The organism is Pseudomonas sp. SR18, from assembly GCF_023701505.1.
GTDB lineage: Bacteria > Pseudomonadota > Gammaproteobacteria > Pseudomonadales > Pseudomonadaceae > Aquipseudomonas > Aquipseudomonas cyclaminis.
On record NZ_JAMQAU010000016.1, the window covers coordinates 55,270 to 158,938 of the forward strand.

A 103,669-nucleotide genomic window follows, 5' to 3' on the forward strand; every position below is an offset into this window, starting at 1 on the left:
GCAACATGGCCGGCCCGAGCAACCCTCACGCCCGTGTTGCCACCCGCGACCTGGCGGCCCAAGGCATCAGTGGGCAATGGGATGACGTGCCAGGGCAAATGCCCGATGGCGCGGTGATCATCGCCGCCATCACCAGCTGCACTAACACCAGCAACCCGCGCAACGTGATCGCCGCCGGCCTGTTGGCGCGCAATGCCAACAAACTGGGGCTCAAGCGCAAGCCGTGGGTCAAGTCCTCGTTGGCGCCCGGTTCGAAAACCGTGGCGATGTACCTGGAAGAGGCCGGCCTCGGGCATGAACTGGATCAGCTCGGTTTCGGCGTGGTGGCGTTTGCCTGCACCACCTGCAACGGCATGTCCGGCGCGCTCGACCCGGTGATCCAGCAAGAGATCATCGACCGCGACCTCTACGCCACCGCCGTGCTCTCGGGCAACCGTAACTTCGACGGGCGTATTCATCCCTACGCCAAGCAAGCGTTCCTTGCCTCGCCGCCGTTGGTGGTGGCCTACGCGATTGCCGGCACCATCCGTTTCGACATCGAGAAGGACGTGCTCGGCCTCGACGCCGACGGCAAGGAAATCCGCCTGCAGGACATCTGGCCGAGCGACGAAGAGATCGACGCCGTGGTCAAGGCTTCGGTCAAACCGGAGCAGTTCCGCGCGGTGTATATCCCCATGTTCGCCATCCACGAAGACACCGGCCCCAAAGTCGCGCCGCTGTACGACTGGCGCCCGCAAAGCACTTACATCCGTCGCCCGCCGTACTGGGAAGGCGCGCTGGCCGGGGCGCGTCCGCTCAAGGGCATGCGCCCGCTCGCGGTGCTGCCGGACAACATCACCACCGACCACCTGTCGCCGTCCAACGCGATCATGCTCGACAGCGCCGCCGGCGAATACCTCGCGAAGATGGGCCTGCCGGAAGTCGACTTCAACTCCTACGCGACTCACAGGGGCGACCACTTGACCGCGCAACGCGCAACATTCGCCAACCCGAAACTGTTCAACGAAATGGTCGTGGAAAACGGCAAGGTCAAGCAGGGCTCCCTGGCGCGCATCGAGCCCGAAGGCAAGGTTACGCGCATGTGGGAAGCCATCGAAACCTACATGGAACGCAAGCAACCGCTGATCATCATCGCCGGCGCCGACTACGGCCAGGGCTCGTCCCGCGACTGGGCGGCCAAGGGCGTGCGCCTGGCCGGTGTGGAAGCGATTGCCGCCGAAGGCTTCGAGCGCATCCACCGTACCAACCTGGTGGGCATGGGCGTGTTGCCCCTGGAGTTTTTGCCGGGCACCGACCGTCACACCTTGCACATCGACGGCAGCGAAACCTATGACGTGGTCGGCGAGCGCACCCCGCGTGCGCAACTGACCCTGGTGATCAACCGCAAAAATGGCGAACGTGTCGAAGTGCCGGTGACCTGCCGCCTGGACACCGCCGAAGAAGTGTCGATCTACGAGGCGGGCGGCGTGTTGCAACGTTTTGCCCAGGACTTCCTGGAATCGGCGGCGACGGCTTAAGAGGACGACCATGGCACACGCACCGCAAATCAAGATCCCCGCCACCTACATGCGTGGCGGCACCAGCAAGGGCGTATTTTTCAGCCTCCAGGACCTGCCCGCCTCGGCGCAGGTACCGGGCGCGGCACGCGATGCCTTGCTGCTGCGGGTGATCGGCAGCCCCGACCCCTACGACAAACAGATCGACGGCATGGGCGGCGCCACGTCGAGCACCAGTAAAAGCGTGATCCTGGCCAAAAGCACCCGCGCCGACCACGACGTGGACTACCTGTTTGGCCAGGTCTCCATCGACAAGCCCTTTGTCGACTGGAGCGGTAACTGCGGCAACCTGTCGGCGGCGGTGGGCTCGTTCGCCGTCAGCGCGGGGCTGGTCGATCCGTCCCGCGTCCCGCACAACGGCGTGGCCGTGGTGCGGGTGTGGCAGGCCAATATCGGCAAGACCATCATTGCCCACGTACCGATTACCGACGGTGCAGTGCAGGAAACCGGCGACTTCGAACTGGACGGCGTGACCTTCCCGGCCGCGGAAGTGCAGTTGGAATTCCTGGACCCGGCGGCAGAAGAAGAGGGCGGCGGTGGCTCGATGTTCCCCACCGGCAACCTGATAGACGACCTTGAAGTGCCCGGTGTCGGCACCTTCAAGGCCACGCTGATCAATGCCGGTATCCCGACGATCTTCATCAACGCCGAAGACCTCGGTTACACCGGCACCGAGCTGCAAGGCGCGATCAACGGCGACCCCAAGGCCCTGGCCATGTTCGAGACCGTGCGGGCTTATGGCGCACTGCGCATGGGCCTGATCAAACACCTGGACGAAGCCGCCCAGCGCCAGCACACGCCCAAGGTCGCGTTTGTGGCCAAACCTGCGGATTACGTGGCGTCCAGCGGCAAAGCGATCAAGGCTGGCGATGTGGACCTGCTGGTGCGCGCACTGTCCATGGGCAAGCTGCATCACGCGATGATGGGCACGGCGGCGGTGGCGATTGGCACCGCGGCGGCGATTTCCGGAACCCTGGTCAACCTCGCCGCAGGCGGCATTGAGCGTAATGCGGTGCGCTTCGGGCATCCGTCGGGCACGTTGCGCGTGGGTGCCGAAGCTACCCAAGTGAACGGCGAATGGGTGGTGAAGAAAGCCATCATGAGTCGTAGTGCACGGGTGTTGATGGAAGGCTTCGTGCGCGTACCCGGCGACGCCTTCTAAAACCCTGCACACATCCAATGGAGGAGGGGGCAAGCCCCTCCACATTTGACCTTCATTTTGCTAGCGATTGAGTCAGGCTCAAACCTGCTCAAACCGCAGGATCACCCTGCGGTTGTGCTTGCTCTTCTTCTCGATCTTCTCGCAGAACACCCGGCCGATTTCCTCGGTGTTGATCACGTGGGTGCCGCCACACGGCTGGATGTCGATCCCGGCAATTTCAATCACCCGTACCGAGCCTTGGATCACCGGCGGCGCGACCGCCTGGGTGCGGGTTATCTGCAGCAGCGTGGAATATTCCGTGGCGGCCATCGACAGGGTTTTCACCGGGTGAGCCTGTTCGATCAGCGCGTTGAGGTCGCGGGTGATGCTGTCTTTGTCGAGGGTCATTTCCGGCAGGTCGAAATCCAGGCGGCCCTTGTCGGCACTGATGCTGCAACCCGTCACCGGCGCATCGATGATCGAGCACAGCAAGTGCAGGCAGGTGTGCATTTTCATGTGCTGATAGCGCCGTTCCCAATCGAGGCCGGCATCGACCTGGACCCCCGCAGTCAACTGCTCGGGGCAGTGTTCCACCTGGTGCCAGATGATCGAACGCAGCACCGGGTCGCGTACGGTGCCGGTCACGGCCACCTGCGTCCCGTCGGGCAGGGTCAAGTGGCCGGTGTCGCCCGGCTGTCCGCCGCCGGTTGGGTAGAACAACGTGTGTTCCAGGGCAATGCCGTGTTCGCTGACGGCAATCACCCGGGCGCTGAAGGCGTTCTGGTAGGGCGCGCTGTCAAACAGCGCCAGGGTTTCCATGGTGTGCACAGACATGTTCAACCTCCGACGATCAGTGGGCTGGCTTGCAACAGGTGGCGCACCATTGCACTCAAGCCAGGGGGGGAAAGCAGGGTGATTTCAAACTCCGGACCGCAGATTTTCAGGTTCAGCGGCAGGCGTGGCAGCTGATTGCCGGCTTCAACGCGGTGCAGGCGAAACTGCAGGTGGTGACGCTCCTTCACCGTCGGTTCCAGCATCAGCCCCTGCAGAGGGTGGAAGTCGGCGTCCAGTACCGTGACCTTGTGGCTGGCATTGACCTCGCCGACCACATGCAAGCGCTCATCCAGGGCGAAGGCGCCGAGGTAGTTGCTGTGGTCCGATTCATCATTTTTTTGCAGTTGGATCTGGTTCACCACCTTGACCTTGGTCCCGGCGGGTACGTCCTGGGTGATCACGCAGGACGGGCTGATAAACACGTTGTCGCCAATCAACACATACCCCAGCACACGGGCGCCGGAGCCGACTTCGACGTTGTTGCCCAGGCGTGGATGGCGCTTGCCGTCGGGGTTGTTGGCGATGCCCCGGGCGCCGAGGGTCACGCCGCAGAGGATGTAGCAGTCGTGGCCGATCTCGCAGGTTTCACCGATCACGGTGCCGTAGCCGTGGTCCAGCACAAAGCGGCGGCCGATGCGCGCCGCCGGGTGAATCTCCGCACCGGACAGCACCTTGCCCTGATTACTGAGCTTGAGGGCGATGCGTGAAAACACGCCGTTGGTCTGGTCGGGGAAATTCCACACAAGGTGTGCAAGGCGGTAATACAGCACCGCCTTGAACGAGGCATAGGATTCCAGGATCAGCTCGCCGCGCCCGCGTGATGCCGGATCGCGGTAGGCGTAGGCGATCAGGTCTTCGGCCACCGCCTGGGCGGCGTTCTGGATCAGCGGCGCCAGGTGCGGTTCCAACTGCTTCATCTGCGCAGGCGTGAGGGTCTTGATGAGCTGGGTGAGCAACTCATCATGCAGCTGTTGCATGTCGATAAAGCCACCCATGGAGGCACCCCCGCATTCTGGCTGGTTGGAAAACCGGTTATTCAAAACTGGGAAGGTAGCTGTCGGCATTGTCGTAGACCATGGTCAACACCACCGTTTCGGGCGGCAGTTCGGGGGCGAGCCGGGCGATGGCGACCATGTTGGCAGCGGACGACAGGCCGAGGCTGATGGCGTCGGTGCGCATGATGCGTTTCATCATGTCGATGCAGTCCTGGCGCGAAACCTTGAGCATGCCGTCGATCACATTGAGGTTGAGGATGCTCGGGATCAGGCCAATCGACAGGCCCTGGATATGGTGCGGCGCGTGCTGGTCTTTCAGCAGGTCGCATTCTTCCGGTTCCACGCCCATGACGAGGATCGCCGGCCAGGCGGCTTTGAGGGTTTCGCCGATACCGGTGATATGGCCACCGGTGCCGATGCCGCTGACAAAGTAGTCCACACGACGCTCGCCAAAGGCGCGGAGGATTTCCGGCGCGGTGGTGTCGCGGTGGGTCTGCGGGTTGGCGCCGTTGCGTTGCTGGTTGAGCATCACGTAGCTGGGGTTTTCCAACTGCAGCTCCATGCACTTTTCGCCATGGGAATTGTTGCCCCGGCGGCTGTCCGACAGCACCACCTTGGCGCCGTACAGGCGCAGCAGCTTCTGTTTTTCGGGGCTGTAGTTGTCGGGGATCACCAGCACCACTTTGTAGCCCAGCACATTGCCGGCCATCACCAGGCCGATGCCGGTATTGCCGCCGCTTGGCTCAATGATGGTTTGCCCGGAATCGCGTATCAGCACGCCCCGGCGCTCGGCGTCGAGGATCATGCCCAGGGCGATGCGCGCCTTGTGGCTGCCACCGGGGTTGAGGGATTCGAGCTTGGCGTAGACCTCGATGCCAAGGTCTTCGGAAAACTGCGCCAGCCGCACAATGGGCGTGTGGCCGATGGCGTCGAGGATCGAGTTATGCAACATCAGTCGGTCCTCGGCTCAGTACAAGGGCATGTCAGGTTCGACGTCGCGAACCCAATGTTTCATGCCGCCTTGCAGGACTTTGGTGTTGGCAAAGCCCGCCGCCAGCAGCGTACTGGCCGCTTGCTCGGCGCGGGTGCCGGCGTAGCAGATCAGGTAATGGGTGTTGTCGCGGTTGAGGCGGTCGAGTTGATCGTCCAGCTCGGCGAGGGGGATATGCAGCACCCCCGGCAACTTGCACACCTCCAGTTCGCTGGCGTCGCGCACGTCCAGCAGCACGTCGGCGCTGCGTGGGTGTTCGAGCAGTTGCTTGAGGACGCGGGGCTTGATGTAGCGTTCTTCGGCCAGTGACGGGGCGCTGGGCAGGGCGTCGGCGCACACGGCCGGCGCGATCGTTTCACTGTGGCGCAGTTCGGAACAGCACGGGCAGTCGGCGCGGCGCTTGAAGCGGATTTCGCTGAACTTCATCGCCAGCGCATCGAAACGCATCAAACGCCCGGACAGCGGCTCGCCAATGCCGATCAGCAGCTTGATGGCCTCGGTCGCCTGGATCATCCCGACCACGCCGGGCAACACGCCGATCACGCCACCGGCGCTGCAATTGGGTGCCAACTCTGCGGGCGGTGCGCTGGGGAACAGGCAGCGGTAGCACGGCCCGCCCTTGTAGTTGAGCACGCTGATCTGCCCGTCGAAACGGTAGATGGCGCCATACACCAAGGGTTTTCCAAGCTGGACGCATGCGTCATTGACCAGGTAGCGGGTGTCGAAGTTGTCGGTGCCGTCGATCACCAGGTCATAGGCGCCCACCAGTTCCAGGGCGTTATCGGCATTCAGCGCGGTGTTGTGGGCATTGATCTGGATGTGAGCATTCAGGTCTTGCAGGCGCTGTTTGGCGGATTCGACCTTTGGCAGGCCCAGCGTGCTGTTGCCGTGGACGATCTGGCGTTGCAGGTTGCTGCTTTCCACCACGTCGAAATCCACCAGGCCCAAAGTGCCGACGCCGGCCGCCGCCAGGTACAGGCTGATGGGCGAGCCCAGGCCGCCGGTGCCGATGATCAGTACCTTGGCTTTCTTCAGGTTCAACTGACCCTCGCGGCCCACGCCCGGCAGGGTGATATGGCGCACGTAGCGCTGGACTTCTTCGTTGCTCAGGGATTCGACGTCGATGCCGCCGGACGTGGCGAGCAGCACTTCGATCCTGGCTTTTTCCGGCAACGGTTCGTCGGCCTCGATCAGCGCTTCCTCGGCGGTAAACAGGAAGTGTTCCTTGAGCTGATTGTTCTTCTCGTGAAACAGATGCGTGCGCAACTGCGGGTGGCTGTTGCAGAGGTTTTCAATGACTTCGCGCAATGTCGATCCGGTGCTCTCAAGGGTCGATTCCGGCAGCTTGGCCACGCGAACCAGGATATCGGGGAAAGAGACAGCGTTCATGGACAACTCCGTGTGCAGGTCGTTGAAGGGTTGAAGGGCGAACTGTGTGCCATCCCAGGCAAACAGCTTGGAACCGAGAGCCTGGCCCTGGCGAACATCGACTACCAGGTAGCTCACGGGGTAGATCGGTTCACCCAGGAACAGCGCCTTGTCCTGGTCCTCATCGCTGAAATAGGCGCCGACGTCAGGGTGAGAGTGGTAGATCACCACCACGGGGTTGTCGCTGCGAAACGCCTTCTTCAACAGTAGGGTGTCGGCCACCGAGAAGGTGTAGCCGTTGGCTGCGCTGCGTGGGTACATCTCGGGGTTCTTGCGGTGCAGTTCATTCTGGATATTGCTGCCCAGGTACACGCTGCCGTCGGCGAAGACGTAGCCGCAGCATTCCTCGGGATAGCTGCGGCTGGCGTGGGCGTAGATCTGTTCCAGGGCGGTGGGGCGGAGGACGTCCATGTTTCTCTCGCGTTGGTGGGTGGTCAATTTTTCTTGGCCATGAGTTTTTCGATGGGCAACTTGGTGATCGCAAAACCGGCCAGCAGGATGGCCGAGTACAGCATCAGGTCGCGGGAAATCGCCACGCCTTCGTACCAGGCGCCGATGATCACCGCGAACACCGGGAAGATAATGAATACGAACGACAGGATGATCGGGCTCAAGCGCTTGAGCAGCATGAAGTACACGATGAACCCGCCCACCGAGGCCACCAGTCCGAGGTAGAACAGGGCGCTCCAGGAGCGCAGGGTGATGTCTTCAAAGGTGGGTGTTTCAAACCACAGTCCCGCGACGAACAGCATCAACCCGGCAATGCCGATGGGCAGGGTGTTGTAGGTGATCACGCTGATGGCGCTGCCTTTCTGCTTGGTAATCACATAGCACAAGGCATGCATGATCGCGGCCGTCAGAATCGCCAACACCCCGAAAAACTCGGCGTGGTCCAGGTGCAGGCCCTGGCTGCGGATGATCATGTACAGGCTGCCGAAGCCGATGCCGATGCCGACCACCTGGGAAAAGTAGATGCGCTCGCGCAGGAACAGCGCGGAGAAAATCAGGATGAATACCGGCATGCAACTGAAGAGCAGGGCGGTGAGGCCGGACGAGACATGCATCTCGCCGTAGTTGAGCAGGTAGTAGGGCACGCTGAAGTAGGACAGGGTCACGAACACGAAAAACCAGCGGCTTTCGCGAGGGAACAGGATCGGCTCGCGGCGCACCATGGCGAAACACAGGAACAGCGGGAAGGCGATGAGGAAGCGCAGGCCGGCGGAGGTCAGTGGTGGCACGCTTTCCACGGCAATCTTGATGCCCAGCCAGGTCGTGCCCCAACTCAGGCACACGATCAGGAACATCACACTGGTGATCAGCCCGGCCAGCCACTGCTTTTGAGTTTTGGTTTTGGCGGTGTTTTCGATAACGGCGGACATTGGCATCGTTTATTGCTTCCCTGAGCCGGAATTGAACTCTATATTGAACTTGTAATGAGTGATTAAATTCGGCGATTGAACCCGTAAAAGCACACTATTAGGGCGAAAGATGGCTGTCAAAACAAATATTGACATGGTGTCAATTATGCGTGAGGGCTTGTCCAACGGTCAGGGCGTGAAGTACAAGCGCCTGTCCGATGTCATGGAACGGGGCATCCTCGAAGGCTTGATTGAACCGGGACGAAAACTGCCGCCCCATCGGGTGCTTTCCGACAATCTCGGGGTGACCATCGGCACCATCAGCCGGGCCTACGGTGAGTTGGAACGCCTGGGTCTGGTGGTCGCCCGCGTTGGTGACGGAACATTCGTGCGCAAGCGTGGGATGGAGCGCCAGCGCGATGAAGGCTTTCGCAACGTCAGCGAGGAGCCGCGCCAGTACTTCGATATGAGCCGCAACATGCACATCCCCGGGCAGGAGACGGCCTTCCTGGCCCAGAGCTTCCAAACCCTGTCGACCAACGCCAAGTTCCTCCAGGACATCAGCGCCTACACCCCGGACGCTGGCCTGCCGCGCTACCGCGAAGCCGGTGCGCAATGGTTGGTGCAGCGTGACTTTCATCCCATCCCTGAACAGGTCATTTGCGTGAATGGCGGCCAGCACGGCCTGCTCTGCGCGATGATGGCGCTGCTGCGGGCAGGCGATACGGTGGTGACCGAACAACTGACGTACCCAGGCCTGATCACCGCAGCGCGCATGCTCGGCATACGCTTGATCGGCCTGGAGATGGATGACGAAGGCGTGCTGCCGAATGCGCTGGATGAAGTCTGTCGAAACCACCGGATTTCGGCGCTGTACTGCACGCCGACGATCCAGAACCCCACCACCGCCGTGTTATCGGTGGCGCGCCGCGCTGCGCTGGTCAAGGTATGCCGCGAGCACAATCTGCTGATCCTGGAAGATGAAGCCCACGGTGTATTGGTAGAAGATCGGCCGCCGCCTCTCAGCCATTTCGCCCCCGAGCGTACGATTTTGATCAGTAGCCTGAGCAAGGCGGTATCCGCCGGACTGCGCGTGGGGTATGTACATGCACCGCCGGCGCTGGTCAGCCGGATCTCGGCAGCCCTGCGCTCAACCTGCTGGATGGCCACGCCAGTAACCCTGGAACTGGCCACCCAGTGGATCGAAAACGGCACGGCGGAGTACTTGCTGCGCCAGCAGATCAACGAGATCAGTCGGCGTAAAGCCCTGGTGCGTGACCTGCTCGAAGGCCTGCAATATCGCACTCACCTCAACAGCCCGCACTTCTGGATTGAGGTGCCCGAGCCGTGGCGTGCGTCGGAAATCGAGGCTGAACTCAAGCAGAACAACTACCTGATCGCCACCGCCGAGGCATTTGCCGTGGGGCAGACGGCAGTGCCGCAGTTTATTCGGGCGAGTATCTGCAATACGTCAGGCGACGATCAGTTGTTGCGCGAGGGGTTTGACGCGTTGGCGACGGCGTTGGGGCAGGGGGGTGGCCGGTTTCACCTGTAGGCCTTGGTCTTTGTGGTGAGCGGGCTTGCTCCGCGCGAGGCAAGCTCGCTCACCACAAAAGTGCCAGGCAGAAAATTACTTGAAGCGCCGCTCCACACCCTTCTCCACCAGAATCTTCGCTGAAATCTCTTCAACCGAAAAATGCGTGGAATTGATGTGCGCAATATTCTCGCGACGGAACAGATTTTCCACTTCACGCACTTCGAACTCGCACTGGGCATAGCTTGAGTAGCGGCTGTTGGGCTTGCGTTCGTTGCGGATGGCCGTCAGGCGGTCCGGGTCGATGGTCAGGCCGAACAGCTTGTGGGAGTGGGCGCGCAGGGCGGCCGGCAGCGTCAGGTGTTCCATGTCGTCTTCGGTCAGCGGGTAGTTGGCTGCGCGGATGCCGAATTGCATGGCCATGTACAGACAGGTAGGCGTTTTGCCGCAGCGCGACACGCCCACCAGGATCAGGTCGGCCTTGTCGTAGTAGTGCGTGCGGGCGCCATCGTCGTTGTCGAGGGCGAAGTTCACCGCTTCGATACGCTCCATGTAGTTGGAGTTATGCCCAATGGAATGGGACTTTCCGACGGAGTAGGAGGAGTGCTCGCTCAACTCCTGCTCCAGTGGCGCCAGGAAGGTCGAGAAAATGTCGATCATGAAACCATTCGACGTTGCGAGAATCTCACGGATGTCTTGATTGACGATGGTGTCGAAAATGATCGGCCGAAAACCGTCTTTTTCAGCCGCCAGATTGATTTGTTGTACCATGGCCCGCGCTTTATCCACGCTGTCGATATAGGGCCGCGTGAATTTGGCGAAGGTAATGTTTTCGAACTGCGCGAGCAGGCTTTGACCCAATGTTTCGGCTGTGATGCCGGTGCCGTCGGAGATAAAGAAAGCAGATCGTTTCATTTGAGCCCTGGGCCTTAAGCTGATGGCGAATCTTGGATATGATAGGCGCGATTTTGCCGTCCCGCAGTGGGCCGCATTCTCACTTATTTTCCAGGTCCAGGCCACAAGCGCTGGCGAACGCTCCTACTGAGCAGCCGGCGTCCTGAGCTTTTCCAACACAGAAAGTGGAGAGATCACCTTGGTAGAGTACGTAGTTTCCCTCGATAAGCTCGGCGTCCATGATGTAGAGCACGTAGGGGGCAAGAACGCATCCCTCGGCGAGATGATCAGTAATCTTGCAGGCGCTGGTGTCTCGGTGCCCGGTGGTTTCGCCACCACGGCCCAGGCTTACCGCGATTTTCTCGAACTGAGCGGCCTCAACGCCCAGATCCACGCCGCGCTGGACGCCCTGGACGTCGATGACGTCAACGCCCTGGCCAAGACCGGCAGCCAGATCCGCCAATGGATCATGGACGCCGAGTTCCCCGAGAAACTCAACGAAGAAATCCGCACCGCCTTCGCCGCTCTGTCGGCCGGCAACCCGGATATGGCCGTTGCCGTGCGCTCCTCCGCCACTGCCGAAGACTTGCCGGACGCCTCTTTCGCGGGTCAGCAAGAGACCTTCCTTAACATCCGTGGCGTAGAAAACGTGATCCGCGCCGCCAAGGAAGTGTTTGCCTCTCTGTTTAACGACCGCGCCATTTCCTACCGCGTACACCAAGGTTTCGACCACAAGCTGGTGGCTTTGTCTGCCGGTGTGCAGCGCATGGTGCGTTCGGAAACCGGCACCGCCGGCGTGATGTTCACCCTGGACACCGAGTCAGGCTTCCGTGACGTGGTGTTTATCACCGGCGCCTACGGCCTGGGCGAAACCGTCGTACAAGGCGCGGTCAACCCGGACGAATTCTACGTACACAAGCACACCCTTGAAGCCGGCCGCCCGGCCATCCTGCGCCGCAACCTGGGCAGCAAGGCAATCAAGATGATCTACGGCGACGAGGCCAAGGCCGGTCGTTCGGTCAAGACCGTTGATGTGGACAAGGCCGAGCGCGCACGTTTCTGTCTGTCCGACGCTGAGGTCAGCGAATTGGCCAAGCAAGCGATGATCATCGAAAAGCACTACAAGTGCCCGATGGACATCGAATGGGCCAAAGACGGTGACGACGGCAAGCTGTACATCGTGCAGGCCCGCCCGGAAACCGTGAAGAGCCGCACTTCGGCCAATGTCATGGAACGCTACCTGCTGAAAGAAACCGGCACCGTACTGGTGGAAGGCCGTGCCATCGGCCAGCGCATCGGCGCCGGCAAGGTGCGGATCATCAAGGACGTGTCCGAGATGGACAAGGTCCAGCCAGGTGACGTACTGGTCTCCGACATGACCGACCCGGACTGGGAACCGGTGATGAAGCGTGCGAGCGCCATTGTCACCAACCGCGGCGGGCGTACCTGCCACGCGGCGATCATCGCCCGTGAGCTGGGGATTCCGGCCGTCGTGGGTTGTGGCAACGCCACCCAGCTGCTGAAAGATGGCCAGGGCGTGACCGTGTCCTGCGCCGAAGGCGACACCGGTTTCATCTTTGAAGGTGAGTTGGGCTTCGATATCAAGCAAAACTCCATCGACGCCATGCCCGACCTGCCGTTCAAGATCATGATGAACGTCGGCAACCCGGACCGCGCCTTCGACTTCGCGCAGTTGCCGAACGCCGGTGTGGGCCTGGCCCGCCTGGAATTCATCATCAACCGCATGATCGGCGTGCACCCCAAGGCCCTGCTGAACTACGACGGCCTGCCGCTGGACATCAAGGAAAGCGTCGACAAGCGCATCGCCGGTTACAACGACCCGGTGGGCTTCTACGTCGAGAAGCTGGTTGAAGGCATCAGCACCCTGGCGGCGGCGTTCTACCCGAAAAAGGTCATCGTGCGCCTGTCGGACTTCAAGTCCAATGAATACGCCAACCTGATCGGCGGCAAGCTCTACGAGCCGGAAGAAGAAAACCCGATGCTGGGTTTCCGCGGCGCCTCGCGTTACATCAGCGAAGCGTTCCGTGATTGCTTCGAGCTGGAATGCCGCGCGCTCAAACGTGTACGCAACGAGATGGGCCTGACCAACGTCGAGATCATGGTGCCGTTCGTCCGCACCCTGGGCGAAGCGAGCCAGGTGGTCGACCTGCTGGCTGAAAACGGCCTGTCCCGTGGCGAAAACGGCCTGCGCGTGATCATGATGTGCGAACTGCCGTCCAACGCCATCCTGGCCGAAGAGTTCCTGGAGTTCTTCGACGGCTTCTCTATTGGCTCCAACGACCTGACCCAGTTGACCCTGGGCCTGGACCGCGATTCGGGGATCATCGCCCACTTGTTCGACGAGCGTAACCCGGCCGTCAAGAAGCTGCTGGCCAACGCTATCCAGGCCTGTAACAAGGCCGGCAAGTACATCGGCATCTGCGGCCAAGGCCCTTCCGACCATCCGGACCTGGCCAAATGGCTGATGGAACAGGGTATCGAAAGCGTCTCGCTGAACCCCGATTCCGTGCTGGAAACCTGGTTCTTCCTGGCGGAAGGCCAAGCGCCCGCTTAAGGTCGTTACGTCAAAAGTGCCGGTCACTCGTTGTGGGTGACCGGCATTCTTATCTGTACAGGGCGGAATCCTTGCGGACGTCGCCCTTTTTTGTGCAAGAGCATTATGCAAAGCAGCAGCAACCTGTTTCCCGTCGCCCTGATCAGCGCTGAACGTCGTGGCGACCTGAGTGAAGACGTGTACCGCCTCAAACCCGGTAACAGCCCCGACGGCACTGTCGAGCTGGCGGTTACCCGTTTAGGCTTGGCCGATGTCCCGGAAAACCGGGGCATTCCTGTTATTTTGTTGCACGGCAGTTTTTCCAACCGGCGCTTCTGGTATTCGCCCAAAGGCATCGGCCTGGGCGCTTATCTGGCGCGCCAGGGGTTTGATGTGTGGATCCCGGAAATGCGCGGCCACGGCCTGTCCAAGCGCAACCATGACTATGCGAAAAATCGGGTTGCCGACTACGCGCGCTATGATTTGCCGGCCATCGGCGCGTTTGTGCGCGAGCAAAGTGCCCAGATCCCCCATTGGATCGGCCACTCCCTGGGCGGTACAGCCTTGGCGGCGGCGCTGGGTGGTCAGCACCTGGGCGCGCCGGCAGTGGCGTCGGTGGCCTTGTTTGGTTGCCAGGTCAGTCGCACCCACTGGCCCCTGAAACTGCCGCCGGTGGAATGGACCGGTCGATTGCTTCTGAAGCGCTTTGGAGAGCTGTCCGGCTCACGCCTCAAGCGCGGCCCGGAGGACGAACCGGCGGGCGTGCTGATCGAAGCCATGCGTTGGAATGGCCTGTTTGGACGCTTTGGCGAGGGTAAGCAGGATTGGTGGAAAGGCCTGGCAGACGTCGATGTGCCAGTGTTGGCCGTCAGTGCGGCCGGTGATCATCAGGACCCTGACTGGGCCTGTCGCAAGCTGTTCGAGCAAATCGGTTCTGAGCATCGCCAATACCTTTGCCTGGGTCGCCAGCAAGGGTTTACCGGTGATTTCGGGCATGTGGAAATGCTTGTGAGCAAGGCCGCCCAAACCGAAGTATGGCCACTGGTGGCGCAATGGTTGAAAGACCCGCTCACACCGTTGTTTGGCGCCCCGGCCGAGGTGCTGGCGACGGTTTGACGCAGCGCTCTGCCAAGGGCGTTTCGCTCGTGCAAGGTTGCGGCTAAGATATGACGCGCTGAACGCTTCTGGTCATATTCAGTCGCGCAGTGGCTCTTGCGTTGCGGCGAAGCGAATGGGATGTTCCCCGTCCGCTTCGACCGATACTTCTTTGAAAGACACTTCTTTGGCAGAAAGGAATTTTTCGATGAACCATTACGTGACCCCCGACCTGTGCGACGCCTACCCGGAACTGGTGCAGGTGGTCGAGCCGATGTTCAGTAATTTCGGCGGCAGAGACTCCTTCGGTGGCGAGATCGTCACCATCAAGTGCTTCGAAGACAACTCGTTGGTCAAGGAGCAAGCCGACCAGCCGGGCGCCGGCAAGGTGCTGGTGGTCGACGGGGGCGGTTCCCTGCGGCGTGCGTTGTTGGGCGACATGATTGCCGAAAAAGCCGCGAAAAACGGCTGGGAAGGGTTGGTGATCTACGGTTGCATTCGTGATGTCGATGTCATAGCGCAGACCGATCTTGGCGTGCAGGCCCTGGCCAGCCATCCACTGAAGACCGACAAGCGCGGTATCGGTGACCTGAACGTGGTGGTCACGTTTGCCGGCGTGACCTTCCGTCCGGGTGAGTACATCTATGCGGACAATAATGGCGTGATCGTGTCGCCAAGTCCGTTGAAAATGCCTGAATAAACCGCAATAAACGACGGGGTGAGGATGTTCGAGGAAGAAAACGCGCAGTGGGGCCTGGTGCATGCCCTGGTGCTGGACGGTAAAGGCGGTGCGCGTTCGATTGCCCGGACTGAGCTCGATGACTTGCAACTGCAGCCCCAGGAAAGCCTGTGGCTGCATTGGGATCGCAGCCACCCGCAAACGCAGACCTGGCTGCGTAAATCCAGTGGCCTGAGCGAGTTCGCCTGTGACCTGCTGCTGGAGGAGAACACCCGCCCGCGCCTGTTGCCGTTGCCGGAGGCCGAGCTGCTGCTGTTCCTGCGTGGGGTTAACCTCAACCCCGGCGCGGAGCCGGAAGACATGGTTTCGGTGCGTATCTTCGCCGCCGCCAGCCGTGTGATTTCACTGCGTCTTCGCCCGTTGCGGGCGACCGATGAACTGCTGGTGCAACTGGCAGAGGGCAAAGGGCCGAAAACCGCGTCCGAACTCATCCTTTATATGGCGCAGTACCTGACCAACAAGGTGCAGGATCTGGTCACGGACCTGTCTGAAATCGTGGATACCGAGGAAGAAAAACTCGATACCGACGAACGGTATACTCCGGAGCACGGCAGCGTGTTGCAGATCCGCCGGCGAGCGGCCGGGCTCAAGCGATTCCTGGCACCGCAGCGGGACATCTTTGCCCAGCTGACGCGGATCAAATTGCCGTGGTTCTGCGACGACGATGCCGACTACTGGAACGAATTGAATAACAGCCTGACCCGCTATCTGGAAGAGCTCGAATTGACCCGCGAGCGCGTGGGGCTGGTGCTGGAGGCCGAAGACAGGCGCTTGAGCGTGCGCATGAACCGCACCATGTACCGCTTCGGGATCATCACCGGGATCTTTTTGCCCATGAGCTTTTTGACGGGGTTGCTGGGTATAAATGTGGGCGGTATACCGTTTTCTGAGAGCCCTTACGGATTCATGGTGGCGTGCCTGTTGATGGTGTCTGTAGCACTCGGACAATGGTGGCTATTTCGACGATTACGCTGGGTTTGAGCTGAATATTAGCTGAACGTAGGAAGGGTCCTATGTGACCCCAGGAATTTTACCCTCGTCTTTTAAATCACTTGCGAGAGGTCTCTATGCACGATCCGTTCGAACAGTCTTTACGTGACATGCTCAATGCCTCGCCGTCCAACCGTGACGACGATGCCTGCCTGGGCCGCGTGTTGAAAACCGCTAACCGCCAGGTGGGCGCGGGTGACCTGTTCGGTCTGCTCGGCCGCTGGGTGCCGGCCTTGATGATGGCCCTGAACAACGGTTCGGCCCACGTATCGCCGGTTTCTCGTCGTAAACCTCTTGCTCGCACTGCTGATAAGGCTGATTGAATATGGAACTTGATCTCTGGACCCAGAGCCTGGTCACCGCGATGACCGCATTGTGGACCAAGGTGGCGAATTTCATTCCCAACCTGTTTGGTGCGCTGGTCCTGGTATTGCTGGGTTTTGTCGTCGCCAAATTGCTCGACACCCTGTTGTCCAAATTGCTTGCAAAACTCGGCCTCGACCGCCTGATGGCAGGTACAGGCCTGACCAAGCTGCTGGGACGCGCCGGGCTGCAGGTGCCGATCTCCACGTTGATCGGCAAGATCGTTTATTGGTTCGTTTTGCTGATTTTTCTGGTTTCTGCGGCTCAATCCCTTGGACTTGAGCGAGTTTCAGCTACGCTCGACATGCTGGCGCTGTATTTGCCGAAGGTTTTCGGCGGTGCGCTGGTGCTGCTGGTAGGTGTTCTGCTGGCGCAACTGGCCAATGGGCTGGTGCGCGGCGCTGCCGAAGGCGTGGGGCTGGACTATGCTGCTGGCCTGGGGCGGATCGCTCAGGGGCTGGTGATCATCATCAGTATTTCGGTCGCGATCAGCCAGTTGGAGGTCAAGACTGACCTGCTCAACCATGTGATCGTGATCGTTTTGATTACCGTTGGTCTGGCCGTTGCGCTGGCCATGGGCTTGGGAAGCCGGGAAATTGCCGGCCAGATTCTTGCGGGAATCTATGTGCGTGAGCTGTATCAGGTAGGGCAACAGGTGCGTGTAGGCGAGGTCGAAGGGCAAATCGAAGAGATCGGCACAGTCAAGACGACAGTGCTGACCGATGACGGTGACCTGGTGTCGTTGTCCAATCGGATTCTCCTTGAGCAGCAGGTCAGTAGCCGCTAACCCGGTAAACCCTGCTAATGTACGCCGCCGCAAACCCGGCTGACCGGGCTGTAGCGGACATTGACCTGACTGTCGGCACGACTTGTTTTGAATAAAGCCCAAACGCTGTCCACGCGCTACGACCCCCGTGAGCTCTCTGATGAGGAGTTGGTCGCGCGCTCGCACACGGAGCTGTTTCACGTAACTCGCGCGTACGAAGAATTGATGCGCAGGTATCAACGCACTCTGTTCAACGTTTGTTCAAGGTATTTAGGGAACGATAGAGATGCGGACGATGTCTGTCAGGAAGTGATGCTGAAGGTGCTGTACGGCCTGAAGAACTTCGAGGGCAAATCGAAGTTCAAGACATGGCTGTACAGCATCACCTACAACGAGTGCATCACGCAGTATCGGAAGGAACGGCGAAAGCGTCGCTTGATGGACGCTTTGAGTCTGGACCCCCTTGAGGAGGCGACCGAAGAGAAGGCGCCGGCACCCGAGGAGAAGGGCGGACTCGATCGCTGGCTGGTGTATGTGAACCCGATTGACCGGGAAATTCTGGTGCTACGTTTCGTCGCAGAGCTCGAATTTCAGGAAATCGCTGACATCATGCACATGGGTTTGAGTGCTACAAAAATGCGTTACAAACGTGCTCTAGATAAATTACGTGAGAAATTTGCGGGCGAGACTGAAACTTAGTGCGTGGCAAATATCTCTTACGTGTAGGCAAGTTCTGTTAGACTTGTCGCCGAGTTGTCCCCCGGTTTGTGGGACTGCTTTACAATCACCAGATGGGGATTTAACGGATGAAACTGAAAAACACCTTGGGCTTGGCCATTGGTTCTCTTATTGCCGCAACTTCTTTCGGCGTTCTGGCACAAGGCCAAGGCGCAGTTGAAGGCGAGCTGTTCTACAAGAAGCAGTACAACGATAGCGTCAAGCACATCGAAGACGGCTTCAATCCTGGCGCTCGCATCGGTTACTTCCTGACCGACGACCTGTCCTTGAACCTGTCCTACGACAAAACCAACCACACCCGTTCGAACGACGGTACTGGTAACCAGAAGATCAAAGGCGATACCGGCAGCCTGGTTGCCCAGTATCACTTCGGTCAAGCTGGCGTTGACAGCCTGCGTCCATACGTAGAAGGCGGTTTCGGCCACCAGAGCCGTACCAACGTTCAAGCTGACGGCCACAGCGGTCGCGACCAGACTACCTTCGCTACCGTTGGTACTGGCGTGAAGTACTACTTCACCAACAACCTGTACGCTCGTGCCGGTGTTGAAGCTGACTACGGTCTGGACAACGGCAAGTGGGACTACTCCGCACTGGTCGGCCTGGGCGTAAACTTCGGCGGTAACGCTGGCGCAGCTGCTCCAGCTCCTACCCCAGCACCAGCTCCAGAGCCAACTCCAGAGCCAGAAGCTCCAGTTGCTCAGGTTGTTCGTGTTGAGCTGGACGTTAAGTTCGACTTCGACAAGGCCGTTGTTAAGCCTAACAGCTACGGCGACGTGAAAAACCTGGCCGACTTCATGGCTCAGTACCCAGCTACCAACGTAGAAGTTGCTGGTCACACTGACTCCGTAGGTCCAGACGCTTACAACCAGAAGCTGTCCCAGCGTCGTGCTGACGCTGTTAAGCAAGTCCTGGTTAAAGACGGCGTTGCTCCTAGCCGTGTAACTGCTGTTGGTTACGGCGAATCCCGCCCAGTTGCTGACAACGCAACTGAAGCAGGTCGTGCTGTTAACCGTCGCGTAGAAGCGTCGGTTGAAGCTCAAGCTCAGTAATTACTGAGTAGAAAAAAGCCCGGCTCAGGCCGGGCTTTTTTTCGCCTGGAATTTGCCTCAGGCACTGGCCTGTGCTGCAAAGTGAGCAGCCTGCTCCGTGGTGGCAACGCTGCCGATCACCAGGATTGCCGGGCTCTTCAACGCGAAGGCGTGGGCATCCTCGTGCATCCGCGACAGCTCGCTGCGGCATTCGCGCTGCTGGGGCAGTGATGCATTTTCGATCATCGCCACCGGCATATCCGCTGCCATCCCACCTTCGAGCAATTGCTGGCGAATCTCCTCCAGCTTGGCCACCCCCATATACACCACCAATGTCGTGCCACCTTCAGCCAGCGCGCGCCAATTGAGCCGGCTGTCGTCCTGAGTGTGCGCCGTGACCAGGGTCACACCTCGGCTGACACCGCGTAACGTCAGAGGAATCGCGCAGTTCGTCGCTCCCGCCAACCCTGCGGTGATCCCATTGACCAATTCCACCTCGACGCCGCGCTCGCGCAACCATAGGGCCTCTTCGCCGCCCCGTCCGAAAATGCACGGGTCGCCGCCTTTGAGCCGAACTACGCATTTTCCTTGGCGGGCATAACGCAGCATCAGGCGGTGGATAAAGTCCTGTGGTGTAGAACGGCAGCCGCCGCGTTTGCCCACGGTAATCACGCGAGCCCCGGCACAGTGCTCCAGCACGGCCGGGTTGACCAGATCATCGATCAACACCACATCGGCTTCGTTCATGGCTCGTACGGCCTTGAGGGTCAGCAACTCCGGGTCGCCGGGGCCTGCGCCCACCAGCCAGACTTTTGCGTTCATGTGTTTTCCCTCGCGTTGAGACTGCGTCAGCTGTGAAAGAGTGAGTAGAGGAGCACCAGATTGAGCAACATCGACAGCAGCGCCAGGGTTCGCCAGACCTTCAACGGCTCTCGCTCCAGCAACGGCCGGGGGCGAATGTTCAATTCCTGGCGATCCGCCTCCTCCAATACCCGCAACCACTCTTCGGCGGTTTCGTAGCGTTGCGCGGGTTGAGCGGCCACGGCCCGTTCCAGGCTCAGCGGTAGCCAGTCCGGCAGGTCGGGGCGATAACGGCTGGCGCTGACCGCCTGGGTAAACCGGGGCCGTTGGAAGGCTTCGATTTCACCGTAGGGGTAATGCCCGGTCAGCAGGTAATACAAGGTGACGCCTACGCTGTATAAATCCTGCTGGGGCGTAGGACTGTCGCCATTAAACGCTTCGGGCGCGATAAAACTAGGGGTGCCAGGCAGCACATGGGCGCGGTCCTCTGAAAGGCCGGGGCAGTAGGCCAGACCGAAATCCAGCACGCGCAATTCACCGTCATCCCCCAGCAGCAGGTTTTCCGGTTTGATATCGCGGTGCAGAATCTGCCGTCGATGCAGCATGCCCACTGCGCGCAGCAAGCGCTCGGCCACCGCCTGCCATTGCGCCAGAGGCAGCGGGCCTTGCCGCTCAAACAGCTCGGCGAGGGTCTGCCCTGGATATTCACGCATCACGTAGTACAAATGCTGACGCCCGCTGGCCGCATGGACTTCAGGAAACGCCCGACCGGCGACCCTCCGCAAAAACCACTCTTCCGACAGCAATGCCTGGCCGGCGTCGCTGTCATCGTCGCGGCTCAAGGGCAGGGTTTTCAGCAGCCAGGGTTGCTGCTGGGCGTCGCGTACCCGGTACAACAATGACTGCCTGCTTTGCGCCAGCACGGCGTCCACTTGCCAGCCTTCAAAGTGTTGCCCGGCCTTCAGCGGCGGTGGCAAGGGCCATTGCTGCAACTGCACCAAAGCATCGCCGAGGGTGGCTTCGCCGAGGGTGTCGACACGCACCAACAGCGCGCTGGCATTGTCCTGGCTACCTGCTAGATGCGCGGCGTTGACTAGAGTGTTTACCGCCAGATCCAGGTCACTTTGTTCACGCAGGATTGCGCTGATGCTGTGATCGCCCAGGGTCGCCCACACGCCATCGCTGAGCAGCAGGAAACACTCACCCTCGCGCAATTGACCATCGAGAAAATCCAGCACCAAGTGCTGATCCAGGCCGAGCGCGCGCTTGAGCACATGCTGCATGCCCGGCTGCTCCCACACATGGTCTTCGCTGATGCGCTGCAACTCGCCGTCCAGCCAGCGATACACCCGGCAATCGCCGACATGGGCCAGGGTGAAGCGCTGCCCGCGAAAGACCAGGGCACTGAGGGTGGTCAGCAACGGCTGACCACCGCCATTGGCCTGCAGCCAGCGGTTCTGTGCGAGCAGCAAGCGCTCCAGTGCCTGGGCCACGCCCCAGGTTTGCGGCGTGGCGTAGTAATCCAGGGCCAGGGCCTGCAGGGTCGAGCGGGCGGCCAGGCCACCGTCGGCACACTGGCTCACGCCGTCGGCCATGGCGCACAGGTAGCCTTTGCTCGCCGCCAGTTCGGCGGCGGGGGTCACCACCCGCAGCGCGTCCTGGTTTTCCGCCCGTGGGCCGATGGCGCTGGCGTGGGCGACGCTCAGTTGCAGGCTCATCAGACGCGCGCGGCGGTCACGGCCGCCGAACCCCAGGTGGTCCTCCAGCGGCGCTTGACGCCATGCAGGCCGAACCAGGCCAGCACGCCCAGGCTCGCGAACAACCACAGGGCCAATTGATAGCTTCCGGTGCTCTGCTTGATAGCACCCATGCCCGCCGCCAGGGCGAAACCGCCGATGCCGCCGGCCATGCCGATCAGGCCGGTCATCACGCCGATCTCACGACGAAAACGCTGTGGCACCAACTGGAACACGGCGCCATTTCCCGCGCCCAGACCGAGCATGGTGCAGACGAAAAGAGCCAGTGCCGCGTAGGAGCTGGGCAGGTTGAAGCCGACTGCCGCAATGCAGATGGCAGCGACGCTGTACATGCCGAGCAGCGTGCGAATCCCGCCGAAACGGTCGGCCAGTGCGCCGCCCAGAGGGCGCATCAGGCTGCCACCGAACACGCAGGCGGCGGTGTAGTAGCCGGCGGTCATGGGGCTCAGGCCGTATTGGTCGTTGAAATAGCCGGGCAGGGCGCTGGCCAGGCCGATAAAGCCGCCGAAAGTCACGCTGTAGAAAAACATGAACCACCAGCTGTCGCGGTCGCCCAGGGCCTTGAAGTAATCAGCCATGGACTTGGCTTTTGGCCGCTCAGGGGCATTTTTTGCGAGCCAGGCGAAGACGATCAGGGTCAGGATCAGCGGGATCAGCGCAAAGCCGAACACGTTGCTCCAGCCGAATGCCGCCGCCAGTACCGGGGCCAGCAACGCCGCGAACACCGTGCCCGAATTACCGGCACCGGCAATGCCCATGGCCTTGCCCTGGTGCTCGGCCGGATACCACTGGGACGCCAGCGGCAATGCCACAGCAAAGGATGCGCCGGCCATGCCGAGGAACAGTCCCAGCAACAAGGCTTGTTCGTAGCTGTGAACGCCTAGCTTCCAAGCGCCGAACAACGCCACGATCACGATCACCTGGCCAATCAGCCCGGCTGTCTTGGGCGACAGTTTGTCGGCCAGCATGCCCATCAAGAAGCGCAACACAGCGCCCGCCAGGATCGGCGTCGCTACCATCAGGCCGCGTTGTTGCGTGGTCAGGTGCAGGTCGGCGGCAATCTGCACTGCCAGCGGGCCCAACAAATACCAGACCATGAAGCTCAGGTCGAAATACAGGAACGCGGCAAACAGGGTCGGGGTGTGCCCGGATTTCCAGAAGCTTGATTTCATCACGCACCTCAACGGTTGGGAGTCTTGTAAGAAGGCCTGGTGATGGAACAGCCAGCTAAGGCCGCCCCACCGGCCCCGTGCTGCGGGGGCCAAAACGAAAAAACGCCGCCACCGGGTTCGCGAGGGCAAACCGGATGTGCGACGTCTTTGTCGTGGAGGGGCAACCGCCGTTGGTTACCTGTGATGATTACTTAGCAAGTCCTGCGCCAACCTTTTATGTGTGTTCAGCCGAGCAACTCACTCATGGCGATAATCTGCTCGGCTACCTGGATCAGTTTCTGCTGGCGGCTCATGGCTTGGCGGCGCATCAGGGTGTAGGCCTCTTCCTCATTGCAGGCTTTCATTTTCATCAACAGACCTTTGGCCAACTCGATGCGCTTGCGCTCGGCCAGTTGCTGATCACGCTCCTGAAGCTGGGCGCGCAAGGCCTGGTCGCTTTCAAAGCGGGCCATGGCCACGTCGAGGATCGGTTGCAGGCGCTGGGCCTGTATGCCCTCGACGATGTAGGCACTGACCCCGGACTTGATGGCCTGGCGCATCACATTCGGGTCGTGCTCATCGGTAAACATCACGATCGGCCGGGGCTGGTCGCGGCTGACCAGCACCACTTGCTCCATCACATCGCGGCCCGGTGACTCGGTATCGATCAGAATCACATCTGGGCGCACTGTTTCGACGCGTGCCGGCAGGTCGATGGTCAGTCCGGACTCATCGATCACCTCGAAGCCGGCTTCGATCAGAGCTGTGCGCAGGCGCCCGACCTTGCGCGGGGTGTCATTGATCAACAGGATTCGCAGCATAGATGTGCTCCTGTTAGCGCAAGGCTTGGCGGTTGGCGTGGTCGGCGAGGGCATGCAGCCGGAAGCTGTGGGCGTAGCCGACGGGATCCGAGCCGTCCCAGACCTTGCCGTCGATCAACTGGCTGCTGCGCATGTCCTGGCTTTGCGGGGTGATGCCCAAGGCGTCGGCCGCCTGGCGATAGAGCGCCAATTGCTGGACCTGGCGGGCGACGCCTAGATAGTCAGGGTCATCGCGCAGCAGGCCCCAGCGTCGAAACTGGGTCATGAACCACATGCCATCGCAGAGGTACGGCAGGTTCACTTCGCCACCGGCAAAAAAACGCAGGGCATGGGGGTCCTGCCAGTGGTTGCCCAGGCCGTCATCGTAAGTACCCAGCAGACGGGGTTCGATGCAGTCGAGCGGTGCGTCAAGGTACTCGCGGCCGCTGAGCAATTGCGCGGTGGAACGCCGGTTCTCGGTACTTTCTTCAATAAAACGGCTGGCTTCGAGAATGGCCATGACCAACACACGTGCAGTGTTGGGGTATTGGTCGACGAAGGCCTGGGTACAGCCGAGCACTTTTTCCGGATGGTTCGGCCAGATCGTTTGGGTGGTTGCCAGGGTAAACCCCTGATTTTGCGCGACTGCGCTGGCACTCCAGGGCTCTCCGACGCAAAAGCCATCAATCCGCCCGGCTTGCAGGTGCGCGACCATTTGCGGGGGCGGTACCACCACGCTGTCCACATCCTGTAACGGATGAATGCCCTGACTCGCCAGCCAGTAGTACAGCCACATGGCGTGGGTACCTGTGGGAAAGGTCTGGGCGAAGGTCAGTTTTGTTCGGCTTTGGTGCACGTGACGGTCCAGCGCCTCAGGAGTGACCACTCCTTGCTGTTGCAGGCCGTGGGACAGGTTGATGCTTTGACCGTTCTGGTTCAATCCCATCAACACGGCCATGTCGGTGGGCGCAACGCCGCCAATGCCCAGATGAACGGCATAGATCAGCCCGTACAGACTGTGGGCGGCGTCCAATTCACCACTGACCAGTTTGTCCCGCAGGTTGGCCCACGAAGTTTGGCGCTTGAGGTTGAGTGTCAGGCCATAGGGTTGTGCGAAACCCTGGGTGGCGGCCACCACCAGTGAGGCGCAATCGCTCAAAGCCATGAAGCCCAGGTCGAGGCTGCTCTTTTCCGGAGCATCACTGCCGTTGACCCAGGCCCGCGGGTCGTTCGTCGGGCTGCTGCCTACCGAATCGTTCATCAACACCTACCTTTTCTTTCAAAAAAAAGCGTCGTTCCCTCAGATGGCGATGCGAGGCCATTGCGGGTAACGACGCCTTTGTCCGTAAGCCCGTTCCGCCGTTGGAGTGGGCTCTGATACAGAGTGCAAAGCAAGGCACATGCCACGGGCCGACAAGGACGGTCGGCCGTCAACTTTCCATCAAGATTGAAAGTGGGCGCCCTCTCAGTATGGCCGCTTCTCACTGCCGGACCGGCCAGGAAACCCAAGGTGTACGCTGACTTCACCGTAATGATGCCCCGCTTCTGGCTCCTGCTTGCCGCATTGATGCTGGGCGGCAACGGCGCCTGGGGGGATACCTATCAGGCGCAGGACGAAAGCCTGCATACCGTCTTTACCGTCTTGTCCGTGCCTTTAGGCCTGCCGATCGTTGTGAGCCGTGACGTAGCGCGGACACGCATCAGTGAGCTCATTGATCTCGATACGCCTCAACACGCGCTGGAGACGCTTGCATTGCAATACAGCTTGATCTGGTACAGCGATGGCCAGGTGCTTTATCTCTATGACGCAAGTGAGGAAAAAAGCTCGGCAGTGGCGTTGCGGCATATCTCCGTTGACAGGTTTCGCAGCCTCATGCGTCGCGCGGGGATTGATGAAACACGCTATCCGTTGCGGGTGAGTGGGGCGCGGACGTTTTACGTGTCAGGCCCGCCCAATTATGTCGACCACGTATTGCACCTGGCCCAATTGATGGACCGCGAGCGTGCCGATTTACGCGCAGGTACCCAGGCGTTCGCAGTGGTGCAGGTGCTCAATACGCATGTGGCAGACCGCGAGTACGGCATGGGCAACGAAACGGTCACCGTGCCGGGAATCGCGTCGACGATCAAAACCGTACTGGCTGCCGAACAGAAGGGGCCGCTGGCAGACAAGAGTCTGGCCGTAATCGCCTACCCGGATACCAACAGCCTGCTGATCAAGGGCAAACCTGCGCAGCTGAGTGTTATCGAGCGACTGGTGGCAGAACTGGATACACCCAAGCGGTCTGTCGAGGTTTCGTTATGGATGGTGGATGTCGATCGTGACGAACTGAAAAAGCTCGACCCTGCCTGGGATAAGGACGCCAAGACTCAGGCCACGCGAATTCTGGCGCCGCTGGACGATAAGCGTCTGATGGCGCAAATCGCCGCTCTGGAACGCCGGCGGCGAGCGAGGGTGACGACGTTACCGGTGATCCTCACCCAGGAGAACGTGCCGGCGGTGTTTCAGGACAACCACACCTTTTACCTGCCCCATCCCGGAGATGACTCAGCCGACTGGAGGCCTGTGCGTTATGGCGCACAGGTCAGCGTGCTGCCGCGTTTCGCCGAAGCGAACCAGATCGAGATGCTGCTCCACATTGAGGATGGTCGCCAACTGAGCGAAGCAGGGCGGGGCGCAAAACCGGCTGCGGTCGCAAGGGTGGGTATCAGCAGCGTGGTGCGGGTGCCACAGGGCAAGCGCCTGTGGCTGGGCGCGTTTAGCCGCGAGGCGCGCGAGTCGAGCCATAGCACGGTAGCGTCGGGAGCCGCCAAGGTTCGCCTGTTCGTGATTCAGGCCAGGGCCGTGGACAGCGAGTTGAAGTCGCCGGGATCAGGCCTTGGTGCGCCCCCGTTGACGGCGGCTCAATACGAGCGTGTGCAGCGTGCGTTTGTGCGTCCGGGTCGCGATATCTCTCCGTGAACAAGGTGTTAGCCCATGCATTTGGAAATTCTTCTACAGGAACAACGGGTCAGTCGCAGGCGCCTGGCAGCCTTTGCGCCTGGGAAGGTGCTGCCGTTGGCGCCTGAGGTTATTCACTGTGTGGAATTACGGGTTGATGGCCTGTTGTTCGCCTTGGGTGAACTGGTGCAGTTGGAGGACCGACTAGGGGTAGAACTGCACGAAGTTTACGAGGGGGTGGGAGCCGCTGGCGGGTAGAGAAAAGTCTTACGGGTAGGCCCTGAAAAGTCCTGAATATATGGGCTTTTTCTTACGGTGGAATGTAAGGCAGGTTTTTATAGTTGTGAGATGGGCGCTAGAGCCGGTAGTGGAAATAGGGGCTTCAATGTCAGTAGTCGGATGCCGAGGTAGATATGGCCGTCGTGAGTGATGGGGTGACGGTGACTTCCCAAGTCTTTTCCCAGTGGACCCTGCATGTCGATGGCCGTCTCACCGGCGAGGGCACTGATGTGCAACTGCCGCCCAAGGAGTGGCATGTGTTGCGTTTGCTGCTGGTCTCAGGTGGCGTGCTGATGACCAAGGATCAATTGCTGGAGCTGGCCTGGCCCCAAGGGGAGGTCGCCGAAGAATCGCTGACGCGGTGCATTTATTCGTTGCGCAAGCACTTGGGTGCAGACAAGGGGTTTATCAAGACGATATACGGTCGAGGGTATCGCTTTACCTGCCCGGTGAGGGCTGTGTCGCCAGTTCAAGGTCGCACCGGGCACCAGGAGCATGTGTGTTCGGCCTGTGGTCAAGTCAACCATGGGTAAGGTGTGGCGCGCAGTGCTGTTGCTTGGAGTCTTGATGAGTGGCAATCAGGCCTTGGCCTTTTGCTGGGAGGAAACGGCCCGTCGCTACGATATCGAGCCGGAGTTGCTGCAAGCGATTGCTGCCGTGGAGTCGGGCTACCGACCAGACGCGATGAATAATGCCAACAGTAATGGCACCCGGGATATTGGTCTGATGCAGATCAACAGCATCCACTTGCCTCGTTTGCTCAAGCTGGGCATCACCGAAGAGCGGCTGTTGACTGAACCCTGCCTCTCGGTGGAAGTGGCGGCGTCGATACTGGTCGAGTTCATCCAGCGCTTTGGTTATAACTGGACGGCGGTGGGGGCCTACAACGCCGGACCAGGTCCCGGGCCATTGCGTGAGGCGCTGCGCATGCGCTATGCAGAAAAAGTCTGGGGGCGTTATGAGGCTTTGGTACAGCAGCGCTATTGACGTTTGGGCGGCACGCCTCGCGTGCAGCCCGTCACCCCGGCTATAATCGCCGCCACCTTTCGCCGCCATCCGAGTCTAGCCCGCCCATGTATACCCTGGCCCGCCAGCTGTTGTTCAAACTCTCCCCGGAAACCTCCCACGATCTGTCCCTGGACCTGATCGGCGCCGGTGGCCGTCTGGGGCTTAATGGCCTGGTATGCAAGGCCCCGGCAAAGATGCCGGTGTCGGTAATGGGGCTCGACTTCCCTAACCCGGTCGGACTGGCCGCCGGCCTGGACAAGAACGGCGCGGCCATTGATGGTTTTGCACAACTGGGCTTTGGTTTTGTCGAGATCGGCACCGTGACGCCGCGACCGCAACCGGGTAACCCCAAGCCGCGTATTTTCCGTTTGCCGGAAGCGGAGGCGATCATCAATCGCATGGGGTTCAACAACCTCGGCGTCGATCACCTGCTGTCGCGGGTTGAGGCAGCGAAGTACAAGGGCATCCTGGGCATCAATATCGGCAAGAATTTCGATACACCGGTCGAGCGTGCAGTCGATGACTACCTGATCTGCCTGGACAAGGTCTACGCCCACGCCAGCTACGTCACCGTCAACGTCAGCTCGCCCAACACGCCGGGCCTGCGCAGCTTGCAGTTTGGTGATTCCCTCAAGCAATTGCTCGAAGCGTTGCGTCAGCGCCAGGAAGACTTGGCTCTGCGCCATGGCAAGCGCGTACCGCTTGCAATCAAGATCGCCCCGGACATGAGCGACGAAGAAACTGTGCTAGTGGCTCAGGCCCTGGTGGATTCCGGTATGGACGCGGTGATCGCCACCAATACCACCCTCAGCCGTGTTGGCGTCGAAGGGTTGGCCCATGGCGATGAAGCAGGTGGCCTGTCGGGTGCGCCGGTGCGGGACAAGAGCACTCACATCGTCAAGGTACTGGCTGCTGAGCTGGCCGGGCGTCTGCCCATTATTGCGGTGGGTGGTATTACCGAAGGCAAGCACGCGGCCGAGAAGATCGCCGCCGGCGCAAGCCTGGTGCAGCTGTACTCCGGCTTTATCTACAAGGGCCCGGCGCTGATTCGTCAATCGGTGGATGCCATCGCCGCATTGCGTTGAAGGATCGCCCATTAAAAAGGGCTCCGTAAAGGAGCCCCCTGGGCCGAAGCCCGCCGCCCGGATAGGACGTGCGTGGTTAAGTCGTTACATATTCGTGGTGATGTCGGAATTAAGTGCCCTTGATTAGCCGACGGCGTGAAGTTCGTTGAGTCTGTGGATTCCCGCAGTGCCAGTCATACCGTCCCAGTTGTCGCCGCGTCCTTCTCGCCAGCCGTTGATCCAGGCTTGGCGTACCGACGGTAGAGTAAATGGGCAAAGCTCACGGGATTTGCCATGAACGCCATATTGATATCCGCGTAAAAATGCTCTTTCCAACGGATCACGCTTAAGTCTTCTCATAGGGTGTTTCCCTCACTTGTTGACTGTCTTGATATCCTTCGGCCTCGTCTGAGGCCGGGCAGAGTTTTTCTGCCGTTGGTGGGCTCGCTGCCGGCGTGGCGAGCCTAAGTGTCGACGTCGTTACGGCGCCAACCTGTGTTGAGTTCTAACCAATAGGTCACATGGATTCAATGATCGTTTTGTCATAAGCACGTAACGATAACGATGCTATAGCCATAAGCTGGGATGGCTTTTCGCCCCATTTGTGCAGCAAAGCCAGCTATGATGCACCCTGCACAGAGGAAGGATTTAATCCTTTAGTGAGAATGTCCCCCTGTTGCGGTCGGTTACTATTCGACGAAGGGTCGGAATATTTCTTTTTGTTGCTTCAAAAATTCACTCTGCCCCGTCAATAAAGGCTCAAGGGCCCGTCAGACGGGGTGGGACGGCACATTCGTGCCACGCGGGCACTCTTCAAGAAAAGTGCTTGATTGAAAACCGAGCCGGCGATGCGTCGCCCGTTCATTTATTGCTGAAAAGCCTGGATTGCCCCATGTCGGACCGTTTTGAACTCTTCCTCACCTGCCCCAAGGGCCTCGAAGGCCTGCTGATCGAGGAAGCCGTCGGGCTTGGCCTTGAGGAAGCCCGCGAGCACACCTCGGCCGTGCGCGGCATGGCCGACATGGAAACCGCCTACCGCCTTTGCCTCTGGTCGCGCCTGGCCAACCGTGTGCTGCTGGTGCTCAAGCGCTTCCCGATGAAGGACGCCGAAGACCTTTACCACGGCGTGCTGGATATCGAGTGGGCCGACCATATGGTCAGCGACGGCACCCTGGCCGTGGAATTCAGCGGTCACGGCTCGGGCATCGACAACACCCACTTCGGCGCGCTGAAGGTCAAGGATGCAATCGTCGACAAGCTGCGCACCCCGACCGGTGAGCGCCCGTCCATCGACAAGATCAACCCGGACCTGCGCATCCATCTGCGCCTGGACCGTGGCGAAGCGATCCTCTCCCTCGACCTTTCCGGCCACAGCCTGCACCAGCGCGGCTATCGCCTGCAGCAGGGCGCAGCACCGCTGAAGGAAAACCTGGCGGCCGCGATCCTGATCCGTGCCGGCTGGCCGCGCATCGCTGCCGAAGGCGGCGCGCTGACCGACCCGATGTGTGGTGTGGGTACGTTCCTGGTCGAAGGCGCGATGATTGCCGCCGACATGGCGCCCAACCTCAATCGCGAACTGTGGGGCTTCACCACCTGGCTCGGCCACGTGCCGGCGCTGTGGAAGAAACTGCACACCGAGGCCACTGAACGTGCCGCCATCGGCATGAACAAGACCCCGCTGTGGGTGCGTGGCTACGAAGCTGATCCACGGCTGATCCAGCCTGCGCGCAACAACATCGAGCGTGCTGGCCTGAGCCATTGGATCAAGGTGTACCAAGGCGAAGTCGGCACTTTCGAGCCGCGCCCGGACCAGAACCAGAAAGGCCTGGTGATCTGCAACCCACCCTACGGCGAGCGCCTGGGTGACGAAGCCAGCCTGTTGTATCTCTACCAGAACCTCGGCGAGCGTCTGCGCCAGGCGTGCATGGGTTGGGAGGCGGCGGTGTTCACCGGCGCGCCGGACCTGGGCAAGCGTATGGGCATCCGCAGCCACAAGCAGTATTCGTTCTGGAACGGCGCCTTGCCGTGCAAGCTGCTGCTGATCAAGGTCAACCCAGACCAGTTTGTCACCGGCGAGCGCCGCACCCCGGAGCAGCGCCAGGCCGAACGTGAGCAAGCCGCTTACGATCAGGCCCCGGTGGAGCCACAAGAGCGCCAATACAACAAGAACGGCAATCCGATCAAGCCAGCCCCGGCCCCCGTGGTCGAGCAGGCGCGCCTGAGCGAAGGTGGGCAGATGTTCGCCAACCGCCTGCAGAAGAACCTCAAGCTGCTGGGCAAGTGGGCCAAGCGTGAAGGCGTGGATTGCTACCGTGTGTACGACGCCGACATGCCGGAATACTCCATGGCTATCGACCTCTACCACGATTGGGTGCACGTACAGGAATACGCCGCGCCGAAGTCCATCGACCCGGAAAAAGCCTCCGCACGCATGTTCGATGCCTTGGCGGCTATCCCCCAGGCGCTGAACATCGACAAGAGCCGTGTGGTGGTCAAGCGTCGCGAGCGCCAGAGCGGCACCAAGCAGTACGAGCGCCAGAGCGCCCAAGGCAAGTTCACCGAGGTCAGTGAAGGCGGCGTGAAACTGCTGGTCAACCTCACCGATTACCTGGATACCGGTCTGTTCCTCGACCACCGCCCGATGCGCATGCGCATTCAGAAGGAAGCGGCCGGCAAGCGCTTCCTCAACCTGTATTGCTACACCGCTACCGCCAGCGTGCACGCTGCCAAGGGCGGCGCGCGCAGCACCACCAGCGTTGACCTGTCCAAGACCTATCTGGACTGGGCGCGTCGCAACTTCTCCCTCAACGGTTTTTCCGACAAAAACCGCCTGGAGCAGGGCGACGTGATGGCGTGGCTGGAAGCCAGTCGTGATGAGTTCGACCTGATCTTCATCGACCCGCCGACCTTCTCCAACTCCAAGCGCATGGAAGGTATCTTCGACGTGCAGCGTGACCACGTGCAGTTGCTGGACCTGGCCATGGCGCGCCTGGCACCGGGTGGCGTGCTGTACTTCTCGAACAACTTCCGCAAGTTCGTGTTGGAGGACAACCTCAGCGAACGCTACGCCGTCGAGGAAATCAGCGACAAGACCCTCGACCCGGATTTTGCGCGCAACGCCAAGATCCACCGCGCCTGGAAAATCACGGCGCGCGGATAACCAACAACCTAAAGCCGCAAGCCTGGTTTATTCCGGTCTTGCGGCTTTTTTGCGCTGGTCAAACCCTGGGCCGATGGCTATAACTTAAGGCCTAGCCAAAGTGACACCCCCGCACGCTGGCGTTGTGAGTGTTGCTTATGCCGATGCAAGCCGTACGCCCGAAAATCCTAGGTTTTATCAGTGAGCAGGCGTCGGCTTGGCTGGTGGCATTGGTGGTGTTTCTGGCCGGCGGTGCGCTGACGCTCATAGTCGCCTGGGCGGCCTCCGACCTCTATCAACAACAGGTGCGCCAGCGTTTTCAGTTGCTGGTCAACGAGCGCTATACCCGTCTGCAGGAACGCTTCGACGATCAGGAGCAGCGCCTCAACAGCATTCGGCGGTTTTTCGTCAATTCCGACGAAGTGTCTCCCGAAGAATTCGATGGTTTCGCCCAGCCTTTACTGTTGCGCACCCGTGCCTATTCCTGGGCGCCGCGGGTGTTTCGCGATCAGCGCAGCCAGTTTGAACACGCGGTGTCCCAGCAGCGCGGCGTGTCTTTTGTCATCCGTGAATTAAATACTGTCGGTGAGCTGGTTCCGGCGCGCGAACGCGATGAATACGTGCCGGTGCTCTACAGTCAGACCCAAAGCCTGCTGGGCTCACCCCTGGGTTTTGATCTGCTGGCTCAACCGCTGCGGCGTTCAGCCCTTGAACGTGCACAAAAGAGCGGCAAGCTGGCGGTGTCCCAGCCCATGCAACTGGTCGGCGTCGAGCCTGCCTACGCTACCGGTGTGTTGCTGGTGGCGCCGGTCAGCCACCTGCCCACCTCCGATCAGTCCCAGAACGAGCCCTTTGGCTACGTGATGGCGGTGATCAGCATGCGTCAGTTAGTGGCCGATGGTTTGCCCAAGCCGGAACGGGACAACCTGGTGATGCAGATCGTCGATACATCCGACCTGGACAAACGCGTGCTCTATGAGACCAGCAATACCGTGGGAAGCAGCGATCTGCTCGGTGCGCGACGTCTTACCCTGGGTGACCATGTATATGCCCTGACCCTGCGTCCGAGCCAGGTGTTCGACCAGTCCAACCATTCCTCCCTGACCACCATCCTGACCATGGGCGGCTTGCTCAGCCTGTTGCTCGGCGCTTTGCTCTATGTGCTGGTCAGTCAGCGTCAGCGCGCCGTGAAACTGGTGGAGCAGCGCACCGTGCAGTTGCGTCTGCGTGAGCAGGAGTTGCGCGGTGCCCACGGTCAATTGCGCAGCGTGTTGAATGCTGCGACCCAGGTGGCAATCATTGCCACCGACTTGCGCGGTGTTATCAATACCTTCAACGCCGGTGCCGAGCAGATGCTCGGGTTATGCGCCGAGCAGGTGGTGGGCAAATTGACCCTGGAAAGCCTGCACCTGGCGCCGGAACTGGAAGCCCGTGCTGCCAGCCTGAGCGTGGCCCTGGGCAAGCGAATCCCGGCCAGCCAGGCGATGCTGGTGGAGAGCCCCGACAACCTGCACGAAGCCCGCGAATGGACCTTGGTGCGCGAGGACCGCAGCCAGTTGACCGTGACCATGCTGGCCACGGTGCTGCTGGATGACCACGGTTTGTGGATCGGGCACCTGGCGATCTACCTGGACATTACCGAGCAGAAACGGGCGTACGAAGCGTTGGCGGCCCGCGACCGCCTGCTCAAGAAACTCAGCGCCCATGTGCCAGGCGGGATCTTCCAGTTCACCCTTGAGCCCCACGAAAACTGGCGGTTTATCTATGCCAGCGATGGCATGCGCGACATTTATGAAATCGAAACCGGGGTGTTGCAGCAGGACGCGAAGAAGGTCTTCGAGCGTATCCACCCCCTGGACCTGGAGCGGGTACGCGCCTCGATTCGCCTGTCGGCATTGCAGTTGAGCCATTGGCGTGAAGAATACCGGGTGCTGTTGCCGCAGCGCGGTTTGCGCTGGATTCGCGGCGAGGCCACCCCTGAAGAATTACCGGGTGGCGGTACGCTGTGGCATGGCTATGTGTCGGACATTTCCGATTTGAAGCGGGTTGAAGAGGAGTTGCGTGCGCTGTCCATCACTGACTCACTGACCGGGATCCACAACCGCCGCTATTTCCAGGACCGGCTCAGGGCCGAAATGGCGCGACTCAACCGGACCAATGGGGCGTTGTCGGTGATCATGCTCGATATTGACCACTTCAAGCGCATCAACGACAAGCACGGGCACGCGGTCGGCGACGCAGTGTTACAGGAGTTGTGCAAGCGCATCAGCGAACGCTTGCGCCGCACCGATGTGTTCTGCCGGCTGGGTGGTGAGGAGTTCATGGTGCTGTGCCCCCATACGGATGGGGAGCAGGCCTATAGCTTGGCGATGGAGCTGTGGCAGTCACTGCGCAACGAGCCGATGGAAACGGTGGGCATCGTCACCGCCAGCTTTGGCGTGGCCAGTTGGCGGATCGATGAGGGTATTGACGGGTTGTTGCTGCGCGCCGACTCGGCGGTGTATGTGGCCAAGCAGGCGGGCAGGGATCGGGTGGAGGCGGAGCGGCTTCGGGCTTGATTAACAGGGTCTTTCAGGCAAGCCAGCTCCCACCTTGGATCGATGTCGTTATTTAGAGCACAGGCGCAGCCGCTGCCAGTTTAGGCTGGCGATACAGGTCCAGCAGCACCTGATCCAGCACCGACGAGGCGCCCCATGGCTTCGGATCGTTGAGAATCGCCACCACCGCCCAGGTATTGCCGTTGTTGTCGCGGCTGAACCCGGCAATGGCGCGCACGGTGTTCAGGGTGCCGGTCTTGACGTGGGCTTCGCCGCGCATGGCCGTGGTCTTCAGGCGTTTGCGCATGGTGCCGTCGGTGCCGGCAATCGGCATCGAACTGATGTACTCCGCAGCGTAGGGGCTTTTCCAGGCGGCTTGCAGCATCGCCGCCATCTCGCGGGCGCTGACGCGTTCGGCACGGGACAGGCCGGAGCCGTTCTCCATCACCAGATGTGGCGCAGTAATGCCTTTTTTCGCCAGCCATTGGCGCACTACACGCTGCGCGGCCTTGGCATCATCGCCGTCGGCATCGTTGCGAAACTGGGCGCCCAGGCTCAAGAACAGCTGCTGGGCCATGGTGTTGTTACTGTACTTGTTGATGTCGCGGATGATTTCCGCCAGGTCCGGCGAGAATGCGCGGGCCAGCACCTTGGCATCCTTGGGCACGGGCGCCTGGATATCACGGCCCTGGATGCTGCCGCCCAGTTCCTGCCAGATTGCCCGCACGGCGCCGGCGGTGTAGGTGGCATGGTCGAGCAGCGACAGGTACGTCTGCGAGCTGCAGCCTTCGGCCAACTGTCCGCTGACGGTCACTGTCATGCTGCCATCGGCGGCAGTGACCGGGTTGTAGCGCACGTCGCCGGTGCACTGCTTGGCGTTGGAGACTTTGACCTGGTTGTCGATGCGGATGCTGGCAATGGGAGGCTCGACCGACACAATCACGCGGCCCGAGTCGTTGCGGGTCACAAAGCGCAGCGCCTTGAGGTTGACCAGCAGCGCATCCGGCTTGACCAGGAACGGTTTGTTCTCGTCGTTACCGTCGTCATTGAATTCAGGCAATTGCGGTTGGTTGAAGAAGCTGCGGTCGAGCACTAGGTCGCCGGTGACTTGCTGCACGCCATTGGCGCGCAGGTCACGCATCAGCAGCCAGAGTTTTTCCATGTTCAGCTTGGGGTCGCCGCCGCCCTTGAGGTAAAGGTTGCCGTGCAACACGCCACCACTGAGGGTGCCGTCGGTGTAGAACTCGGTTTTCCACTGGTGGTTGGGGCCGAGCATCTCCAGGGCCGCGTAAGTGGTGACCAGCTTCATGGTCGAGGCGGGGTTCACCGAGACGTCAGCATTGAAAACCGTGGGGGTGCCGGGGCCATTCAGAGGAATCATGACCAGGGACAGGGCGGTGTTTTGCAGCTTGGCTTTGGCAAGTGCCTGCTGGACATTTGGTGGCAGGGTGGTGTTGACGGGGGCAGCGGAGACGGAAAACGCCAGTGGCAGAATAAAACCGGCAAAAAATACGGAACGCAAAGATTTGATCATAAGAAGTAAAACCCTACTGCTGAGGAGGGTGAAAAAGGCGAGGGGTAAATAAGAAAAATCCCTCATTGGTCATGAAAGTGTCGGCATTATGCCCCAAGGTGGGCGCACTTGTAGCTGAACCATAGCTGGAAATCGGCGTTTTTTTGCAGGCATTGCACCGCCTGTCCCAGAGAGTCGGGCAATTGCCGCCTTAAACTGCTAAAGTGCCGCCCGTTATTACTTATGAGGATTGTTCCAATGGCGACTAACCGTTCCCAGCGTCTGCGCAAAAAACTGTGCGTTGATGAATTTCAAGTTTTGCTAATTAGCAAAAAATAGTTGGTTGGTTGTCAAAAATCCTTCTTCCTCTTCGCCCCCCCCCCCCGAAACCCCGCTGCCCCTCAAGCGCCTGCCACGCAGCGCTCCCAATCCGCTCCCTATGCACCGCACACGATCGATCCAGGATCGAAGCGTCAGCGCACGCCCGGACGCCCCAGCCACCCTATAGCTCCGGCCAGGCGAATGAGTCGAGCAGCTGACATCAGGTGCATCGGTATGATGAGTACAGCCCGTTTAGGGTCTGTTTTCGCAAATGCTCAGGTAAGGGCAGCGGCGGCAAAGCCAGCCCTTTTTTGCGCCTCTGTATCCTGAGGAAAACAGCGGAGCCATCTTGTGCACAGCAGTGCTCTGGGGAGCTTTGGAGGGTATGTCTCTTTTGGTCTTCTCACTGATCAGCGAGTGCACGGTGCCAGATTTTGCCTTCAACGTGGTCATTGCCAGCATCAGAGGGCGGAAGTGGCGCGAAGTTGTTTCTACGCCGGCATGCGTGCGTAACCAATGAAGCTCAATGCCCTGTGGTGTGTTCGCCTGGAGCATCCACGGCAGCTGTATACGAACGCCATGTATGTCCGCATGCAGTCCTTCTACGATCGTACTACCGGTGTCGTGAATGATCTGCAGGCCCTTGTTGCAAGCTTTGACCGCATCCGAGTAAAGCGCCTGATCAAGTGCGAACTCCGGAAGGTCATGGTTTTCCCATGCATTGTTAAACGCCACCTGCGCTGACAAGCCTTTGAGAGTGGATTGAAGTGCTTCCATGACGGCCCAGCGAGCCCGGATGGATATGTCGATGTCCTGCTCGGCGGTGAGGTCGAGCTCATACCGGTAGTGGTAATGCAGCGGACAACTCAAGTAGGACTCAAACGCACTGTAATCGATGGCCAGAGGAGTTGCTGCGGTTCCACTGCTCACAAAGGCAGGGATGATAGGCATGACGGTCGCAGGAGGGGATAAGCCTGTGCGGCGGTCAAGGAAAGCAGTTGCAGTGGCGAGAGCGTGAGGTCGATCCCGAGAGTTTGTCTCATAGAGAAAAAGCTGGTCGCGAGCGCGGGACAGGGCAACGTATAGCAGATTGTTGCGCTCTACAGCCTCTTCGAATTCATGCTCTGCCAAGGTGCTGTTAAGCACTTCGGGCGGGATCAATTGCGTCGAGCGGGGATCGTGATCCCAAGGTTTCTCTTTCCCGTAGGCTGATTTGTTAACGTCCGTGACATGGACGGCGTCAAACTCAAGCCCTTTACTCCCATGAACCGTCATCAGCGTGATGGCATTAAGTGCGCGAGCTTCAGGAGGCGCACTGCGGTCAGCCAACTTCTCGTTGATTCGGCGGCGTAAGTCTTCGCGCACTAGGAACGCGGATAACCTGGCTTCCTTGGCACTGCCTTCACTATTACGTACGGCATACACGAACAGCCATATCGCAAGGCGCTCGGTATGAGCGCGGATGCTTGTATCGGCGGGATTGGGTAGCCCGTAGCGACGATCAAGCAGGACTGTGCATACAAACTCCCAAGGATTGGTGTGTCGATTGAATCCGGCCAAGAGCGTGGCCAATGTCGCACTAGCCGCTTCCCCCGCTGCAGATAGACCTAGACCGGGAACGCCAAGCCATTTTCCTCGTTGCAACGTGACCCCGGTACCCGGTGAGGTACAGGTCATGAGTTGCTGCATATCCGGCATGGACATTGCCAATGCTGGCTCTTGAAGCAGGCCAATCAGTGATCGAGGCTGTCGGGTGCACAACAACTGCATCAGGCAGACAAGCCGCTTGATCTCGGGGCGCTGGTAGACATCACCTATATACAGGCAAGGAATCCCATTGGCAGACAGGTGCTCTGCGGCGCTTTCAATATCTGCTGTGCTGCGACTGATGACGACTTGATCTCGGTAATCCAGACCATTTTTCGCGAGGTAATCAACCACTGCCGTAAGCGTATGGGCCTGGCTTTCCGGAGCGTCGCATTCGAACAGGGTTGGCCTGATGTTGATAGAGGGACGATAAGGCGTCACTGCTTGCAATGGCAATCTAGCCTCCAGTGAGTGGACGCGTCCTGTATGGCTGAAGAGATTAAGAATCTCTGGGGTGCTGCGTCGGTTTACATCGAGTTGGTAGGTAGCTACGGAAGCTGACGGCGCGCCGCGCCTGAAGGCAGTGTCAAACTTCATCAAACTCTGGATCGACGCACCCCGCCAGTGGTGGATGGCTTGACGAATGTCACCGACCACCCACACGGAGTTGGCGCTCACTGCGAGCTCACGCACGAACTCCACCATGACGTGCGTGACGTCCTGGTACTCGTCGACCAGAATGTGCTCGAAATGGCTGATGTACTGGCTTACAGCTGTGCGGTCTTTTCGAGCCTGTAGCGTTGGCAGGGCCACTAGATCTGTGTAGTCGACATAGTGCTTGGAGCGCAGCGCCGCCTCATAGGCTTCATAAACTGCTGCGATATCTGCTTGCTGTTGCATCACATCTGGAGCGGGAGTAGGTAGGCCGGCGAGGCGTGCCCTGTACTCATCTACGGATACCAGCTCTTCTTTCAGTCGGTCGATGTAGTCCAGCACTTTTGGCAGCCATTCATAAGGGTCTTGAAGGCGCACGTAATACTGGAGTTTGATCGAGGGAAGCAATTTGGTCATCAGCCTCACTTTCGCCAATTTATCCACCATGGCGATGTCAGCGTGAAGCCCAAACAAGTCGTGATATTTGCGGAGAAATTCCAATCCAAACGAATGGAAGGTGCCTGCCCACACGTCTGCAGCGCCAGGAATCGCTGAGGCGCGCATTCGTTCTACCAGCTCGTTAGCGGCTTTGTTCGTGAAGGTAAGCACTAGAATCTTGCTGGGGTTCACTCCCTGCTCGATCAGATGCTTGATGCGATGAACAAGCGTGGTTGTTTTTCCAGTGCCTGGGCCTGCGACAACGTTCACAAACCTCTCTTTTGCATGCGCTGCATCGCTCTGAGCAACCGTCATGTTAGGGAGGCCAGGCGTAGGCCGTATAGCTAGCTCTGGCAGCAGGAGCGCGTCGAACAGCTGCAGCCTGACCACCTCCAAAGGCACTTTGAGGAACGAGGCAATCTTTCTGGCATTCAGTCCGCTAGCCCACAGGGCTCGGGCTGCTGTGCGAGGCAACAAAAGCTCTCGGGCGAATACGTTGGCCTGGAGTTCCTGACGTTCCCGCGCGCCGTATGCTTCGACAGTGAGAACCGCAGGCGTACCCTGCGGGGCTGTCATAGAGGAGAGGTTTGCCACCGACATAGCAGGCTTTTCAGCATCCAGAAACCAGTGACCCAATTCATGGGCTATCAGGTAAGCGGTCTCAGGCCATGATTTGTCGTTGCGAACGTAGGCAGTGAACTTTTCCCGAACCAGTACGCCATCTGCACCGGCCAAGGTGAAGTGGTCATGCGGCAAAAGCTGGATTGCAACGTCGTATTCTTCTTCGATTGACGAGAAATCCAATAGCTGTTTGCTAGCCAGGTCATCCGACAGGAATTCGCCGGCCAAAACGCTTCTGACTTCGATGGCCTGCTGGCGAGCCCTGTCAAATGGGTTCAAGGTCTCAGTTCTCCAAATCTAGTAGGGCCTGCTCTTCATCAGACGATAGATTCAACGCTTTCACCGCCTCACTCCATGAATGAGGGCTGGTGGCTAGCTGTGGTTTGCCTTTAGTGGCCTTGAACATCGGCACCGATCGAGATTGGAAATTGCTCGAAAATCCAGCTACCAGTAGCTCAATTGGTACGTCAATGTGCGTAGATATCGCCCCTATCACAACAGGGGGCGCGATTGTCTCCCCTTGTAGTACCTGACGCATAAGGTCTTGGTGCGCGCCGAGCCCAGTACGCTCGGTCAACTCTCGTGCCCGCTTGGGGCGCTGCCAGGACTTAATGGCTGCCAATGCCTCATCCAGCTCTGAGGATGAATAGTCGAGCAAGGCGGAAGGTTGGCCAGGACTGGATGGCGCAGACGCATTGCTAGTGGGTTTGGAAGTGGCGACAGTCGCGGCAAGGGCCAACCCTTCGTGTTGCAGCGATTCGGCTAGCAAGAATGAGGCAATCTGCGATGCGGACTTTTCAAATTCCTTTGCCGTCATCCGCACCCATTTGGCCAACGGGCGATCAAGCCGTAGAGACCACTGTTCGCTTTCACCCTCATACGACTTTGCAGCTTGTTCGTAGGTGCGAATCAGGCTGGAGGGGTTCTTGGTCTCCATTGCGCACTCAAATCGTTCCAATCCCTGCTGAAGCAAATCACGAGCAAATTCTGCTTTGGCGACACCGCGCCCCTCAGCCAACAGCGTCAAGGCCGTATGGAACGACCTTTTCGTTGTTACTCCGATAGTTTCACGGCGGGGCTTTGTGTCCATACGCTTGACCTCATCCTTAGGCTGCATAGGCTTCTCCTGTCTCGCTGGCTGTGTAGCCAGCATCGGGAGTGAGACATCTCTGGCATTTTCATGTTCACAAGGAGTGGGTGGGGCAGGGAGTTGCTCGACTAGCTCCTTGAGCAGGCTGCGCACTGCGAGCGATGCGTTATGCCCTGTGCCGATCACATTGTGCCCCGACGGCAATCCCACCAAGCACTCCCAATGGTTGGTTTCAGCCTGCACAACCATCTGATCGGCGAGACCGTCTAGCCAATGGGCCCAGTGCTTGAGACAATCGGAGGCTGTAACAGTGTGATTTTTCATGAAATCTCAGGTGAGGGCCGGTCGGGAAGTCCTGGTCGATGGAGAGCGTTACGCGTAACGCTGGATCCATATCAACTTTATATCACTGTGAATGGTAGGGACACAATTGATCAACGCTCATTTTTCCGCGGCCATTCGTACGGTCGTGACTGCATGGCGGAGCTCCATGGACATTGGCGACACTCTGCAGCAATTGAGTGATCCGGTCGCTTTGGGGCAGGCATTGGTCGGTGAGGTTGTCCATTCGCTTGCGATGCGCGGCATTGTGCATTCAGATCTCATCGCACATGCATGGGAGACTCCATGCATCCATCTGGTGGGCGTTTTCGACCCAGACGTTGACGTCGATACCCCCGTGGGATTCTTGCCAGTACCTGATATCGAGGCGACGATCGTTGCGCGCGCTTCGATCATTGTTGCCAATGCCGTCCTTGGCTCCAGCACCATTTCGTATGGATCTGAAAATGGCGGGGCGTTGTTCGTCAACCTGGTGGTGAAACCAGGTGAAGGTTATGAGGCGGAGAAGTCTAGAGGCTCCATGAAGGGCCATACCGATGCCGTGTGGCTGCCAGTGCGCGGTGAACAGCATCCCTATGACGTGCGCATTTCTCCTTCGCCAGATTTTGTGTGTCTTGCAGGTATGCGCAACCCGAATCAAGTCCCTACCACCGTCATGCCGCTGAGGAGCGTGTTACGCCATCTGAGTGAAGGTCAACTCCACGAGTTGGCTCAGCCGCAATACATCATCGGCCCGCAGTTCACGTTCAAGAAGCGTCTGAAGGAGCTATTTGGATTTGATCTGTTCGTAGAGGGTTCCCAGCTGCTTTTCTGGGTGGACGACTCGCCATGGATCAGGTACAGCCATAGCTCAACGCAGACTGATACGGAAGAAAGTAAGGATGCACTGGCGGCCATGAACGCATTCGAAGCTGCGTGCAAGATCTGTGTAGAAAGCTACTCGCTGGCACCCGGAGACGTCATTTTGGTTAACAATAGGACTTGTCTTCACGGTCGTTCGGAAGTGGGCGAGGAGCACGGGGCGAAGTCCCGCTGGTTGCTGCGTGCGTATGGCCTAGATACGGCTGACCTTGATACATCGCAGTGGCATGAGGGCAGTTCTCACATACTCTGGCCTTGAGAGGGTTAGGGCGTGCCTAACGCGCTGTTCATGCACACTGGAGTTCGCTTGCAGACTGAGTGCGCTGCAATGCTCCAAAAAAAACCACCCCGAAGGGTGGTTTTTCACAAGCCAGCAGTTATCCACTGCAGCTCAGCGCGATCACTTAGCAGCGTTGATCAGCTTTTCTGGGTACCAGGCGTCGAGCAGTGGGCTGACTTCAACCTTGGTCACTTCGCTGCGGCCTTTGAGCCATGCTTCGACGGTTGCGCGTTGCTCTTCGGTAACCGAGCCGCGTTCTGCCTTGCAAACCAGGCCGAAATCGTCGCCGCCGACGTAGTCCAGACCGTTGGCATCCATTGCTTCGCTCAGGAAGGCATCGAGGAATGCATCGACAGCCTCGTCATCCAGGTCTTCCTTGAAGGCCAGGTTCAGCTCGAAGCCCAATTCCTGAAACTCGTCCACACAAAGCTTTTTGCGCAGACGACGGGAGCGGTTAGTGGCCATCAAAAAATCCTCTAAGTAATTACGGCGCGCAGTCTATCAGCTAACCCGTTCAAATGCCTGTTTTGTCCGATCAGCCGAGGTTTCAAGGCTGCGTCCAGGCAGACGTTGAACGGCTCAGGCTGCGTAGTCGCGTCAGCGAGTTGTTCGCCCACCTTTAGAGAGTACTTGCGCGCACCTCGTAATCTGCGCTAGCTTAGTAACTAGCCCTGCGCTGGGCTCGCCTCGCCGACCAACATACCTGTTGACGAGTTCCGCTTATAGGAAAAGCGCCCCTTCTTAAAGACCTATGCTTTTCGTATCCACTATGGATGCGCTTGTCGGCGACGCGTCCGTTGTTGGAGACGGAAATGTCCTCTTACGCCAACCTTGTCGATTACCTCACCTTCCCTTCGGGGAGAACTGTGCGTGCCGCGCGCAATGAGGCTAAACGTCGTCAGAAGCAAACCAACGATCCTTACACTGCCTGTCTGGATTATGTCGCCAGCCTGCATGGCATGCCGGTCAACTGGGATCGTAGCTTGGACTTGCTACGCAGTAACGCCATTGAGGACGCCAAACGCCACCGAAATCCGATGTCGATTGATAATCTTTTGACGGTGACGAAGCGCAACCCTCGTATTACCCAATACGGGATTGGCATGTGGCGGGACTTCGAAATCACCCGTCCTTGGATCTCATTCGAAGATCAGCTCCGGGAGCAGCAGGAGTTAGTCCATCACCTACTTCCCCATGCCAACAATGCATTGGCATTTGTGAACCACCTTGTGCCTCAAAAATCCCTAAACCGCGATTCTCTTGCCAAAAGCTACGAGCTAAAGCACGTTATTGAGCTCATGCTGCGAGCTCTAGAGGTGTATTGCTACATCCCGCACGGTGCTTTCATTATTGCCGCCTTGCACAAAGGCTTTCTGCCACAGGAATGTGCGCCCGGAAGCCTCAGCCTGTACTTCAACATCGCTCCTGATTCACCAATCCTCAACTGGGACGGTAACCCGGAAGCAGACTTCGTCCGGACGTTGAAGCGCGACATCATCGCACTCAATCCTACGTCGAAATTCTAAGCCACTTGCCTGCACTCACATGTCACCCAGATTGGAGAAAAAACGATGAGCGATAACGACCCTCAAAACCCTAACGCCCCTGAGCCAGCAAAACCAGCTTCTTGGTACTCCTCCGTCATCACAGACCAAGGTGTAAAGGTATCCGGAGGCGCTGCGTTGCTGGTGCGTATCGCCAAACAAGGCGGGATGGACGCTGTTTGCCAGAAGGCAGGGGAAGCAGGAGCGAGATTTGCACTGCAAATGGCGAATAACGCGGTAACTGACACACCCGTCAACGATCCGAAAATTACCCCTATCAACGTCAGCAAGCAGAGCGCTAACTCAGACGATGCGACCTAACAGTATGCAGTGAGCTGGAGCGGAAAAGCACGAGCGGTTTCATACACTCGTGCTTTTCTCTGCGTTGTTTGTCCCGGCTTAAGACGCAGCTCCGAACGCGTCGACCAATAATTCTGTCATCAGGCTATCGAACCAACGCTCTGCCAATTTCACCGTTTCGATGTCTTGGTTGGATAGCATCATCTGAGCTGGAGATTTCGGGTGCGTGACCTGATTTCGAATATTGGCGCCTTTCCGAAAGCTCTCGAACCCGTTATGTCCGAATGCGCTGGTGACGTAGTCAGTCTTGCCAAGACACCGGCCGAGAACTGCCATCGTCAAGCGAAATCCTGGCAGGAATTGCAGAAAGCTCTCCTTCCTTTGGATAACACCCTTGGCGTCCAGGGAAAACGTCTGCTCGCTAAGCAGATTGCGTTCTTGGACAGTGATCTCGTAAAGACCAGATTCCGCCTGGGCTAATATGTATTGACGCGTCGCAAACGCGACACCTTCGAACATGGCGAACACGGCGCGCACATAGGTGCGATCCCAAAACCCAGTCATGGTGGGACTTATCTTTTCGCAACAGATATTGGCATCAGATTTCAGGCCTAGATAAAGTGCAATCAGCTCCGCCTTGGCGGCATTCGATTCACTCATTGTCGCTGCTTCCTTCCATGCAGAAAAAGGCCGCAAGCCTAACATTTCTACTCAACCTTCATCCTGCTGGATACCTTGGCCGGCGGCTATTAGATTCGCCTGCCCGTTTACCGCTACGCCGCGATCCTGCGAAGAGCCAGTCCGACCTATCGAGCGCCCACGGTCTGATCTGATTCTCCACGGCGTTGTTATCGATGGGCACAGCACCATCATCCAGGTAGCGCGTCAGCGCTACCCAGCGTCTCAAGCTGTAATCCAGTGCCTTGGCCATGGCCGAGTCGTAGACCACCGCTTTCAGTGCCGAGAACGATGTCGTGCAATAGGCCCAGGCGTGCGGGCGATGCCTGCCGTGAGGGTGGCCGGATGGTCATGGAATCCGCATCTTCGATGCGAAAGCCGAGCAGATCGCAGCGTTCAGGTACTCGACTGAGCTCAGGAGTACGATGGGGGAAGCTGTTGCCAAGCTTCCTGAAATCACCCCGGCCCTCTACAAAAAGTTTGCTCAAACCAAGGGCTTCAAGCGCCTGATCCAGTCGCTCAAAAGGGCCGCGCGTGATCCGGAACCTGAGCAAGACGCGTAACGGGCTGTTCCTGCTCTGGGCCCCAGTGTGAAGCGCGCCGGCTTATAGCGGAGCAAACTGAATATGGCCAAGGAAGCTCGTACGTCCTTGGCCGGCATCGCTGATGGTGGTGGGTTGCTTGAGTGCTGAGGTTGGAGCTTAGGTCTTGAGGGGCAGGGAGCTACTGTTCTTCGCGATGTTCTACTCGCAGGAGACTTTGGATTGTGATGTCCTCCCAGGTCGATCTGGCGGAGCATGGCTTATAGGTTGGCCAGAGTGGGGATCTTTGGCTGGAGCCTTCGTGCATGCGGATGCGGAACAATCCTGTGAACGCTGAAATCAAAGCGAGAGTGTCGACGCAGAAGGCCTGCTGCGGTGCTGATGAAATCTCGTCTCCAAAAAGCCTAGATACTGCATTATTTCGCGCGGCTAGCATGCGACCTTCTTTCCACCCAATAGGAAGCAGTCATGGCCAAGCCAACCAGTCCCACCAGTCAGCAGCGTCAGCAGCAGAACGACAGGTCAGATGCATTGAACAGTAACCGTGGCACGTCAGGTACTAATCAGGCCAACGCTCACGTTCATGGCAATCGCGGCAAGCAGCTCAACCCTAACCAGCGCTAGGAATGCGCACCCCGGTCATCATTGGCCGGGGTATCAAGGATTTCAGATGAATAGAGATACTTGCTTCGCCACCACTGGCGAGTTGGTGAAGCTGGCCTACGATGCCATCGGCGTGCTTCCGCGTAAGGAGGCCAGTCGTGATGACGTTGACGAGACGCAGAAGAAAACCATCCAAAAGCAGTTGATAAGGCTAGCCAAAGAAGAAGGTGGGCTGCTTTCAAACCTTGGCCAGGTGATTCAGGGGCTCAGCAACATCCTGACAGCGTACATACCCAGCATCCAGATCATGAGTGCTATAGGCGATCCACTCAACGATCTGCTGGATGCATACAGCCGGCTGGTTAGCGAAGAAGGAACATACCTCAGCAAAGCGGAAACCGTTCAATACTTCATTTCGACGACGGCAATTCCTGTACTGGTCGTGTCGCTGAATCAAAGCGTGCTTAGACACAGACTTGCAGACCTGAAGCTGGAAACGCCAGATGACACATTCTGGTACCTGCCGACGGTGGCAGCGGATGGCAGCCTAGTACTGCCTCTGGAAAAGGTTATGCGCTGGGCATACGCGCGCAGTGGTCTTTCACAGACGCAGTTTCACTACCCTGGCAAGAACCCTCAAAGCGACAACAACGCGCTTCAACAGAACCTCGACAACGCCATCAAGTGGACGCGAGGAGTACGACTTCCGGCGCTTCCAGCGCTGTTCAAAAATTTTGAAGAATCATTCGCTGCCCTGGCTCAAAACGGGCGAGAGGTATCTAAAGAGCTTCAGGTCAGCATCTTTGTCGCGCTGTTGATTGCTCGGGTATCGAGCTACCTCGCGAGGGAAATCACAAAAGCCTACGACTCCCAGTACCTCGCCGACGCTTGCCAACAATTTCAAGAATACGCCGTATGGATTGCCGATGATGTCGACGAGTTCAAAGCTGAGCTTGCACCCGTGATGCAGCAGCAAGAATCCCCTGAGTCGGCCTCGTACGTCTGGCTCGCTGCCTGTAGAAATTACTGGGCATTTTTTGGCAGCAAAGTGACCGCTGTCGCCGACAAGGTGTGGCAGCTAGAAAATGCTCGCCCTGGCGCGCCATTACGTGATGACGTCCTCGACGCCCTCAAGAGTAAGTATGGTCTTTTCGCCGTATGCACCCATCTGGATCTGCTTCGGCGGCAGTCAGCCTTTATCCCTCCCCAGGGTTTTGCAGAACTTCTGAATAAGGGCTTTGAGCTCAAGGGCGATGCGACCACACAGCTGGAGCAGATAGACGATTATGCTGCTCAGGTAGCGGCCTACGGACTGGATGAGCAACTGTGCTGGATGGTGCCCTGGTTACGTGGGGTCTACCACTACCGTAAGGATCAGTTCGAGGCAGCGATGCCTCATTTCCAGGCAGCGTTCGAAAATGCCAAATACAGGGCAGGCAAAAACCAATACAAACTGGTCAACCAATACGTTGAGCTCGCAGCAAAAAATGATGACCGGCGAAGTTTCAAGAAGGGTATCGAATGGGCGCAGTACCTAGGCATCAAGATACGCTGGCTACGTGATGATGAGCCGACTGAAGAGAAGCTGGACTTCGTCTGCTCCATGCTGAAGATGGCCCGGTACGATCACCAAATGTAGCGAGGTTAGATGAGCCGATCATCTGCGTCGCCCAGATCTGGTCGGGCATCCACTGATGCAGGCCCGTCATGATTTTGCCCCCGTGGTCGTGACAGGCTCAGGCGCTCGTCAACCCGAACAACCTGGCATTTGAGAGCAGCGGCGTATTTCAGGGCTGAAAGCTCGCCGTCAGCCGGCTACTCATCGGGAGCACATGTTCTCCTGGCCGTTCATTCAACGCCTACGTCTGAACCAATCATTTTCTGGCTCTCGCACGCTCAGGGTTGCTGCAACCAGCCTCGGTGTCAGGAGCAGCGCCGCATTCTGAATGCTAGTAATTGATCAGCAGCCTTGCAGCCCTCGGAACGCAGAGGAGTCAGCCACTGCGCTCGAAGGCCAACAAGCCACCTGACCGTAAAAACATGCGTGGCAATGATGCTAATCCGTTGGCACGGTATGGAACATGCTATCCAGGAGTTTTCCAATGGTTGCCGACCCTGGTTGGCGATGATTACTACGCTGCTTTTGTAGCCTAGCAACCGGTGAGCATAATGCCATCCCATCGCTTGGCGCAGACAACTATCCTGCTTGGAAAGCCACCGCCTTGAAGTTCCAGGGGGGGGGCGCACGAGCACTTCGGTCAGTACCCGAGGCAGTTCAGTTTTACGAAGAAGCGCTTGCTCTGCACCCTAAGATTGGTGGGAAGCATAGGCTCGCGTCAGCGAACAAGAGGATCAGTGCGGGCTAGCGAAGCAGACTGCGGAGATCCCTGCTGTATAAGCTTCTCAGTGCCGGTGGGCCTGTTCCGACGGTACTTTCAAAGTATCCGACGGACATGAACGGACGATTGAGACATGGGATTAGGCCCCCACTAACGCGCGATTACCGTGAATTTTCCGCACCTGATTTGGAATTCCAGATGCGGGTAATTCAGCGATCCGCTGCCACACGGGCAGCACAATCCAGCATAGCGTCATTTCTGTTAGCGCTGGCGGCGCATGCTTACCAGCTTGCGCCATATTCTTCTCCAAGGATTTTTGGTTGTTTCCCATTCTTCTTTGAGTAATTGGCGAGCTTCTACGATGGCTTGATCTGCGAGGGTTCGCCATGCTGAATATCGATTGTCGCCTTTGAGGTTAATCGGATCTGCTGCAGGTTTGGCAGGGTCGAGTAAGTCCTCCAATGAAGCCAGGAGCTTGTTACCCGCTATGTCGTCGGGGTGGAACCTCATCTGAATTTTGCGCAGGAGACGGTACGAGTCGTATTTTAGGGTGTTGAGCTTTGGATACGTCTCCTCCTTGGCATCTTGATCAGCACTGTTGAAATCAAGGTAAAGCTGCATCCACTCATGTGCTTTGCTTGTGAATTCAGAGATTTCATCCCGAAGCGAGTTGATCCACGCTTGTCTGAATTCGGAGATTTTCAGCTCTCGGGCCATTATGGCTACGAAAACTGCGATAAACACTGTAATAAAAGTCGTCATATAACGCTCTCGCTTATGCCTCGACACGAGGCAATCCAAGTGGTCGATAACTGCTGAAACCATTGATCTAGAGAATTTGACCACGTGTGGCGGTGCGCCTCAAGCTGAGTGTGTCTTTGAGCGTATGAGGCACCTGTCATGGCGAGCCTCCATGGTCAGGATCCGTTTTTTAGCACCACATTTGGCAGTGATCGCGTGTACCCGAGAACGTGGAGATGGTGGGTACAACTTTCGATCTCCAGCGTTGAGGACAGGGGTGTTCGCCACTTCAATGCGACAGTGATGTCAAAGAATGGGCTCGGCCGGAGCATCTCACCAAGTGGAATGGCGGAGGTCGATCAGGAGGGGCGTTGAGGTGTTCTATAGATGCCTCAAGGCAGGTGAGGCCAGTGTTGCGCTGTGTCGGGCAACGGGTCTTTGTTTTTCGATCAGAAAGCTGATACACTCGTTGAACGGGTGCATGTTTAAAACTGCCGGTATATTTGGTACATGGCATAAAATATGTGCGCAGGACGTCTCTGTTACGTCTCACCCGAGGGGCGCTCGCGATAATTGCCCTAGTGCAGCGGAAAAGCTAGCCGTGAAGCACTTAGAATCTTAGCCAACGGGCCCACGCTATGTGGGCCGTCGTTCCTTTTAGGGGCATGCATGACGCAGGTAAGTTCTCCTCCATCTCCTGACGCGTTGGAGAGATTGCGCTCAGCCGTCGCTCAACATCTCAATTCGCACCAAACATCTAAAATCCTTGGTACTCAACTAGGGGCTATGATCAATGGTGTGCTGTCTCCCGACAACTACAAGTCGTGGTTAGGCGGTAATCGCACAAATCTACGTTCTTTCGTGGATCATTTTCTCTCGGGAATCGTCACTCCGACGCCTGAACGGCAGGGCTACGATTACCTGTACCAAGTCGAATCTCAGCGTATCACGCCATCATTTGACGGAGCACTGTGGAAAGCTTTTTGTTCTACGCGTCCGACCGAGACGATTTATTTCAATCCTAAGCAAAACACGCTTTTCCTCCTCGGAACCGGAATTGACGTGGATGTGGATGCCCAGGTGATTCAAGGCTTGTCGGAGCAAGACCACCGTGAGATGAGCCTACGGTTTCTGGCCTTGCTTGAACAGGAAGGGAAGTCCACACAGCAGATTGCAGACACCGCCGAGAATTTCGAGACCAGTCTATATGCGGCCTGGGTTACGTCACTCAAGGCTGTGCCTGGGCTGTTCAAGAAATGGGGCATTCAGCGTGTTTCATGGATCGTAGAAATATTCTCTAGACGTGTGAGTGACGTCACGACGGATGAGGCTACTAGAGAACGCTTGATTGCTGAATTTCAGGCGGATCGTGCCAACCAGCTTAAAGGCTTCGATCGGGCCGGCATCAAAACGCCTAGTACGACAATGCCGACTCAGCACGCCAGCTCCTCCGCTGAGGGTGCTCGTCATTTGCTGATCAGGGCCTTGGAAACGCTTGATAATTCGCAGCTATCGAAAATCATGGTTCCAATGGACGTTGTCGCAACATTGCTTACTCAGTCAAAGCTGTAAGTTCCTGGCGATGCTACGTTTGATCGTTGCGATGCCCGAGGACGGGTTGAGAGGCGCCAGGAGTAAATGGGATGAGCTTTCAGCGGGCGCCTGGAGTGACCACATTCAAATCTGCACTCTCGGCTCCGATAAGGCTGCTAACGACAATCTGGTCATCAGTCTCGCGGGCTCGCCCAATGCCCTAGTCTACGTTTCTCAGCACTTAACATCTGCGAGTGTCGCCCAGTTCAATATCAAACGCTTCAGAAAGCATGAGCTCATTAAGCAGATTGAGGACTGGTTAGACGGGAGAAATCTGAACTGGCGCACTCGATCTCGTCGGGAATGCGCCAAGACTCCCTACCAGAGCATCCCCCCCGATGAGTGGGTGTCTCAGTTTGCAAAGGTCGATCCCATCCTGGGGCGGCGAGCCGGCGCTGCGTTATTAGCCCAATTTCGAATCGCGAACGCAGCTGACTTGGCAAGTTATTTCGACGATCTTCCCGCTGTGGATCAGAACGCCTTTTTCCTAGGTGCCGATCCTCACAGTGGAGACATGTCGATGGTCAACGTGCTCTCTGCCAATATCGATAACAATGTTTTGCATGACAGCAGGCGTTTGCCTGTCATGAAGAAGCAGCACCAAGTCCGGCTTTTTGGTGATGGTTCTTGGAGCGGAGGAGAGACCCTGCGTCGGGTTCACTGTTTGTACAAGGCATGCGACAAGAAATCCAATGCGCTTCATTCAAGCCAGCGACTCGATGTGCGATTGGGTTTTATGACAGACGCAGCTGAAAAACGGATTGCGCGGGATTTGGAAAAGCTTGTGCACAAGAAAGTCGTGGCCGAGGGAGCGGTGCGCGTTACATGTCCTGACGGTAATCGATTCAGCCTACTAGGTGCCAAATCTGGGCAAAAGGGGCTAGCTTTTCAAAATCTCGCTTTGTTGCGCTACGTGGATACTGATGAAAAGGCACTTCGAAAATTGTGCAAGGGCATTGGCGACCAAATCCAGCCCGATAAGCCGTTAGGAACCAACGAAATAGCGTCGTGCATTGGCTTTTGGTACAGCCTACCTGCGGCAATGTTGCCCCTGTTCATCATCGATGGTGGAGATGTGATGGGGGCTGACGGCGTCGTTTTCAAGTGGAGAGCTTTGCTGCGCAGCAAGCATACGACAACGGGCATCATGGATGACCCTTCACACCACTGCGCATCCTGCCCTCTGGCTGACCGTTCCGCAGCAGTCCAGCCAACTGATGCGGCAGGGAGTACAGTGACCATCGAAGTTGGCGATTAAAGCGATCTCGGCGCTACTCCGAACGCTGGCATCGTAAGCGGACGCGATCACCCTTATTGTCAGGTTTCCATGCGCCAACGAAGCTCTTATCCGAAACCCTTCAAGGCCCAGGTCGTTCAGGAATGCCTGCAACCTGGCGCAACTGTGTCCCGTGTCGCCATCAGCCACGGTATCAATGCCAACGTCATACGCAAATGGATACCGCTCTTTCGAGACCCGCCCGCAGCAGCTTCACTACCGGCATTCGTCCCGCTAAAAGCCGCTCCTAAACGGCCAGCTGAAGCGTCAGTGATCATAGAGTTGCCCATGGCTGGACAAGTGATCACAGTGAAATGGCCAACCTCAGATCCCGAAGACTGCGCGCAATTTATCGGGGCTGTCGCTCAATGATCCGCATCAATGTGATCTGGCTGGCCACCGAACCCAGAAGCCAGTGCACCTCGATGGTTCGCCTTCCGTAACACTCGCTAGGGCTCACTAGGGAGCCCGTTAGCCAAGAAGTGGCTAGTCCTGGAAGGTGACTGTGATGGCAGTAGAATCTATGCCATAGAACCGGGCCATAGCGGCTTTGGCTCCCTTGATCGCTAGGTAGGGCTCGCCCTTTGTCTCTGCGACAAAACCTTCGACCTCAAAGGGCGTGCTCTTGCTGAATAGCTCTCTCACTCCACGGGCTAAACTTACGTTCTCATCGGTTTTGAACAAATTACTGACGGCTCCAGATGTCTCGATCGCTTTTCTAAATTTCACATCCCACTGCTTCTCGCCGTCAGGGGACAAGACCTTGCACCACTCACAGACTTCGAAAATCAAACCACCTGGATCATGCGCGGAGGAGTCGGATCGACCCTTAGGCCAGTATACGAACGATACTGCCAACACCTGCGCGTCATCTTTCACGGGCAAGCGTAGAGAGGCGCCATCGGTTTTGTTCCACGGAGCGGCGGTCACATGTCGATAAATGTATTCTCTGTCACTCATGGCAATTCCTTAAAAGACTGCGTTGATTCTTGGGCGGCTCGGTTTCGAATCTCGTCTCGCAAAGCCCGGGAACCATCTCACTGGCAGTAATGGGGGGGGGCTGGCCTTCGGGTCAAGTGGTGAACAAAACGAACAAAACACCAGGTGATCTAGTCAGACCTTGGCAATCTGGGATTTCACGGCCAGCGTGAGGGTCAACCGCCGATTGGTGTACGTCTTGAAGAAGCCTTCCTTCGTGGATTTGCTTTGAACCGGTGCAGGAGCTTTCCACAAGCCAAAGACGACCACTTCGTCACCTTCGCTCAAGCCATTGAACCAGCTTGCTTTAGCAGCCCAAACGCTGACCTCCAGGCTGATGCCGTTGCTAGGTTCGTTGGGATCCTGGGTGACCTTGAGCTTTTGGAGATTGAGGGCGTTGCGTGTAGGGTCGCCTTTAATGGCCGGTGCAATCCTACCTACCCGACCTTGTATGGCTATGGGGTATTGGGTGGTGTTTTGAGAGACTGTGTAGTGTGCCGCCATTTGACGAGCGTGCTCGAAGTAGAACTCCTTCCATGACACGGGCGTGTTTCCGGCGAACACCAGTTCAAGGTGTTGCTCAATTTCATCGTCTTCATCACACAGAGCACGCAGCTTCAGGACTCGTTGTGCAGTATTGATGTAGGCAGATAGACGGTTAGAGCTTGAAGCGTAGCGCTTGGAGGAGGTAGCGGTTTTCTCGTCGCCATCATCCTCTTTGGGACGTTTTGCGCTCGCTTTGAGCTCCTCCGTCACCGCGACCAAACGCATTCGGAAGAGATTTTTCTTAACGCTTTCGATCAAGCCGTTGGAGGTTCTCGCCAGTTCAACGATTTGCTTGTGGACGCCGAAACGGCAGTAGGGGCGATGCTCTCCATTCGCATGCAGACGAAAGAAAGCACTGACACGTGAGGACTGATCGTAGCAATCTCGCATGAATGAGCCGACATGGCTGACAGGGGCGTCACAGCGCTCACAGTTCAGGGGCTCAGCGCCCATGCCCTTGGCGTAATCGGCAGCGGCCCATTTGGTGCCATTCCGGTCGAAGGCATGAGTCATCTTGATACCGGCCATACAAATCCTTATGCGTTGCTCATGGTCTGGCTGCAACCGCACAGCCAGATGGTTGCAGCGTGAGTCGATGCTCAGGTCAAAGCTGATTTAGGCAAGCAGTCTACTGGCCTAAAGCGCTGTTGCAACAGGAGGCTTGTTGGGGTGAGGAGCTTTCAACCTGAAGGCATTTCCGTGGATGATTAGGAGGTAGCCTGTCGCTTCGCACTGAGCGCAACACAGGGCTAGGCGCGCGTACCTATCGCGAGCTGGAAAAACTTTGAATAGGTACCGACTCAGCAGGCGCCGAAAGCTAGGGTCAGCACACATCAAACAGACAGGAGTCACTGAGTGTCCCACGCACCTACCGAAGCGGTACAACACTGCGAAACCATACTCCGAAAAATGGTGGAGGATCTGCGCGCGAAGCGTATATGGCCGAACTTATGCGGCATCGTCGACGGTCTGCTCAAGCGACGCGTCGAGTTGGCAGACGTGCATCAAGAGGTTCATGTCACGTTAGCTCAGACTCCCAGGGCACTCTACGTGTTCTGGGATGTTTTTCTTCATGCGGCTGATGGTTGGAACCCAGAGAAGAATCGCGCAGCACGACAGGCCCGCGAGGAGTTGCTAGGGGTCAACCGCCGAATCAGCGAGATCGCTGATCAGTTGGCGGCATTACTGGATCGGCGCGACACCATTCACAACTACACCGGCTTTCGCTCGAACACTCACTATCACATCCTGGATATCGTGCACGAAGCGTCGGAGCACAATTACCAATACGAGAGCTATGTGAAGGATGACCTGGTGCGTCTTCAGTACCAGTACGATCTGAAGTACTGGCCAGCGTTGAGCGAGGTGGTTCAGGCGATCAGTGACGATGCGCAGAGAGCTGAGATCACCGCCAGTGACCCAGCTACTGCAGCTGTCACGGAAAGCCGGAAGTCCGGGCTTTCGGACTTCGTAAGAGCTTTCCTGGCCCGGCTCGATGACAGTCGAGTGAGGAGGGGCGGCTTCATTCCAGATGGCTTTGTGTTGTCGGATAGCGCCATGGCGTCGCTTGTGAATTGCGGACTGGATCTCGCGTTTGATGAGTTGGTGGACGCCGACTTCATCAAGCGCTTCAGGCAGAGAGAGCGCCAGGCCGAGAAAGCCTGATTGCATTGGGGGCAGCGCAGCATCGCAGAGGAAGGTGCGATGAAGTGGATACCGGATTTCTGGCCCGGATAGGAGGAGTCGGACGCCAGTCGATAGGATTCTACGATTTGGCTGCCTCAGTCCAACGCTGGTAACTCTGCTCAGCATGAGCCGGATTCTCAAGCTTCGGTTTTGAACGCAAAGCGAACGCCTTTTCAGCCAAGACCTCCAGCCGCTCAGCAGTCTTGGGCAGCCAGCCATTTTTGATCGCCCAGAGCTTAATATTCTCTGCCGGCTCGTGGTGATTACGCGAGCGCAAGATTCTAAGAATGCGTTTAGCGTGATCATCATCGGTGGCGTTCAGGACGGCGGTGCTTCGGTTGATCACTGAGGTCAGAGACTTCATGGCTTGCTCAACGATCGGATCGCCAATGAGCTTGATCGCGGGGGCGGCAGACTTCCCAAATTTTGTGGGCTTGCCCAGCACTTGGGGTGACCAGGTTCTATTCCAATTTTCAATTGCATCGGGCGTCCATGGGACAGCCACGACAGCCACCAGGTTTTGCAGCGAATCGATTTTGTCCATCATGTCCTGGCCGGCAAAGATGGCAATCAGCACGGATGGTTTGGATACCCATTTCAAGGTCTTCATCGTTTCGCAGCGCATCTGGGCGCCGCTCGGCAATGTCACGGGCACTCCTTTGACCAGCCTACTGTGCATCGTTGTCCCTAGCGCCTCATGGAGGGCGCCAGAGGTGAGTGATACTTTGGCGGGCACCAGGAAAATGACATCGAGCGTGCCGGAGGTTTCGCAGAGACGGTCTGCAACCTTGACACCTGCCAAGACGTGCACAGGGCTCTGATTGGTATCGGGTAGGAGTAGCCGCTGTACGTTGGGCATGCAGTCGTCCTTGTCAAAATGGTCGTCACGGGCGTGAGCCGGATCAGGGTTTCGGAGCATGTCTCGCTTCATCTGATAGATCAAGTGATGGAGTCGAATGCACATCGGTTGGTGCTGGCTGAATGGTCGAATTCAGACGACCCATGCAGGCCGTTCCGGGCTCGTGGTTTAATTCACATCTTGGCGAAAGGCAGCGGATAAGAGAGGGGCTGATGGATAAGGATCAAGATATGGAAATGGTTACGGACGCCCCTAGCAGTGGGCGTCAAGCCGATGGCCCACCGTTGGCTTCGGATGATCAGGTCATGGCAATTTTGGAGCACTGGCGCAGCGCATGGACTGACCTCAGTCGCACTGAGGCGGTAATTGCTCAGGGCCCGAGTTTTGTCCTCTGGTATTCCGATAAAAACGGCACTGCGAACCCGGGCGGATTTTTCCCTGCTGATGAGCTTAATCAGCTAATACCGCCAGATGAAGTACGCGAAGCGGTGCGTGAGCAGCTGAGTGAGATCGATCATGCCCGCCAAATGACAATCGTGCTGTTATTCAGGAATGAGCTGGGGGTGCAACCAGCGATAGCAGCGATACCCAAAACTGCAGAGTGCAAGCCGCAAGTCTGGTTTGAGATGACCAAGATCCGGAAGACCCGCATTGCTCAGAAAGTCTGGATACCACTTCGCGCTGCCTCAGTGATCTCTAGGGAGGGAGAGTACGGCTACGAGGGATACCTTGAAGAGTACCTCGGTGTCGGTTCGGTGATGTTTAACCTTGGTCATCGTGAGCAGATTCATGAGCTGGGTTGGAGCGACATTGGTGGGAACACTTTCGCTGGCGGTTTCGAAACTGAGTATGTCTGGCCGAAACCCATTCACTCTACGGACGATGGTCACCCAGAAGACCTTGCCCAAGAGTCGCAAAGTGCCGTAGACGAGCCGGGGAAATTGTTTGCGTCTATCCGCGTACCCTTCACGAATCTGAAACTGTCTTTGAATGCGATACCGAGCAAGTCGCTACCCGCTCATCCAGTTCCCCTTGAGAACGAGCCAGAAGCTGAAAGTCCCGCAGAGCCTCAGCGAACCACGACTTACTCCAGGGTCGGTGATTGGCGTAGCCATCACGGTGGCGCTGTAGGCACTGGCTTAGTCATTGAGCAGTCGTTTGATGGTGAGGCTCCCAGCGAGTGGCATCTCCATCAAGATTTTGTGATCGCGCTGGGCTTGCAGCGGCAAGGGGATAGCTGGCTTCGACCTGCCGAAGGCTATCAGGAGGTGGTGAGGCTATCGCGGGATGAGGCCGGGAATCCCGTTCTTTTGGAGGTACGGTCGGAGTACCTTCGCGACTACCTAAAAGCACATGGGATGTATTTGTTGGTCTCTAGCTTCCAAAGTCGACGTCAGATCGTATCGGATGCCTCTCATATCAAATGGGCTTCAGGGTATGTTGAGGAGGTGGCAGGGGAGGATAAGTGGGAGGGCGTCAATCAGGCTATCCACGAAGGGGGTAGTCATTACGGTTCCTCTACCGCTGTTTTCCATGCCTCTCGCACCGATGTTGACACCGATGATGAAGTGCCTGTGTTGGGCCTGCCAACTGACGACTCTGTGGTGTCCAAATCTTGGTCGGTAAAGCATCAAGGAAGGAAGCTCCACAGTTTGAGCGGTTCGCTGTGGAAAACCGACGTGGTCGAACCAGCCCGGGTCAGTGAGCGGGTATTGAATGAACCACCACTTGCGAAAGTGGACTTTGCGGTTGATGGCTCCGGGGAGCGGGTCGATGGTGCTGAGCTACGGGATCGTGGCTGCTGGCTATGGTTCCGACCGACCGTCACGACTTTGCTTAGCAGTTATCGGGGTTTCTCTTTGAGCTGGTATACCCGTGACACGGGCTCCATCGGTATTTCGCAAGGGCACAGTGTGCATTTCGGCCTTAATGATCTCGGGCTCATCAATGTCTACGCCAAGGACATCGGGCTGCTTCCATTATGGCAACAGCGAGTATGGGCAGGAGCGAACGTGGCGCCAGATGGGGGCGTTTCAGAAGAGCTACTGGCATCGCAGGCAAAAGCTGACCCCGCCGACACTCAGGCCCCAGAAGCGAGGTTGCGACCTGCTTATGATGCGGTCAATGCGGAATTCGAGAAGCTCACTGGTAAGTATCTGTTTGCCCAGCACCACGCTATCAATGACATCTTCGGTCGAATTCATCGTTTCCGTGCACTCGAACCAACGGGCGTGTTGGAACTGGCTAAAGACCTGGCTAGGGTCACTGTGGAGTCGCTGGATGGAAATGGCCTTTCAGTCATCGCCGCTCCGCCAGGCAAAATGAAGCCTGGATCGGTCAAGCATTTGGAAGCGGTGTTGCAGAGTGGGGTGACCCAGGATGAGGCGAGAGCACTGACCAAAGTGCTAGTGGGTATCAATGAGCTCAGGCAGGCAGATGCTCATCTACCATCCTCGGAGTTTGCCACAGCGTATGGCCTGGTCGGAATCGATCAACAAACAGACTTGGACGTGGTGAAGGGGCGTCTGATGCTTGAGTCGCTGGTGGAGTCGTTGGTGCAGATGGCAGAAGTCTTTTCTCGATTACCCCGCAAGAGCAGATAGGCCTAGCCCGGTGCCGTCCCAGATGTGGGCAGCTCTCTCTGAAGGAATTTGTGCAGGGCAGGTTGCGTGGTGGCCACACCATTCGAATAGAAACGTCATATTCAAGAAGGAGCTTGTTTTGGTTGAAGCCGTGGTTGTGGAGCGCATTCTTTGCGTAGTGGACAGGTGCCTGAAAAGCCAGTTTCCTGACGATTATTACAAGCGTTGCCTGTACGCGTCGTTCGGCATTCATAGTCTCCTTAAGGCCATGGGGTACAGCCCTGCGGTAGTGGGGGGGGATTTTTTAGCGTTCGTCGTCTCGCGAGATGAGCGTCAAGCATCCATGCAGGGCTATGGATCTGACTCTGCTGAGCACTCTCACTACTGGGTTGAGCTCAACGGCTCGATTATTGACTTGGGTACCTACTATTTGCCTATTGGTTCTAGCTTCGTTGCGTCTGACATGCCAGCGTTGTTTTGGGATACCGCGAACCCCTTGCCCAAAGGGTTGAGATACGCTTCTGAAGCCCGCTACGCATCAACGGAGACGTCGCATTTTGAACCGCAGATCGAGGAGAGGATGATAGTGTTCATTGCGGCTTGTCATGCGCGTATGAAGCAGCCCCTCGTCAAACCGAAACTTGGGAGGTGGCTCGCGACAACGCCATCATCATTTCAGAAGGCGGCAAGCAAAGGGGATGCGTGGGCTAAATCTGTGATTCGGTATCAAAGCATGCCGGCGGAACGTCACCCTATTTGAAGCATCCGGGCAGGTGGGCTCCTATGGGGCCCATCCGCCTTTTTCACTCCCAATAATCCCCTGCACCCATCTACGCCTTCGACGTGCCCAGCTCGTCAAAAGGCCTGATAGCTCGTGCGCTGTCGAGCCAGTCCTCAGGATCTTCAAGTTTCTCCCTGACGTAGTCGCCGTCGCGATTGCGGTAGCCGAAAGCTAAGTACCGCAGATTTTCACGGTGGATCATGTAAGCCGCCGTGACCCTAGCCTGGCAGGCATACTCTGCTCCATCGAAAACGGGGGCGAGCAGTCCCATCCTGGCCAGCGTGAGCTCTGTCTGCTCTCGCACAAACTCGACGAAAAGTTGCTGTGGGTCTGCCACCTCCGCTTTTAGCTCCTTGGGCCGACCATCTTCATGTTCCAGGCCGTAGAGGTAAGTCGTCTCCTGAGACTCCACAAACAATACATCCTTGAAAATCCGACATGCTCCTCCGGGCTCGCAAGCCTTAATGTCAGCGAGCCAAAGCTCGTCATGCTGGGAGTCTGGGAAACGCCCTGCGAAACGCGGGTTTGAGGCTGAGTAGATGGTGGCTGGTGTGATGCTGTCCTGCATGGTTGCGCTCCAAAAAATAGCGTCGAGTGTCATCCGTCATCGAGTGTAGTTACTTATGGGGATGACCAATGACCACTACTCTGAGGATGAGCTTGGGCGTTGAGGTATAGGCTGGTACCTGACCCATCACGAACGACGAGTTTTAATGGCAAGCTAGGCGTTCACTTCTGGGGCTTTGCAGGCTTTGAGCTTCGAGTAGGACAGCCCATTCGCTCTGCGCAATATAGGATAGGAGATAAGCCATGCCTCTCGGTTACGACCCAAATGCCCCCAAACAGGCACTCAATCTTTTGGTCAACGGTGACCTACTGGACAGGGCAGTGGTAATGGATCTGAACCTCTCCGCCGTCTTAGAAAACGCCATAGCTGAAGCTGTCGCCCGGTGTCATGAGGGTGAGCAAGGCCTTGAAGAGAACCCAGGAGCCGTACAGGACGAATCCCTGGCTCAGATTGACCCCAATGTGCTGACTGCAGCTATTGGTATTTTCGGTAACGCGACTCATGCGAAAAAGTGGCTGACCACCCCAGCGCGGGCGTTAGGCAACAAGCGCCCAGCAGAGGCGGATGTCGAAGAAGTCATGGATCTGATAGGGCGTATAGAACACGGCTTTGGTGCCTAGCAAATCGTGTCTGATCTGGCGGCTGTAGTAATGCCCGAATCACCTCCACCCATAAATCGCTCACAGGTCATGCCAATGCCTCTGAACGGTGGATCTTGGGAGTCCTAATTCTTTCGCCGTGTCTATCTGCGATAGCCCTTGGCTTTTCAGCTTCTGAACGCGCGCGCGCGTAGCGGCGGCGCGAATGCTCGTCGGGTGCGTGCCATCCACATCCAGTGCCGATGAAGGTGGAATTTGATCAGCCAGCCCGAGGTTTTGCAGTTCGCTGAGTGCCTGAAGCAGCACAGCCCTGGGTGATTCCTGCGAGTCAGAAGCTATGGCAACGGCTATTAACGCAGCGGGGGAGAGGTCGAGCATACGGGCTAGATCTGCTGCCACTTTTAGTGTTGGCGTGGTCTTTCCGCTTTCCAGCTGACTGACATGGGACGCAGCCACGGTGCCGCTGAGATCCTTTTGCTTAAGGCCTTTCGCGAGGCGAATGGCGCGCAACGCTGCGGCGAAGCCATTTTGAATAGACATTGAGCAGTCTCAAAAGGAGACGGTATGCCCCGTTTGCTTGAGCCCAAACAAATCTATATATTGATTGAGGTGGGTTTTTGGGGTTTTTGCGGCTAGCACATGACGCTCCAGTCGCACGGCGTTCTAGCTACAGGGTCACCGGGCTACTGGGCTGCGATGGATGCCAGGTGCTCAAAGTCAGCGCTCCGCTCGCGTGTTTCCTGCGGTGGCAAATTAAGACTCAGATTGCTTTATGTGCAGGGTAGGTATTAAGGAAGCCTAGGATGTCAGAGCTGAGGAAAGTAACAGTTACCGTAAAGAATTATGAATTTCACTCATCTCAAGACTGCGCGCGCCTCTACAAGCAGGTTCGCTTGTTGGATGACTCAGGCAAGATTTTTTACTACAAAAACCTAATCATTCCTAAGTACCTTGAAGGCAAAGGTGCGTTTGCATCTGATGTGCCAAGGACGTGGTATGTAAAAAATATTCATAAGTCCGCCGTTGTGCTGGTCGCGTTTGAAACCAAAAACGGCACGGTCGAATATGACCTAGACGAAGTTCGTCAATTGTCACGATCCGGTTTTTGGGCCGGCGTTCTGATTGGCGTTGCGTCGATCCCAGCGGGCATCGTCATTGCGACTGCGACCTTCGGTGTCGGCCTCCTGCTGATTCCCTTCGGCCTGTACCAAGCTTACAAGCAGATTTTCAAGATCCCAGCCATCCTGAGTCGAAAGCAGCTGCTGGAGGACTTTTCTCAGTTAGGAATTAGTGTGGGTGAGGGGTGGTCGCGCTAGGCATCTGATGTAGTGAGTGTATGTCAGCAGTTGAAGGCTACGAACGTACCCACTCAGTGCACGGCCTTCTGATCGGCCTCCCGCGTCAATAGTTCATGCACCATCAGCATATAGATACTTAGCTTCTGAGCAGTCGCTGATTGGGTGAGTTGCAGGTCTTTTGTAGTCGCTCTACCCAGGCCAGCCAAGGTATTTCACATGGACAGCTTCCACCGGGCTTCAATATAGCGATAAACCGTCAATTGGAAGGCCATGCACAGGCGTCTCTGCAGCCCCTGTGGTCGGCCAGGCATGCAGTCCCGGCTTAGGCAAAGGTTCCTGAATGAAGATTTTGATCTACTCGGATTTGCACAACGAGTTCGACCGCTTCACCCCGCCGAGTGTTGACGTAGATCTTGTGATTTTGGCAGGGGATATCGACCTGCTGAACCGAGGTGTGAAGTGGGCCAATGAGACGTTCAGCTGTGATGTGATTTATTGCAGCGGCAACCACGAGTTTTACAAAGGCCATCTCACCCGCACTCGCGAGAAAATGGAGGCAGCAGCGGCCTCGCATGTTCACCTCCTGGATAATCAAGTCTGGACGTCGAACAACGTTCGGCTTCTGGTCGCGACGTGTTGGACAGATTTCAGTGGTACTGGGGATGTGATGGCAGCCTCCAGTGCGTGTGTGCGAGGAATGAACGATTTTCGAATGATCCGTACGGGCAGTGAGTATCGGCGTATCCGGCCTGCGGATCTCATCGAAATGAATCGTGCTTCATACGAATTTCTCCGCGAGCAGCTCGCAACCCCCTTCGGCGGCCAAACCGTCGTCGTGACCCATCACTGCCCAATTCCTGAGGCTTCCGGGTCAGAGTACTCAGGGCACTTGAGTGCTGCCTATTTCAATCGTTGGCACACGCTCGTTGATCAGGCTGATGTCTGGATTTTTGGGCATACCCATCATGCGATCGATCGGTCTTTCGGGCGGTGCCGGCTGATCTCGAACCCACGTGGATACCCATTAGAAGAAACCGGGTTTAACCCGTGCAAAATTTTGGAGATTTGAAGTGTCGAAAGTTGCCAGGTGCTCGGTGAACGATGAGCCCCCCATACCTCTGAAAGTCTTAGCTGCGAAGCGTATCAAGTGGGGTGTGATCATCGATGCCTACTTGATCGATGTCGCGAGGGTAGGGGCACGCTACTCGGCCAAGGTTTTCTCGGATCGCTCGGGCCTCATTCAGGACGGAGAGACAGTCGCCACCCCGCCGGCTAAGACTGTCGATGAGCAGCAGGGCTTCGTGTTGCTCCAGAGCCTTTGTGGGCGTGATCATTACGTCGTCGTGAGTTGGCTCGAAGCCGATGAGGCTAGCACTCATCCCTGCCCCTGAAATGATCCGGATCATCGACCAGAGGAGGGGGTGGCCGGGGCCTGTGTGCTCTTGGATGAGGCAATCGCTTTCGCGCGGAGTCGGGCTCGTATGACAGCCAGTGGGCTGTCGATTCCTAGCTCTGGATTGTGTAAACCGGTTTTTTGATGTGTAAACCTACTTAGTTCACAGGTCAAAAAAATGGTTTACAGTCCAATTCTGGCGGGCTAAGTCTTGAGGAAAACGGGTGGCGGAACAGGCTCGGGCTCAGTTCCGTCTTACTACTACTTGATCTGAACAATGGCTTTTGAATAAGGCTGGACAGGAAGAAGGGCACATGATTTCAGCAGTCGTTTTCGATGCATACGGTACCGTTGTTCGCATCGGTCAACGCACCAACCCTTACGGCGCTTTGCTTAAAGAAGGCCGCCGACAGGGTTTGGCGCTAACATCCGACAGCACCCATTTCGTGATGACAGCGAACCTCAGTTTTGACCAGGTAGCTGATCATCTGGGGATCGAGCTTTCTTCTTCGAAGCGAGCGGAGATGAACGATGCGTTGGGCGAGGAACTGGCATCAATCGAGCCATACCCTGATGCCCTTGAGGTGATTGACCGACTGCAGGAAGCGGGGCTGCTCATTGGCATCTGTTCGAACCTAGCCCAGCCCTACGGCCCTGTTATCAGGAAAGCCTTCCCGCACGTGCAATGTCACGCTTTCAGTTACGAGCTTGGGGTCATGAAGCCTGACCCCAGAATCTACCTGCACATTTGCCGAGAGATGGGGGTGGACGCCCGCCATGCGGAGATTCAAAGAGCCCGAGAGAAAGCCCGAGTGGTGATGATTGGCGATTCCAGAAAATGCGACAGGGATGGCCCTAGAGCTGTGGGAATCGTGGGGCATCACTTGGATCGGTCAGGCCAGGGGCATATCAGCGACCTTTTGCAATTCGCCAACCTGGTCACCGACCACAATCGCGCCGATTGAGCAGTAACCACTGAATGATCAGAGCAAACCAGAGCTCAGCCCAGAACGCCCTCTGTTGATCATCCACGCAGCCGGCCCAGCTCTCCAACTGAACCACCCTGATCAGTCCTGCGAATGGACGCTGAGCCAGATCGGCATGAGCCTGCTGCCCCTGACACTTCCCCGATTCACACTAGCGACACGAATAGTTTTTTTTAGCGCGTGCTGGCCCTATGAAATCGCACGGTTTCTGCCTATCTTTGGGCTGGATCTGCCTCTGCCAGGGACTGTGCCATGCTCGAAAAAATCCTTCTCCGCAATGTTTCCAGCTATTCGCCTGACGCTGCCGTGTCCATTGCTCCGCTCAAGCGCGTGAGCCTGTTCTATGGCCAGAACGGTACAGGCAAAACCACCATTGGCAACTATCTCCAAGCCCCAAGCGAGGCCTGTTATAGCGTCTGCGGGGTGGAGCCGATCAAGGTCGGTCGCGAGGTGCTGGTCTACAACCATCATTTCATGGAGAAGAACTTCCAGGAAGCGGCTTCTCAGCCAGGGGTATTCACGCTCAATGAGGGAAACATTGAGGCCAAAGAGGCACTGGCGACGGCAGAGGCATCCATCGCTGAGCTTACGATCGCCCATGACGCTGAAATGGAGAAGGGAGTTAACAGCAAGAAGGTTCATGACGCTGCGTACGAGGTACTGTTGGAGAATGTGTGGAAGCCCAAGCGCGAGTTTGATGGTACTGCACTGGCCTATTGCTTCAAGTTGCTCAACACAAAGGAGCGATTGCTAGAGCACGTACGCAGTGTACCGCTGGCGGCCTCTTCCGAAACTGCCCAAGTGCTGTTGGCTGAGGCGGCTGCGCTAAAGGAGTTCAGCGATCAGGAACTGCCAGGTATCCCGCAGCTCGCGTTTCAAGCGCAAAGCCTGGAGGGGGATCCGATTCTGCAAGAGGTCATCACCGGGTCAGGTGACTCCTATCTTTCTGCGTTTATTCAGCAGCTGGGAAACTCGGACTGGGTCAAGCATGCCCTGCGTTACGAGACAGAAGCACACGACAAATGCCCGCTTTGCCAGCAAAACCTGCCACCGGATTTTTACGCTGAGGTTCGTAAAGTCTTCGACAAGACCTACGAGGAACGCCTGGATGTGCTGCGACAACTCGAAGGCCGGTACCGGAGCGGAGTCGAGCAGTTTCTACGTCGGTGCGAGGCTCCGGAGTATCAGCACCAAGCAATCAAGCTGCATGTCTCCAAGCTGCAAGCTGTGCTCCAAAATAACCTCCAAGCCTTGGCCGGGAAAATCGCCAGTCCTTCGCTAGTAACGACGTTGGAGTCCACCGTTCCTTTAACAGCTCAATTGAATTCTGTGATCGAGGCTGAGCAGCAGAAGATCGACGAGATCAACGGGAAGATAAAAAACCGTAAGCAGCATGAAGAGAGCATTAAGCAACGCTTCTGGAAATGGTACAGAGGTGCGTGCAACGCCTTTTTCGTGACATTCGACAAAGTTGAAAAGGCCCAAGGCCGCGTACGCCAAGCGGCCAAGGATGAAGTGCAGGCCCTCAGAAATCGTATTCAAGAGCAGCAGGGCATCGTCAGCACGTCCAGAGCGTCCATCACAAACATCGACCAAGCGGTCGAGAACATCAAATACTGGTTGCGGATGCTCGGACTGAAGGGTTTTACGCTGATCAGGGAGGAGGGGGCAGTACCCCAATACCGGCTAGAGCGTCCAGGTCAGACTGAGGGGGTGTTCAAGACCCTGAGTGAGGGCGAGAAAACACTGATCTCATTCCTCTACTTCCTTGAAGTCTGCAATGGCGAAATGGGTGCTGGAGGTGGGAGGCTCAAGAGTGACCGGATCATCGTCATCGACGATCCGATTTCGAGCCTTTCCCATAACTACGTGTACGACATAGCTTCCTTGATCAGGCGCCAGGTGTTGATGCCGAAGGAGCGCTTCAAGCAGGTGATTATACTCACGCACAACCTCTTCTTCTTCCATGAAATGGTGAAGCTGTTGAAGGAGGATGGGGAGAAGGCGTTTGCGCTGTTCCGTATTACCAAGTCTGAATACAGCTCGGTAGTGGCGATGGAGGAGCGGGAAATCCAGAATGACTACCAGGCGTGCTGGCAGACGATCAAGGACGCCTTGCAAGGCAGGACGTCCCCCAGCGTAATGCCGAACATGATGCGTAACATTTTGGAGTACTACTTCAGCTTCGTGCACCAGGCACCCACGCTGCGCCAGGCGCTGATGAAGCTGAGCGAGGACAAGCCGGAATTCACGGCCTTTTTTCGTTACATCAACCGCGAGTCCCATACTGATGCGGTCAACATCACAGACTTTGGAGAGATCGATCCTGCCACCTTCATCGATCGTTTCAAGGACGTGTTCGTCGAAACGAATTTCGAAGCTCATTTCGACAAGATGATGGCATGAGGTTGCCTGGAGGAGATGGTTTTTAGACGCCGGTATGGGGAAAGGTGGGAAGGCCACCAAAGTAAATGCGAGTCTTCTCAGGCCGGCCCTCCACTGATAGCATTACGCCTGCAGCTACCACCAAAGGACTCTCCTTCCTGCCTGGCACTCATCTGCTCGCTTTGCACGTGGCGTGTAAAGGCTATCAGCGGCCCGCTGAGATCAGATGGAGAATACGCCATGACCGATCATGGAAAAGTTGTACTGGTTCGCCAGTACAACCGTTTCCGGCTGGGGCAATGGGAGATCGTGTGCACGCACATGCGCTCCCTTCCGCGCCGTTAATTGAACGTACCTAGGTGGTAGCTGCATTCCTCCCTCAGACTGTTCCGTAATGTCGGATTTATTCGCCAATCGCGTAACGATATGATGCAGCAATCCCTGCTTCACCTGGTGCCCGTCAGGTCTTTGGTGCGTCGCTGATTAACCCCAAATTGTGGGGGAGCTACTGACCTTGTAATCGCCTACAAGGCGGCATTCCACGGACATCGCCAGACAAACTTACCTATTTGCGACATTAATTATCAATTTGCGACAACTTCGATACCCCCCCCTCTTGAAAATTTTTAAGCGAGACGGAGTTCTTATATTTGAGAGCAAATGAAAAGCTACGGTGTAAGCTTCACCACTAATGTCCGGACATAGCCTTGTGATTGCTCTTGCTTGCCGCTCTTGATCTTCGAAGGATTTTAGCCTGGATGGTATTGCCGGAAGGCAAGGCTGGGCTTCTAAGGAAGATCGTCTCTTCGGCCTTCAGGCCGCTGCTTTTCGCTTTGGCTTCAAACCTACTGCACGGTCTCCAAAATTTTGAGAGGGACAACTGCGCCTTCAAGCGTACCCGTGTCAGACAACACCTGTGGAGTCGATCGGCAAAGCCATCGGCTGCAGGGGGTAGCCTTTCCTCGGCTAGCCGATACATTGATGCTCGTATAGGCGGTCGGAGACTATCGAGCAGTGTTAGCCACTTCCAGCGCCTCTTCCAAGGCTTCTAGCGCGTCCGCCAAGCGTTGGTCTTCACGCGCGTCACCGGTGCTCGGTTTGTGAGTCTGGCAGTGGCGCAAGAGGGCCTCCAGATCATTTTGGTTCAAATCTAGTTGGATGAGCATGGGCGTGTTCGTTCTTGGGGTATGTGGGGGTGATCATGCCCCTTCCCGCTGATGGTCACGATGCGGTTGGCATAGAGGTTACCGTTGGATAGTGATGCAGAAAAGCAGGTCTGGACGCATGCGTGGGAGCTATACGGTGATTCGCTGGGCACAGTCTTGAGAGAGGCGCTGGCTGACTATAAGCGCGCAGCCGGCTTCGACGACCTCACCAGAGTCTACGAGAGCACAGCGGGCAGGGGCGCGCTACTGTCGTTGAAAAGAGAGCTGAGCTTGCGTTGGCCCCGGAACAATTTTGGTCAATCGGATTCATGCGTTGAACTGCGCTCCCGCCTTCGCTCGTATCTCTATGAGTACCTGCTTCGCAGGATCGTCCTTGAGCGGAAGGGCGCGCTCGTTCTTCGCGATGTTCTATTCGCAGGAGACTTGGGACTGTGAAGGTTTTTCAGGGCGGTCTGGTGTAGGGTGGGCTGGGCTCAATATTTGTTCTGCTGTTTGTGCCGCGCGTACATGGCAACACTGCCACTCGTCGTACCGCGTGCCTGAATTTCGAAGGCGTGCGGATAGCCCTTGATGAGATCGCTCAGCTTTTTGTAGCCGTGGGTGCGAGGATCAAACTCTGGTCGTAGCTTCGTGATATTTGCTCCCAGAGCGCCCAGGTGTGCCCATTTGTGGGTGGAGATCATTTGTACTCTTTTCGCCTGGTAGGCGTCAGAGCTCATTCAAACAGTTGTCGATGTGGTGCGGACGGGACGGTTTGGGCACTTATGATAAGTCCTACATGGCAGCATCGACCTTTAGGTAAGCCCCTGGCTTGCTTTACTTGAGCGGATCCCAAGGAGTAGTTATGGCAGGTGTCTATCAGCATTTCATACCGCGCTTTTTGCAGAAGGGATTCAGAATCCCTAGCAATGCTAAGGACGTTAGGAGCTGGATGTACGACAGGCGTCGAGAGGCCAGGCCGACCAATCTCAAGGCGATTGGGATGGAAGGGCATTTCTATGCGGTTGAGACCGAGCCAGACCTCGATGACAAAATCACCATTGCCGAAGAGAAGGTGTATGCCCCTTTGATCGATCGGCTTCGACGATGTCAGCTGGATGAGCAAGACATCAGCGGGATACCAGATCTACTAGCTCACTTTGAAATTCGCAGCCGACATGTTCGAAAGAACATCGAGTCGGCTGGTGATGCGTGCATCGGTTACATCCTCCAGCGCATGGCTGATCCGAAGGCGCTCTCTCAATTGCTCATGCCCCACCTCAACTTGGAGTCTCCAGCTTTCGTTCAAGCCATCGGAGAGGTGGCAAATGCTGATCAGGTCAAGCAGTTACTGGCTCAACGTGGGGATTTGCTAACGGGAGAGTTCTTCGAGCCATTTATTCAAATGGCAGCGGCTCAGATTGCGGCCCTTGGGCCAAGCAATAAAGACGTGATCGCGCGTGCGGTGAAGCAGAGTCACATCCGAGTGATGTCCGAATCGGTTTCTCCCGAAAAGCGAGCTGATCGCTTCAGGGCATTGAGCTACAGCGTAGAGACCTACACACCTGGTGATCTACCACTAGGCGACTCGATTGTGCTCTTTCATGTAAAGGGGAAGAGGGCATTCAGCCCGTTTCTCGACAAAGAGGATGAGCTGGTGCACGTAGTTCTTCCCCTGACACCCAGTTTGTTCCTCATAGGTACCACTGGCACTTATCAGGGCCCGCCCACTTATGACATGCCAAGAGAGATTGCTCGGTGCAGCATGGATTACTTCATCGCGAGTGAAGCCAAACCGCGCCTGGCTGACCTGAGGTATGAGATTGGCTCTAACGCTCAATGGGTCTCTGAAGCTGAGGTGGATGGCATCATGGAGGAGGTCATCCAGAAACTCATGCAGGGCGAGCGCTGAAGGCATTTTATCCGACAGGCCCTGTGTGGGCGTGCTCGGAGCGCTTTAGGTTGTGGCTCTGATAGATTGAACGACTGCTTCGCGCCAGATGCCCGCAGAGCGAATTACTCGCTTCCTGCGCTCTGGCTCGTTTCACATCCCGGAACCATGCAATCATGCGAGCACTCACGTTCGGAATACCTTCATTTGATTCCAAAGGTGAATGCTAAGCCGCTTGAAGATCGCGATCCATCGCAGCATCCAGGCGCTCATCACGCTCAATATATTGCTCTTTAGTGAGCTTGCCTTTTTTGAAGTCATCACGCAGGCGCTTCCTGCGTTTTTCATAGTTCTCATAGGTTCGGGCAGCTTCGGCGTTTTGAATGATCTGCTGGTACTTCGATTTCTGTTTGAACGCAAAATCGACGTAGTCCAACAAGCTCTCCAAGGTGGCGTGCCCGCTCTTTGTCATCGCCCGCTCCGCCAGCATTTTGTTGGTCATCAACGTCTGCCTGAACGAATCTGGACTCAGCGCCTGAGTTGCTGAAATTAGCTCGGCAACTATATTGGTGCAGAACAAGTGTCGGAACAGGTGAGCACAAGCCTGCTCATCTACTCCTGCTGCGCGCCTAATTTTCCAGAACTCCGTCGTAATGCTGTCGATACCTAAGGGGCGGCCCCCTCGCTCTGTCACAAACAAGTATCCGTGATCCGGGGAGTCCTTAAACTTCTTCATAATGGCCCGTCTGGGGCCGCGAATGTAGTCTATGAGCTCGTCGATCAGTGGCGGGCTCAGCTCCAGATCACGTGTAATCCCCAAGCCGCCGCGCTTAAGTGTATTGACCGTGAGCGTTGGCTTTTTCACTTTGCTGGCAGCAATGATGTCGGCCACCATCAAAGGCTGGGTTTCGGCTCGGCGAGTTCCCATTTCTTCAAACAGCGAGATCATCAAATGTCGGCGGGTGCTCAAGAAATCGGACGACGAGGTCGCGTCAATTGCATCCCTCAATTTCGCGATGGTGGCTTCACCGATCGGCTTGCGAGTTTTCTTCGCAGACGGTGTCCTGAACGACCTGTGATGGACGCTTGAGCGTTTCAATGCTTTACCATTTCTGTAGTAGATGCAATCTACCATAACAATCGAAATGGTACCGTTGACTCCCACGAAGTTATGTATTCCGTTCATTTCGGCGACATGAGCAAGGAAGTTTAAACAGCGCCTGCCGATGCCTGTGATTGTCCGCTCATTTCTCTTAAATTGTTTGGGTTTGTCGAGCTTTCTTTCTTGGCGAAGGACGTCAATGAAATTACAAAAGTCGTCGTCGGAAAAAGCGATGAAATTGATCTTATTATAGTAGCAAAATCTGATCAAATGACTGATCTGTCCAGCGTACTGCCCGAATGATCCACCTTTCGTGCCCTGCCTCGATGGGCCATTTCCGCCTCGGCCAGAGTGCATTCGAAGTTTTATCATGTAGGCATTTGCCTGCAAGCACGGTGAGCCATCAGGCCAGCACATGAATGGCATCATATTGCCGCTGATGGTGTGAAATTCCCCATCAGTCATGTAGTCGTACAGTCGAAGCTCCGGTATGGGCGTGAAAAGCTGACCTGACTCGGCGTATTTAACGACTTGTTTTTTCATTAGGCACCAGCTTCAGGTGTTTTTCAGTAGACAACAGGGCAATGTCATCGAAAGGAGCAGGGTTCATCCCTAGGATCCTAATCACTCGATCAATCGCATCTTTAATTCGCTTTTGTCGCAATCCGGTGCCTGGGGTGTCAGCGATAGTAATCAGGTCTCGCCGGTTAACCTCTAGTGCTTGTATGAGCACCATGTTTACTGCGTAGAGTTGCGATACCGAAGCCTTCAGCGATTCAACCTGCTGCTCCAGGGCGCTATTAGATCGCTTCTTCTGTTCTGGTGGATCTTCGCTCAGTGCGGTGATGGCTGCCTGGGCATAGGCTCGTAGTTTGTCCAGATAGATGAAGTCGCGGTCAGGGCCGTTTTTCGCCAGCTTTTTCTTCAGTGTATTCAGGCTTATCGGCTTAATGGCCACCTGTTCGTTTCGAATGCTGAGTTCGGCATCGAGCGCGCAGAGGCCACCTTGACTCTTCAGTGCATGAAGCACCTTTTCGTTTTCGGCGTAAGTTCCAGGCGCACGGCAAACATCTTCAAGCAGTCGGAAAATGTTCTCAATGGATTGATCTATTTGCTCGCGTTTAGTTAGTGTGCTCATTGGGATGCGCCTTATTGTTCTTCTGTTACGATGAAAAGAATCTTCATGGACTTGCCGTTTTCATCGTTGTAAAAATGCGGCTTGATCTGTACTTTGCCTTCTTCTTGCATTGCTTCTAGGTAGCTTTCGATTTGTTGCTCATCGACCAGCTTGAAGGACGTCGTACCAAATTTTTCAGCCAACAACTTCTTGAGGTTGTCGTAATTTTCCAGGCGATCTTGCTTAGCACGATCAGCAAAATACCGAGCACCAGCCCCTCGGATATCTTTGGGCTCCAGACACTCAGTCAAGTAATGCCATACGTGTTCAATATCACGATGCCCAAGCATCCAGCGTAGCGTGTCCAGCTCTCCGTAACTATTGGTGTAGAAAAACATAATGGCGAAGAAACGCCGCATTTGATGCTGGCGGACGTAATAACGCTCACCGTTGTCATTCAAATCACTTTCGAAGTAGTCGCAGGCGAAGTCAAGGTGGCGGTTGTAGAGATGTAGCGTACAATCTCGCAGGCCGTCATAACCCTGTGATGACGGAGTGGCAAACAAATCGGTCAGCTCATCAATTACACCCGCTGCCTTCAATTGGTTTTGAAAGCGCTGGAGCTCTTCGATCATCTCGACCGCAATCGCGTCGATGGGGCGAGACTCGCGCTGGCGTAAGCCCAGCGCTTTGCGCGTCGATTTGGCCAGTTTAAAAATAAGCCATGACTTGCTCTCGTCTAGGCACTTCTTTACGTTGAGCGTTACCAGTTCATCGACGCGTCGGGCCATAAGCATGCCGACCGTCATTTGAATGCTTCCCAGATAAACGTACACCAATTCGAGTAAGCCGTGATTTGCTCTCAAATCAGTAAAGTATTTCTCAGGCGTACCTTTTCGACGCCTTGTAATCTGGCGCCCATTTCCTCTGTCACCTTTGTGCTCCTTATTGTCGAAGCTGTTGTGGCTGGAAAGTCCAAGTTTTTTTACCCCCAAGTTTACAAGCTCTGGCCCAATAGTCCTCAGAAAATCCTCTTCTGTGATATGAATCATTGGGATGCCTTGAGCACGGCAATAGCTTGCTACGTTGACAAATCCATCTAAAACTTTTCTGCCATGCTCTACATGGAATTCCATGCTTTTGCGGAAAAGCTTCATCAGGTTTGCTGATGGAACGCTTCTGAAGCGAGAGGGTTCGTTGACCTTAGGAATATAGTCGATAATTTCTTCAGTGTCCGAAGGGTAGGGCAGTCCGAGCGCTTTCAGCGCTGCGCTATTTACAATGGTGTAGCGAAAATAGTAGTACAGGCTCTGTTGTAGAGCTTCAGAATTCCCGGTCGTTACACTAACACCGGGATACTCCCGTAAGTACCTTTGGTCTTCTGGGTGAAATGTAAGGGCATTAAGTGCTGTTTTTGGGGTGCCCCAGCCACGAATCGTGTCGGGGTAGAGGATTTTTGAAAGCGATTTGGTACTGACTCTCCAGCCAAGGTGGCTCGAACCGTAATAGACGCCAGCTTTCATCAGGGCTGCCCTAACTCTTGGAATGTCAGAAACTGCGATGTCGAGCTTCAAGTCCTCCAGTTCATCGTCGCTGACTTCCTTCATCGTCGGATACTTGGCAAAAATCTCTTCTTCTTCCGATTGGGTAAGCTCGCTTAGCGCCTTTGCACAGAATGCGGAAACGCGAGTGTGCCATTGGTAAACTGAATCCGCGAAACGAGGCGTAGATGCCAGCTGGTTGAGAATACCTTTAAGGTCGTCACCGTTTAGAGCCCCAAGACCGAAAGGGATCAGTTGGAATCCCTTGGCGTGGATTAATAGGTAGTCAACGACCCTCAGCGCGTTCATAACGCGCATGTTCTGAGAGACCAGCGCAAGGGTCGAAAATTCCTCGTTGACTCCATTGGCGCCGATGATCAGCAGATGCTTCAGCGAGCGCAAAAGCTCGTCATGATGCTCATCTGTCAGCAGGCTGCCGTCCCAGAGCTGAACCCCCCAATCCAGTTCGAAAGGCTCATTTTGGGAGGTTTTGACTCGCCAGACATTCGTCGCAAACTCGGCGAACAGCCAAGGGGCGGTCGTGTGTGGCGCCGAGTTGGTTTCTCCGAATGTGTCGAGGAACGCATAGCCGCGCTTACGCTTAGCGACCTGAGACATAGATCAGCCCCTCCATTTTCTTTGCATCCACTAATTCGAGTGCGGCCTTCAGGTAGTTTTTCAGCACCCCCTTAGTGCCGCTGGTGATTTCTGTTCGAACCGTTTCCGCAATAGATGCCCAGAATTCTGCCTTGCCGCAGACCCTGATCCGGTCGGTGGAAGCTTTCACTGCCGCTTCAAGTGACAGAAGCGATGCCAGGAACGGTACGCCAATCGAGAGGATCGCCTCCGTGCGCTCGACTTCTTGGCGCTGTGCCTTGCGCTCCGGATCCGACGCCTCAGGCGGGATTTCCTGAATACGGTGCTTTTCCAGAAAGCTATCTAGCTCGTCCATAGTGTTGAATTGGGTCACCCTGAAGAGGTAAGGGCTATCTTTCATAGCCTCACACACCATTGCTTTCTGAAATATCCTGATCCAACGGGCCTTGATGAACGCCAAAAGAGCGTCCGGGAGATAGTGGCTCAGCAAGTCGGCATAGTAGTTCTCATGCCCAAGTGCTTTGGACATCTCTTCAGAGCTTTTACTTTGAATGAAAATCTCGACTGCCCTGGATGCGCGCACCGTCGTTAAGCGAATGCGCTGAAAGAATCCGAGAAGCTCGGCGTCTGTCAGATCGCAATGGGGTCTGAACTGTTCAAGCAGTCGGTCGCGCAACCCACTGTCATTTTCGAACGAAGATTTTTTCCATGCTGTTGTTTTGGCCAGTCGGAAGGATGTGCACGACTGGCCTGATGTCAGGAACAGATAACGATAGGTGTCGTTTCGCTCAGACCGCAGTTTGCGTCGGCCAATGCTGGTGATATCAATGAGGTCTTTGACAACGCTGAAGGAGATGTCATTGAGATCGATCACTTGCTCGCGCGTATCTGGCTGTTTTCGTGATTTGTAGCCGGTCAGTTGCCTGGCCGCTTCATTGAAGCCAGTCAGGGCATCATGCTCGTCGTAGAGTTCGAAACTCCTCAGGAACTCAGTCGTGATTTTTGGGTGTTCAAGCACAAGTAAACATTGGAATGGAAAAAGGCTGCCGGCGACTGGGAAACCGAATGTGTGGGCTAACTGCGCAGCACTGCATTCTTCGCCGGTAATGTATGTGTAGACTTTGCAAAGAAAGCTCAGAGGCACACTGTTGTCCATTGACTCAAGCGTGGCACAAATGTCTGCCAGAGAATAGTTTCTGTAGGTCTTCTTGCCGTGCTCAAGGATTTTGGTTCCTTCCTTGGCTAATGAAACTCTGCGATTGTATCGAGATTTCAAATCTTCAGCTTGCGCGGTTGCCCATCGGCGTACAATTGATACGTCATGTTTGATGTGGAAAAACAGGATCTCGACTGCTTCAACATCAGTTACATGTAATGGAATGCTCGTGAGCAGCTTGTCTTGTACCAGCAGACCGTCTTCTGTTTCATTGATTTTAGTTTGCGAGGGGTGTTTGGTGGCCGGAGGCGGGCGCTTAATCGGAGATGACAATTTCGCCCAGACATCAGTTTTGCACAGGTTGGCTTCAAGGTTATTCAGGAAGCGGTTGTAATTTTTTATGTGCGTTTCCGCATCGAGGTCAGCAGCCTCGCAGTATTCGAAATGTGCCCTTCCAAAAGCTTGCATAAATTGCTTAATGCCAGCTTCTGTTTTGAATGTGCTAGCAGGCCAGTGATGAGCGTTTTCCCCCATGTAATCGAACATGTGGTTCCATTCGATTCGGAATAGGTCAGGACGATTCCGGTAATGCTTCTCCAACTCAGTGAAGATATCCTGAACGAAGTCTTGTCCGTAAGTAGTTACCAACTGAGCCAGGCGAATATGAGCCGAGCTGTAGTCAGGACGGTGAATGCTCCATCCCTTCCAGTACCAAACTTGGAAATCGTTGGCCGCCTCTAGGATCGAAGCGCAAATAGCAGCATCAGCCTCGAACTGCGTGAAGTCCCACTCCAAGGGGTGAAGGTCAGGCTGGGTGTCCCGGGCCGTGATGAGGCATTGGTATAGAAGGCGGCAGAATTTCAACCGTTCCTTTTCAGCAATATCAGTCAGGCTTCTGCCCGCCATCGCCACCGTGAAACCTTCAAGGATGCACTGGATCTCTGGTGTCTTGAGCGTCTCCATCGTGATCCGCTGGCCTGTGAGGTCGCAGTAGACTTCGAGCATCTTAAGCGGTCGGTTGATGAGGTAGCTCTTGAGGTTCAGCGCCTTGCGCAGCGTCTCGGCTGCCTGCTCGACGAGATTCCTCACGTCTTCATGGATAGCCTTGAAGGGGTGGGAGGTGATTGCGGAGAGGTTTTTGACAATTGTCATTTTTTACATCGCTGGTAAACTGGTCTGGAAGGCCTTTGATTTGGCCATTACAGCGATAATGACATGCATCGCTAAGTAGTCAAATTCAAGAGCTGGGTTTCGAACTGAACCTGGACTTCAACGAAGGCCTGAGTGAAGAAGCTATCGACGCTTTCCTCGAAGCATTCATCAAAGAAGCCATGGAAGCCAACGGTCTGGGCTATGTCGGCGGCGATGACTTCGGTCTGGTTTGCCTGCAGAAGCGTGGCTCGGTCTCCGAAGAGCAGCGCGCTGCCGTCGAAGCCTGGCTGAAAACCCGTTCCGAGCTGACCAAGGCTGAAGTCAGCCCGTTGCTGGACGTGTGGTATCCGGAAAAGCCGATCAACGCGGCTAAGTGATACTGAAAAAAACGGCGACCTGAGGGTCGCCTTTTTTTTATGCCTTGCGCCAGTTCAGAATCAGCAGCGTCAACACCCCCGCCACAATTCCCCAGAACGCCGACCCGATGGAAAACAACGTCAAGCCTGACGCGGTGACCATAAAGGTGATCAGCGCCGCTTCCCGTTCCTTCGGCTCATTCATGGCGATACTCAAGCCATTGATGATCGAGCCAAACAATGCCAAGGCCGCAATCGACAGCACCAGTTCCTTGGGCAGTGCTGCGAACAATGCCGCCAATGTGGCGCCGAACACGCCTGCAATCCCGTAGAAAACCCCGCACCACACCGCTGCGGTGTAGCGTTTATTGCGGTCTTCATGGGCATGGGGGCCGGTGCAGATGGCGGCGCTGATCGCCGCCAGGTTGATGCCGTGGGAGCCGAACGGTGCCAGCACCAGCGAGGCCAGGCCGGTGGCCGTGATCAGTGGCGAGGCGGGCACGTTGTAGCCGTCGGCGCGCAGTACCGCGACGCCGGGCATGTTCTGCGAGGTCATCGCTACCACGAACAGCGGAATGCCGATGCTGATCGTCGCCGCCAACGAGAAGTGCGGCGTGGTCCAGACCGGCGTCGCCACTTCCAGGTGGAAGCCGCTGAAATCCAGCAAGCCCATCAGCCCCGAGAGCGCGGTGCCGATCACCAGCGCGGCCAGCACCGCATACCGTGGCGAAAGGCGTTTGATGATCAGGTAGGTGAAGAACATCCCCAGCACCAGGCCGGTGCGATGCTGCGCCGCGACGAAAATCTCGCTGCCGATCTTGAACAGGATCCCCGCCAGCAAGGCTGCCGCCAGTGAAGCCGGAATGCGCTTGACCAGCTTTTCAAAGCTGCCGGTCAACCCGCAGAGGGTCACCAGCACCGCGCAGGTGATGTAGGCACCGATGGCCTCGCCATAACTCACGCCGCCCAGGCTGGTGATCAATAACGCCGCGCCCGGTGTGGACCAGGCAATGGTGATCGGGGTGCGGTAGCGCAGGGACAGGCCGATGCTGCATACCGCCATGCCGATGGAGATTGCCCAGATCCACGAGGAAATCTGTGCGGTGGTCAAGCCGGCAGCCTGGCCGGCCTGGAACATCAGCACCAATGAGCTGGTGTAGCCGGTCATCATCGCGATAAAGCCTGCGACAATGGCCGAGGGAGAAGTGTCGGCCAGTGGGCGCAAAGGCGCTTGGGTGGCGTCGGTCATGGAGAGGTGTTCCTTTTACCTGGGTGTTTGCCGGTGAAGGCGCAGATTCAAGCCTAAACTCAAACGTAACGACTCATTGCAATACAGCCGCCGGCGCAAACAGCCGTACAGTGTGTTGGCGCATTCGGTTGTGTACAATGTGCCCTGTTTTTAGGTGATACTTGCCAGCGACCGTCGCTTGCCGTATTACCGTTAATTCGCCGCCGTTCTCCAAACCCGAGTGCCCATGAACGAACAGTTGCAACCTCTCAAGAAACAACCGCGAGCCGGCAAGGCCGGTCGCAGCGGAACCCAGGACGATATTGTCTACGCGCATATCTTCGAGGCCATCCTCGAACAACGCCTGGCGCCCGGCACCAAATTGAGCGAAGAGGCACTGGGCGAAATCTTCGGCGTCAGCCGCACCATCATTCGTCGCGCCCTGTCGCGCCTGGCCCATGAAGGCGTGGTGCTGCTGCGGCCCAATCGCGGTGCGGTGGTGGCGAGTCCAAGCGTCGAGGAAGCACGCCAGGTATTCCTCGCCCGGCGCCTGGTGGAGCGGGCGATCACGGAGTTGGCGGTACAGCATGCGACCGCCGAACAACTGGCCGAGCTGCGCCAGATGGTCAACGACGAGCGCGACAGTTTCTCCCGTGGTGATCGCGGTGCGGGTATCCGCCTTTCCGGCGAATTCCACCTCAAGCTGGCTGAAGCGGCGAAGAACGCGCCGCTGATCAGCTTCCAGCGCAGCCTGGTGTCCCAGACTTCATTGATCATCGCCCAGTACGAAAGCGGCAATCGCTCGCACTGCTCCTACGATGAGCACACCCAGTTGATCGACGCGATTGAAGCGCGTGACGCGACACTGGCGGTGAATTTGATGATGCACCACATGGATCACATCGACAGCAAGCTCAACCTCGATGAGGAAAGCGCGTCGGATGATTTGCATGCGGTGTTTTCTCACCTGCTACAGACCAAGAAGCCGGGGCGCTCCTCTATAAAGTTGTAAACCCAATCAAATGTGGGAGGGGGCTTGCCCCCGATAGCGGTGGATCAGTCAGCCTATGTGTAGCTGACCCACTGCAATCGGGGGCAAGCCCCCTCCCACATTGGTTTTGTGTTGTGGCTGAGATCAGCGTTGGTGTACGAGCTGCCCAGCCGCATACGTCTGCAACACCGTCCGATCATCCCCCAGCGTCATCAGCACAAACAACCTCTCGGCGATGTCGTTCGCCTGTTTCAAGCGATAGCTGAGCAGCGGCGTGGCGTTGTAGTCCAGCACCAAAAAGTCCGCATCCGTACCCGGCTGCAACGTACCGATCTTGTCCTCCAGGCGCAGCGCCCGCGCACCACCCAGCGTCGCCAGGTACAGCGACTTGAACGGGCTCAACCGCGCGCCCTGCAACTGCATGACCTTGTACGCTTCGTTCAAGGTTTGCAGCAGCGAGAAACTGGTGCCGCCGCCCACGTCCGTACCCAAGCCCACATTCAGTTTGTGCTTCTCAGCCATCGGCAGGTTGAACAGCCCGCTGCCGAGGAAGAGGTTCGACGTCGGGCAGAACGCTACCGCCGAGCCGGTCTGCGCCAATCGTGCGCACTCGTCATCACACAGGTGCACGCCATGGGCAAACACCGAGCGCTCGCCCAGTAATTTGTAGTGGTCGTACACATCCAGATAGCCGTTGCGTTCCGGGAACAGCTCGTTAACCCACTCGACCTCCTGCTTGTTCTCACTGATGTGCGTCTGCATGTACAGGTCCGGGTACTCGCCCAGCAGTTGCCCGGCCAACGCCAGTTGTTCCGGCGTACTGGTCGGCGCAAAGCGCGGCGTGACGGCATAGTGCAGGCGACCCTTGCCGTGCCAGCGCTCGATCAGCGCCTTGCTTTCCTGGTAGCTGGTTTCGGCGGTGTCGGTGAGGTAGTCCGGCGCGTTGCGGTCCATCATCACTTTGCCGGCAATCATGCGCAGGTCGAGTTTCTCGGCCGCCTCGAAGAACGAGTTCACCGACTGCGGATGCACGCTGCCGAACACCAACGCGGTGGTGGTGCCGTTGCGCAGCAGTTCCTTGATGAAAATATCCGCGACTTCATCGGCGTGGGCCTTGTCGGCGAACTGGCTTTCACACGGAAAGGTGTAGGTGTTGAGCCAGTCCAGCAGTTGCTCGCCATAGGCGCCGACCATGCCGGTTTGCGGCAGGTGGATATGGGTGTCGATCAGGCCGGGAGTGATCAGCGCGTCCTGGTAATGGGTGACTTCAATATCGGCCGCCAAGGTCGGCAGTAGGTCGCTAGCATGGCCGACGGCGCTTATCTGGCCGTTGTCGATTACCAGCAGGCCGTCTTCAAAATACTCGTAGGACGCTTCGATCCCAACGATGGCGGGGTCGGCGATGCTGTGCAGGATGGCGGCGCGGTAGGCTTTGCGAGTCAAAGGCATGGTGATCTCAATTTGTGGCTTGGCTGCGGCGTGACACCGGCAGCAGTTTGGCAATCGGTTCGGCGCTCGCAGTGTGCTGGCCGAAATTGGCGTTATAGGTGGCGATGATTTCGCCGGCGATGGAGATGGCGATTTCCACCGGTAATTTGCCCTTCACCTCGGTGAGGCCCATAGGGCAGCGCATGCGTTGCAACTGCGCGGCATCGAAGCCACGGTCACGCAGGCGGTGTTCGAACTTGACGCGTTTGGTCTTGGAGCCGATCAGGCCGAAGTAGGTGAAGTCGTTGCGCTTGAGCAGAGCGGCGGTGAGTTCCAGGTCCAGCGCGTGATTGTGGGTCATGACGATGCAGTAACTGCCCACGGGCAAGTCGGCAATTTCGTCGACCGGTTCTTCGCTGACGATTTTACGCACGCCCTGGGGGATATGTTCCGGGAACTCCTGATCACGGGAATCGATCCAGCGCACGCGGCACGGCAGGCTCGCCAGCAGTGGCACCAGTGCGCGGCCGACGTGGCCGGCGCCAAATACCGCAATCTGTGCCTGCACCTGGCCCATGGGTTCGAACAGCAGCACGGTCACGCCGCCGCAGCACTGGCCCAGGCTGGCGCCGAGGCTGAAGCGCTCCAGATGGGTGCTCTGCTGGCCGCGCACGAGCATGTCCCGGGCGATTTGCATCGCTTTGTATTCCAGATGCCCGCCACCAATGGTGTCGAAGGTCTGCGCGGCGCTGATCACCATCTTCGAACCGGCATTGCGCGGCGTGGAGCCGAGCTCTTCGATGATGGTCACCAGTACGCAGGGTTCGCCCTGGTTTTGCAGGTCGGCGAGGGCGCTGATCCAGTTGTTCATAGTCACCTCTTGTGGTGTCTGTCAGGCCGCTATCGGGAGCAAGCCCCCTCCCACATTTGATGGCATTCACAGATCAAAATGTGGGAGGAGGCTTGCCTCCGATGGCAGCGCCTCGGTCCTAAAGCGGAGCCATCTCGGTTTCGGTTTCAACCGGCACAACCGCCTGCAACTTGCGCATCTGCTCACACCCCCATAGCACCCGCTCCGGCGTTGCCGGCGCATCAATCTTCGGCTGATGGCGATAGTCACCCAGGCTCGCCACCGCATCCTTGATTGCACACCAAGACGCGATCCCGAGCATGAACGGCGGCTCACCCACGGCCTTGGAATGGAACACCGTGTCTTCCGGGTTTTTGCGGTTTTCCACCAGCTTCACCCGCAGGTCCAACGGCATGTCCGCCACCGCCGGGATCTTGTAACTGGCCGGGCCGTTGGTCATCAGCTTGCCCTTGTTGTTCCACACCAACTCTTCCATGGTCAGCCAGCCCATGCCCTGGATAAAGCCGCCTTCCACCTGGCCGATGTCGATGGCCGGGTTCAGCGAGGCGCCCACGTCATGCAGGATGTCGGTGCGCAGCATTTTGTATTCGCCGGTGAGGGTGTCGACGATCACTTCGCAGCAGGCCGCGCCGAATGCGAAGTAATAGAACGGCCGCCCGCGTGACTGGCTGCGGTCGTAGAAGATTTTCGGGGTCTTGTAGAAGCCGGTGCTCGACAGCGAGACCTGGGCGAAATACGCCTGTTGAATCAACGCCTCAAAGGTCAGGATCTGGTCGCGCACGCGCACATGGCCGTTGTGGAATTCCACGTCCGCCTCACTCACGTCGTATTTGCGCGCGGCAAACTCCACCAGCCGTTGCTTGATGGTTTCGGCGGCATTCTGTGCGGCCTTGCCGTTCAGGTCCGCACCGCTGGAGGCGGCGGTCGGCGAGGTGTTGGGCACCTTGTCGGTGTTGGTGGCGGTGATCTGTACGCGGTTGATTTCCACCTGGAACACTTCGGCCACCACCTGCGCGACCTTGATGTTCAAGCCCTGGCCCATCTCGGTGCCGCCGTGGTTCAGGTGGATGCTGCCGTCGGTGTAGATGTGGATCAGCGCACCGGCCTGATTGAGAAAACTGGCGGTGAACGAGATGCCGAATTTCACCGGGGTCAGCGCCAGGCCCTTTTTCAGGATCGGGCTGTGGGCGTTGTACAGGCGGATCGCTTCGCGGCGCTCGGCGTATTGGCTGCTGGCTTCCAGTTCGGCGGTCATCTCTTCGAGCATGTTGTGCTCGACGGTCTGGTAGTAGTGGGTGACGTTGCGCTCGGTCTTGCCGTAGTAGTTGGCCTTGCGCACCGCCAGCGGGTCCAGCGCCAGATGGCGGGCGATGGCGTCCATCACTTCTTCGATGGCGACCATGCCTTGGGGGCCGCCGAAACCACGATAGGCGGTGTTGGACGCGGTGTTGGTCTTGCAGCGATGGCCATTGACCGTGGCATCGCCCAGGTAATACGAGTTGTCGGCGTGGAACATGGCGCGGTCGACAATCGAGTTGGACAGGTCCGGCGAGCAGCCGCAGTTACCGGCCAGCTCCAGGTTGATCCCATGCAGGCGGCCGCTGTCGTCGAAGCCCACGTCGTATTCGATATAGAAGGGGTGGCGCTTGCCGGTCATCAGCATGTCTTCCACACGCGGCAGGCGCATCTTGATCGGCTGGCCGGTGAGGCGTGCGACCACCGCACACAGGCACGCCGGGCTCGCGGCCTGGGTTTCCTTGCCGCCGAAACCACCGCCCATGCGGCGCATGTCGACGACGATTTTGTTCATCGACACATCCAGCACTTCGGCCACCAGCTTCTGCACTTCGGTGGGGTTTTGCGTGGAGCAGTAGACGATCATGCCGCCGTCTTCGGTGGGCATCACCGAGGAAATCTGGGTTTCCAGGTAGAAGTGCTCCTGGCCACCGATGTGAAGGGTGCCCTGGATACGGTTTTTCGCCGTGGCGAGTGCGCCGGCCGAATCGCCGCGCTGGTGTGTGTGGCTGTCGAGCACGAAGTGTTTGTTGCGGTACGCCTCGACCACATCCAGCACCGGCTCCAGGTCTTCGTATTCGATCACGGCGGCCATGGCGGCCTTGCGTGCGGTGTCCAAATCCCGGGCGGCTACGGCGAGCACCACTTGGCCGACAAACTGCACCGTGTCGATGGCCAGCAGCGGGTCGCCGGGCATCAGCGGGCCGATGTCTTTCAGGCCCGGCACGTCTTCGTGAGTGATGGCGATGCGCACGCCTTCGAAGGCGTAGCAAGGCGCGGTGTCGATGCTGATGATCCGGGCGTGGGCGCGGTCGGACATGCGCGCATACAGGTGCAATTGGTTGGGGAATTCCAGGCGGTCATCGATGTACTGCGCCTCACCGCTGACGTGCTTGGCGGCGCTGTCATGCTTGACGCTGCGACCGACCCCGGACGTCAGGTCCTGGGCGAACAGTTCGGCGAGTTCGGCCTGGGTTTTTTCCACGGCGTGATGGTTAGACATAAGCGGTCACCCGAGTCTCGATGTGCGGCGTTTGCAGCTCGATGAAGTATTTGCGCAGCAGGTTCTGTGCGCTGAGCAGGCGGTATTCCTTACTGGCGCGGAAGTCCGACAGCGGGGTGAAATCCTCGGCCAGGGCGGCGCAGGCTTTCTCCACAGTGGCAGCGTTCCAGGTGGCGCCGACCAATGCGGCTTCGCAGCGCTTGGCGCGTTTAGGCGTGGCGGCCATACCGCCGAAGGCCACGCGAGCTTCGCCGATCACGCCGTTATCGAGCTTCAGGTTGAAGGCTGCGCACACGGCGGAAATATCATCGTCCAGGCGCTTGGAAACCTTGTACGCCCGGAACAGTGTGTGGCCCTTCGGCACGATGATTTTCTCGATGAATTCGCTGTCCTGGCGTGCGGTCACACGGTAATCGATGAAGTAGTCTTCCAGGGCCAGGGTACGGCGCACATCGCCTTTGCACAGCACGATCTGCGCGCCGAGGGCGATCAGCAGCGGCGGCGAATCGCCAATCGGCGAGGCGTTGCCGATATTGCCGCCCAAAGTGCCCTGGTTGCGGATTTGCAGGGACGCGAAGCGGTGCAGCAACTCGCCGAAGTCCGGGTATTCGTGGTGCAGCGCGGTGTAGCAGTCGGACAAAGCGGTGGCGGCGCCGATTTCCAGGCGGTCGTCGAAGGCTTCGATGCGCTTCATTTCTTTGATGTTGCCGACATAGATCATCACCGGCAGCGTGCGATGGAACTGGGTGACTTCCAGCGCCAGATCGGTGCCGCCGGCCAGCAGGCGGGCTTGCGGGTAGGCGTCATAGAGGTCGGCCAGGTCGGCCACGGTCAGCGGCACCAGGCAGCGTTTGTCGCCGCTGTTGAGTTCGCCGGTCTGGGTCGGCGCAATGGCTTTGAGGCGCGCGATGGTCTCGGCCTGGCGGCTGTCGAACTGATCCACGGGTTTGTTGCAGCAGGCCTGCTCGGCGGCGGCCAGAATCGGGCGGTAGCCGGTGCAGCGGCACAGGTTGCCGGCCAGGGCTTCGTGGGCCTTTTGGCTGTCGGGGGCGTCGCTGTTCTTTTGCAGGGCGAACAGCGACATCACAAACCCAGGGGTGCAAAAGCCGCACTGCGAACCGTGGCACTCGACCATGGCCTGCTGCACGCTGTGCAGTTGGCCCTGGTGCTTGAGGTCTTCGACGCTGATCAGTTGCTTGCCGTGCAGCGACGACACAAAGGTCAGGCACGAGTTAAGGCTGCGATAACGAATCTGCTCGACGCCTTGATCGTCGCGATGCAACTCGCCGACCACCACGGTGCACGCACCACAGTCGCCGCTGGCGCAGCCTTCCTTGGTACCGGATTTGCCCACGTGCTCGCGCAGATAGTTGAGCACGGTCAGGTTGGGGTCCAGGGCGTGCTCGCTACGGAGTTCCTGGTTGAGTAAAAACTGGATCACGGAAGGCCTCGCAGACTCATTATTGTTGTTAACCGCTTTGCGCCGAATCTAGTCATGTCTGACTTTTCGGTCAATGGTTTTCTGACCTAAGGGTCAAGAAAGAGCGATCACAACACATTCAATTATGGTCCAGTCTTCTAGAACCGGCGTTTTTTGCGGGCTGGCGCCGCTCAACCGCTGCTTGTTTCATGCCAAATTCGCCACGGTGGGCGTAGCGCCATCAGCCAGCCAATGCGCTACACTGCCGCGCTTGTACCGATAGAAGATTTTGAAGGGAAAACATGACGTTCAAGGCGCCGGACAGTCTCGCCGAGCAAATCGCTCACCACCTCGCCGAACGCATCATTCGCGGCGATCTCAAGCCTGGGGAACGCATCCAGGAACAGAAAGTCACGCTGGCGCTGAATGTCAGCCGTGGTTCCGTGCGCGAAGCCTTGCTGATCCTCGAACGGCGCCACCTCATCGCGATACTGCCACGCCGTGGTGCCCACGTGACCGAGCTCACCGCACACAAGGTCCAGAGCCTGTGCACGCTGATGAGCGAGCTGTACATCTTGCTCGGCAATGCCGTCGCTGAAGGCTGGCAGACCCAGGCCGACATGGCGCCGTTCGTGCAGATCCAACAGCGCCTGGTGACCAATTTCGAGCGTGAGGACATCCGCGCCTTCGTCGAAGAATGCTTCAACGTGATGCGCGCCGCGTACCCCTTTGCCAATAACCCTTACCTGCAGGAAACCGTCGAGAACCTGCAACCGGCGATGAACCGTGCCTATTACCTGGCCCTGGATCAGCGCAAGGCGTCCATGAGCGAGTACCTGGCGCTGTTCGAGCAACTGCTCGCCGCCGTGCTGGCCCGTGACGTGCCGCAGATTCGCCAGGTGCTGTCGGCCTACTGCCAGCGCAGCAGCTCGCTGGTCATCGCAGCGTTGGCGGACGCCTAAGCGTGCGGCTCAAGTGCATCAAGCTGGCGGGGTTCAAATCCTTCGTCGACCCGACCACGGTGAACTTCCCCAGTAACATGGCGGCAGTGGTCGGGCCCAATGGTTGCGGCAAGTCGAACATCATCGACGCCGTACGTTGGGTGATGGGCGAAAGCTCGGCCAAAAACCTGCGCGGCGAGTCGTTGACCGACGTCATCTTCAACGGCTCCACCAGCCGCAAACCGGTGAGCCAGGCCAGTATTGAGCTGGTGTTCGATAACTCCGACGGCACCCTGATCGGCGAATACGCGGCCTACGCGGAAATCTCCATCCGCCGCAAAGTCACGCGCGACAGCCAGAACAGCTACTTCCTCAACGGCACCAAGTGCCGTCGACGCGACATCACCGATATCTTCCTCGGCACCGGCCTGGGCCCGCGCAGCTACTCGATCATCGAGCAGGGCATGATCTCCAAGCTGATCGAAGCCAAGCCCGAAGACCTGCGTAACTTCATCGAAGAAGCGGCCGGCATCTCCAAGTACAAGGAGCGCCGCCGCGAGACTGAAAACCGCATCCGCCGTACCCACGAAAACCTCGCCCGCCTCACCGACCTGCGCGAAGAGCTGGAGCGCCAGTTGGAACGCCTGCACCGCCAGGCCCAGGCAGCCGAGAAGTATCAGGAATACAAGGGCGAAGAACGCCAGCTCAAGGCGCAACTCTCGGCCCTGCGCTGGCAGGCGCTGAATGAGCAGGTGGGGCAGCGTGAAGCGATCATCGGCACCCAGGAAATCAGTTTCGAAGCACTGGTGGCCGAGCAGCGCAACGCCGATGCCAGCATCGAGCGACTGCGCGACGGGCACCATGATCTGTCCGAACGCTTCAATCTGGTGCAAGGCCGCTTCTATTCGGTGGGCGGCGATATCGCCCGCGTCGAGCAAAGCATCCAGCACGGCCAGCAGCGCCTGCGCCAATTGCAGGACGATCTCAAGGAAGCCGAACGCGCGCGGCTGGAGACTGAATCCCACCTGGGCCACGACCGCACCTTGCTGCTGACGCTGGGTGAAGAGCTGGACATGCTCACCCCCGAGCAGGAAATTACCAGCGCCGCTGCCGAAGAAGCCGCAGCGGCGCTTGAAGAATCTGAAACCACCATGCACGGCTGGCAGGAGCAGTGGGACGCTTTCAACCTGCAATCTGCCGAACCGCGTCGCCAGGCCGAGGTGCAGCAGTCGCGCATCCAGCAACTGGAGACCAGCATGGAGCGCCTCGCCGAGCGCCAGCGTCGTCTGCAGGAAGAGCGTGTGCTGCTCGCCGCCGACCCGGAAGACGCGGCGATCATGGACCTCAGCGAGCAGCTCGCCGAAAGCGAGATGACCCTCGAAGAGCTGGAAGCCAGCGAAGAGCAGCAAGTGGAGCGCCTGGAGCAATTGCGTCAGCAACTGCAACAGGCAACCCAGGCCCAGCAACAGGCCCAGGGCGATTTGCAGCGGCTTAACGGGCGGCTGGCGTCCCTTGAAGCCTTGCAGCAAGCCGCGCTGGACCCTGGCACCGGCACCGCTGAATGGTTGCGCGAGCAGCATCTGGCCGAGCGCCCGCGCCTGGCGGAAGGCCTGAAGGTCGAAGCCGGTTGGGAGCTGGCGGTGGAAACCGTGCTCGGCGCCGATCTGCAAGCAGTGCTGGTGGATGATTTCGGCGGCTTTGACCTGGCCGGGTTTGCCCAGGGCGACCTGCGATTGCTCAGCCCCGCCGCCGATGGCACGCGGGTGCCGGGTAGCCTGCTGGACAAGGTCGAGGCCGCGATTGACCTGTCGCCATGGCTGGGCCAGGTCAAACCGGTGGATTCCCTGGAGCAGGCCCTGGCCCAGCGCGGTCAGTTGGCGGCCGGCGAAAGCCTGATCAGCCGCGATGGTTACTGGGTCGGCCGGCATTTTTTGCGGGTGCGCCGCGCCAGTGAAGCCGAGAGCGGCGTGCTGGCCCGTGGCCAGGAAATCGTCAGCCTGATCGCCGAGCGCGAAGAGCGTGAAGCCACCCTCGAAAGCCTGGAAACTGAATTGCAGACCCTGCGCGCCACCCAGCGCCAGCAAGAGACCGGTCGCGAACACCTGCGCCGCCTGTTGCAGGACGAGGCGCGCCAGCAAGGCGAACTCAAGGCGCAACTGTCGGCGAGCAAAGCCAAAGCCGAGCAACTGACCCTGCGCCGCACCCGTCTTGATGAAGAAGTCGCCGAGATGGGCGAGCAACGCGCCCTGGAACACGAACAGATCGGCGAAGCGCGCCTGCACTTGCAGGAAGCCCTCGACAGCATGGCCCTCGACACCGAGCAGCGCGAACTGCTGCTCGCCCAGCGCGACAGCCTGCGCGAACGCCTTGACCGCGTGCGCCAGGAAGCCCGGCAGCACAAGGATCACGCGCACCAACTGGCGGTACGCCTCGGCTCGCTGCGTGCCCAGCATGATTCGACACGCCAGGCCCTGGAGCGCCTGGAGATGCAATCCGAACGCCTCACCGAAAAGCGCGAGCAACTGAGCCTCAACCTGGAGGAGGGCGAAGCGCCGCTGGAAGAGTTGCGCCTCAAGCTCGAAGAGTTGCTCGACAAGCGCATGACCGTCGACGAAGAACTCAAGACCGCACAGATCGCCCTGGAAGATGCCGACCGCGAGTTGCGCGATGCGGAAAAGCGTCGGACTCAAGCCGAGCAGCAATCCCAACTGATCCGCGGCCAGCTCGAACAACAGCGCATGGAATGGCAAGCCCTGACCGTGCGCCGCAAAACCCTGCAAGACCAGTTGCTGGAAGACGGCTACGACCTGCACGGCGTGCTCAACACCCTGACCGCCCAGGCCAATGAAAAAGACGCCGAAGAAGAGCTTGAGCGCATTGCTGCACGGATCCAGCGCCTGGGCGCGATCAACCTCGCGGCCATCGATGAATATCAGCAGCAGTCCGAGCGTAAACGTTATCTGGATGCCCAGGACGCCGATCTGGTCGAAGCCCTGGACACCCTGGAAAACGTGATCCGCAAGATCGACAAGGAAACCCGTAACCGCTTCAAAGATACCTTTGATCAGATTAATAGCGGTTTACAGGCGTTATTCCCAAAAGTTTTCGGCGGTGGCAGCGCTTACTTGGAACTGACGGGCGAAGATCTACTCGATACAGGGGTAACGATCATGGCGCGGCCTCCGGGCAAGAAGAACAGCACCATCCATTTGTTGTCCGGCGGCGAAAAAGCCCTGACCGCACTGGCCCTGGTATTTGCCATCTTCAAGTTGAACCCGGCGCCGTTCTGCATGCTCGACGAAGTTGACGCACCGTTGGATGACGCGAACGTTGGACGCTACGCACGACTGGTCAAAGAGATGTCCCAGACCGTGCAGTTCATCTATATCACCCACAACAAGATCGCCATGGAAATGGCTGATCAGTTGATGGGCGTGACGATGCATGAACCGGGCTGTTCGCGTTTGGTCGCGGTGGATGTCGAAGAAGCGATGGCGATGGTGGAATCTTGAGTTGCGCCATGACAGAAAGTTTTCAGCGCGTTGAAGGGTGATTTACCGGTCTAGGGAAAGTGGCAAATGGACATATTTGTTCAAGGCATTTTGACAGACGGTGTAAAGTTATCTTTGGTCGTGCTAGTTTAATGTCAATTTTTCGTGTGCGTGGGCAAAACGTCAGTCAGAACATAGAGTTGGCGCCACGTTTTAAAGCGGTTTGCACGGTGCTAAACCCCTTATTTTTCAGCATTTTTTATTAGAGGCACGGGATTACATGGAAATCGGTCTGCGCGAGTGGCTGATCGTCATCGGCATTATTGTCATTGCCGGTATTCTTTTTGATGGCTGGCGCCGCATGCGCGGTGGCAAGGGCAAGCTCAAATTCCGTCTGGACCGCAACCTGTCCAACTTGCCTGACGACGACGGCAGCGCCGAGCTGCTGGGGCCGCCCCGTGTGCTGGATACCCATAAAGAGCCGCAGCTGGACGAACACGACTTGCCGTCGATGAGCGCGCCGTTGCGTGAAGCCCGTGAACCGTCTTCCAAGCGTGGCAAGCGCGCCAACGCCGCCGTGGCCGAGCCCCATCAGGGTGACCTGAACCTCGACGTCGACGAAGGCCCGAGCTTCAGCAGCCGCGACGATGATTTCCCGGACGAAAACGTCGGCAAGACCAGCAGCGCCGCGCGCCAGTCGGTCAATGATCAGCCTGCCGCCGAAGAAGTCCTGGTGATCAGCGTGATCTGCCGCGACGCCGCCGGCTTCAAAGGCCCTGCGCTGTTGCAGAACATCCTCGAAAGCGGCCTGCGTTTTGGCGAGATGGATATCTTCCACCGTCACGAAAGCATGGCCGGCAACGGCGAAGTGCTGTTCTCCATGGCCAACGCGGTCAAGCCGGGCACTTTTGATCTGGACGACATCGACCTGTTCAGCACGCCGGCGGTAAGCTTCTTCCTCGGCCTGCCAGGCCCGCGTCACCCGAAACAAGCGTTCGACGTGATGGTGGCCGCAGCCCGCAAGCTGTCCCAGGAACTCAACGGCGAGCTCAAGGACGACCAACGCAGCGTCCTGACTGCCCAGACCATCGAACATTACCGTCAGCGTATCGTCGAGTTCGAGCGTCGCGCCCTGACACAGAAACGCTGAGGTTCGATCTTAAGCGTTGTCTGTAGAATCCGTGCACTAACATATTGAGCAGCTTCGGCTGCTCTTTTGCTTTATGAGAGAACACCCATGACCGCCGCCCATACCCGCATCCTCGAACTGCGCGCTGAACTGGATCAGCACAACTACCGTTACCACGTCCTCGACGAGCCGAGCATTCCGGACGCCGAGTACGACCGGCTGTTCCACGAGCTCAAGGCTCTGGAGGCCGAGCATCCGGACCTGGTCACGCGGGATTCGCCGACGCAGCGGGTCGGCAGTGCGGCGTTGTCGGCGTTTACTCAGGTCAAGCACGAGATTCCGATGCTCAGCCTGGGCAACGCCTTTGATGAAACCACCATGCTGGAGTTTGATCGCCGGGTGACCGAAGGGCTCGACCTGCCGGTGGGTGATCTGTTTGGCAGTGGCGCAGCGGTGGAATACAGCTGCGAACCCAAGCTCGATGGCCTGGCGGTCAGCCTGCTGTATCAGGATGGCGAGCTGGTACGCGGCGCCACCCGTGGCGATGGCACCACGGGTGAGGACATCAGCGTCAACGTGCGCACGGTGCGCAACATCCCGCTGAAGCTGCATGGCACCGGCTGGCCGGCGACCCTGGAAGTGCGCGGTGAAGTGTTCATGTCCAAGGCCGGTTTCGAGCGGCTCAACGCCTCGCAGCTGGAAGTCGGTGGCAAGACCTTCGCCAACCCGCGCAACGCCGCCGCCGGCAGCCTGCGTCAGTTGGATTCGAAGATCACCGCCAGCCGCCCGCTGGAATTTTGCTGCTATGGCGTGACCACGGACATCAGCGACACCCATATCGGCAACCTGCAACAGTTGCAGAAATGGGGCATGCCGATCAGCCATGAGCTGAAGCTGGCCAAGGGTATCCAGGATTGCCTCGACTACTACCGGGATATCGGCGAGCGGCGTAACAGCCTGCCCTATGAAATCGACGGCGTTGTCTTCAAGGTCAACAGCATTGCCGCCCAGCGTGAACTGGGCTTCCGCGCCCGTGAACCGCGCTGGGCCATCGCCCATAAATTCCCGGCCCTGGAAGAGCTCACCGAACTGCTCGACGTGGAATTCCAAGTCGGCCGCACCGGCGCCGTCACCCCGGTGGCGCGCCTGAAGCCGGTCAAGGTTGCGGGTGTGACCGTGTCCAACGCCACCTTGCACAACATGGACGAAGTGGCGCGCCTGGGCGTGATGATCGGCGATACAGTGATCATCCGCCGCGCCGGTGATGTGATCCCGCAAGTGGTGTCCGTGGTGCTTGAGCGCCGTCCGGCCGATGCCCGCGCAGTGCCGATCCCCGAGCGTTGCCCGGTGTGCGGCTCCCACGTGGAGCGCACGCAACTGGTCAAGCGCAGCAAGGGCAAGGAAACCATCAGTGAGGGCGCGGTGTACCGCTGCGTTGGGCGGCTGGCCTGTGGGGCGCAGCTCAAGCAGGCGATCATTCATTTCGTCTCGCGCCGGGCCATGGACATTGATGGCCTCGGCGACAAGACCATCGAGCAACTGGTGGATGAAAAACTCATCGGTTCGCCAGCCGACCTCTACAAACTAAAGTACGAGCAGATCATCGACCTGGAAGGCTTCGCCGATGTTTCCAGCAAGAAGCTGATCGCCGCCATCGAAAACAGCAAGACGCCGACCCTGGCGCGCTTTATCTACGCCCTGGGCATTCCGGATGTGGGCGAGGAGACCGCCAAGGTGCTGGCGCGCTCCTTGGCTTCTCTGGAGCGCGTGCAGCAGGCCTTGCCGCAAGTGCTCACGTACTTGCCCGACGTGGGCCTGGAAGTGGCGCACGAGATCCACAGCTTCTTTGAAGACACTCATAACCAGCAGGTAATCGGCGCACTCCTGTCGCCAAACGAGTGTGGGCTGCAATTGCAGGATCAGGGCGACCTCAGTGCCGAGTTCGCCGCCAGCACCACACTGGGCGGTTTGCTCGACAAACTGCACGTACCGTCCGTGGGCCCTGGCGCCGCGCAGAAACTGGCGGACAAGTTCGGCACCCTGGAAGGTGTGATCAAGGCCGACTGGCTGGACATGCGCCAGGCGTTGCCCGAGAAGCAGGCCAAGGCTGTGCGCGACTTCTTCGACAACCCGGACAACGCTAACCTTGCCCTGGCCATCGAGCAGCAGCTCAAGGACTTCGGCATGCACTGGCAAAGCGAGAAAAAGGTCGTCGAAGGTTTGCCGGAGGCCGGACACACCTGGGTCCTCACCGGCTCCCTGGAACTGATGAGCCGCGACGTGGCCAAGGAGAAACTCGAAAGCCTCGGCGCCAAGGTGGCCGGTTCTGTCTCGGCGAAAACCCACTGCGTGGTGGCGGGGCCGGGCGCGGGTTCGAAGTTGGCCAAGGCCAGCGAGCTGGGCCTCAAGGTGCTGGATGAAGAAGCCTTCGTAGCCTTCCTGGCCAAGCACAACATCACCGTCTGACGCGGCATAGTTTTCTGTAATGAGCGGGCTTGCCCCGCGCCGGGCGGCGCAGCAGCCCTGTAGGAAAGTGGAACGATCCCAAGCGCTAAATGATCTAGTCTCAGTCACCTAGGGAGAGATCGCCATGTTCCGCTACTTCGAGCAACTCAGTTCGCGCATCGCCGCACCGTTCATGGCCGAATCCTCGCGTAACAGCAAGGTCTGGCAGTGCCGTTGCGGCCAGTCCTTGTTCTTTCGCAACAGCCAATGCCTGGCCTGCGCGGCGCTGCTGGGCTACCAACCCCAGCAAAGCCGCCTGTCCTCATTGCAGCCCGGCCCCGTCGATGGCACCTGGTTGCAGGACGACAACCTGGACGCCGGCGCCTTTCGCCGTTGTGCCAACCTCGACACCCCGGCCGCCTGCAACTGGCTGATCCCGGCCCACAGCACCGCACCGCTGTGCGTGGCCTGTAGCCTCAATCGCACCATTCCCGACCTGTCGATCCCGGAAAACCCCGAACGCTGGCGCAAGGTGGAAACCGCCAAGCGCCGGTTGGTGGCGCAACTGATCAGCCTGGGCCTGCGCGTCGTGCCCAAGAGCGTTGACGAAGACACCGGCCTGGCCTTCGACTTCGTCGGTATCGACCTGGAAGGCAACGCGCCCATGACCGGCCACGCCAACGGCCTGATCACCCTCGACATCAAGGAAGCCGACGACGCCCACCGCGAGAAAATCCGTGTACAGATGCGCGAGCCGTACCGCACCTTGCTCGGTCACTTTCGCCATGAAGTCGGCCATTATTACTGGGATCGCCTGATTGCCAATACCCACTGGCAGCAACCTTTTCGCACCCTGTTCGGCGACGAACGCGCCAGTTACGCCGACGCCCTCGACCAGCATTACCAGAATGGCCCGAGTCCGGACTGGCAGCAAACCTGCGTCAGCGCCTACGCCACCATGCACCCGTGGGAAGACTGGGCCGAAACCTGGGCCCACTACCTGCACATGATGGATGCCGTCGACACCGCCCTGGGCTTTGGCATGAGCGCCCGTGAGATGGACCTGGATTATCAACCGTTCCCTCTCACCACGCTGTATGACCCCGAACACCCCAGCGGCCCGGCATTCCTGTCGTTCGTCAACGCCTGGATCGAACTGGCCGGCATGCTCAATGAACTGTCACGCGCCATGGGCCAGCCGGATTTCTACCCGTTCGTGCTGCCACCGGCGGTGATCGCCAAGCTGCACTTCATCCACCTGGTGATCCAGGAAGAGGGCGGCCGGGCGGATGAGGTACTGCAGGCACAATGATCAGCCAATGAGGGAGAAGCTGGTGACCATGGCAAGTGCTTGAACCCCTTCATATTTTTAATCCGTCACCAACGGTTGTAACTTCCGATGAGATCGGTACAATGGCCCCGCTTGCCGAGAGGCAGGCGTCGTTATGGTGACCCCATCGGTCCCCCCGCAACGATTACCCGTGAACCTGGTCAGAGCCGGAAGGCAGCAGCCACAGCGGGAACATTGTGTGCCGGGGTGTGGCTGGTGGGGTTGCCTCCATAACGCTCTTCCTTGCAATACCCCCCTTCGATTCAAATCCAAATTATTTATTTTCAGTCAGCTGCCATTGTTTTATTGCGCGGTCGATGACGGCTGTTTCACAACTTTCCAAACCCTCTCTGGACAACCCCAGACCGCCTTGTTAGTTTGCGCCGGCCACTTGTTTCAGAGTGTGACAAGGGTGCTGATTTGATATTGAAGTGCTATCACTTCTTTAACTAACAAGGATGTCTGTGATGAAAAGCCTGCAAGGGTTACCCCGTCTTATCACTGCGTCGGTAGGTGCGGCCGGTAAAGCCCGAAACTTGCCTGCCGATGTTCAGTGCATCCAGTATTTATTCAATTTGATCATTCCCAAGATGGGGTTCCCGCTGGCCGAAAACGGCAAGTGCGACGGCCAGTTGGTGCAGTGCATCAGCCAGTACCAATTCCGTCATCTCAAGTACGCCCACCCTGATGGCGTGATCGACCCCACCGGCCGCACCTTCAACAGCCTGATCGAAGAAGCGGTGAAAGTGCCGGTGAAGGCCTTTCCGAGCATGCGCATCCCGACTTTTCTCAACGTGTTCGGCAACAATCAGGGCGATGCGGTGCAGGCCACGGTCAACGTGTACCTGGACCGCATGCGCGCGATGATCGAGGCCGAGCGGCGTAACCGGCAATTGATGCTCCAGGCCACGTGCGACGGGGGCATGACCCTCAGCGAAACGGACTTCCAGAACGCCGCCACGCAACTGGGCAGCGGTATTTCGGTGAATATCATCAAGGCGTTCGCAACCGTGGAGTCGGGCGGGCGCTCCGGCTTCGGGCCGGCCAAGTTGCCGGTGATCGCCTTTGAAGGGCACCTGTTTCGCAAATACACCAAGCACATCTACGACCAGGCGCACCCGCTGCTGTCCTACCCCTACAAGAAAAAGGCCGGGCCGCAGTGGCAGGCGAACAACAAGGACCAGGCCAAGGCCTGGGAAACCATGGCCACCGCATTTGCCCTGGACCAGGAAGCCGCCTTGATGTCGGCTTCGTGGGGCATGTTCCAGATCATGGGCTTCAACTTTGCGTCGTGCGGTTACAAGACGGTGTTTGAGTTTTCGGCGGCATTAAAGGTCAATGCCGGCAATCAACTAAAGGCATTCCTCGGCTTTTGCAGCAAAAGCCCGGCGTTGATGAAAGCCATGAAGGCCAAAGACTTTACCGGCATGGCGCGTAACTATAACGGTGAGGACTACGGCAACTACGACGTCCTTATGCAAAAAGCCTACGAAAAACTTGAAGGGAAAAAATAGGATGATCCGTTTACTCGCGATAGGTGTGTTGTCGTTGTGCGCTGTGGCGCCAGCCATGGCCGGTTCGGCCGCGCTGCATTCGGGCAAGTACGAAGGGCTGATGCTGGCGGTGACGCCGGAGCATCAGGTCGAAGGTTTCTACGCAGAATCAATGGGTGAGGGCGTAACACGCAGTTGTGCGTTCTACCTGCAAGGCAAGCCCGGCGCGCTCACCACCTGGCTCGACGACGCCTACCCTGGCAGCGTGGCGCCTTCGTCCGACGGCGTGACCCTGACCGTGGAGGAAGGCCGTCAGCATCCCGGCTGCATCAACGTCCTGATGCCGGAGATCGCCACGGGCCTGGACCTGACCCAGACCGCCAGCAAGCAGTGGATCGGTCTGGTCACTGTATCTGCCGACAAGGCTTACCTGCAGAAAACACCGGGCGCCAAGGCGGCCAAGCGTCCTTATATCGTCAAGAACGATGTGGTCGGTGTGCTGGCGTTCAAGGATGGCTGGGCCCAGGTTGAGTTCATCAATGCTGACGACCGCTCGTTCAAGGGCTGGATCAGTCAGGATCAGTACGCGCGGTTGGCTGCACCCAAAAGCTGATCTCCATCAGCCGAACGTTTCGCGCAACAGCCCCGCAAACGCATCCCGCGCCAAGTGGCGCTGGGTGTCCTTGTGCCAGAACAGCAGGTTGTCCACGGCCTGCAATTCGTCAAACCGATAGGACGCCAATTGATTGGCCTGCTCATAGCGGGCCAGGATGCCTTCCGGTGCCAGCGCCACGCCAATTCCCGCACTCACGCAGCCGATAATCGTGCCCCAGCTGGCATAACTGGCGATGGCCGGCTTGACGTCGTGGGGCTTGAGCCAGTTTTCCAGCGCCGCCCGGTAAGGGCAGCCCGATGGCCACACCAGCAGGGTACGGCCCGCCAGGTCTTCGGCACTGTGGATCGGCGCGCTGGACGCGCTGGCGATCAGCACCAGGCGTTCGCTGTAGACCACGCTGTGTTCAAGTTTGAAGCGCTTGTTGCTGGCGGCCACCAGTGCCACATCCAGGCGATGGTGTTGCAGATCGTCGAGTAACTGAGCCCAGGCGCCGGTCACCAGTTCCAGGCTGACATCCGGGTAGCGTCGATGGTATTCCGCCAGCAGCGGTGGCAGGCGGCCGCTCGCGCTGGACTCCACGGCGCCGATGCGCAAGGTGCCACGGGGGATGGCATTGGCGTCCACCGCGCGCTTGGACTCCTCCACCAACGCGAGAATGCGTTCGCAGTAGTCCAGGAAAATTTCGCCGGCCGCGCTGATGGCCAGCCCACGCCCGGCACGGATAAACAGCGGCGTGCCCAACTCGCTTTCCAACTGCTTGATGCGTGTGGTGATGTTGGACGGCACGCAGTGCAGTTGCACGGCCGCCTGGGCCACGCTGCCGGTTTGCGCGACGGCTCGCACCATTTTCAGTTGGGCCAGTTCCATTGCTCAGTTCCGCTGATTTCAGAAGTCAGAAACACTTAATTGTCCTACGGCATGCCGGGGCCAAGACTGATGGCATTCCTTCTTAGTTTCTGGACGCCATCGATGAACACCCCGTCACCCGTGAAGCTTACGCTAGTCATCGCCAGCGTGATCCTCTGTTGGGCCTATTCGCCGATTGGTGTGCACATGGGCTTGCACAGCTACAGCCCCGGTCATCTGGCGTTGCTGCGGTTTCTGATTGCCTCGGTGTTCATGGGCGGTGTGGCGCTGGTGGTCGGGATCGGTCGGCCGCGCCTGCGGGATGTGCCGTGGTTGTTGGTACTGGGTTTTTTCGGCGTTTTCTTGCACCACATGAGCCTCAATGCCGGGCAGCAATGGGTGACGGCGGCGGCGTCCAGTGTATTGGCGCAGTCGGCGCCCTTGTTCAGCGTGCTGATCGCGTTTTTCTGCTTGAAGGAGCGGGTCAGCGCCTGGCGTTGGGGCTGCGTACTCTCGGGGTTGTTCGGTGTGCTGGTGGTGATCTGGGGCGACCAGGGTGTAGGTGATATCGACCCGCGGGGATTGCTGATCCTGCTGGCGGCGTTGTCGTGGAGCGTGTATTTCGCCATTCAGAAGCACTACGCCCTTCGCTACAGCCCGCTGACCCTGGCGTGCTACATGGTGTGGGTGGGCACCCTGATGCTTTGCGTCAATTTGCCTGGCTTGCCGGCGGCCGTTGTGCGGGCGCCGTTGCCGGAGAACCTGGCGGTGCTGGTGCTGGGTATTTTTCCCAGCGCCCTGGCCTACCTGGCCTGGGGCTATGTGCTCAAGTATGTCGAGGTGAGCCGCGCATCGGTGGCGATGTACCTGATTCCGCCGGTGGCGATGGTGATGGCCGCAACGCTGCTGGGTGAACAGATTGCACGGCAGGTGGTGCTCGGTGGGGTGATGGTGCTGGCCAGTGTGGCCGCCATCAGTCTGGAAGGGCGCTGGAGGCGGGCTGTCCGGTATACAACTGGATAATGTCGTCGATCTCCCCCGACATCTTCATCTGCAACAACGTGCGCAAAATCCTCTGCACCGGCACGTCCGGGTCATTGCGCACGATGCAGCCCAGGTTTTGCTCGTCGATCACCGCCACTTTGTGCAGCCGTCGGCCGACGGGCATGTTCTGGTTGAACCGGTCCAGGATCCACTCATTGATAACCGCATATTTGAAGCGCCCGGCCACCAGCTTGTGCAGCACCTGCTCTTCACTGCGGGCATCGTCGCGGGTGAGTTGGCCGCTGGCAAACAGCGGGTCGAGGGTGGCGTAGCGGTAATTGAGCACCGTGCCGATGGCCTGGGGCGCCAACTGGGGGAGGGACACCGCCTGCACTGGGATGTGCGTGCTCACCAGTACGTTGCGCTGCACCATCAGCGGCAGGCTCCAGGTGTAATTGCCGGAAAAATTATCGACCCACGCCTGGGTGACATAACAGCGCACATCAACCTCGCCGTGTTCCATGGCGGCTGCGATGCGTGCCCGGGCCAGCACCTTGAACTGCGCCGGGTGGCCGACCTGAGTGGCCAGGCTCAACATCACGTCATACAAAATACCCTGGGTTGGCCGACCGTTCTCCAACTGCACCATGGGCATCGCCCAGCTGTCGGAAACCGAGAAACGCAACGGTGCAGGCGCCGCCAGGCAGGCCGTGGTCATCATCCATAAAGCGCCCAGGACTACGCGCATACACTCTCCGGGTTCAGGCCTTTGAGGGGCCAGTCAGGACAGCTTAGTCAGATTAGGCGAGCGTGCCGGATGCAATTTCCCCCTTGCTCCGCTAGCATTACCGGCTTCCGCTTCCCAGTTGCGACGGTTTTCGATGAGTTATCAGGTTCTTGCACGTAAATGGCGTCCGCGCTCGTTCCGCGAAATGGTCGGCCAGACCCATGTGCTCAAGGCTCTGATCAATGCCTTGGACAGCCAACGGCTGCACCACGCCTACCTGTTCACCGGTACGCGCGGGGTGGGCAAGACCACTATTGCGCGCATCATCGCCAAATGCCTGAACTGTGAAACCGGTATCACTTCGACGCCCTGCGGGACTTGCTCGGTGTGCCGGGAAATCGACGAAGGGCGTTTTGTCGACCTGATCGAAATCGACGCCGCGAGTCGCACCAAGGTCGAAGACACCCGCGAACTGCTCGACAATGTGCAGTACGCGCCGAGCCGCGGCCGCTTCAAGGTCTACCTGATCGACGAAGTGCACATGCTGTCCAGCCATTCCTTCAACGCGCTGTTGAAAACCCTGGAAGAGCCGCCGCCCTACGTCAAATTCATCCTGGCCACCACCGACCCGCAGAAACTTCCCGCAACGATTCTGTCGCGGTGCCTGCAGTTCTCCCTGAAAAACATGACCCCCGAGCGTGTGGTCGAGCATTTGACCCACGTGCTGGGCGTCGAAAACGTACCGTTCGAAGACGACGCGTTGTGGCTGCTCGGCCGCGCCGCCGATGGCTCGATGCGTGATGCCATGAGCCTCACCGACCAGGCCATCGCCTTTGGTGAAGGCAAGGTCATGGCTGCCGATGTGCGCGCCATGCTCGGCACCCTCGACCATGGCCAGGTGTTCGACGTGCTGCACGCCCTGATCGAAGGTGACGCCAAGGCATTGCTCGAAGCCGTGCGCCACCTCTCCGAGCAAGGCCCGGACTGGAACGGCGTGCTCTCGGAAATCCTCAATGTGCTGCACCGCGTTGCCATCGCCCAGGCCTTGCCTGAAGGTGTCGACAACGGCCATGGCGACCGCGACCGCGTGTTGGGTCTGGCTCAGGCGTTGCCGGCCGAAGATGTGCAGTTCTACTACCAGATGGGACTGATCGGCCGTCGCGACCTGCCCCTGGCGCCGGATCCACGCGGTGGCTTTGAGATGGTCTTGCTGCGGATGCTGGCCTTCCGGCCCGCCGATACGGCCGACGCGCCGAGACAGCCGCTAAAGCCAGTGGGGATCAGCCAGGCCACAGTTGATTCCGCCAAACCAGTGGCTGGCGCGGCGGTGGTTGCGCCAGTGGTTGCGGCCCCTGCGCCTGTTGCGCAGGTTCCTGAGCCTGAGCCCGTTGTGGTCGCGCCAGTGGTTGAGCCGGCACCTGCGCCCGTGGTCGATCTGCCCTGGAACGACCCGGTGGAGGCCGAAGCCGAGCCCGAGCAGCAGCCCGCCGTGGAGCCTGTACTGGAAACCACTGGCGAGCAGCCCGAGTTGACCCCGATGCCCGCGCCAACGCCGGACAGCGTGGTGCCGGATGCCCCGGCGTGGGTGTCCGCACCGGTCCCTGAGCCGACCGTCGCTCAGGTTGAAGCCGCAACTCCAGGCATCGACCTCGACGACGAGCCGCCGCTTGATGAAGACTACATCGAGCCGGACATGGATTCGGCCTACAGCTACCTTGACGACCTTGCCAGCGAACACACTGCCGAGCCGGCCCCCGAGCCCGAAGCAGAGCCTGCCGCAGCCCCGGCCACCGGCCTGGCGTTGCAATGGCTGGAACTGTTCCCGAAACTGCCGATCTCCGGGATGACCGGCAGCATCGCCGCCAACTGCACACTGATTTCCATTGATGGCGACCACTGGCTGTTGCACCTGGACCCTGCCCACAGCGCCCTGTTCAACGCGACCCAGCAGCGTCGCCTCAACGATGCGCTGAACCAGTACCATGGGCGCACGCTGACCATCGCCATCGAGTTGATCAAGCCCGAGCAGGAAACCCCGGCCCAGGCCGCGACCCGCCGGCGTATCAACCGTCAGCGCGAGGCTGAGGATTCGATCCACGCAGACCCGCTCATCCAGCAAATGATGCAACAGTTTGGGGCGGTCGTCCGTCACGATACTATTGAACCTGTCGAAGCCCCGGTGCCCCAAGCGTCATGACACCGGGCTACTAACTTGATCCACGTACTTTTGAGGTGATTCCCATGATGAAAGGTGGCATGGCCGGCCTGATGAAGCAGGCGCAGCAGATGCAGGAAAAGATGGCCAAGATGCAGGAAGAACTGGCCAACGCCGAAGTCACCGGTAAAGCCGGTGGCGATATGGTCAGCGTGGTGATGACCGGTCGTCACGACATCAAGCGCGTGAGCATCGACCCAAGCGTGCTGCCGGGCGTGGGTGAAGATGACCTGGAAATGCTTGAAGCGCTGTTCGCCGCGGCCGTCAACGACGCCGTGCGCAAGATCGAAGCCAACAGCCAGGAAAAAATGGGCGCCGCGACCGCCGGCATGCAACTGCCGCCGGGCATGAAGATGCCGTTCTGATTATCCAGCGTTAGCTAGACTCCAATGCCAGGCCCAGTGCCTGGCATTTTTGTTTGTGCCGCTTTCAATCAAACCCCGATCGAACCCTGGCACGGCACCGATGGTCTGCACCCTATACCGATCAATTCGATAAGGAGCCCCCTGATGCCTCAAGAACTCACCCTGAACCAACGCATCGTGCTGGTCTCGCGGCCCCAAGGCGCGCCCACTCCGGAAAACTTTCGCCTGGAACGCGTGAGCCTGCCGGAGCTGGCGGACGGCCAGGTCCTGCTCAAGACCCTCTACCTGTCCCTCGATCCCTACATGCGCGGGCGCATGAGCGACGCACCTTCCTATGCCGCACCGGTGGAAATCGACGAGGTGATGACCGGTGGTGCTGTCAGCCGTATCGAGCAGTCGCGTAATCCAAAATTCGAAGTGGGTGATCTGGTGGTCGGCGCCACGGGTTGGCAGAGCCACAGCATTTCCGACGGCCGCAACCTCATTCCGGTGCCCAAGGGGCTGGCGAGCCCATCCATGGCACTTGGTGTGCTGGGCATGCCCGGCATGACCGCCTACATGGGCCTGATGGACATCGGCCAGCCCAAGGCCGGCGAAACCTTGGTGGTGGCTGCGGCATCCGGTGCGGTCGGCTCGGTAGTGGGGCAGGTGGCCAAGCTCAAGGGCTTGCGTGTGATCGGTATTGCGGGCGGCGCCGACAAGTGCCGCTATGTGGTGGACGAGCTGGGCTTCGATGCCTGTATCGACCACAAGAGCGCAGACTTCGCCGATCAACTGGCCCAGGCCTGCTTCAAGGGCGTGGACATCTATTTCGAGAACGTCGGCGGCAAGGTATTCGACGCCGTGCTGCCCTTGCTCAACCCCAAGGCGCGCATTCCCCTGTGCGGCCTGATTGCCGGCTACAACGCCCATGAAGCCCCCAGCGGCCCTGATCGCCTGCCGGCGCTGCAACGCACCTTGCTGACCAAGCGGGTACGCATCCAGGGCTTTATCGTGTTCGACGACTACGGTGATCGCCAGCCCGAGTTCCTCAGTGCCATGGCGCCTTGGGTGCGTGATGGCAAGATCAAGTTCCGCGAGGACGTGGTCGATGGCCTGGAGCAGGCGCCCGAAGCCTTTATCGGTCTGCTTGAAGGGCGCAACTTCGGCAAGTTGGTGGTGCGGGTCGCGCAGGATTGAGGATTTGACGCTAATCCGGGGCGCGGGTATAAACCGCGTCTCGTTGTTTTGTCGGACCAATGCCCATGAGCTTCAGCCCCCTGATTCGCCAACTGATCGACGCCCTGCGCACGTTGCCGGGCGTCGGCCAGAAAACCGCCCAGCGCATGGCGCTGCAACTGCTGGAGCGTGATCGCAGCGGCGGCACCCGGTTGGCCCAGGCCCTGAGCCAGGCCATGACGGGCGTCGGCCACTGCCGCCAGTGCCGCACCCTCACCGAAGAAGACCTCTGCCCGCAATGCGCCGACCCGCGCCGCGACGACACGTTGTTGTGCGTGGTGGAAGGCCCGATGGACGTCTACGCGGTGGAGCAGACCGGCTATCGCGGGCGCTACTTTGTACTCAAGGGGCACCTGTCGCCGCTCGACGGCCTGGGCCCGGAAGCCATCGGCATTCCGCAACTGGTAGCGCGGATTGAAGAGCAGGGCACCTTTACCGAGGTGATCCTGGCCACCAACCCGACCGTGGAAGGCGAAGCCACCGCCCATTACATCGCTCAACTGTTGAGCAACAAAGGCCTGATCACTTCGCGTATCGCCCATGGCGTTCCGCTGGGGGGCGAGCTGGAATTGGTGGATGGCGGCACCCTGGCCCACTCCTTTGCCGGTCGCAAGCCCATCGCCCTCTGACGATCAGCGCAGGGCTGAAAATGTGGGTGTCTCAGTCAACACATTCTTTGACTGAGACACTGCATCAGGGGCAAGCCCCCTCCCACATGTTGAATGTATTCACAGATCAAAGGTGGGAGGGGGCTTGCCCCCGATGGGCATAGCTATCTACACAACTCTCAAAGGCTTATACATAACTCTGTGGTGAGCGGGCTTGTCCCGCGCTGGGCTGCGCAGCAGCCCCAAAACCAGGCAACTTGGTTTTTCTGAAAAAACGCGGTGG

Annotated in this window: 84 protein-coding genes, 1 other RNA gene and 2 pseudogenes (1 of these 87 cut by a window edge); 51 read left to right on the forward strand and 36 right to left on the reverse strand. The window is 58.1% G+C overall.

Features of this window, described 5'->3' with window-relative positions; genetic code table 11:
* Positions 1 to 1,517, forward strand: the 3' portion of a protein-coding gene (gene acnD, locus NDJ82_RS21530; RefSeq protein ID WP_191947642.1) for a Fe/S-dependent 2-methylisocitrate dehydratase AcnD. The gene continues 1,078 nt to the left of window position 1, outside the view; 1,517 of the gene's 2,595 nt are visible here — the last part of the coding sequence; the start codon falls outside the window, past its left edge; it ends in the stop codon at positions 1,515 to 1,517.
* 10 nt (positions 1,518 to 1,527) lie between these two features.
* Entirely contained in the window at positions 1,528 to 2,718 is a 1,191-nt protein-coding gene (prpF, locus tag NDJ82_RS21535; protein WP_250926258.1) for a 2-methylaconitate cis-trans isomerase PrpF, read from the forward strand.
* Between the two features lie 78 nt (positions 2,719 to 2,796).
* On the opposite strand, the gene NDJ82_RS21540 is transcribed toward prpF, so the two are convergent.
* The 5 genes from NDJ82_RS21540 to NDJ82_RS21560 are packed head-to-tail and all read right to left on the reverse strand — an operon-like array spanning position 2,797 to position 8,273.
* The gene (locus NDJ82_RS21540; RefSeq protein ID WP_250926259.1) at positions 2,797 to 3,531 is read right to left on the reverse strand and encodes an alanyl-tRNA editing protein; all 735 of its coding nucleotides are present in this window, start codon (positions 3,529 to 3,531) and stop codon (positions 2,797 to 2,799) included.
* 2 nt (positions 3,532 to 3,533) lie between these two features.
* The gene (locus NDJ82_RS21545; RefSeq protein ID WP_099582710.1) at positions 3,534 to 4,526 is read right to left on the reverse strand and encodes a serine O-acetyltransferase; all 993 of its coding nucleotides are present in this window, start codon (positions 4,524 to 4,526) and stop codon (positions 3,534 to 3,536) included.
* Positions 4,527 to 4,563: 37 nt separating this feature from the next.
* Entirely contained in the window at positions 4,564 to 5,478 is a 915-nt protein-coding gene (locus NDJ82_RS21550; RefSeq protein ID WP_250926260.1) for a PLP-dependent cysteine synthase family protein, read from the reverse strand.
* Between the two features lie 15 nt (positions 5,479 to 5,493).
* Positions 5,494 to 7,356: a molybdopterin-synthase adenylyltransferase MoeB gene (gene moeB / locus NDJ82_RS21555; protein WP_250926261.1), complete on the reverse strand. Its 1,863-nt coding sequence runs from the start codon at positions 7,354 to 7,356 to the stop codon at positions 5,494 to 5,496.
* Positions 7,357 to 7,379: 23 nt separating this feature from the next.
* Positions 7,380 to 8,273, reverse strand: coding sequence for a DMT family transporter (locus NDJ82_RS21560; protein ID WP_160385034.1), 894 nt, complete (start codon positions 8,271 to 8,273; stop codon positions 7,380 to 7,382).
* A gap of 160 nt (positions 8,274 to 8,433) precedes the next feature.
* Between NDJ82_RS21560 and NDJ82_RS21565 the strand changes: the two genes are divergently transcribed.
* Positions 8,434 to 9,858, forward strand: coding sequence for an aminotransferase-like domain-containing protein (locus NDJ82_RS21565; RefSeq protein ID WP_099582706.1), 1,425 nt, complete (start codon positions 8,434 to 8,436; stop codon positions 9,856 to 9,858).
* A 75-nt stretch (positions 9,859 to 9,933) separates the two neighbouring features.
* Here the strand turns inward: NDJ82_RS21565 and ppsR are convergent, their stop codons facing one another.
* Positions 9,934 to 10,752, reverse strand: coding sequence for a posphoenolpyruvate synthetase regulatory kinase/phosphorylase PpsR (ppsR, locus tag NDJ82_RS21570; protein ID WP_003193298.1), 819 nt, complete (start codon positions 10,750 to 10,752; stop codon positions 9,934 to 9,936).
* Between the two features lie 178 nt (positions 10,753 to 10,930).
* Here ppsR and ppsA point away from each other — a divergent pair, with 178 nt between their 5' ends.
* The 8 genes from ppsA (at position 10,931) to NDJ82_RS21610 (ending at position 19,025) form a co-directional block, all read left to right on the forward strand.
* Positions 10,931 to 13,306: a phosphoenolpyruvate synthase gene (ppsA, locus tag NDJ82_RS21575; protein WP_099582705.1), complete on the forward strand. Its 2,376-nt coding sequence runs from the start codon at positions 10,931 to 10,933 to the stop codon at positions 13,304 to 13,306.
* Positions 13,307 to 13,411: 105 nt separating this feature from the next.
* Positions 13,412 to 14,401 carry an alpha/beta fold hydrolase gene (locus NDJ82_RS21580; RefSeq protein WP_099582704.1) on the forward strand — a complete coding sequence of 330 codons (990 nt, stop codon included), beginning with the start codon at positions 13,412 to 13,414 and terminating at the stop codon, positions 14,399 to 14,401.
* Between the two features lie 187 nt (positions 14,402 to 14,588).
* A complete protein-coding gene (gene rraA, locus NDJ82_RS21585; protein WP_158876995.1) occupies positions 14,589 to 15,080 on the forward strand; it encodes a ribonuclease E activity regulator RraA in 492 nt (163 codons plus the stop codon).
* 24 nt (positions 15,081 to 15,104) lie between these two features.
* On the forward strand, positions 15,105 to 16,100 hold the full coding sequence (gene cmaX / locus NDJ82_RS21590; RefSeq protein WP_099582703.1) for a divalent cation transporter CmaX: 996 nt from the start codon (positions 15,105 to 15,107) through the stop codon (positions 16,098 to 16,100).
* An 86-nt stretch (positions 16,101 to 16,186) separates the two neighbouring features.
* Positions 16,187 to 16,432, forward strand: coding sequence for a hypothetical protein (locus tag NDJ82_RS21595; RefSeq protein ID WP_025854229.1), 246 nt, complete (start codon positions 16,187 to 16,189; stop codon positions 16,430 to 16,432).
* A 2-nt stretch (positions 16,433 to 16,434) separates the two neighbouring features.
* The gene (locus NDJ82_RS21600; RefSeq protein ID WP_003175519.1) at positions 16,435 to 17,259 is read left to right on the forward strand and encodes a mechanosensitive ion channel family protein; all 825 of its coding nucleotides are present in this window, start codon (positions 16,435 to 16,437) and stop codon (positions 17,257 to 17,259) included.
* A gap of 87 nt (positions 17,260 to 17,346) precedes the next feature.
* Complete coding sequence (sigX, locus tag NDJ82_RS21605) at positions 17,347 to 17,937, forward strand: RNA polymerase sigma factor SigX (protein ID WP_099582702.1); 591 nt, start codon at positions 17,347 to 17,349, stop codon at positions 17,935 to 17,937.
* 107 nt (positions 17,938 to 18,044) lie between these two features.
* Complete coding sequence (locus NDJ82_RS21610) at positions 18,045 to 19,025, forward strand: OmpA family protein (RefSeq protein WP_003175517.1); 981 nt, start codon at positions 18,045 to 18,047, stop codon at positions 19,023 to 19,025.
* A 57-nt stretch (positions 19,026 to 19,082) separates the two neighbouring features.
* Here NDJ82_RS21610 and cobA read toward each other — a convergent pair whose 3' ends face one another.
* The 5 genes from cobA to NDJ82_RS21635 form a co-directional block, all read right to left on the reverse strand.
* Entirely contained in the window at positions 19,083 to 19,826 is a 744-nt protein-coding gene (gene cobA, locus NDJ82_RS21615; protein ID WP_250926262.1) for a uroporphyrinogen-III C-methyltransferase, read from the reverse strand.
* 26 nt (positions 19,827 to 19,852) lie between these two features.
* Positions 19,853 to 21,523 (reverse strand): bifunctional protein-serine/threonine kinase/phosphatase, encoded by a 1,671-nt coding sequence (locus tag NDJ82_RS21620; protein ID WP_250926263.1) that lies wholly within the window; start codon positions 21,521 to 21,523, stop codon positions 19,853 to 19,855.
* Positions 21,523 to 22,734: a nitrate/nitrite transporter gene (locus tag NDJ82_RS21625; RefSeq protein WP_099582699.1), complete on the reverse strand. Its 1,212-nt coding sequence runs from the start codon at positions 22,732 to 22,734 to the stop codon at positions 21,523 to 21,525. The genes NDJ82_RS21620 and NDJ82_RS21625 overlap by 1 nt, the downstream gene beginning before the upstream one ends.
* A 224-nt stretch (positions 22,735 to 22,958) precedes the next feature.
* Entirely contained in the window at positions 22,959 to 23,534 is a 576-nt protein-coding gene (locus tag NDJ82_RS21630) for an ANTAR domain-containing response regulator (RefSeq protein ID WP_158876985.1), read from the reverse strand.
* Positions 23,535 to 23,547: 13 nt separating this feature from the next.
* Entirely contained in the window at positions 23,548 to 24,774 is a 1,227-nt protein-coding gene (locus NDJ82_RS21635) for a CmpA/NrtA family ABC transporter substrate-binding protein (protein ID WP_099582697.1), read from the reverse strand.
* A gap of 273 nt (positions 24,775 to 25,047) precedes the next feature.
* On the opposite strand from NDJ82_RS21635, the gene sctC reads away from it, so the two are divergent.
* From sctC to NDJ82_RS21660, 5 genes are all read left to right on the forward strand, one after another.
* Positions 25,048 to 26,475, forward strand: a complete 1,428-nt coding sequence (sctC, locus tag NDJ82_RS21640; RefSeq protein ID WP_250926280.1) for a type III secretion system outer membrane ring subunit SctC — start codon at positions 25,048 to 25,050, stop codon at positions 26,473 to 26,475.
* A gap of 15 nt (positions 26,476 to 26,490) precedes the next feature.
* Entirely contained in the window at positions 26,491 to 26,712 is a 222-nt protein-coding gene (locus tag NDJ82_RS21645) for a FliM/FliN family flagellar motor switch protein (protein WP_099582696.1), read from the forward strand.
* 155 nt (positions 26,713 to 26,867) lie between these two features.
* Positions 26,868 to 27,266, forward strand: a complete 399-nt coding sequence (locus NDJ82_RS21650; RefSeq protein ID WP_112196447.1) for a winged helix-turn-helix domain-containing protein — start codon at positions 26,868 to 26,870, stop codon at positions 27,264 to 27,266.
* Positions 27,259 to 27,720: a transglycosylase SLT domain-containing protein gene (locus NDJ82_RS21655; RefSeq protein ID WP_250926264.1), complete on the forward strand. Its 462-nt coding sequence runs from the start codon at positions 27,259 to 27,261 to the stop codon at positions 27,718 to 27,720. The genes NDJ82_RS21650 and NDJ82_RS21655 overlap by 8 nt, the downstream gene beginning before the upstream one ends.
* An 86-nt stretch (positions 27,721 to 27,806) precedes the next feature.
* Entirely contained in the window at positions 27,807 to 28,826 is a 1,020-nt protein-coding gene (locus NDJ82_RS21660; protein WP_099582694.1) for a quinone-dependent dihydroorotate dehydrogenase, read from the forward strand.
* A 123-nt stretch (positions 28,827 to 28,949) separates the two neighbouring features.
* On the opposite strand, the gene rmf is transcribed toward NDJ82_RS21660, so the two are convergent.
* Entirely contained in the window at positions 28,950 to 29,165 is a 216-nt protein-coding gene (gene rmf / locus NDJ82_RS21665) for a ribosome modulation factor (protein ID WP_002553055.1), read from the reverse strand.
* Positions 29,166 to 29,697: 532 nt separating this feature from the next.
* Here rmf and rlmKL point away from each other — a divergent pair.
* Together rlmKL and NDJ82_RS21675 are read left to right on the forward strand one after the other, a co-directional pair.
* Positions 29,698 to 31,965, forward strand: a complete 2,268-nt coding sequence (rlmKL, locus tag NDJ82_RS21670) for a bifunctional 23S rRNA (guanine(2069)-N(7))-methyltransferase RlmK/23S rRNA (guanine(2445)-N(2))-methyltransferase RlmL (protein WP_099582693.1) — start codon at positions 29,698 to 29,700, stop codon at positions 31,963 to 31,965.
* 137 nt (positions 31,966 to 32,102) lie between these two features.
* Complete coding sequence (locus NDJ82_RS21675; RefSeq protein ID WP_250926265.1) at positions 32,103 to 34,502, forward strand: sensor domain-containing diguanylate cyclase; 2,400 nt, start codon at positions 32,103 to 32,105, stop codon at positions 34,500 to 34,502.
* Positions 34,503 to 34,554: 52 nt separating this feature from the next.
* On the opposite strand, the gene dacB is transcribed toward NDJ82_RS21675, so the two are convergent.
* From dacB to NDJ82_RS21690, 3 genes are all read right to left on the reverse strand, one after another.
* Positions 34,555 to 36,015, reverse strand: a complete 1,461-nt coding sequence (gene dacB, locus NDJ82_RS21680) for a D-alanyl-D-alanine carboxypeptidase/D-alanyl-D-alanine endopeptidase (protein ID WP_099582691.1) — start codon at positions 36,013 to 36,015, stop codon at positions 34,555 to 34,557.
* Positions 36,016 to 36,567: 552 nt separating this feature from the next.
* Positions 36,568 to 39,894, reverse strand: a complete 3,327-nt coding sequence (locus NDJ82_RS21685) for an ATP-dependent helicase (RefSeq protein WP_203302860.1) — start codon at positions 39,892 to 39,894, stop codon at positions 36,568 to 36,570.
* 4 nt (positions 39,895 to 39,898) lie between these two features.
* Positions 39,899 to 41,029, reverse strand: a complete 1,131-nt coding sequence (locus tag NDJ82_RS21690) for a hypothetical protein (protein ID WP_203302861.1) — start codon at positions 41,027 to 41,029, stop codon at positions 39,899 to 39,901.
* A gap of 166 nt (positions 41,030 to 41,195) precedes the next feature.
* On the opposite strand from NDJ82_RS21690, the gene NDJ82_RS21695 reads away from it, so the two are divergent.
* Positions 41,196 to 42,167, forward strand: a complete 972-nt coding sequence (locus NDJ82_RS21695) for a TauD/TfdA family dioxygenase (RefSeq protein ID WP_203302862.1) — start codon at positions 41,196 to 41,198, stop codon at positions 42,165 to 42,167.
* 141 nt (positions 42,168 to 42,308) lie between these two features.
* On the opposite strand, the gene NDJ82_RS21700 is transcribed toward NDJ82_RS21695, so the two are convergent.
* Entirely contained in the window at positions 42,309 to 42,653 is a 345-nt protein-coding gene (locus tag NDJ82_RS21700; protein ID WP_122772402.1) for a YggL family protein, read from the reverse strand.
* A gap of 347 nt (positions 42,654 to 43,000) precedes the next feature.
* Here NDJ82_RS21700 and NDJ82_RS21705 point away from each other — a divergent pair, with 347 nt between their 5' ends.
* Positions 43,001 to 43,714: a hypothetical protein gene (locus NDJ82_RS21705; RefSeq protein ID WP_203302863.1), complete on the forward strand. Its 714-nt coding sequence runs from the start codon at positions 43,001 to 43,003 to the stop codon at positions 43,712 to 43,714.
* A gap of 45 nt (positions 43,715 to 43,759) precedes the next feature.
* Entirely contained in the window at positions 43,760 to 44,053 is a 294-nt protein-coding gene (locus tag NDJ82_RS21710; RefSeq protein WP_203302864.1) for a hypothetical protein, read from the forward strand.
* Positions 44,054 to 44,131: 78 nt separating this feature from the next.
* Here NDJ82_RS21710 and NDJ82_RS21715 read toward each other — a convergent pair whose 3' ends face one another.
* Both NDJ82_RS21715 and NDJ82_RS21720 read right to left on the reverse strand, forming a co-directional pair.
* Positions 44,132 to 44,692 (reverse strand): hypothetical protein, encoded by a 561-nt coding sequence (locus NDJ82_RS21715; protein WP_203302865.1) that lies wholly within the window; start codon positions 44,690 to 44,692, stop codon positions 44,132 to 44,134.
* A 100-nt stretch (positions 44,693 to 44,792) separates the two neighbouring features.
* A pseudogene (locus NDJ82_RS21720) lies at positions 44,793 to 44,969 on the reverse strand (IS66 family transposase); the annotation flags it as partial.
* 166 nt (positions 44,970 to 45,135) lie between these two features.
* On the opposite strand from NDJ82_RS21720, the gene NDJ82_RS21725 reads away from it, so the two are divergent.
* The 3 genes from NDJ82_RS21725 to NDJ82_RS21735 all read left to right on the forward strand — a co-directional run bounded on the left by NDJ82_RS21725 (position 45,136) and on the right by NDJ82_RS21735 (position 47,494).
* A complete protein-coding gene (locus NDJ82_RS21725) occupies positions 45,136 to 45,273 on the forward strand; it encodes a hypothetical protein (RefSeq protein WP_238938365.1) in 138 nt (45 codons plus the stop codon).
* A 447-nt stretch (positions 45,274 to 45,720) separates the two neighbouring features.
* Positions 45,721 to 45,876: a hypothetical protein gene (locus NDJ82_RS21730; RefSeq protein ID WP_010202284.1), complete on the forward strand. Its 156-nt coding sequence runs from the start codon at positions 45,721 to 45,723 to the stop codon at positions 45,874 to 45,876.
* 46 nt (positions 45,877 to 45,922) lie between these two features.
* Positions 45,923 to 47,494 (forward strand): hypothetical protein, encoded by a 1,572-nt coding sequence (locus NDJ82_RS21735; RefSeq protein ID WP_203302866.1) that lies wholly within the window; start codon positions 45,923 to 45,925, stop codon positions 47,492 to 47,494.
* A gap of 961 nt (positions 47,495 to 48,455) precedes the next feature.
* Here the strand turns inward: NDJ82_RS21735 and NDJ82_RS21740 are convergent.
* On the reverse strand, positions 48,456 to 48,956 hold the full coding sequence (locus NDJ82_RS21740) for a hypothetical protein (protein WP_203302867.1): 501 nt from the start codon (positions 48,954 to 48,956) through the stop codon (positions 48,456 to 48,458).
* A 648-nt stretch (positions 48,957 to 49,604) separates the two neighbouring features.
* Here NDJ82_RS21740 and NDJ82_RS21745 point away from each other — a divergent pair.
* The 3 genes from NDJ82_RS21745 (at position 49,605) to tnpA (ending at position 52,176) form a co-directional block, all read left to right on the forward strand.
* On the forward strand, positions 49,605 to 50,507 hold the full coding sequence (locus NDJ82_RS21745; protein ID WP_250926266.1) for a hypothetical protein: 903 nt from the start codon (positions 49,605 to 49,607) through the stop codon (positions 50,505 to 50,507).
* A gap of 10 nt (positions 50,508 to 50,517) precedes the next feature.
* Positions 50,518 to 51,786, forward strand: coding sequence for a hypothetical protein (locus NDJ82_RS21750; RefSeq protein ID WP_203302869.1), 1,269 nt, complete (start codon positions 50,518 to 50,520; stop codon positions 51,784 to 51,786).
* A 69-nt stretch (positions 51,787 to 51,855) separates the two neighbouring features.
* Positions 51,856 to 52,176 (forward strand): IS66-like element accessory protein TnpA, encoded by a 321-nt coding sequence (gene tnpA / locus NDJ82_RS27560; RefSeq protein ID WP_203302870.1) that lies wholly within the window; start codon positions 51,856 to 51,858, stop codon positions 52,174 to 52,176.
* Between the two features lie 114 nt (positions 52,177 to 52,290).
* Here tnpA and NDJ82_RS21755 read toward each other — a convergent pair whose 3' ends face one another.
* Together NDJ82_RS21755 and NDJ82_RS21760 are read right to left on the reverse strand one after the other, a co-directional pair.
* On the reverse strand, positions 52,291 to 52,764 hold the full coding sequence (locus tag NDJ82_RS21755; protein WP_203302871.1) for a hypothetical protein: 474 nt from the start codon (positions 52,762 to 52,764) through the stop codon (positions 52,291 to 52,293).
* A gap of 153 nt (positions 52,765 to 52,917) precedes the next feature.
* A complete protein-coding gene (locus NDJ82_RS21760; protein ID WP_203302872.1) occupies positions 52,918 to 53,856 on the reverse strand; it encodes a hypothetical protein in 939 nt (312 codons plus the stop codon).
* 327 nt (positions 53,857 to 54,183) lie between these two features.
* On the opposite strand from NDJ82_RS21760, the gene NDJ82_RS21765 reads away from it, so the two are divergent.
* Positions 54,184 to 54,993, forward strand: coding sequence for a hypothetical protein (locus tag NDJ82_RS21765; protein WP_203302873.1), 810 nt, complete (start codon positions 54,184 to 54,186; stop codon positions 54,991 to 54,993).
* 100 nt (positions 54,994 to 55,093) lie between these two features.
* Here the strand turns inward: NDJ82_RS21765 and NDJ82_RS21770 are convergent, their stop codons facing one another.
* Positions 55,094 to 55,873 carry a DUF1889 family protein gene (locus NDJ82_RS21770; RefSeq protein ID WP_203302874.1) on the reverse strand — a complete coding sequence of 260 codons (780 nt, stop codon included), beginning with the start codon at positions 55,871 to 55,873 and terminating at the stop codon, positions 55,094 to 55,096.
* Between the two features lie 212 nt (positions 55,874 to 56,085).
* Between NDJ82_RS21770 and NDJ82_RS21775 the strand changes: the two genes are divergently transcribed.
* Both NDJ82_RS21775 and NDJ82_RS21780 read left to right on the forward strand, forming a co-directional pair.
* Positions 56,086 to 58,476: a hypothetical protein gene (locus NDJ82_RS21775; RefSeq protein WP_203302875.1), complete on the forward strand. Its 2,391-nt coding sequence runs from the start codon at positions 56,086 to 56,088 to the stop codon at positions 58,474 to 58,476.
* 118 nt (positions 58,477 to 58,594) lie between these two features.
* Entirely contained in the window at positions 58,595 to 59,215 is a 621-nt protein-coding gene (locus tag NDJ82_RS21780; protein ID WP_203302876.1) for a hypothetical protein, read from the forward strand.
* A 70-nt stretch (positions 59,216 to 59,285) separates the two neighbouring features.
* On the opposite strand, the gene NDJ82_RS21785 is transcribed toward NDJ82_RS21780, so the two are convergent.
* Positions 59,286 to 59,804 (reverse strand): hypothetical protein, encoded by a 519-nt coding sequence (locus tag NDJ82_RS21785; RefSeq protein WP_203302877.1) that lies wholly within the window; start codon positions 59,802 to 59,804, stop codon positions 59,286 to 59,288.
* Between the two features lie 242 nt (positions 59,805 to 60,046).
* Here NDJ82_RS21785 and NDJ82_RS21790 point away from each other — a divergent pair, with 242 nt between their 5' ends.
* A complete protein-coding gene (locus NDJ82_RS21790) occupies positions 60,047 to 60,424 on the forward strand; it encodes a type II toxin-antitoxin system CcdA family antitoxin (RefSeq protein ID WP_203302878.1) in 378 nt (125 codons plus the stop codon).
* Between the two features lie 60 nt (positions 60,425 to 60,484).
* Here the strand turns inward: NDJ82_RS21790 and NDJ82_RS21795 are convergent, their stop codons facing one another.
* Positions 60,485 to 60,943, reverse strand: a complete 459-nt coding sequence (locus NDJ82_RS21795) for a helix-turn-helix domain-containing protein (protein WP_203302879.1) — start codon at positions 60,941 to 60,943, stop codon at positions 60,485 to 60,487.
* Between the two features lie 263 nt (positions 60,944 to 61,206).
* Between NDJ82_RS21795 and NDJ82_RS21800 the strand changes: the two genes are divergently transcribed.
* From NDJ82_RS21800 to NDJ82_RS21815, 4 genes are all read left to right on the forward strand, one after another.
* A complete protein-coding gene (locus NDJ82_RS21800; RefSeq protein ID WP_203302880.1) occupies positions 61,207 to 61,719 on the forward strand; it encodes a hypothetical protein in 513 nt (170 codons plus the stop codon).
* A gap of 322 nt (positions 61,720 to 62,041) precedes the next feature.
* Positions 62,042 to 62,770 carry a metallophosphoesterase gene (locus tag NDJ82_RS21805; RefSeq protein ID WP_203302881.1) on the forward strand — a complete coding sequence of 243 codons (729 nt, stop codon included), beginning with the start codon at positions 62,042 to 62,044 and terminating at the stop codon, positions 62,768 to 62,770.
* Between the two features lie 638 nt (positions 62,771 to 63,408).
* The gene (locus tag NDJ82_RS21810) at positions 63,409 to 64,059 is read left to right on the forward strand and encodes an HAD family hydrolase (protein WP_250926267.1); all 651 of its coding nucleotides are present in this window, start codon (positions 63,409 to 63,411) and stop codon (positions 64,057 to 64,059) included.
* A gap of 273 nt (positions 64,060 to 64,332) precedes the next feature.
* Entirely contained in the window at positions 64,333 to 66,486 is a 2,154-nt protein-coding gene (locus tag NDJ82_RS21815; protein WP_203302884.1) for an AAA family ATPase, read from the forward strand.
* Positions 66,487 to 68,104: 1,618 nt separating this feature from the next.
* Here the strand turns inward: NDJ82_RS21815 and NDJ82_RS21820 are convergent.
* Positions 68,105 to 68,296 (reverse strand): annotated as a pseudogene (locus NDJ82_RS21820) (OST-HTH/LOTUS domain-containing protein); the annotation flags it as partial.
* Between the two features lie 179 nt (positions 68,297 to 68,475).
* Between NDJ82_RS21820 and NDJ82_RS21825 the strand changes: the two are divergent.
* Complete coding sequence (locus tag NDJ82_RS21825) at positions 68,476 to 69,522, forward strand: DUF4238 domain-containing protein (RefSeq protein ID WP_250926268.1); 1,047 nt, start codon at positions 68,476 to 68,478, stop codon at positions 69,520 to 69,522.
* A 205-nt stretch (positions 69,523 to 69,727) separates the two neighbouring features.
* Here NDJ82_RS21825 and NDJ82_RS21830 read toward each other — a convergent pair whose 3' ends face one another.
* Genes NDJ82_RS21830 through NDJ82_RS21845 form a run of 4 tightly spaced genes read right to left on the reverse strand, consistent with a single transcriptional unit; the run spans position 69,728 to position 76,166 of the window.
* Entirely contained in the window at positions 69,728 to 71,146 is a 1,419-nt protein-coding gene (locus NDJ82_RS21830) for a site-specific integrase (RefSeq protein WP_250926269.1), read from the reverse strand.
* On the reverse strand, positions 71,127 to 71,741 hold the full coding sequence (locus tag NDJ82_RS21835; RefSeq protein WP_203302888.1) for a hypothetical protein: 615 nt from the start codon (positions 71,739 to 71,741) through the stop codon (positions 71,127 to 71,129). Before NDJ82_RS21835 ends, NDJ82_RS21830 begins: the two co-directional genes overlap by 20 nt.
* An 11-nt stretch (positions 71,742 to 71,752) precedes the next feature.
* A complete protein-coding gene (locus tag NDJ82_RS21840) occupies positions 71,753 to 73,879 on the reverse strand; it encodes an integrase (RefSeq protein ID WP_250926270.1) in 2,127 nt (708 codons plus the stop codon).
* Positions 73,863 to 76,166: a hypothetical protein gene (locus tag NDJ82_RS21845; RefSeq protein ID WP_203302890.1), complete on the reverse strand. Its 2,304-nt coding sequence runs from the start codon at positions 76,164 to 76,166 to the stop codon at positions 73,863 to 73,865. Before NDJ82_RS21845 ends, NDJ82_RS21840 begins: the two co-directional genes overlap by 17 nt.
* A gap of 83 nt (positions 76,167 to 76,249) precedes the next feature.
* Between NDJ82_RS21845 and NDJ82_RS21850 the strand changes: the two genes are divergently transcribed.
* A complete protein-coding gene (locus NDJ82_RS21850; protein WP_250926281.1) occupies positions 76,250 to 76,543 on the forward strand; it encodes a 50S ribosome-binding protein YggL in 294 nt (97 codons plus the stop codon).
* Between the two features lie 37 nt (positions 76,544 to 76,580).
* Here the strand turns inward: NDJ82_RS21850 and NDJ82_RS21855 are convergent, their stop codons facing one another.
* Complete coding sequence (locus tag NDJ82_RS21855; RefSeq protein ID WP_099582690.1) at positions 76,581 to 77,771, reverse strand: benzoate/H(+) symporter BenE family transporter; 1,191 nt, start codon at positions 77,769 to 77,771, stop codon at positions 76,581 to 76,583.
* A 226-nt stretch (positions 77,772 to 77,997) separates the two neighbouring features.
* Here NDJ82_RS21855 and NDJ82_RS21860 point away from each other — a divergent pair, with 226 nt between their 5' ends.
* On the forward strand, positions 77,998 to 78,762 hold the full coding sequence (locus NDJ82_RS21860) for a GntR family transcriptional regulator (protein WP_016973197.1): 765 nt from the start codon (positions 77,998 to 78,000) through the stop codon (positions 78,760 to 78,762).
* Between the two features lie 123 nt (positions 78,763 to 78,885).
* On the opposite strand, the gene guaD is transcribed toward NDJ82_RS21860, so the two are convergent.
* The 4 genes from guaD to xdhA all read right to left on the reverse strand — a co-directional run bounded on the left by guaD (position 78,886) and on the right by xdhA (position 84,999).
* Positions 78,886 to 80,190, reverse strand: a complete 1,305-nt coding sequence (guaD, locus tag NDJ82_RS21865; RefSeq protein WP_191959122.1) for a guanine deaminase — start codon at positions 80,188 to 80,190, stop codon at positions 78,886 to 78,888.
* Between the two features lie 7 nt (positions 80,191 to 80,197).
* A complete protein-coding gene (xdhC, locus tag NDJ82_RS21870; RefSeq protein ID WP_099582688.1) occupies positions 80,198 to 81,040 on the reverse strand; it encodes a xanthine dehydrogenase accessory protein XdhC in 843 nt (280 codons plus the stop codon).
* A 118-nt stretch (positions 81,041 to 81,158) separates the two neighbouring features.
* Complete coding sequence (gene xdhB / locus NDJ82_RS21875) at positions 81,159 to 83,558, reverse strand: xanthine dehydrogenase molybdopterin binding subunit (RefSeq protein WP_250926271.1); 2,400 nt, start codon at positions 83,556 to 83,558, stop codon at positions 81,159 to 81,161.
* Positions 83,551 to 84,999: a xanthine dehydrogenase small subunit gene (gene xdhA / locus NDJ82_RS21880; RefSeq protein WP_250926272.1), complete on the reverse strand. Its 1,449-nt coding sequence runs from the start codon at positions 84,997 to 84,999 to the stop codon at positions 83,551 to 83,553. The genes xdhB and xdhA overlap by 8 nt, the downstream gene beginning before the upstream one ends.
* Positions 85,000 to 85,280: 281 nt before the next feature.
* Here xdhA and NDJ82_RS21885 point away from each other — a divergent pair, with 281 nt between their 5' ends.
* The 8 genes from NDJ82_RS21885 to NDJ82_RS21920 all read left to right on the forward strand — a co-directional run bounded on the left by NDJ82_RS21885 (position 85,281) and on the right by NDJ82_RS21920 (position 96,420).
* Positions 85,281 to 85,940: a GntR family transcriptional regulator gene (locus NDJ82_RS21885; protein ID WP_099582685.1), complete on the forward strand. Its 660-nt coding sequence runs from the start codon at positions 85,281 to 85,283 to the stop codon at positions 85,938 to 85,940.
* Positions 85,941 to 85,942: 2 nt separating this feature from the next.
* Complete coding sequence (smc, locus tag NDJ82_RS21890; protein WP_250926273.1) at positions 85,943 to 89,431, forward strand: chromosome segregation protein SMC; 3,489 nt, start codon at positions 85,943 to 85,945, stop codon at positions 89,429 to 89,431.
* 259 nt (positions 89,432 to 89,690) lie between these two features.
* The gene (zipA, locus tag NDJ82_RS21895; protein ID WP_099582683.1) at positions 89,691 to 90,560 is read left to right on the forward strand and encodes a cell division protein ZipA; all 870 of its coding nucleotides are present in this window, start codon (positions 89,691 to 89,693) and stop codon (positions 90,558 to 90,560) included.
* Between the two features lie 87 nt (positions 90,561 to 90,647).
* A complete protein-coding gene (gene ligA, locus NDJ82_RS21900) occupies positions 90,648 to 93,005 on the forward strand; it encodes an NAD-dependent DNA ligase LigA (protein WP_250926274.1) in 2,358 nt (785 codons plus the stop codon).
* Between the two features lie 124 nt (positions 93,006 to 93,129).
* Entirely contained in the window at positions 93,130 to 94,296 is a 1,167-nt protein-coding gene (locus NDJ82_RS21905; RefSeq protein WP_158876973.1) for a zinc-binding metallopeptidase family protein, read from the forward strand.
* A 143-nt stretch (positions 94,297 to 94,439) separates the two neighbouring features.
* Positions 94,440 to 94,536: signal recognition particle sRNA small type (gene ffs, locus NDJ82_RS21910), an RNA gene on the forward strand.
* A 245-nt stretch (positions 94,537 to 94,781) separates the two neighbouring features.
* Positions 94,782 to 95,828 (forward strand): N-acetylmuramidase family protein, encoded by a 1,047-nt coding sequence (locus tag NDJ82_RS21915; RefSeq protein WP_099582680.1) that lies wholly within the window; start codon positions 94,782 to 94,784, stop codon positions 95,826 to 95,828.
* Position 95,829: 1 nt separating this feature from the next.
* Complete coding sequence (locus NDJ82_RS21920) at positions 95,830 to 96,420, forward strand: hypothetical protein (protein ID WP_158876971.1); 591 nt, start codon at positions 95,830 to 95,832, stop codon at positions 96,418 to 96,420.
* 6 nt (positions 96,421 to 96,426) lie between these two features.
* Here the strand turns inward: NDJ82_RS21920 and NDJ82_RS21925 are convergent, their stop codons facing one another.
* On the reverse strand, positions 96,427 to 97,290 hold the full coding sequence (locus NDJ82_RS21925; RefSeq protein ID WP_250926275.1) for a LysR family transcriptional regulator: 864 nt from the start codon (positions 97,288 to 97,290) through the stop codon (positions 96,427 to 96,429).
* Between the two features lie 102 nt (positions 97,291 to 97,392).
* Here NDJ82_RS21925 and NDJ82_RS21930 point away from each other — a divergent pair, with 102 nt between their 5' ends.
* Complete coding sequence (locus tag NDJ82_RS21930; protein ID WP_158876969.1) at positions 97,393 to 98,292, forward strand: DMT family transporter; 900 nt, start codon at positions 97,393 to 97,395, stop codon at positions 98,290 to 98,292.
* Here NDJ82_RS21930 and NDJ82_RS21935 read toward each other — a convergent pair.
* Positions 98,243 to 99,001, reverse strand: coding sequence for a substrate-binding periplasmic protein (locus NDJ82_RS21935; RefSeq protein WP_250926276.1), 759 nt, complete (start codon positions 98,999 to 99,001; stop codon positions 98,243 to 98,245). The genes NDJ82_RS21930 and NDJ82_RS21935 overlap by 50 nt on opposite strands.
* 133 nt (positions 99,002 to 99,134) lie before the next feature.
* Here NDJ82_RS21935 and dnaX point away from each other — a divergent pair, with 133 nt between their 5' ends.
* The 4 genes from dnaX (at position 99,135) to recR (ending at position 103,407) form a co-directional block, all read left to right on the forward strand.
* The gene (dnaX, locus tag NDJ82_RS21940) at positions 99,135 to 101,177 is read left to right on the forward strand and encodes a DNA polymerase III subunit gamma/tau (RefSeq protein WP_250926277.1); all 2,043 of its coding nucleotides are present in this window, start codon (positions 99,135 to 99,137) and stop codon (positions 101,175 to 101,177) included.
* Between the two features lie 44 nt (positions 101,178 to 101,221).
* A complete protein-coding gene (locus NDJ82_RS21945) occupies positions 101,222 to 101,560 on the forward strand; it encodes a YbaB/EbfC family nucleoid-associated protein (protein ID WP_099582674.1) in 339 nt (112 codons plus the stop codon).
* Positions 101,561 to 101,704: 144 nt separating this feature from the next.
* A complete protein-coding gene (curA, locus tag NDJ82_RS21950) occupies positions 101,705 to 102,739 on the forward strand; it encodes an NADPH-dependent curcumin/dihydrocurcumin reductase (RefSeq protein WP_099582673.1) in 1,035 nt (344 codons plus the stop codon).
* A 65-nt stretch (positions 102,740 to 102,804) separates the two neighbouring features.
* Entirely contained in the window at positions 102,805 to 103,407 is a 603-nt protein-coding gene (gene recR / locus NDJ82_RS21955) for a recombination mediator RecR (RefSeq protein WP_032887656.1), read from the forward strand.
* The last annotated feature ends 262 nt before the right edge of the window (positions 103,408 to 103,669 follow it).

What these genes read in the sequence shown, in the direction of transcription:
- NDJ82_RS21840 (WP_250926270.1), bottom strand. Translation starts at nt 73,879, where the DNA reads ATGTCTCAGGTCGCTAAGCGTAAGCGCGGCTATGCGTTCCTCGACACA.
- NDJ82_RS21810 (WP_250926267.1), top strand. Translation starts at nt 63,409, where the DNA reads ATGATTTCAGCAGTCGTTTTCGATGCATACGGTACCGTTGTTCGCATC.
- rlmKL (WP_099582693.1), top strand. Translation starts at nt 29,698, where the DNA reads ATGTCGGACCGTTTTGAACTCTTCCTCACCTGCCCCAAGGGCCTCGAA.
- NDJ82_RS21595 (WP_025854229.1), top strand. Translation starts at nt 16,187, where the DNA reads ATGCACGATCCGTTCGAACAGTCTTTACGTGACATGCTCAATGCCTCG.
- xdhB (WP_250926271.1), bottom strand. Translation starts at nt 83,558, where the DNA reads ATGTCTAACCATCACGCCGTGGAAAAAACCCAGGCCGAACTCGCCGAA.
- NDJ82_RS21620 (WP_250926263.1), bottom strand. Translation starts at nt 21,523, where the DNA reads ATGAGCCTGCAACTGAGCGTCGCCCACGCCAGCGCCATCGGCCCACGG.
- NDJ82_RS21920 (WP_158876971.1), top strand. Translation starts at nt 95,830, where the DNA reads ATGATCCGTTTACTCGCGATAGGTGTGTTGTCGTTGTGCGCTGTGGCG.
- NDJ82_RS21790 (WP_203302878.1), top strand. Translation starts at nt 60,047, where the DNA reads ATGCCTCTCGGTTACGACCCAAATGCCCCCAAACAGGCACTCAATCTT.
- NDJ82_RS21945 (WP_099582674.1), top strand. Translation starts at nt 101,222, where the DNA reads ATGATGAAAGGTGGCATGGCCGGCCTGATGAAGCAGGCGCAGCAGATG.
- NDJ82_RS21700 (WP_122772402.1), bottom strand. Translation starts at nt 42,653, where the DNA reads ATGGCCACTAACCGCTCCCGTCGTCTGCGCAAAAAGCTTTGTGTGGAC.
- NDJ82_RS21600 (WP_003175519.1), top strand. Translation starts at nt 16,435, where the DNA reads ATGGAACTTGATCTCTGGACCCAGAGCCTGGTCACCGCGATGACCGCA.
- NDJ82_RS21815 (WP_203302884.1), top strand. Translation starts at nt 64,333, where the DNA reads ATGCTCGAAAAAATCCTTCTCCGCAATGTTTCCAGCTATTCGCCTGAC.
- NDJ82_RS21845 (WP_203302890.1), bottom strand. Translation starts at nt 76,166, where the DNA reads ATGACAATTGTCAAAAACCTCTCCGCAATCACCTCCCACCCCTTCAAG.
- NDJ82_RS21565 (WP_099582706.1), top strand. Translation starts at nt 8,434, where the DNA reads ATGGCTGTCAAAACAAATATTGACATGGTGTCAATTATGCGTGAGGGC.
- NDJ82_RS21740 (WP_203302867.1), bottom strand. Translation starts at nt 48,956, where the DNA reads ATGACGACTTTTATTACAGTGTTTATCGCAGTTTTCGTAGCCATAATG.
- NDJ82_RS21580 (WP_099582704.1), top strand. Translation starts at nt 13,412, where the DNA reads ATGCAAAGCAGCAGCAACCTGTTTCCCGTCGCCCTGATCAGCGCTGAA.
- NDJ82_RS21855 (WP_099582690.1), bottom strand. Translation starts at nt 77,771, where the DNA reads ATGACCGACGCCACCCAAGCGCCTTTGCGCCCACTGGCCGACACTTCT.
- NDJ82_RS21730 (WP_010202284.1), top strand. Translation starts at nt 45,721, where the DNA reads ATGGCCAAGCCAACCAGTCCCACCAGTCAGCAGCGTCAGCAGCAGAAC.
- ppsR (WP_003193298.1), bottom strand. Translation starts at nt 10,752, where the DNA reads ATGAAACGATCTGCTTTCTTTATCTCCGACGGCACCGGCATCACAGCC.
- NDJ82_RS21770 (WP_203302874.1), bottom strand. Translation starts at nt 55,873, where the DNA reads ATGCCCAACGTACAGCGGCTACTCCTACCCGATACCAATCAGAGCCCT.
- NDJ82_RS21550 (WP_250926260.1), bottom strand. Translation starts at nt 5,478, where the DNA reads ATGTTGCATAACTCGATCCTCGACGCCATCGGCCACACGCCCATTGTG.
- dacB (WP_099582691.1), bottom strand. Translation starts at nt 36,015, where the DNA reads ATGATCAAATCTTTGCGTTCCGTATTTTTTGCCGGTTTTATTCTGCCA.
- recR (WP_032887656.1), top strand. Translation starts at nt 102,805, where the DNA reads ATGAGCTTCAGCCCCCTGATTCGCCAACTGATCGACGCCCTGCGCACG.
- NDJ82_RS21695 (WP_203302862.1), top strand. Translation starts at nt 41,196, where the DNA reads ATGGACATTGGCGACACTCTGCAGCAATTGAGTGATCCGGTCGCTTTG.
- tnpA (WP_203302870.1), top strand. Translation starts at nt 51,856, where the DNA reads ATGCGCCAACGAAGCTCTTATCCGAAACCCTTCAAGGCCCAGGTCGTT.
- curA (WP_099582673.1), top strand. Translation starts at nt 101,705, where the DNA reads ATGCCTCAAGAACTCACCCTGAACCAACGCATCGTGCTGGTCTCGCGG.
- guaD (WP_191959122.1), bottom strand. Translation starts at nt 80,190, where the DNA reads ATGCCTTTGACTCGCAAAGCCTACCGCGCCGCCATCCTGCACAGCATC.
- NDJ82_RS21835 (WP_203302888.1), bottom strand. Translation starts at nt 71,741, where the DNA reads ATGAGCACACTAACTAAACGCGAGCAAATAGATCAATCCATTGAGAAC.
- NDJ82_RS21710 (WP_203302864.1), top strand. Translation starts at nt 43,760, where the DNA reads ATGAGCGATAACGACCCTCAAAACCCTAACGCCCCTGAGCCAGCAAAA.
- NDJ82_RS21545 (WP_099582710.1), bottom strand. Translation starts at nt 4,526, where the DNA reads ATGGGTGGCTTTATCGACATGCAACAGCTGCATGATGAGTTGCTCACC.
- NDJ82_RS21735 (WP_203302866.1), top strand. Translation starts at nt 45,923, where the DNA reads ATGAATAGAGATACTTGCTTCGCCACCACTGGCGAGTTGGTGAAGCTG.
- NDJ82_RS21540 (WP_250926259.1), bottom strand. Translation starts at nt 3,531, where the DNA reads ATGTCTGTGCACACCATGGAAACCCTGGCGCTGTTTGACAGCGCGCCC.
- NDJ82_RS21755 (WP_203302871.1), bottom strand. Translation starts at nt 52,764, where the DNA reads ATGAGTGACAGAGAATACATTTATCGACATGTGACCGCCGCTCCGTGG.
- NDJ82_RS21915 (WP_099582680.1), top strand. Translation starts at nt 94,782, where the DNA reads ATGAAAAGCCTGCAAGGGTTACCCCGTCTTATCACTGCGTCGGTAGGT.
- rraA (WP_158876995.1), top strand. Translation starts at nt 14,589, where the DNA reads ATGAACCATTACGTGACCCCCGACCTGTGCGACGCCTACCCGGAACTG.
- NDJ82_RS21690 (WP_203302861.1), bottom strand. Translation starts at nt 41,029, where the DNA reads ATGAAAAATCACACTGTTACAGCCTCCGATTGTCTCAAGCACTGGGCC.
- ligA (WP_250926274.1), top strand. Translation starts at nt 90,648, where the DNA reads ATGACCGCCGCCCATACCCGCATCCTCGAACTGCGCGCTGAACTGGAT.
- NDJ82_RS21725 (WP_238938365.1), top strand. Translation starts at nt 45,136, where the DNA reads ATGGGGGAAGCTGTTGCCAAGCTTCCTGAAATCACCCCGGCCCTCTAC.
- NDJ82_RS21805 (WP_203302881.1), top strand. Translation starts at nt 62,042, where the DNA reads ATGAAGATTTTGATCTACTCGGATTTGCACAACGAGTTCGACCGCTTC.
- cmaX (WP_099582703.1), top strand. Translation starts at nt 15,105, where the DNA reads ATGTTCGAGGAAGAAAACGCGCAGTGGGGCCTGGTGCATGCCCTGGTG.
- NDJ82_RS21705 (WP_203302863.1), top strand. Translation starts at nt 43,001, where the DNA reads ATGTCCTCTTACGCCAACCTTGTCGATTACCTCACCTTCCCTTCGGGG.
- NDJ82_RS21935 (WP_250926276.1), bottom strand. Translation starts at nt 99,001, where the DNA reads ATGCGCGTAGTCCTGGGCGCTTTATGGATGATGACCACGGCCTGCCTG.
- NDJ82_RS21610 (WP_003175517.1), top strand. Translation starts at nt 18,045, where the DNA reads ATGAAACTGAAAAACACCTTGGGCTTGGCCATTGGTTCTCTTATTGCC.
- NDJ82_RS21745 (WP_250926266.1), top strand. Translation starts at nt 49,605, where the DNA reads ATGACGCAGGTAAGTTCTCCTCCATCTCCTGACGCGTTGGAGAGATTG.
- NDJ82_RS21675 (WP_250926265.1), top strand. Translation starts at nt 32,103, where the DNA reads ATGCCGATGCAAGCCGTACGCCCGAAAATCCTAGGTTTTATCAGTGAG.
- NDJ82_RS21760 (WP_203302872.1), bottom strand. Translation starts at nt 53,856, where the DNA reads ATGGCCGGTATCAAGATGACTCATGCCTTCGACCGGAATGGCACCAAA.
- NDJ82_RS21825 (WP_250926268.1), top strand. Translation starts at nt 68,476, where the DNA reads ATGGCAGGTGTCTATCAGCATTTCATACCGCGCTTTTTGCAGAAGGGA.
- dnaX (WP_250926277.1), top strand. Translation starts at nt 99,135, where the DNA reads ATGAGTTATCAGGTTCTTGCACGTAAATGGCGTCCGCGCTCGTTCCGC.
- cobA (WP_250926262.1), bottom strand. Translation starts at nt 19,826, where the DNA reads ATGAACGCAAAAGTCTGGCTGGTGGGCGCAGGCCCCGGCGACCCGGAG.
- NDJ82_RS21635 (WP_099582697.1), bottom strand. Translation starts at nt 24,774, where the DNA reads ATGAACGATTCGGTAGGCAGCAGCCCGACGAACGACCCGCGGGCCTGG.
- NDJ82_RS21925 (WP_250926275.1), bottom strand. Translation starts at nt 97,290, where the DNA reads ATGGAACTGGCCCAACTGAAAATGGTGCGAGCCGTCGCGCAAACCGGC.
- moeB (WP_250926261.1), bottom strand. Translation starts at nt 7,356, where the DNA reads ATGGACGTCCTCCGCCCCACCGCCCTGGAACAGATCTACGCCCACGCC.
- NDJ82_RS21630 (WP_158876985.1), bottom strand. Translation starts at nt 23,534, where the DNA reads ATGCTGCGAATCCTGTTGATCAATGACACCCCGCGCAAGGTCGGGCGC.
- NDJ82_RS21930 (WP_158876969.1), top strand. Translation starts at nt 97,393, where the DNA reads ATGAACACCCCGTCACCCGTGAAGCTTACGCTAGTCATCGCCAGCGTG.
- NDJ82_RS21775 (WP_203302875.1), top strand. Translation starts at nt 56,086, where the DNA reads ATGGATAAGGATCAAGATATGGAAATGGTTACGGACGCCCCTAGCAGT.
- NDJ82_RS21660 (WP_099582694.1), top strand. Translation starts at nt 27,807, where the DNA reads ATGTATACCCTGGCCCGCCAGCTGTTGTTCAAACTCTCCCCGGAAACC.
- NDJ82_RS21655 (WP_250926264.1), top strand. Translation starts at nt 27,259, where the DNA reads ATGGGTAAGGTGTGGCGCGCAGTGCTGTTGCTTGGAGTCTTGATGAGT.
- xdhC (WP_099582688.1), bottom strand. Translation starts at nt 81,040, where the DNA reads ATGAACAACTGGATCAGCGCCCTCGCCGACCTGCAAAACCAGGGCGAA.
- NDJ82_RS21800 (WP_203302880.1), top strand. Translation starts at nt 61,207, where the DNA reads ATGTCAGAGCTGAGGAAAGTAACAGTTACCGTAAAGAATTATGAATTT.
- NDJ82_RS21625 (WP_099582699.1), bottom strand. Translation starts at nt 22,734, where the DNA reads ATGAAATCAAGCTTCTGGAAATCCGGGCACACCCCGACCCTGTTTGCC.
- zipA (WP_099582683.1), top strand. Translation starts at nt 89,691, where the DNA reads ATGGAAATCGGTCTGCGCGAGTGGCTGATCGTCATCGGCATTATTGTC.
- prpF (WP_250926258.1), top strand. Translation starts at nt 1,528, where the DNA reads ATGGCACACGCACCGCAAATCAAGATCCCCGCCACCTACATGCGTGGC.
- NDJ82_RS21795 (WP_203302879.1), bottom strand. Translation starts at nt 60,943, where the DNA reads ATGTCTATTCAAAATGGCTTCGCCGCAGCGTTGCGCGCCATTCGCCTC.
- NDJ82_RS21830 (WP_250926269.1), bottom strand. Translation starts at nt 71,146, where the DNA reads ATGAAAAAACAAGTCGTTAAATACGCCGAGTCAGGTCAGCTTTTCACG.
- rmf (WP_002553055.1), bottom strand. Translation starts at nt 29,165, where the DNA reads ATGAGAAGACTTAAGCGTGATCCGTTGGAAAGAGCATTTTTACGCGGA.
- NDJ82_RS21785 (WP_203302877.1), bottom strand. Translation starts at nt 59,804, where the DNA reads ATGCAGGACAGCATCACACCAGCCACCATCTACTCAGCCTCAAACCCG.
- NDJ82_RS21715 (WP_203302865.1), bottom strand. Translation starts at nt 44,692, where the DNA reads ATGAGTGAATCGAATGCCGCCAAGGCGGAGCTGATTGCACTTTATCTA.
- NDJ82_RS21885 (WP_099582685.1), top strand. Translation starts at nt 85,281, where the DNA reads ATGACGTTCAAGGCGCCGGACAGTCTCGCCGAGCAAATCGCTCACCAC.
- sctC (WP_250926280.1), top strand. Translation starts at nt 25,048, where the DNA reads ATGCCCCGCTTCTGGCTCCTGCTTGCCGCATTGATGCTGGGCGGCAAC.
- NDJ82_RS21905 (WP_158876973.1), top strand. Translation starts at nt 93,130, where the DNA reads ATGTTCCGCTACTTCGAGCAACTCAGTTCGCGCATCGCCGCACCGTTC.
- NDJ82_RS21750 (WP_203302869.1), top strand. Translation starts at nt 50,518, where the DNA reads ATGCTACGTTTGATCGTTGCGATGCCCGAGGACGGGTTGAGAGGCGCC.
- NDJ82_RS21645 (WP_099582696.1), top strand. Translation starts at nt 26,491, where the DNA reads ATGCATTTGGAAATTCTTCTACAGGAACAACGGGTCAGTCGCAGGCGC.
- NDJ82_RS21650 (WP_112196447.1), top strand. Translation starts at nt 26,868, where the DNA reads ATGGCCGTCGTGAGTGATGGGGTGACGGTGACTTCCCAAGTCTTTTCC.
- NDJ82_RS21860 (WP_016973197.1), top strand. Translation starts at nt 77,998, where the DNA reads ATGAACGAACAGTTGCAACCTCTCAAGAAACAACCGCGAGCCGGCAAG.